A 115343-nucleotide genomic window follows, 5' to 3' on the forward strand; every position below is an offset into this window, starting at 1 on the left:
ATCTTCTTTAGCAACATTGTCACTGAACATAAAGACATTTAAATTGTGGTTCAAAGCATTTTCTGCTTCCATAGCTGCATATTGTCCAGGGATAGAGATTAACGCAAGATTAGGATTGTTAGATAATTCTAACGCGCGCTTCCAGTTTGAAGCTTCATCTTGTTTTTGTGATTTATCGTCACTTTCATTTTTACCTTTTAATTCTGCTTCTACTTCTTGGTCAACTTCTTCAACCTTGTCTTTATCATCAGTATCAACAACGATGACAATGTCGTTTGGTTTTGCTTCTTCTAACTCAGGTGTACCTAAGCCAGATGATTTGAATATATCTTTATTAGCAGGCGTCCCCATCATAATAGATACTTTATTAACACCTTCAATAGCAGACAATTTATTTGATAGTAGCATTAATACAATTGAATCTTGATACGTATTTTCTTTAATTATTGTGTATAACATCTTATGCCTCCATTATTATTCTGCGAATCTATTTTTTCCGTGGTAACGATCATAATGTACATCATCCGAAATTAAGTATTCATAGATGTCATCAACAATTTCTATACCATTTTCGTCATATTTTTCACTGCGCATACGTCCACGTTCACCAGGATAGAAAATTTCACCATATCCTTCCGCAGCAGGTTGTGCTTTAAGCTCATCTAACATAGTTGAAATGCGTGTCTTAAACTGTTCTAAGTCAGTGAAAAACGCCGGATTTATTACAATATGCAATTGTCCTAAATCTCGTCCTTTGGTTAAATCTTTATACATTGATGATACGTGTACACCATGAGGGACACCTAATAAACTACCAGAGAGGATATCGACCATCATCATTAAGCCATAACCTTTTGGTCCAGCTACTGGAACGAGTGCATGTACATCTCTAGCGTCAGTAGTCGGCTCCCCTTGTGCATTAACTGCCCATGTATCTGGAATAGATAAATGTTTCGCTCTTGCATCAAGAACTTTCCCCCATGCTTGCACTGTCGTTGCCATATCAAATGTAATAATACGGTCGTCATTCGATGGCGCACTAAATGCAATCGGATTGGTTCCAAAGTAAGGTTCTGTACCACCAAACGGCACTACCATTGGATCTGATTGACACATACTAATACCAACCATATTCTCTTTTGCAGCCATTTCGACGAAGTAACCAAGTGCTCCACTATGAGAAATGTGCTTCATACCAACAACTGCAACACCGCTCTCCTCAGCCATTGCAATAGCTTTTTCCATTGCTTGTTTCGCAGCTTGGTGACCAGGTCCATTGTCTCCTTCAAAGACTGCAGCTGAAGGACCTGTTTGTTGAAATTGATAGTTTGGATTAGCTGTTATACCACCTTTAGCAATACGTTCTGCATAATACTCGACTCTGACAGCACCATGAGAATGGATACCTCTGTGATCTGCAAATGTCAATACATCGGCAACATCTTGTGCCGCACTTTCGTTTAATCCTGCTTTTACTAATTTATTTTTCATGAGTTCAAGCAATTGTTCTTTCGATACACGCATGCGAAAACCTCCTTACTTTATAGTCAATTCCACTATGTTTTATCTGCGTTCAGTCTATTTATCGCATTAAAAAGGAAGCTACTTGGGAGAGTAAGCTTGATCTTTAAATGTACACTATCATACATTTCATAACGTTCCCGTTTCACTTCCTTTAGTTTTATTTAATACAGTTGCTCTGATACTAAATAGTCATAAATACTTTTAGCGACTGGAATACCACTTTTAGCATAACGATGCTTTACTGTTTCCTGGATTTCTCCAGGGTAGTAGACTTGTTCAAATCCTTGTGCTGGTTTGATATCATGTAACTCATCAACCATTTCAGAGACCTTTTCTAAAAATAATGTTTTATCTCCAAAATAAGCTGGGTTTATTACGATATGAAACTGGCCTAACCTGCGGTACTGACTTAAATCCTTGTACATTGAAGTGACGTGTTGACCGAATGGCAATCCTAGGAGGCTGCCTGCTAAGATATCAACCATCATCATCAGCCCGTATCCCTTAGGCCCTGCGACTGGCAATAATGCCGCCACTTCGAACGGATCGGTTGTCGGTTCTCCTTGATTGTCCACTGCCCATGTATCTGGGATTGATTTATGTTTGGAACGCGCATCCAAGATTTTTCCCCACGCTTGCACTGTTGTTGCCATATCAAATAAAATAGGTTCGCCCGATTGTCGTGGCGCAGCAAACGCAATAGGGTTCGTGCCGAAGTATGGCTTCGTACCTCCGTATGGTACAACCATTGGATCTGATTGACATACTGTAATAGCTACCATTCCTCGTTTTGCAGCTTGTTCTGCAAAATAACCAATAGCGCCACTATGCCCCATTTCTTTGACGCCTACCATACCAATACCGCTATTCTCAGCCATGGTAATAGCTTCCTCCATTGCTTGATACGCAACATAATGTCCTACTGCATTATCTCCAAAATAAGTTCCAGCTGAAGGTCCATTTTGCGTAAATTCAAAACAAGGTTCTAAATTATAACCTTGCTTTGAAATACGTTCTGCATAATATTGCATACGCACGGAACCATGAGAGTGAATGCCACGCTCATCAGCAAATATCATAAGGTCAGCCGTTTTATCTGCTTGTACTTCAGGAAGGCCAGCTTGCGTCAATTTTTTCTTGAACAGTTCACGTAATTTATCTCTTTCAACGTATACTAACGTCTCTTCTTCCATCGTTAACAACCTTCCTTAAATTTCAATATCTCTATTAGCATCTTTTGAATAGATATATGCAAATGGTTCATCTAAACCTACTGCATATGTCGCTTGAGGTGCATAGGCACCCATAAAGATATAATCTCCTTTATCAACTGGCATCCATTCATTATCTAAGTTGTACATGCCACGTCCGCTTAAGATATAAGCACCATGTTCTTGTACATGTGTTTCGATATAGCCATGAGACGCACCAGGTTTAAATGATAAAATATGAATATTCATATCATATGCAAGTTCTTTTGGTAAAAGATCTAAAATTTTAACTTCTTCCATACCTTCATATGGTTCTTGCACCATATCATTAACGTTTCCAGTAACTACTTCTGGTGTATACCCTTCTAATGGCTGGTAACGTTTTTTATATAAAAATACTCTGCTATCATTATTTTGATTACTGTTTTCAAATGTCATAACTTGATGAGCTGGAACATATAAATAACCGCCTGCGTTTAACTCATACTTTTTATCATCTGCATATGCATTAATGTTACCGTATTCAACATAGATAAATGTTTGTACACCGTTACCTCCAAAGCCTTGTTTGTTACCGCCTTGATTTTTCAAAGTAACTAAATAATCTACAAAACGAGCACCTAACCTTGGAGAGCCCATGATTGTTACATCACAATCTTCGAAGCCTGGTACTACATTATTAACTAAGCCGTCTGGCGTAATTACTGCATAATTATCCTTTTTAATTACTGAACGTGTTTCTAATAAACCTTCTCTATAGCCTTGATTGTGGTTTAAATAACCCATAAAAACATTACTCCTTTTCTCTTTTTGTAATTTTTATTTTATAATCATTTTCTTGTTAAAATTGCTGAACAATTATTATTTAACTGTTTTAATCAGTGCTTATTTAACACTTATTCTTTATAAGCAAGTTGATATAATACTTGTTTAAGCACCTCTATACCTTTAACCAAATCTTCAATATCGGTCTCTTCTGAAACATTGTGACTCACACCATTAATAGATGGGACAAACAACATTGCGGTCGGTATGTATTTAGCAAAGATTTGAGAATCATGGCCTGCGCCTGATGGCATCATCTTACTATCATTAGAACCAACTACTTGTTCAGCAGCTTGTTCTACTACTTTGACTAAGCTCTCATCCATCATGGTCGGTGCCTCGTCCATCCACAAGTTAATGTCATATTCGACACCTTCTTGTTCTGATACCGTTTTGATGCAATCATCAATCGTTTTCGCAAAATCATTTAATGCTTCTTGATCGATGTGTCTACAATCAATTGAAAAAGTAACCTCACCCGGCACTACGTTCACTGTGTTTGGCACTGGATCAACACGACCAAAAGTAATAACTAATGGGTCACCAATCGCTCTTGCTTTATCAGTTAGCTCTGTTGCGATTTTACTAAAAGCAACTACCGCATCTCTTCTTAATCCCATCGGTGTTGTTCCGGCATGGTTTGCTTCACCTTTCAAATTAATCGTGTAACGTTTTTGTCCAACAATGCCATTGACCACGCCGATTGCTTTCTTCTCGGTTTCCAATACTTTGCCTTGTTCGATATGTACTTCAATAAATGACTTAATATAGCTATAATCGTTATCTTCACTGCGATAATCAAAACCAGCATTATTCATCGCTGTTTTAAAATTAATACCTTCGCCATCAGCAATGTCATTCACATCTTCACGTTTCGCTAAGTTAAAGAAGTTTTTGCTTCCCCAAAACGCATACGGGAAACGGCTACCTTCTTCTTCAGCTAATGCCAAGACTTCAAGTGAACGTAGTGGTTGGCCATGCTCAGCTTTCAATGATTGCATTGCAACTAACGCTGCTAATACACCAAACTGGCCATCTAAATGGCCACCTTCAACAACGGTATCAATATGTGACCCAGACATAATTGTCTCTTCGGGATATTTGCTACCTTCAATACGTCCTTTTAAATTACCGACACTATCAAAACTAGCTTCAAATCCTTCTTTTTCTAATGTATGTTTTAATTCATGTACAGCATTTGACCACTCATCTGAATATAGTAAGCGCGTAATACCGCCACCGTTTAATCCACCAAAACCGGTGAATTTTTTATCTAAAGATTCAAAAGAAGATCGTATGTCCATTAAATTCAACTCCTTTTTCATTTCATAACCAATTATAAGCGTTTACATTTTAGTTATCATTCACATTTCTAACAATAATGGTTAAGACTTTTATTCGATTTATACAAATACTTCTAAACATTTCTTTGAGATACTATAGTTAGCAAATTTTATATATAGGAGGATGATAGGTTTGTCTCAATATCATTCTAAAATTATGACTGAAGATGAATTCACCTTACCTTTCACAGTTATTAAAGCAAAAAGTAAACATGCAAAAGGCGTTATAACTTACTTTCATGGTGGAGGATTAATCTTTGGAAGCCCCGAGGATCTTCCACAGAATTACATAGACTTATTAACACAAGACTTTCACCTCGTTCTAGCTTCTTACCGTCTCGCACCTGAAAGTAATATTAATACAATTATTAGTGATGCTTTACTACAATATGATGCGATTAAACAACAGTACCCATCACTGCCTTTATTTACATTCGGTCGTTCTGCAGGTGCTTTTTTAGCAATGATTGTCTCAACACATCGTCGAGTTGATGGCATTGTTGATTTTTATGGTTATTGCCGTGTACATGTACCATCATTTTTAAGACCAAATTCACAGTACCAAACACTATCATCTAAAATCACTCCTGAGATACTTAATCAATTGATTCAACAGCAACCGTTAACCTCTGGGCCTATGCAAGCCAGATATCCTATTTATATACATGCACGTGGAGAAGCTAAATGGCTAGATTATTTAGGCATTCAGACCTCAACGCAAAGTGATTATAATATTTCACCTCAACAACTCAATCACTTTCCACCAACGTTCATTGTCCATTGTATCAATGATCCAGATGTGCCATATAGCGAAAGTGAATATATCTATCAAAACGTGAAAAATTGTCATATGGAAACTTTAGAAGATAACCAACATGACTTTGATAGAACAGTAAATGAAACTAGCATTAATTTATATAAGAAGGCCATACACTTTTTAAATCAACTCATTTAATTGAAGGAGAATGTTTATAGTGAATTTACAAAATGTTTTAGATAATTTTCAAACGTTTAATAACTTTGCTCGAAATGAACGAAATGGCGGTATTAATCGTATCGCATTTACACATCCAGAAAGGTTAGCTGCATTAAAGTTTTCTATGTTATGCCAAAAAGCTGGATTAGATGTATATTTTGATTTTTTCGGAAATGTCATTGCACGTAGAGAAGGTAAAAATCCATCTTTGAAACCTGTAGTTTTAGGTTCTCACATTGATACTGTGAAAGACGGTGGCCAATATGACGGATTACTTGGTGTATTAGGGGCTTTAGAGGTTATTGAACATTTAAATGCCCATAAAATAGAAACTGATCACCCTATCATCGTTATTGCTTTTGCCTGTGAGGAGTCAACAAGATTTAATGAGGCTACATTAGGAAGTAAATACTTAACAGGTAAGATGACTAAATCTGATATGAAATATATTAAAGACAATGAAGGCAATATACTTTATGATGTCGTCGAACCCTTATCTCAAGATATGCACGACAAGGCTGCATTATTTGAACGTAACCAAATTAAAGCATTCTTAGAGCTACACATTGAACAAGGTCCAATCCTTGAAAAGAACAACAAAGATATTGGTATTGTCACAGATATTGCTGCTCCTCACCGTTTTAAGTTGAATATCCAAGGTGTCACGAGTCATTCTGGTTCCACCCCTATGCCTATGAGAATTGATGCGCTGACTACATCGTCAGAAATTATTTTAAGTATTGAATCTATAGGGCGAGCTTATCATGACCAAGGCATTGTTACGACAGTTGGTTACGCTAATGTATATCCAAATACGATGAATGCAATTCCAGGAGAAGTTACTTTGCTTATTGATATTCGTGGAAAAGATCTAGCCGTACGTGAACAAGTTGTTACAGAAATCAAACAACAAATTCAAGCTATTACTCAAAAACGTAAAACAGTATACAATATAGAAGATTTAGGCCAAGACAAACCACGAAGTTTCAATCATAAAATGGCTCAAATTACTGAATTGAGTTGTCTTAAGTCCGACTATAGTTTCCGTTATATGTATAGTGGTGCAGGCCATGATGCAATGAATTTCGCACCTATTTGTCCCACGAGTATGATTTTTATTCCTTGTAAAAAAGGAATTAGTCATTCACCAGAAGAATCTGTCACTGAACAACAAATAGCCAAAGGTATTCAAGTTTATATAGATACAACGATTGAGATAGCCAGACTAGAAACAATATTAGAAGATTAATACATCTATTATAAAATGTTTCTTTCGTTGATTTTCTCCAAAATAATAATATAATTAACAACTAAAGTGAGCATCCTATTACACAAAGTAGGTTTCTCACTTTTTTACGCACTATATTTCATGAAAAACGTTACATGTTAAAATTAAATTTTTGACTCCAAAATACTTTTAAAGACTATACAATGACAGAGGTTGATTATAATGACGAAGATATGTTTTATCAGACATGGGGAAACTGATTGGAATATTGCTGGGAGATTACAAGGGCTTACAAATACCCCTTTGAATGAGAAGGGTATCGAACAAGCCAAAGCATGCGGTCAGCATTTAAAAGAATCACATTGGGATGTAATTCTTACAAGCCCATTATCAAGAGCTAAAACAACTGCACAATGGATTCAACATTACTTAAATATTCCATTAATAGAAAACGACGCATTTATCGAAGTCTCTTTTGGGGATGCTGAAGGTTTAACTCCGGAAGAACGCAGTGCAAAATTCCCTTCACTCATTTATCCAAATAAAGAAAAAGAAGCGGTAATCAAAGACCGCTTCTTAAAAGGTATAGATTTAGTTAATAATATTTATAAAGATAAAAATATATTAATCATTTCTCATGGAGCTTTTATAAATGCAATATTTCATCATTACTCAAATGGTAACTTGGGGACCGGTATCACAAAACTTACAAACGGCAGTATAAGCACACTAAAAATTACTGATGGTCATTATACTATTATCAACTATGACCAAACTTCACATTTGCCGATGCAAAGCTCAGGAATTTAAAAACATGAAGCACATGAAACAGAAATCTAATATATTAAAAAAAGATTTCGTTGCCTTTTCCTGACAATATGACTAGATTTTGAAAGTGGTTAAATGTTCACCTGAGTTTTCTCTCATGCATAAGTGAGTGGGACAGAAACCAAATTTTCTAATACAGATTTCGTAGTCCCGCCCCGACAAGTGTTACTAGGATTGAAAAAATCTTGATATAATCGTATTTTCAATCCAGTCACCTACTGCCAAATTGGAAACGAGCCTGAGACATCTATTTATGTCCCAGGCTCTATAACAGTTAGTACTCACTTCTCAAAATAGCATAGTTTAATGTATCACTATATTCACCGTCTACTAGTCTATTTTCTCTAAATACGCCTTCTAGCTTCATTTCTATATTTTGTAACACCATTCTCGCCGCTATATTATTTGAATCAATAGATGCCCATACTCTGTTTAATTTCAGCACTTTAAAAGCATATTTTATAATGGTTTTAGCTATATTTGTTGCTATACCATTGTTCCAATAATTCGGATGAATAATAAATTCAATTTCGGCACTTTTATTCCCTTCATCTATAGCCAATTGTATCGTCCCAATAACTTTATCAGTATCAGGATTAACTAAAACATTATAAACAAAATTCGAATCTTGATTTATAACTTCGCCAATAAATTGTTTTGTCTCTTCATAAGTTTGAGTACTCCAAGTTTGATACTTAGTTACTTCTGTTAAATTATGTAATTCACTTATGTCATCTATATCTGTATCTATTAAATCTCTAGAATAGAAATCCATATTTACCCTCCTAAGATTTTAGAAATCAACTATTATTACTACCTTATTCATATCTCTTTTGTAGCTTGAATCATTTATGAATTAGGTTTTTATATTCAATTGCATCAACTATTTTATCAGCCGATGGCACATTAAAGCTTATCAATATAGAATTTATTTAACTTAAATATTCAATACTGTCACTTTAATTTATCATAGGTTAAATACTACTAAAAATGAAAACAATTATTCCAAGAGTCTCACGCTTGCCTCCAATAGTGAAAACTTCAACTTAAACACTAACGATAAATTGATTTAAAATCACTCAGCAAACCAATAAATTATAACTATATTTCCAAAATTTAAATTTATAAATAAAATTTATTTATAGGCATTATAACTTTATATACACATTAGTTAAATATTAAGTTATCATTTAATAACAACTTAATATTTAACTTTTTTATTTTATGAATATATTTCAGTAAAAAGTTCACCCTGATTGGTGAACTTTTTTTATTCAAATTACGTATTTTTATAAACAAGGAGGGGAAGGCATGCTAGATGAAAATGATCTATATAAACTGATTGTTGAGAAAAAGGATAGCAAAAGTCTAGAAATCCTATATGATCGGTACGAGTCATTGTTATTTAATTTGGCTTATAAAATCACTCAAGACAAGCAATCTAGTGAGGAAATCTTACAAGATATTTTTATGAAAATTTGGCATCAAAAAGCAATTTTCAAATCTGAAAAAGGTAAATTATCAACTTGGCTCATTACACTATGTCGTAATGGAGCAATTGACATTGTAAGAAAGCGAAAAATCACAGAAAGTGAATTCAATGAGGAATTTCAGGGCCTGCAACTGAGCGGCTTACCTGAGTATGATTTATTAGATAAAGAGTGTTCAGAACAAATTCAAAAAATGATTTCATATTTAAATAAAGATCAACAAGATATCATTGCCCTATTTTATTATAAAGGGTTAAGCCAACAAGAGATTGCATATAAATTAAACACACCATTAGGTACTGTAAAGAGCAGACTTCGATTATCAATACAACATTTAAATAACTACTTTAAAAAAGTTTCAAGAAGGGAGCGTGAAGAAAATGAACGATAAAAAAGTTGATCAAGTATACGATTATTTTAATGACAATTTAGATGAACACGAAAAAGAAGAAATTGAAAAAGAATTAAATTCATCTTCTGAAAGTAATGAAACTTTGGATAGCATTAATATTCTTCATGACACGCTTCCTTATATTAATAAAGAAGTCGAACCTCCAACAGGTATGAAGCGAAGAATATTAGACTCAGTTATTAATGAAGAACATGAAAATCAACAGGATAAAACCAACGATTTCAATAAAGACGCAACATCTTTCCACAAGAATAATAGCCAAAATTCAAATGAATCTAAACAATATAAAGAAAACAATATAAAAACAAAACAAAGTGATTATAAGCAAATTAAACGTACGCCCGGCAAAAAACTTTCTATAGGAATTATGGCAGCATTATTACTGCTATCTCTAATTGGCAATGGCGTTCAATATTTTAACCACAAAGAATCAAAAAAACAATCATCACCGATGATTAATACCAATGATACCCACGCCATTAATTTAAAATCTATGAATGATGAAAAAACACAAGGTCAAGCTTATGTATCTAATGGCAAGACTAATAATAAGTTAATGGTCGAAGCTAACGATATTGAAGCCACAAAAGGTAATGAAGTTTATCAAGTTTGGATCATTAAAAATGATAAACCATATCCAGCTGGAACATTCGCAACTACAAACAATAAGGGTATGGTCGTATTCAACTTAAATGAAATTAATGTAGACAAGAACGATACTATTGCAATCACTCTTGAACCTTCACCAAACAACCAAGAACCGAAAGGGCAAATGGTTATGGCTAGTAAAGAAGTTTAATAAAATCATCTGAAAGGATCACAAATTTATGTGATCCTTTTTTAATTTTTATACGTATATTTCTTAATTACATTTTTAATAAAACTACGATTATATTTGTACAATAAGAAACTCACTAAAAAGGTGGAGAAAAACTATGAAAATTACAATTAAAGATATCTTGTCAATTATTGAACAAAATACAGTGGAATCTTCAAAATGTGTAAAATTGGATTCAGAAGTCGTTTGTGAAAAAGTTACTTCAATGTACCAAGATATAAGTCAAGCTACCCTCTTTATGTTAAAAGATTCAGACAACGTAACATATTATGCACAATGTGCTTGTAAAATGAATCCATTGCTTGTGATTACCGATGCAAGCCCTTCAAAATTTAGCCATTTTGAATATAACCTACCTATTATTTTTATAACAAATTTTCCAGAAGTAGCTAATAACTTAATCAAATTATTTTATAAAAATGCAATTGAAAATATTAAATGTATCGCTGTTACAGGTACAAATGGCAAGACGACAACTAGTCATATGATTGGTAATTTACTTACACAACTTGATAAAAAAGTTGCCATCATAGGGACAATGGGAGTATACGACTGTAATTATAATAAACTTGACTTTAACCACTCGACTCAAACTACACCAATGTATTTCGAAATGGCTGAGATTATAAATTATTTTTATAATGAAAATTACGATTATATCGTCTATGAAGCTACTTCTATAGCTTTGGAACAACGCCGGACAGATTTCATCAAAAATGATTTAGCCGTTTTTACTAATTTTAGTCCAGAACATCTAGAATATCACGGTACTATGACTAATTATTTAAAAGCTAAATTAAGATTAGATAAATTAAGCTCACTAAATTTAGTCAATTTAGATACGGCAGAATATCGTACTATTTTAAAAGACGAACAACATTTTTCTACTACACAAAATGCATATTATCGTTATCATATTACTAATGACACTATTGATATCGAAATTAACGATGATGCATATACTATCATACCTAAGTTTAAAGGAGGTCATAACTTTATAAACTTAGCCACAAGTATATTTGCTTTGGATAAATTAGGTTTTGATTCAAAGCAAATTGTAAAAGTTGCTTCAATAATTAATCCGCCACTCCATCGTTTTCAAATTATAGAAATAGATGCTTATATGATTATATTAGATTTTGCACACACTGCTTTGGCCATTAAAGAATCTATAAATAACGCTTTGAATTATAGTAAAAGTATTAATAAGAACTTAAACACGATGGTTACAGGTATAGGTTTGAGAGGTTTAGATAAAATAAAATTGACTGTAGATACTTTGCCTAAAGGTATTCACAAGTTGATGATTGCTGCGGAACAAGTAGGCTATGAAGACCCAGAAAAAATCCTCCGTTTTATGTTTAATCATTTGCCAGATTGCTATAAAACGAGCAATGTTTTGCGTGGCTCCTCACGTAAAGAGGGAATAAAGTCACTTTTACAAGCAACAGATAAAAATAATGAGATTATTTTACTCACTGGGATAAATGAACCGCAAAATTATAGAGGTAAAAAGTATGATCATGATGATCAAGAATATGCAAAACAAATATTACAAGAACTAAAAACTTAAACAATAACGCTAAAAAAAGCCCCTTAAATCGGGACTTTTTTTGCTCTTATGCACATTCAAATTAACTAATCATTACTTTCATTAAATAGCCATGCTTATCGAAGAAAGCTTTATACATACCGTTATTTGTTTCGTAAGTCATATAAGAGCCATCCGCCGTCTTGCCTTCATCCACCATATTATTAGTCATATGTGATTTTTCAAACATTTCTTTACTTATCGTGTCTGGTTTCGTATCAAAAGTGATATGAATTACTTGCCCATCTTTATTCATATCAATCATTGAGTCATAAACTGCTTTACTTGATGCAACATCTTTATCAGATGTAGCTGTATTAACTTTATAACCATCAATCATAACGTTGTCATGTTGTAATGCTCTTACAAAATCATATTCTTGAGTAAATTGTCCATCATATGTTGTATATCCATTATAATTATAATATGGCGTCATAGTTTTTTGCCCCATCTGTTCATTCATTGCCATGTCCTGTTGGTTCATGTTGTTATTCATTTGTCCCATCTGGTCGTTCATTGCCATATCCTGTTGGTTCATGTTGTTATTCATTTGCCCCATTTGGCCGTTCATTGCCATGTCCTGTTGGTTCATGTTGTTATTCATTTGTCCCATTTGGCCGTTCATTGACATGTCCTGTTGGTTCATGTTGTTATTCATTTGTCCCATTTGGCCGTTCATTGCCATGTCCTGTTGGTTCATGTTGTTATTCATTTGTCCCATTTGGCCGTTCATTGCCATGTCCTGTTGGTTCATATTGTTATTCATTTGTCCCATCTGGTCGTTCATTGCCATATCCTGTTGGTTCATATTGTTATTTGTTGTCGTATTGGCTTGAGCTGATCCTGCTCCTAAAAAAAGACTTGTCGCTAATACTGATGAAATCATTAATACTTTATTATTCATAAATCTCCACCCCTTTTTTAATATTTTATGAATGATTCTTGTTGTATGTTTCTTCTTGATCTTACGCTTAAAAACAAAAGGCTGTTTTACTGACAATAAAACTAATTGTGTTGCGTAATGCCCCCTTTTTTACTCTACTTACTAAAACATACGTATTTTTACTATTATAAGTTCACTTTTTATAAAAATTATTTAAACTAAATGAAAATATTCTTCTAACGTGAGGTTAGTATTTTTCATTTTTTTCGCATCTTCTTTCCCCAAATACCTTAAATGCCATGGTTCGTACATAAATTGGGTAATGTGTTCTTTACCTTTAGGGTATCGAATAATAAAGCCGTAATGATGAGCGTTATCTTCCAACCATTCACTCTCTTTAGTATATTGAAACAGTTCCTTAGCTGATTCATGTAACCCTGGAGTAGCAACATCAAAAGCAAGACCAGTCTGATGTTCAGAGAATCCAGGTTTAGCACTATAAAGTTGTGCTTTTTTTAAACCATCACGTTGCACGTACATTTTAAACAATCGCATCTGTTTAAGATACGAACGAAAACCGCTTATAATAATCAATCGAAGTCCTTGTTTATTTGCATCATTAATCATTATCTTTAAAGCGTTTAGCGCTTTTAATTTTGGAAATGGCGTATAAAGTGGAGAGATTTTATAGTCTTTATTTACGATAATATGACTATTAAAATAATAAGCTCCGTTCTTTTTTATAATAGTATTATCATAACGTTTTTGTTTTTTATTTAAGAAATAAATTATTAAGATTAAAATTACAACTAACCATGGGATTACTTTTCTCATATACTCATCCTTATCACCACATATTTTTATAAAAACATACTTCTTGTAACGTTCAGTTCACAAATCTTAGATTTCATTTTTAAACTTACTTTACCCTAGCGCTACTTCAATTTATGTTTTATGAACTATAAATGCCTCCATATTTGCATCATTGACAGACTAGTACCCTAAAATATTTAGCCGTTATTTGTTCAATAACATTACATTTAATAAAATGATAAATCAATCAAAAACTCAAAACATAAAATTACACATAAAAATTGAGCTTGATATTATAAACTATAAATTTCATTTATAGATAAGTATTATCAATTAAAATGATGTTTTGAGAAAAAAACTCTGTACATAAACGAATTTTTAGATATAATAAATTATAATAATTATAATTAGATATTAATTATAATTTGGGAGGTTTAATGATTATGTAAAAACTATCTATCCAGTCTTATATTAGAGTTATAAAAACAACGTTAGCTATGTTTATACGACTTTCATTATCGAAACTCTGTATAAAATATTACTTAATATAAATTTGAAGCTCTGTTTCCAACACATTTTTATTGGAAAGGATTCAAATTCATTTATTTGATGATAAAAAATATGATTAAAATAAAGGAGATTAAACTATGAATAAAAAGTTAACAGGGCTATTTGGTGCTCCTGTATCAGATAGAGAAAATAGTATGACTGCAGGTCCAAGAGGTCCTTTATTAATGCAGGATATTTATTTCCTTGAACAAATGGCACACTTTGATAGAGAAGTAATTCCAGAGCGTCGAATGCATGCTAAAGGGTCAGGCGCATTTGGTACCTTCACAGTAACAAATGATATTACAAAATATACATGTGCAAGTATATTTGCTGAAATCGGTAAACAAACAGAAATGTTTGCACGATTTTCAACTGTAGCAGGCGAACGTGGTGCAGGCGATGCAGAACGAGATATTAGAGGATTTGCTTTGAAGTTTTATACAGACGAAGGTAACTGGGACTTAGTTGGTAATAATACACCCGTATTCTTCTTTAGAGACCCTAAATTATTCCCAAGTTTAAACCATGTGGTTAAACGGAATCCAAAAACAAATATGAAAGACCCACAAGCGAACTGGGATTTCTGGACATTATTACCAGAAGCTTTACACCAAATTACAATTTTAATGACAGACCGTGGTATCCCTAAAGGTTTTAGAAATATGCATGGTTTTGGTTCTCATACATACTCTATGTATAACGATAAAGGCGAACGTTTTTGGGTCAAATTCCATCATAGAACACAACAAGGTATAGAGAACTATTCTGCAGAAGAAGCCGAACAAGTGATGGCTAAAGATAGAGATTCTTCTCAAAGAGATTTATTCAATAATATTGAACAAGGCAATTTCCCTAAATGGAAAATGTACATTCAAGTAATGACGGAAGAACAAGCTCGTAAGCATAAAGATAATCCTTTTGATTTAACTAAAGTTTGGTATAAAGATGAATATCCATTAATTGAAATTGGTGAGTTTGAATTAAATCGAAACCCTGAAAATTATTTCCAAGATGTTGAACAAGCTGCATTTGCACCAACAAATATCGTCCCTGGTTTAGATTTCTCACCAGATAAAATGTTACAAGGTCGACTATTTTCATATGGAGATACTCAAAGATACCGCTTAGGTGTTAACCATTGGCAAATTCCAGTGAACCAACCTAAAGGTGTCGGTATGGAAAACATATGTCCATTTAGTAGAGATGGGCAAATGCGTATCTTAGATAATAATCAAGGCGCTAGTACACATTATTACCCAAATAGTAACGGCACATTTGAAGATCAACCACAGTACAAAAAACCCGCTTTAGATATTCAAGGGCAAGCATATGAATATGACTTTCGTGAAGATGACGATAATTATTTTGAACAACCTGGTAAATTATTCCGTTTATTATCATCTGAAGAACAACAAATATTATTTAAGAATACTGCGAATGAAATGAAACCCGTTACCGACGCATTAAAACACCGCCATATCAGACATTGCTATAAAGCCGATCCTGCATACGGTCAAGGTGTAGCCGAAGCTATGGGAATTGATATCAATGAAGTAAACTTAGAGGTCGCAGACTAATATACAAGAAAAAGGTGATTATTATGATATTAGATAACGTAAATCCAGAAGATTTGTTTCCAACTGAGAAAAAAGGACCTGCCATTCTAGGTAAAATGGAATATCCTATCAATGGTAATGTAAAAACATATGATGCTGCATACATTGCAACAAATGAACGTCTTATCTTAAACGTAGATATGGACGGCCAATTTTACTATAGAAATATCCGTTATGATGAAATAGAAGATGTTCAATTAGATAATGATACACTAACAATACGTTTTAGTATTGGTACATTTCCAATTACAAATTTAAATAAAAATGACGCCGAACAATTCATAAGTTATATCGAAACTAAGCGTACTTAAATAAAAAAGGATGACTTCTACCAATGATTGCATAGAAGTCATCCTTTTTATTAAGATTATATAAATTGTCCGATGCGTTTTTCTGAAATACCAGTTTCTTGGTTGTAAATTTCTTCGCCTCTTAAAATAGTTTGTGTTACTTGCGCGCCAATTTCACGACCAATATAAGGGCTCATCTTATTACGATATGCTAAATCTTCTGCTGTTAAAGTATATGATGCATTCGGTTTGATTAATACAAAATCTGCATCTTTTCCAACAGCTATGCTACCTTTTGATTCCAATCCAAAACGTTTGGCAGGTGCTGTAGCAATAATATCTGCAAATTTATTTAATGACATATTACGTTTTTGGACACCTTCATCAAATAAAATATCGACATTATTTTGTAACCCCGCTATACCTCCCCATGCTTCAAAAGCATTATCTGTATCTTTTAAGTCAGGTGTACAAGGAGAGTGGTCGGAAGTAACAAATCCAATATCACCAGTTAGCACGCGATTCCACATACCTTCTAAGCGTGATTTTTCTCTGATTGGCGGAGAACATTTTACGACTGGGCCAATGTCATCTAATTCTTCCTTGTAGAAATAAAGATAATGTGTACATGTTTCACATGAAATATCTACACCTTCTTGTTGAGCTTTGATAATTTCATCTACACCTTCTTCACAAGCAACATGTACAATATGTACACGACAACCAGTTTCTTTTGCGAATAAGATAATCTTACGAATTGGCTCCACCTCAGTAAATACTGGCCTACTATCGACATACGCGCTTAAAGTTGTTTCACCGCTAGCCTTAGCAATTTCACCTAAACGGTCGGTGATTGTTGCATTTTCAGCATGAATAGAAAGTAATTTACCAGTTTTAGCAATTTGTTTCATACCTTCATATAATGAATAATCATCCACATTTTCAAAGTCACCTTCTATTGAACGATCGCCACATGTTGCTAAAAATGCTTTGTATGCTACGACACCCGCTTCATCTAACTCTTGAATACCACCGTTTAAATTATATGGTACTAAACCACCATAACTTGCAACATCAACTGATAATTCATCTTTACCAGCATCAAATTTTGCTTGAATAGAAGCTTGATCAGTTGTTGCAGGCACTTGGTTTAAAGGCATTTCGATAAATGATGTTACGCCACCTTTTGCTGCTGCGCGGGTGCCAGTAACATAACCTTCCCAGCTATCACGGTAACCGCCACCTGGTTCAGTAATATGCACATGTGCGTCTACCATACCTGGTGATACGATTTGGTTCTGAGCATCAATAACTTGTTCAGCTTCACCTAAATCTTGTCCAATAGCAGCAATCTTGCCATCCTTAACACCGATTTCTACATTTTGCTGACTATCTTCTAAAATGACTAAGCCATTTTTTAAAATTAAATCATATTTCATTATAGTTCACTCCTTCTTGTTTTTTTGAAAATAATTTAACTGAATAGTGTAAAACGATATAAACTAAACTGGATATAAAGAACCCAATAAACCATGAAAAATCAGAAATAACCTTAAATGCTGGTAAGAATCCGAGCAATGAAATGACCACACCTACTACCGTTGCAATATAAGCAGAAATATTAACTCTTTCTATTTTTATATCTTTATCATGTAAATCAAAATACAATTTATCAATATCAATACGACATTTAGATACTAAGTAGAAATGTACTATCATTACACCTGCAACAGGACCAAGTATTGCACCAATAGCATTTAAGAATAAAAAGATGCTATCCTCATTTTCCATCATTTTCCAGGGCATAATAACAACACTTAATACAGAAGCAATAACTACACCACGTTTATAATTAATCCATTTAGGTAATAACGCACTTAATTGATATGCAGCTGGTATAATATTACTCGTTGCATTCGTAGAAATGGTTGTCATTAATAACACCCCTGTCGATATCAAGATCGCCCAGAAATTACTCCATTCATTAATAATCGTTAAAATATTCCACTCTTGATGACCTAAGTAAATAGAACCACCAATGATAATAAACACACTAGCAATCGCAAATAACACATGCGCAACTACTATGCCCGAAATCTGACCAATAATTTGTGTTTTAGTAGATTTTGCATTTTGTGTAAAATCAGAAACACTTGAACCTGGTCCAGCCCAAACACCTAATAAAGAGTTGAAGATTAAAATAAATGATAAAATGGCTGGGTATATAATACCGTCTGTTTTTGTTGATATTTCATAGTTCATGATATTGCTGAAACCGCCAGCAACAGTCACGCCCCATATTGCCATACCACCAAATACTATATAAATGAGCGGATTTAAAATAGCAGTGAATTTATTCAATATGTCACCACCACCAAATCCAATTGCAAAACTAATTGCCCAAAAGATTAAAAATGCAATTAACCCTGGCACCGAAATACCTAGAATTGAAATGCCACTTCCAATATTTTCAAATCCTGGGAAAATCTTATTTAATAAAATTAGTAACGCTTGAGAACCAGCAAATGTTTGTAAACCAAACCATGCGATACCAGCTACAACACCACGTAAAACACCAGGTAATTTAGCACCGATATCTCCATATGTATCTCGTAACTGCATTGCGAAAGGTATTCCGTATTTAGAACCAGCATATCCATTTGAAACGAGTAATAGCGCAATAACAAATGAACTTAAAATCAAGGCAAATATGACTTGTAATGGTGATAGACCTATTAATAGAAAACCACCTACTGCTGTATAGTTAGGTATATTATGAACAGCACCCATCCATAAAGTAAAAAAGTTGAATGCTGAATTATTTCGTTGAGCTGATGTCTTAGGCATTATATCTTTATTATAACCACGCTTTTCAAAGAAAGCTTGATTATAAGCCGTTTCATTCCCCTGTGTCCCCATCTGTTTGTCTCCTTTGCTTCAATAGGCTATAACTATCTTAATCAATCTTTAATTTACATTTTATTACGAATGTAAGCGTTTTTCTTTGTTAGTAATGACATATATTGAGTAGAAAGTTATATATTTCGAACAAAATATGTGTATAATAATTTTTATATAACATTATTTTTGATAAGATTTATAAAATTATAAACGTATTTACGATTTTTATAAATATACCATTAGATTAATAAATATACAAATGAACTTATATTTGTTCGTAAAATATAATAGTATGACTCATAATACAAGAAGACGGAAACGGAGGATTAAACCATGACTACACTTAACGAAATTTTGTCCGTTCCTCAGTTTAAAAAGTTAGAACTGATTAACAAAAACGGGGATTTATCATCAGAAGTTTCAAGCTTAGATATTACTGAAAATAATGATATTAAGCATTTTACTTCTCAAAATGCTTTTATCCTAACAACTGGCGTATTATTTCAAGACAACCAAGAAGATTTAAAAAGGTTAATTAAAGACTTGCATGATATTAATACAGCTGGTCTCGGCATAAAAGTTTCGAGGTTTTTACATGAGATAGATAAAGAGGTTATAGATTTTGCAGATAAATTAGAATTCCCTTTAATAGAAATACCAGAAAGTTGGAACTTAGGTGAAATCACACACCAAATTTCATCTTATATTTCAGACTCAGAAACTGGAAAATTAAACTACGCATTACACATTCAACAAGAGTTAAATCAGCTTCTTATCAAAGGTTATAGTATTAATACAATGATTCAGCGAATGAGTAAATTACTTGGTGTACCGATTATTCTTTTTGATCCTTTCAAAGCACCAGAAGCATTAAGTCATCATTACGAGCAAAATAAACAATTAACTAATGAACATATCAGTTATTTTCTTAATCATTATCAACAATCAACTGTTTATGATAAAAATAAACAAGTATTTGAAAACAAAGACCATGTCATCTTCAAAGTTTTAGGATATACTTACTTCCCGTATTATTTAATGGTTTCACAAGTCAATAAATTGTCATATCCATTCAGTTTGTTAACTATTGAACAAGTGGTTAGCGTATTGAGTTTCGCATTATACAAAAACACAAAAATCGAAGAAGCAGAACAAAATGACATTAATCGCTTTTTTGAAGCACTTGTTAATAATCAAAGCGATCAAACACTTTCAATTAAAAAGCATAACGACTTACTGAAACGCTATAATATTTTCGATTCTGATTATTATCAAATCATTATTTGTGATATTGATTCACCGAATAGCTTAGAGAATAGTTATTACCTTAATGAAAGGTATCAGTTAACATTCCACTGGCTTCAATATATGTTTACCGATCTTGATGATTATATTAGTATTTATAAAATACCAAGTACGAATCGCTTCGCTATTTTATTACAAAATCGTCACGACTATTACTATGACTATCTTAAACGTCTACAAAATAGTTATGGAGAACATTTTGAAGGTACGATTTCTTTTGGTATTGGCAATGAAGTTACAGAATTCACACAAATATCTTCGTCATATTTTGAAGCTAATGAAGCCTTTGACAATGGATTAATGAATGATAAAGAAAACTTCATCTCTTATTATCATTCCAAAGATATTAAAGAACTTTTACAGTTAATACCAAAAGAGAAATTACGTCCTTTTATAAAACATACTTTAGGCCCATTGAGTTACCCTAAAACTAAAAAAGACTTAGAATTAAAACAAACATTACAAGTCTATATGGATAACCAGTGCGATATAACTAAAACTGCAGAAAAGATATATATTCACCGTAATACAGTTAAATATAGAATTAATAAATGTAGCAATTTAATCGGAGTGAATATTGAAGATCCAATGCATTCATTAAACATTCGTATCGCTTTATACGTTTCCGATATCACTCAATTTGATTAAACTCCTATAAAATTATTTTAAATAAAGAAGTGGAGTAGAAATCAAATTTTTAAAAGATCTACCTGAGTTTGCGCTCATATATAAGTCCCACTAACTCTTAAAAGCGGAACACCTGAGTAAGTACTCAGGTGTAAGATGCACTCACTTAATAAATTACGAAGTGCTTCTTTAGAGAAGTGGGACTTTAAATTAATTCAAATACCAAGTTAATGCATCTTGTTCTAATTTTTTCATAAAGGGCTCTTTCCCGTCACAATAATTTTGCCTATCATCAGGAAAATGTTGAGCTAATTGTTCTTTTAATTGTTCATATTCACGAGCAATCTTTTCAAATTTACGTAAATAATCCCTTACCGCTATATGACGGGTAATCTCATATATTTTATCCTGTTGAAATATATGAATATGATGTGTACGTGGATTTTCACCCTTTATAAAAAACCTTCTACCTGTAATCCCATTTTCCCCCAATGATGTATAACCCAAACTCATCAACACTTCATTGTAGTCATCAATTTTTTCTATTTTATTTACTACTACTAACATATCAATAATAGGTTTAGCTTTTAAATTTTCAACAGCAGTACTCCCAATATGATGTATTTTAATGACTTCTTCACTTAAAATAGCTTTGATGTTAGATTTCTCAATTTCAAATAAAATCGGCCACTGTTTTTGATAAAGCTGTACTTCAATTTCCATCGTATTCACCTTCCCCAATATATTTAAAGAATGCATTGTAACACTTCCATCATCTCTTAAAACCGCTCTATTCTTTTAAATTAAATTATATCTTTAAAATTGGCAGTTACAAATTTATTTTAATCCAACAGATAAAGTCACTTTCACATTTCACTCAACAATGTAATTATATTTTCTATATTAAATTCAATTTAATTCTATATATGAATTTTGTTTCCATTCATTATACTAATTACATTCAATCAACTTCATATTTACATAATTATTTTTTTAAAGTTATTGCTTTTAATATTAGATTTTTAAACCTAATGGTTTGCTTTGCTAACTTAAAAGGATTAAAATTTATCGTTGGGATGTTATAAAAGGAGATGTAATTGAAATGTCGGAGAATGGAATATCGAATAAAAAAAGAAACACAATTATTTTAGTTATGCTCAGTAGTGCCTTTGTTGCAATGCTTAACCAAACATTGCTCAACACAGCATTGCCAGCCATCATTAATGGCTTAGAAATAACTGAAACGACTGCTCAGTGGCTCATCACAGGATTTATGCTTGTTAATGGAATTATGATTCCTACGACAGCTTTCCTCATGGACCGCTTCCATACAAGATCACTCTATATTTTTTCAATGAGTACGTTCTTACTTGGTTCTATTATAGCTGCACTTTCGCCGACATTTGGTTTATTAATGTTTGCACGAGTGATTCAAGCTATAGGTGCAGGTATCTTGTTACCATTAATGCAATTCACTGTCTTCACCCTCTTTCCAGCTGAAAAGCGTGGATTTGCCATGGGGCTTACAGGAATTGTTGCGCAATCAGCACCAGCGATTGGCCCTACTTTAACTGGTTTTCTAATTGATACATTTAGTTGGAGAGCACCATTTATAGTAGTAGCAGTAATCGCTATAATCGCATTTATTATTGGTATCATTTTTGTAGAAAGTAACAATGAAACTAAACACACTGAATTAGATAAGACTTCAGTGATATATTCTACATTTGGTTTCGGACTAATGCTTTATGGCTTTAGTAGTGCTGGTAATCTTGGATTTACTTCACCAATTGTTATCATTTCATTAATAGTCGGGCTTATCATTGTCGGTATCTTTGTCTTGAGACAAATTAGAATAGACAATCCATTATTAAATATGCGCGTGTTTGCAAACAGAACATTTTCATTGTCTGCATTCGCTTCAATGGTTCTATTTATTGGTATTGTAGGTCCTGCATTATTGATACCCATGTATATTCAATCAGGACTAGGTTTAACAGCAATACTTTCAGGTTTAGTCATCTTACCTGGAGCTGTGGTCAATGCATTTATGTCTGTATATACGGGTAAAATTTATGATAAATATGGACTGAAGATATTGGCTGTTCCTGGATTTATCTTATTAATTATTATGACCATTCTACATTGTTTCTTAACTACAGAAACACCTTATTGGTATATTGTTGTCATCTATGCAGTCAGAATGTTTGCTGTTGCATTAATTATAATGCCGTTAAACACAATTGGTATTAATGCATTAGAAACTAAAAACATCTCACACGGTACTGCTATTATTAATTCATTAAGAATTATAGCTGGTGCGATAGGTACTGCTATTATGATTACAATTTTAACTATTGTTAGATCAAACTACGTAGAAAATGCTAATGGTAGTCAAACAAAAACTGAAATAATGCAACACGCTACCGTACTCGGTGTAGACGCTGCATTTGCTTTCACAACAATTCTAATGATTATTGGTTTCATCCTAATGTTGATGATTCGTACTAAAAAAGAAACTATCAATAGTCGAGAATTATAACTGGAATAATTAAAGGAGCGAGCATATGATTTTAACTTTTAACTTCATATGTTCGCTCCCTTTTTGTATTTTATTAATTTATACTTAATGACAAGATTCTATCGCTTTTTCTAAAAATAATTGAGTTACCTTTGAATATGTATCTTAAGATTATATATTTTCGTTGAAAATAACTCATCATAAAAAATCCCCCCAACACATCAATCTATGCGTTAAGGGGGGAATGTCGTATTTCTTATTTAAATTTGCATAAAAAAAAGACGAGTTATACTCGTCTTTCAGCCGTTATTATAATTTAACAACGTTAGCTGCTTGAGGACCGCGGTCGCCTTCAACGATTTCGAATTCAACAGCTTGTCCTTCTTCTAATGATTTGTAACCTTCTTGAGCGATTGCTGAGAAGTGTACGAATACGTCGTTTCCACCTTCAACTTCGATGAAACCGAAACCTTTTTCTGCATTAAACCATTTAACTGTACCGTTATTCATAATTAAATTCCTCCATATGTGCTTTTGCACGAATATTTGTAATCTGTCTTAAAAAATCAAAAGGAGTAAATTCAAAAGAATAACTCTACAAATCAATTTCACGAACTAAATTACTTAATACCTATTATAACGAGTAATCATTCATTTGTACACCCTAAACCGTAAATTAGTTTATTAATTTAATTTTTAGTAACGATATAGTGTATTGTTCTATTTATTTTTATTCTTGTTTATAGATAATAATTCAACATACAACCTTAAATTTCATAACGCACATCACCTAAAATAATAGCGTTCTACTTTTAAAATAATCTATTCTTAAAAAAATACAGTATCACATTATTCCCTTTTCAAAACTTTAAAATCAACCAACAATTAACGCGATGATGAATAAAATAACAGATATGATGAGTGATGACCACAAGTAAGGGGACATACGATCTATCATTCTTTTATATTCACGATCAGGAGCCTGCTCTTTTTTTAATTTCAAAAGTTTCATTAATAAATATAATGCTCCTACCATATTTATTAAAAATACAATAATCAATAATGTAATTGCCATAATATGTAACTCCTCCTAGCGATTGGCTAATTGTTAAGTTCTTCATTCTTTAAATATATAGAATGCCTTATATAGTAAATAAATAGCATTTACCATCGTAATCAACGCAAATACAATAAGTATAGTTTGGCTAAATGTAGATATACCAAAAGCTACTAACAGTGCTAAAACAATATTGATAAAACTAGAAATTACAAAACCAATATCTAATTTATTTTTTTGTTGCATATTATCGCACCTTTTACTTAATAATATTTTTGAAGATCTGAATTTGTGTTATCTTATAAGAAATCATAACACAATTTATTTTTTATAAAAAATAGTTGACTTAAGGAGAGACATACATTGAATCTTACTCTTAAAATTCTAGTAGGTATAATCTTTGTTAGTATAATATCTTGGAATAACACGGTACAAACACATCAAAATGTAAATAAAAAAGCATATAAAGAACGGACTTCCCCTATGAACGGAAAACAATTTCGTTTCATGTTTTTATTAAACATCATTATGGTTACGCTTTTTTATATACTTCTAACATACACTTATTTTTAATATAAACAGTATCTAATTTTAAAAATTGCATAAAAATACCCTCCCTTACACTCTGTAAAGGAGGGGGCGTTTTCTATATTGTCTTCAGATACTCTTCGCCTTCTTTTTTATCGTAAACACCTTCTGTTTTAGCAATAAAGATTGTAGCTACAGAGTTTCCTAATACGTTAACACATGTTCTAAGCATTTCTAAAATTCTGTCTACACCTATAATAAGTGCTAAACCTTGTGGATTTAATCCAACCGAGCCTAATGTTGTTAATAACACTACGATCGAAGCTCCTGGCACACCAGCCATACCTTTTGATGTAAGCATCAATGTAACCATTAAGATGATTTGTTCACCAATACTTAAGTCAACACCGTATAATTGTGCAACAAATAGTGCCGCAATAGATTGATACATGGCCGCACCATCAAGGTTAAACGAATAACCAGTTGGTAACACAAAGGATGCGATATCTCTAGGTACACCAAATCTTTCCATTTTTTTCATAACTGTTGGTAATACTGCTTCTGAACTTGCAGTTGAAAACGCAAGCATTAAATCATTTTTCAACAACTTGATGATTTGCGTAATTCTCACTCCACAAATTCTCGAAACAATGCCTAATACAATGAAAATAAAGAAAAGCATAGCAATAACTACTGTTAAACATAATTTGAACAGTGGAATTAATGCTGATAATCCAAAAGTAATAATCGTTGTAGTAATAAATGCAAATACTGCAATTGGTGCTAATAATAATACTTTACCAATCATCCAGAATACTGCTTCTAATGCGCCACCTAAAAAGTCTTTAACAGGTTGTGCTTTTTGTCCAATAGCAGCTAACGCCAAACCGAAAAATACTGAGAAGAATATGACCGGTAAAAGTTCTCCAGATCCAAATGCTTCAACTACGTTAGTCGGTATAATATTAACAATTGTATCGATTAAATGATTTCCATATGTAGAGCTTTCTGCAGCCTTAGCAGTTGATTCATATTTTGAAATATCACCTTTAGGTAATAAATCGGGATTCAGTCCTTGACCTGGTTTAAATAAATTACCAAATATTAACCCCATAAAAATTGCAAAATTTGTCATAATAACAAAATATAATAATGTTTTACCGCCATAGCGTCCAATCGTTTTTGTATCTCCAACATTTGAAATAGATAGTGCTAAAGAACAAAATACAATAGGTACTACTAACATTTTAATTAAATTTATAAATACATCACCGAATGGTTGTATATAGTTAATTACATCTTTATTTCCATGTAAGATACTACCTAAAATTACCCCTAATACCAATGCTATGATAATTTGCGTCGGTAGGTTTATTCTTTTAATTACTCTCACTCTTGTTCATCCCCTTATCTAAGCTAACATTTGCATAAATGCTAGTTTTCTACAAAATACAGTTTATCACAAAGAAAATTCCACTCATATATTAAATTTACATGATTCTAAAAATTATTTATGATTTTTGTATAACTAAGCTATTATATCAGAAATTTGTATATTTTAGTTAAAAAATAATTCGCCTTCATCCTCATACCCGTAGGCCTTCAAAGGTTACAAAATCATAATAAGAAAACGTTTTCTACATTATACACAAATTTGTCAAAAACAGCTTTTTTGCATACGAAATTAGTGTCATTTATTTTAATATGCGTCATTTTACAATACATCTTCATTATTTTTATATACTCTAAATTACACTAGCTCGTTTTATCAATAACCTAATATTATAGCCATACGCTAAAGCCTCTTTTGCTTTTATGAAAACCTACGTCCACAACCATCGTATTCTTTGATAATATAAAATTATACTTTGAATATATTGTCCACACTAAAAAACATTAATGTTTCATAAAAATTTTTACAAAAAAGGAGAAGTCATAATGGCAAGACATAAATCTAGAGGCCGTCCCCCCAAAAAAATATACTGTTATATTAGCTATAATTAGTTTAATGATTTTCTCGTCTCTATATACTTTGCTTTTCTACACTTTTTTAAAAAGCATAAGTGCAATTGAACATACCTCATTTTACATAACTAAAGTAGCTACTTATCAATAACTTAGTATAAACAATCAACTATTTTAAAAAGGAACGTGCTATGATGCAAATTATAAATATCAGTGCAGTAACAGAAAAAGGATTAAATAAAAAGGTCAATGCGTTTTTAGAGGAAAATCCATATATTGAAATCATTAAATTCGATTATGCTATCGGCTCTAGTAGTTATGGTGTAGGGATTTTATATCAAGATAAAGTAAAAATGTAATTTAAATTATTTTTATTCATATTGCTAAAACTGAACTACATAAAAGGCATGAAACACGAAACTAAATTGCTAGTTTGATTCCGTATTCATGCCTTTTAATTATATATTGCAGTAATATTTTTCCAAATATATTTGTTCATCACTAGTAGTTACACATAATATTTCACAATAAAATTGTATCACTGGTTAAAATTATCTTTAACTGATTTAGGAACATCTTTCTCATCAACATTTTTTTGCTCTACTATCGTCCCTTTATTTACTAGTGAATGATGAATATTTTAAACGCAAAATATTGGAATAAGTTACTTTACTACATAAAAATTTTAAAAATAACATATTGTTTTGGTGAAAGCTATTAATCCATATCTATTTTTGCTAACCTTATATTAGATGAAGAATATTATGTGATGTTTTACGTATCATTTAGAGAGTTTTTAAATATAACATCAATATGTTTTACATTAAAAAACAACAAACTTTAAGGAGTATTACAAATGACAAAAGCTATGTATGTACATCACATTATTAACATTGTACTTATGATTGTATTAATCATCTTTAATAACACAGATATAGGAGGATTAACTTTATCAATAATATTGGCAGTCGTATTTATTACTAATACTGTATTACTAATAAGAGAAAATAGTAAAAAAGTAAGAAAAGAAGGCATTACTATAGAAGAACATAATAAAAAATAAATTACTTTTATCTTGGCGAGTGAAATCGTGAACTTCAGTAAATACAAATATGACTATAACTATATACTCATGGCTATACCTTTACTAATTTGTTCAATCTTTGTACCCGCCGTTTTTATTGCATTTCTTGTATGCCTGTTCTGTGGTTTTGAAGAACGTTATTAATGAAGAAATTTAGCAGTAAATTAATACATATTCGCTTTAATCAGTTTAAAATGAACTAAAAATCATAAAATAATGAAGATGATTATTAAATCAATAATGACTCACTGGAGGGTATTGTTTTGAAGACTTTTGCATTTTTTACTATCATTTTTATATTTAGTGCTTTATGGACATCTTTGGCAATTCGCTACTTGCCTTCCGAAACTACCGGGCGTAAAAACAAGAAAAATTCGTTTAACACTCAGCAACAATCAATGATTATTGAAATTTTCGCAAGAACTTTTGTATGGTTTGTATATTTCTTACTTTTAAATATAATCATGAAATATTTTGGTTATTGGCATAATAATAGCTTGGCAAAAGATTACTCTGAATTAGTATACCTTTTAGCTATCATTTTGTTGGGAGTTATTGAACTATTTTTATGTAAAAAGAAAATATAACTCTAAAAGATAATGCAGACTATTTTATAATCAAAAAAGTTTATAAAAACAAAAAGCAGTGTAGTTTAGTTTTTATAACGGTACTACACCATTTTTTGAAAATATTTAATTCGAAAACTTAATTAACCTTATGAATTAAATAGGTAACAATATTTTTATTAAAATCTGATTTTGATTTTGCATAAATAATCATACAAGTGTCAATATACACTCAATCACTTTGAAAATAATACTTTATAAAAGGCGTGGTTAAGTCATGGATATTTTATGTATATACTCTTAGTGCTTGTTAAACATCAAAATGTTGATTTAACAGTATCTTAGTTTAAGTATTAGTTATATACAATCATTTGCAAATAGCATTGGCATAGAGAAGCACATCACAAGCCATACAATGAGACATAGCCATATCATGTTTTAAATCACTTAAGGCTATAATGGAGTGCGTGGGACATACTAGACCATAAGACAACATTACATATATATAGCCATGTCACTGAACAGATGGATAAAAATATGATGAATAAACTAGAGAAAGTAGGTAACTAAAATGGTTTGGTTAAACGTTCTAACTATTTTAATATTATTTTTACTAACTGGCTTTTTATCAGGCAAACATAGAGACAAGCTATTATTTCTAAAAGCATTTACTTCCGCAGTATTTATGGTTATAAGCGCCTTATTATCTATAACTATATCAGCTTTGATTACTTACTACCTATTTGCCATTATACTAGATGACGGAAGTAGTATATTTATACTCGGACTAATAACCATACTTCTATCAGGTTTAATGAATTATTATTTAGTAAGACTTATCATGAAAATAAATAGTTATAATGAACTCTTAATCATGGTTATTGAGTATTATATTCAGTGGACAACTATATTTTTTACTTTGTATCAATTCTTCACTTCTTCAGGCGATACAATTCGTGAATTAAAACATTTAAATATTTCAACGGCTACCCTTGATGTGAGCTTGATGAATATTATAATCTTACCAATTTTGTTAGTAAGTTGGATTTCAATTGCTATGGTTAAAGTATATATCAAGGATCATCAATCTAAAGAAAACAATCAACAATAAGCGCAAATTTTAATACACTCGCCCTATTTACAATTTCAAATCCACAAAAACAACCCCTTAAGCCATAGACTTAAGGGGTTTCATCATTCTATACTATTATTCCCACTCGATTGTACTTGGCGGTTTAGATGTTATATCATAAACAACGCGGTTAACGTGATCGACTTCATTTACGATACGGCTTGAAATCTTTTGTAAGACTTCCCAGTCGATACGGGCGAAGTCACTTGTCATGCCATCGATTGAGGTTACGGCACGAATACCAACTGTATGGTCATACGTACGGTAATCTCCCATAACACCTACTGATTGGATACCTGGTAATACTGTGAAGTATTGCCAAATTTCACGTTCAAGACCTTCCTCACGGATAACCTGTCTTAAAATCGCATCAGATTCACGTACAATTTCAAGTTTGTCTTCAGTGATTTCTCCAAGGACACGGATACCTAAACCTGGACCTGGGAATGGTTGTCTCCAAACTAAGTGCTCTGGAATACCTAATTCGATACCTAGTTCGCGCACTTCATCTTTGAATAGTGTATTAATAGGTTCGATTAACTGGAATTCCATATCTTCAGGTAAACCACCTACATTGTGGTGTGATTTAATCGTTTGAGCAGTTTTTGTGCCTGACTCGATAACATCTGTATAAAGTGTACCTTGCGCTAAGAAGTCTACACCTTTTAATTTAGATGCTTCATCATCGAAGACATAGATAAACTCATTCCCGATGATTTTACGTTTTTGTTCTGGGTCTGACACGCCTTGTAATTTACTCATGAAACGTTCTTGTGCATCTACACGAATAATATTCATGTTGAAGCCTTCACCGAACTGCTCCATAACCATGTCGCCTTCACCTTTACGTAATAAGCCATGATCTACAAAGATACATGTAAGTTGATCACCAATTGCTTTGTGTAACAATACTGCTACTACAGATGAATCAACTCCACCACTCATAGCACATAACACTCTACGGTCGCCAACTTGATTGCGGATTTTTTCAACTTCGATTTCAATGAAGTTTTCCATTGACCATTCACCAGTACATTCACATACGCGACGTACAAAGTTACGTAATAAGTCATTACCATATTCAGTATGACGTACTTCTGGGTGGAATTGTACACCATAAATACGGCGAGATTTATCTTCAATCGCTGCATAATTTGTGCTTGGGCTGTCAGCAATAACTTCAAAGCCTTCTGGAATCTCAATAACTTTATCTGAATGACTCATCCAAACATTTTGTTCTTCCGGTAAACCGAAGAATAATTCATCAGTTTTAGCATTGATGATTGCTTTACCATATTCACGTTCATTGGCACGTTCAACTTTTCCGCCTAATAGTTTAGTCGTCAACTGCATACCATAACAAATACCTAAAATCGGCACTCCTAAATTGTATATTTCTGGATCAATTGTGAACGAATCTTCTTCATAAACTGAGTTTGGTCCACCCGAAAGGATAATACCTTTAGGGTTCAATTGTTTTATTTCTTCCATACTAATCTCATGGTCGTGTAACTCACTATATACGCCCATTTCACGAATACGTCGTGTAATTAACTGATTGTATTGGCTACCAAAGTCTAAAACAAGTATGAGCTCTTGCTCTTTCGCCATTTCCATAACTTTAAATCTCCTTTTAACTTAGAATGAATAATTTGGTGATTCTTTTGTAATTTGAACATCATGTGGATGGCTTTCCGCTAAACCAGCAGGTCCCATGCGTGTAAATTGAGCTTCTTCTCTTAATGCTTCTAAGTTTTTAGAACCAGTATAACCCATACCAGATCTTACGCCGCCCATAAGTTGATAAATAGTGTCTTGTAGTGCACCTTTGTAAGCAATACGACCTTCAATACCTTCTGGAACGAATTTTTTAGGTGCTTTATCTTCTTGGAAGTAACGGTCATTTGAACCACTTTCCATTGCGCCTAATGAGCCCATGCCTCTATATACTTTGTATTGTCTACCTTGGAACACTTCAGTTGCGCCTGGACTTTCTTCAGTGCCTGCGAGTAAGCTACCTAACATAACTGCATGTCCACCAGCAGCTAATGCTTTAATGATATCTCCTGAGAATTTAATACCACCATCTGCAATGATTGCTTTACCATGTTTGCGCGCTTCTGTAGCACAATCGTAAACAGCTGTAATTTGTGGAACACCAACTCCTGCAACAACACGAGTTGTACAAATTGAACCAGGACCAATACCAACTTTAACTACGTCAGCACCCGCTTCATATAAAGCTTTTGTACCTTCAGCTGTAGCAACATTACCTGCTATTAAAGTAACTTGTGGGAATGTTTTTTTAATATGTGTAACTTGTTCTAATACACCTTTAGAGTGGCCGTGTGCTGTATCGATAACTAATGCATCTACACCAGCTTCAACAAGTTTTTGTGCACGGATATCAGTATCTTTCGCAATACCAATTGCTGCACCTACTAATAATCTACCATGTGCATCTTTAGCAGAATTAGGGAATTCAAGAACTTTTTCAATATCTTTAATTGTAATTAATCCTTCTAAACGACCTTCTTTAACTAATGGAAGTTTCTCAATTTTATGTTGTTGTAATAACTTCTCTGCTTCCTCTAATGTCGTACCTACAGGAGCTGTAACAAGGTTATCTTTTGTCATTACATCTGAAATTTTAATTGAAAAGTCTTCGATAAAACGTAAATCACGGTTTGTAATGATACCAACAAATTGTCTAGTCTCTTTACTATCAACAATTGGCACGCCTGAAATGCGATATTTACCCATTAATGCTTCTGCTTCAAAAACACTTTCTTCTGGAGTTAAATAAAATGGATTCGAGATGACACCATTTTCAGAACGTTTTACTTTTTGAACTTCATCGGCTTGATCTTCAATGTTCATATTTTTATGAATGACACCAAGTCCACCTTGTCTAGCCATTGAAATCGCCATTTTTGATTCTGTAACTGTGTCCATACCTGCTGATACGATTGGAATATTCAGTTTAATACCTTCTGATAATTGAACACTTAAGTCCACTTCTTTCGGTAATACATCTGATTCTGCTGGTAACAATAACACATCGTCAAAAGTTAAAGATTCTTTTTCAAATTTATTTTCCCACATACTTGTACAGCCTCCTAATTAATTGTTTTATAGTTCTATTATTTCATAATTTCCGTGTCTTGTTGATGCTTTATGCCATTAAAAAAGAAATTCAAAACAATTGCTGAAATTGCACCTAGTACAATACCGTTTTGAGTTAACCATGCAAATTGTTCACCTAAGGCGTCAAACGCTTGAGGTACTGCACTTATACCCGTCCCTAGTCCTACAGATACAGCAATAACTAACAAATTATTTTGATTCTTAAAATTAATATTACCTAATATACTAACACCATATGCCATGACCATGCCAAACATAGCTATCATCGCTCCACCTAATACTGGTAGAGGAATCATATTTGCTAATGCACCTAATTTAGGAATACACCCACAAATAACTAGCAATATAACCATACCGTATATCACTTTATTCTTTTTCGCACCTGACAATGATACTAAGCCTACATTTTGTGAATACGCAGTATAAGGGAATGCGTTGAAGATAGAACCTAAGATGATAGCAATACCTTCTGCTGTATAACCTTTACGGAAATCTTTGCGTTCCAATGATTTACCTGTTATTTCACTTAATGCATGATATACACCGGTTGATTCTATTAAACTTACTAATGCAACTATAAAGAATACAAGTGTCGCCCCAAAGTCAAAGCTGAAAGTTGAAAATCTAAACGGTTGAGGTAAAGCAAACCAATGCGCCGTACCAATTTGATTTACATCTACGATTCCAAAGAAGCCGGCTAGCACCGTCCCCACAATAAGTCCGATAAGTATAGCGATAGATTTCAAAAATCCTACAGTAAAACGCTGTACGAGTAAAATGACAACCAAAGTGATGACACCTAAGATGATATTTTTAGAATCCCCGTAGTCTTTAGCACCTTCTCCTCCTGCCAAATAATTCATTGCAACTGGCATTAGGTTAATCCCAATAATTGTTACCACACTTCCAGTAACAACTGGAGGGAAGAACTTCACCAAATAGGAAAAGAATGGTGCAATGATTACAACTAGAATACCCGACAAGAAGAGCGAACCATATAAGTCACCAATACCTTTAGTTTGCCCAATTAAAATCATTGGTGCCACAGCAGTAAATGTACAGCCTAATACAATCGGCAAACCAATGCCTGTACCTTTCCATACTTGCAAGAAGGTCGCTACACCACACATAAAGATGTCCACTGTAACTAGGAAAGCAATTTGTTCAGGTGTGAAGTCTAAACTTGTTCCTACAATAATAGGTACGAGTATTGCCCCCGCATACATTGCTAATAAATGCTGTAAACTTAAAATGAAGGTTTTCATGCTTCTTCGCCAACGAAAGTAACTTTATTTCCACTTAGCGAAGCCACTTTGCATAATGATGAAACTGTTAAACCTGCTTGTTCCAAACGTTCTCTCCCAGGTTGGAAACTTTTTTCTACTACAATACCTATACCAACTGTTGTACCTTTGGCTTGTTGTACAATTTCATTTAAGCCTAAAGATGCATCTCCATTGGCTAAAAAGTCATCTACGATAAGTACTTTGTCATTTTCATCTAAAAACTCTTTAGACACAATCACTGTACTTGTCGTATTTTTAGTAAAAGAATGTATATCTGCTTGATACACATCTTTTTTTAGTGTACTTGGTTTTGCTTTTTTAGCGAATAGGCATGGCACATCAAAGTGCATAGCTGCCATAATCGCCGGTGCAATACCAGACGCTTCAATTGTTAAAATTTTTGTGATGCCCTCGTCCTTAAATTGTTCGTAAAAAGTTCGTCCTACATCATGCATCAGCTTGGCATCGATTTGATGATTTAAAAAACCATCTACCTTTAAAATCTTTTCGTCAATAACGACACCATCTGCTTCGACTTTCTGCTTCAACAAATCCACTCGTAAAAAACCTCCTCATTTTGTGTACAAAAAAAACCCTAAACTAACTTAGTTTCAGGATCTATGAGTGAACGTGCAATACTATAAGCAGCTATTATCCTAATTTTAAATGATGTCTAAAGAGGTAAGATTTTTACATTCATTTCCCTATTAAATATGTAAAAAATATGTTTATAACATCGAATACGAGGAAACAGTTTAAAAAGCATAGTCCAATATGTACAACTTTTTAAATCGTTTTTAATTGCTAAAGCATTGTATAGGTTACCCATAGTCATGTCGTTAATGGCAACATGGTAGAAACTTCTAAAGCCGTATCCTTTAGATTATATGAGTTAGATAAATTATTAACTGATGATAGCAAATTTTGGTACATTTTTCAATATACTTATTGATTGTAAGCGCTTTTTCAAGATGTTTTAGTATATTTAATTAAGTTTAGTAAACGGTATCATTTGCGTTAAAATGTTGTTTGCCAGGTGTAAAACTTCGTTATATAATTAAATTGTAATCGTTTCGTTATTTAAGTTACTGGGTAAACACATAATAATTAATAGAACAACGGATGGAGGAGCACAAAATGTCAGAATTCACTATTATTCAAAAAAGCGAAGAGTTAATTGATGCAGTCAAAAACAAGATTGCAGAAGGTTATAATGAGTCAGAGATTTCTGTTATTAGTAAATCAAAACTGCATATCGACGAGTTGCATGATTCCGAAGTAAACTTAACAGCTACAAGCGGTTCTTTCAGTGATAAAATGGCGAAAATGTTAACTGGCGAAGACGGTGAAGAGGCTGTTTTAGCCCATTATAAATTGCCGGACGCCGAAATGGAACGCTATAAGAAAGAAATCTTAGACGGTCACTATCTTGTCGTTGCTACGAAAGACGAATCTTCACATGAAGAAGTAGAAAAAGCAAACGCAGCTTATGAAAACGAAACAGTAATCCAACATCATTACGCTGAAGAATCTAATGGACCAAAGTCCTAAACTTAAAGCATATGAATTTAGAGTTTGGATAATCAACACAATTCACTAGTTATAAAATGATATAAGCCAACATTGGCAGTTATCTAAAATTTATTTGTAACAAACATTTCAAATGACTAATTTATATTGATGGAGCGAACCAAGAAAATCAATTGTAACTTTTGATTTCTGTGTCGCTCCTTTTTTATTACCTAGCCATACTTCTACCTATAAATCACATTACAAATTTTGCTACTATGTTATAATGAACGCAATAATTTCGGGGGTGTACATATGCAATTCAAAATTATCACATCAATTGATGATCCCTTCTTCAAATCAGCCATGAATTTGTATGATGCTAAATTTGATATCGGATTATCTGAATACGAGCAAATCTTCAAACAATCACTTAAAAATGAGCACACTAAAGATGATTATATCTTTTTAGTTGGCATAGAGTCAGACACTGTCGTGAGTTTGGCAACTGCGCATTATGAGGCAACAACAAACTCAGCATTTTTAATCTACTTAATCGCCAATGATCAACCGAATCACGATGAGCTAATTACTGAAACGCTTGCGCGTATCCAAAAAGAAATTAATATCTTATCAAACCAACTTCATGAACACGACGTTAATTTCATCATGTTAGAAGTAGATAAAGAACCTGAAGAAATTTCTGAGGAAGACATACCTATCTTGGATAATAGACGCCAATTTCTATATCAGCATGGGTTCGAAAAACAATATGACATTAATTATTTAGCGCCAAATTTTGAAGGATATAGCGAAGGTAAACCCATGGATTTATTTATAAAATCTAATATTGAACTAACCAAAGACATTTATGGCCCTAGTATTAAATCAAACTATATTCTCAAATATGTCTTTGCCAACAGAATCTCTAGAAGTATTATTTATCCATTACTTGAGGAAATGGATTTACGTAAATCATAGGAACCACCACTTGAAATCACTATTAAAACAGTTTAAACTAGCATAGAGGTAAGACTGACGTTTCACTAACCGAAGACAAACGTCCGTATACATAAATCCATTAATGAAAGGACTTATTTCTATGTTAACCAAAGAATTTGCACAACGTGTTGAGCTAAGTGAAAAACAAGTCCGTAAAATCGTTCAACATTTAGAAGAACGCGGTTACCAACTTAGTAAAACAGAATATCGTGGCCGTGAAGCTACAGATTTCCAAGAAGAGGATATTGAATTATTCCAAGACATTGCTGAAAAAGTAAAACAAACAAATAGCTACGACTTAGCTTTTGAAGAATTAGAGAAAGAAAAAGACTTTTTACAAGTATTAGTAAAAGACGATAGTAGTAATTTACCTACAGATCAAAATGTATCTAAACTTGTAGATGATTTACGCTCTGAAATTCAAAAAATGCGTGACGAACGTCATATGCTTGGCCAAATGATTAATCAAGTCCACCAACAACAACAAGAATTACATGAAATGCAAAATCAAATCACGTCTAAATTGGATGCTAATACCGAATCATTACAAGCCATCCAATCTTCTACAAATGAAATTAAATCAACTCAAAATGCTATTCAAGATTCACAAAAAGAGCAATCTGAATTAGCTAAATCAAATGTTGAAACTGCTCATATCGCCGCTTCACAGTCTACAAATGCTCAGAAAGATGAGGCTTTAACCGAAACTTCTACCGAATCAATAGGTGTAAAATCATCTCCAGAATCTCAGTCAGAAGCGAACAAAGGTGTTAACGATAAAGGCAACAACGAAACATCAGACAACGTTACTTCAGATAGCAAACTAGATGCTACTATAGCAAAGGCGCATACTGACGAATCTGAAATTACACCAGTGAGCGAACAATCTGCTACTGATGCTGGTAATGGGAAGGTAGAAGAATCAAATTCAACTGAAGAGAAGTCAGCTAATCAAGCTACAGATGCTACTACCGCTACTGACAAAGGTAATGAATTATCAACGTCAGCAACTGATGATGAAACAATTAAAGATGAAGTAACTGAAACAAGCACTCTAGACGAAACAGGTGATAATACAGCTTCCTACACATCAACTTCATCTAACGAAGCACCAAAAGAAGAACGTAAAGGTTTCTTCGCTCGTTTGTTTAATTTATAAAATTATCATTATTAATCTAAAGTGTACTATGATTAAAGTAAAGTCACTACCGAAAACAACGTCATTCATTATAAGAGCGAAAATATATAGTCGAGTTTTAGAACTAGATTATATATTTTCGCTTGTTTTATATATAAATTTTCTATATCTATCCATAAAACCCCAAAACATACCCCCTATTAATATAGTTGAATGTCTTATATAAACCCAAGTTTTATTATCAGAAAATAAAGACATTTTAATTTCTCAAATTTCTTGAGTAATTAGCTTGAATATTATTGAGTTTGCTAATATCCTTAGTATACGTATCGGATTAAAAAATTAAATAAGAAAGTGTAGGTCCTTTTTTTATGTTATTAACTATTCTTAACATCATTATTTTTGTGGCCTTCCTCATCGGATTATATATAATGGCTAAAAAACACGTTTCATTTCCAAAACGTGTTTTCTCTGCTTTAGGTGTTGGGATCATTTTTGGTATCGCAGTACACTTAATCTATGGTGTGGACTCTAAAGTTACTAAACAAACTATGGATTGGTTTAGTATCGTTGGTGATGGCTACATTTCATTATTACAAATGATTGTAATGCCTTTAATATTCATTTCAATCGTTTCAGCATTCACGAAAATTAAAGTAGGAGATAAGTTTGCTAAGATCGGCGTTTATATCTTTGTATTTCTTATAGGTACCGTTGCAATATCTGCAATTATTGGTATTATCTCAGCACTTGCATTCGGTTTAGATGCTTCTTCTATTGATTTAGGTGGCGCCGAAAGTTCAAGAGGTAGCGAGCTTGCGAGCCAAGCTAAAGATATGACAGCCAATACATTACCACAACAAATTTTACAATTATTACCTAGTAATCCATTCTTAGATTTTACTGGTCAACGTACAACTTCTACAATCGCCGTAGTTATATTTGCAGCGTTTATAGGTTTTGCATTCTTACGTGTTATGCGTAAACAGCCAGAGAGTGGCAACTTACTTAAACGTGGTATCGATGCATTATACAGCTTAGTTATGGCAATCGTAACATTCGTATTGCGCTTAACACCTTATGGTATTTTAGCGATTATGACTTCTACAATTGCTACAAGTGATTTTGAGGCAATTTGGACTTTAGGTAAGTTCGTAATTGCGTCCTATGCAGCACTTATCGTAATGTATATTATTCATTTAATCATAATCTCAGGCATTGGTTTAAATCCAGTGACATTCGTCAAAAAAACTGGTGAAGTACTATTATTCGCCTTCACTTCTCGTTCTAGTGCTGGTTCATTACCTCTTAATGTCCAAACACAAAAAAATCGCCTAGGTGTACCAGACGGAATTGCAAACTTTTCTGCATCCTTTGGTCTGTCAATTGGACAAAATGGTTGTGCCGGTATTTATCCTGCTATGCTTGCAGTCATGGTAGCACCAGCTGCTGGCGTGGAAGTTAACTTACAATTTATATTAGCTGTGATTGGCGTAGTCATAATCAGTTCATTTGGTGTAGCTGGTGTTGGTGGCGGTGCTACATTCGCTTCTATCATTGTATTATCTACATTAAATTTACCAGTTGCACTAGCAGGTGTCTTAATCTCTGTCGAACCATTAATCGATATGGGTCGTACAGCATTGAATGTTAATGATTCTATGCTTGCTGGTACAGGTACAGCAAAACTAACAAATAACTTAGATCAAGACACTTATAACCAAAAAGAATATGCTGAAATTGCAAATTAATACCAAGTTATTTGTTGCTGCTCACTTCACATGTTTTAATTATTTATGAAATATTTAAAAAGGTCGGTATACTCGCAATGTATACCGACCTTTTTTATTATGCTCAACTAAGATTATTTATTTCGCTTAAGCTCTATCATCAATTTTATATAATTAAATAGAAAAACAAGAATTAAACTTAAAGATAATGACTTTAACAGTAGGTTGACCCAGGTACCCTCTGCAGTAAAGTAATGCGTCATTATGCTACATAGAATAAACGCCAAAAATATAAGCCCCAATTTAAATAACATGTCTCCCACCTCTTTTAATATAGTTTAGTGGGAAACATGTATTTTTTCAATTTAATTTTTATCTATTAATAAGTTTACTTATTTTCAAACTGAAGATTATGAATTAACCCTTGATTGTCCGAAGATTTTTCTCTTAATTTCTTCTCCGGTGGGAGTACCCGCTAAACCACCTATACCCGTTTCACGTAATGAGGCAGGTAAATTACGTCCTACTTTATCCATGGCTTCAATGACTTCATCTACAGGAATTTTGCTTTCAACTCCTGCTAATGCAAGATCCGCTGAAATTAATCCGTTTCCTGATCCTATGGCGTTTCTCATAACACAAGGAATTTCTACTAACCCAGCGACAGGATCACATACAAGACCTAATAAATTGCTGATAGCTAGTGCCATTGCATGACCACTTGCTTGCGGTGAACCTCCAAATATCTCTACTGCTGCCGCTGCTGCAATCGCAGATGCTGAACCAACTTCAGCCTGACAACCCCCTATTGCACCTGCCACGCTAGCATTATTTGCAATTACCTTACCGCATAACGCCGCAGCAAATAGGAAATCAATCATTTGATCTGTAGTTAAATGATGTGATTTTTCTAACTTAAACAGAATTCCGGGTATAGTACCCGAGGATCCAGCCGTGGGAGTCGCACAGATAATCCCCATTGCCGCATTAACCTCATTAGTAGCAATGGCCCCTTTTAACGCTTCGACCATTTCGTAACCAGACAATGCATGTTCTTGCTCATTATAAGTTGCTAATTTAACAGCATCCTGCCCAGTGTAACCTGTAACACTTTTCACTCCTTCACCAGTTGTACCTTTTTCTACTGCTTCCCTCATAACATCTATATTGTGTTTCATAAGTGCTCTAACTTCATCTCTTGAAATGCCTTTTAATGACATTTCTTCACTAATCATAATTTCTGCAAAAGTTGTACCTTTTTCTACTGCATAATCAATGATTTCTTGCATCGAATTTAGCATACTGTCACTCCTCTAATGTATATACGAAAAGCGTAAAGCATCGTATCTTTTCCGTAATTCATCTACCGTCTCAATTGATAACTCTTTATTCAAATGCAACGCAATTAAACATTTCCCTTCATTAATTGTTTTTATTTCTTCATTAATATCTATACGACGTTCTATCAAATCATTAATTATATGATTGATCATAGGTATATCCACAATACCCTCTATTACTAAAATAGGTAAACCATGATTCATTAATATACACGCCCCATCAACATGTATGCTTTTTATTTTAATAGCACCTCCACCAATCGAAATACCATTAATCTCCACATGTCTAGCGCAACAATCTAATTTTACAAGTGCACAATTGGGATGTTCTCCAAGACTTACTCCAGATTCTTCAATAATTTCCACTTCTATATCACGCTCTTTTGCAATGTCCGTGGATTGTTTAATGCGCTCATCGAAGGTCCCAAAACCTAAAGCACCTCCCACTATAGCCAAATCTGTTCCATGTCCTTTATGCGTAGAAGCAAACGATTCGTAATAGTGAATCGTAATTTTTTTTGGCTCATGTTGCAACAATGTGCGGGCAGCATTACCAATTTTAACTGCGCCTGCTGTATGAGAACTCGACGGCCCCATCATAATCGGTCCAATGACATCAAATGCACTTTGATAATCTTGCTTTCTAGCCATCATTACATCTCCTTAATTAGCATGTTTTTTCATTCGAGATAAATTGAAATTTAGACTTGTCATATTGAATTTATTTATCGTTTTACCTATGACAAGGCTTAAAAGAATACTTGTAATTGAAACAGTAATAATAGTTATCATCGCACGAATTGGGTCGTTAAAGCCGAATAGTACAATGGCTCCTGCAATCGGTGTAGCCATACCTGTCACATTTATGACCAATCCACTAAAAGTCACTATACATGCGTTAACAACACCAATAATCGCATTAGTTCCGTATAATTGTAGTGGATATTTAGCTATAATATCTATTTGTGTCAATGGTTCAATAGCTACCGCAAAAGCTTTAGAGCTATTACCAATTTTTAATTGTTTAAACATAATAAAGTTCACAAATGAACTCCCTGTACAAGTCAATGCACCTATCGCCATTGGTAAACCAGTAAGTCCTAATAAACTCGTCAACACCATTGAACTTAAAGGGGTCATACCAGTTACAGGTATAATTAGACCTAATATTGTTGCAAGGATATATGGATTATTATTACCAACAGCAGTAACAGCACTGCCTATTTGTTGTAAAAGTGCAATAACACCAGGACTCATAATACTAGCTAATAAGAAAGCTGTTGCTGGCGCAAACAAAATAACCGTAATTAAATCCAAACCTTCTGGTACTTTTTTCTCGATAAATTTAATTACAAAAGCTATCATGTAAGCTGCCAAAAACGCAGGTAAAAGTTTGAAATCATGTAATACTAGTCCAACAATTACTGCAAAGACTGGAGAAACTCCCAATTTCAAACATGTCAGAAAGCCTACAGCAACACCACTTAAACCTCCTGCCAAATCTCCTATATCTTGCAAAAATTTAATATCAAACACGCCACCAATCGCATAACTCAAAAATGCTTGTGGTAAAAACGTTGCACAGGCAGCCCCCGAAAGTGCCTGCAGCCCCTTTTTACCGTAAGGTGCAAAATTCAAAAACAAAGTCATTGCTAATAAGACAATTAACAAAGTACCTACACCTAAAATAATATCCATTACTCAAAACCTCTTCCTAAAAAATTTTTAATTGCATTTTTAAATATTTCACAATTCTATAATATTGCTTAATGTAAGCACTTACAATATATATAAAGCGATTTTTTGAACTTTTTGTGAAATTATTCACAAAATAGGTCGGATAATTTTTTAGTAACTTTGAACTTGTTCGATTATAATGATATGTTGAACCGAGAACAACAAACTTCTCTTTACAAAGAAAAAAGCTTTTCGATCCACCATATAACTATGATGAATTGAAAAGCTTTTTTTAATATACTGGTTTGAAAGGCCCCCATGTTATTCGCTGTTTACCATCTAAAGGGATTGTATCAATTGATTTAGATACATCATCAAACCATTTTAAGAATGCAGGGTATTTATCTAACTTAGCCTCAGCGCTATCTAGTGATACATCATGTAAATACCACGCTTTACTTTCGAATTCGTATTGAACTTGTGCATAGGCTAGCCGAGTCATATTAACACTATCATACAAACAGTTTACTTGTTTCGCTATGATAGACGCTTGTGAAACTAAACTTTGAGAAATAACCTTTTTGTGATCTTCATTATCTAAATCATTCCACATTCTCAATTGTCCATTCATTTGAAAAAACATATCAATTGTAGGTTCTTTTTCATCAAAAGCAACCAAAATGAAGATACGTTCAGCAGTGTAATCTACAGAATTAATTGCACCAACAACGAGTTTTTGTGCCATCTTTGCCCAGTATTCTTGAGCCTCTTGAGGGGTGAGCTGACTTTTCGATGAATAAACACGCTTATCCTTATCATCTTGAACTTCCGGCAACTGTTTTTTAAAAATCTTATCGAACATGTTCAACTTCACTACCCCCTTTCTAGAGAATGAACTTCACATTAAATACTCCTAGAATCCTCAGGCTATTTCCAGATGCGTTATTTTTTTATAAATCCTGATTTATTTAACTGTTCTAACATATCTAATCTTTGTTTCGAACTCATAAAGTTTGCAATTTGATTAGACCATGTTTCTGAACGTTCCCCGTTTGTGCGAGCGCTATAGTAATCACTAACTGTTTGGTCATAAGCTTTTAATTGTGCCCTTTGAGATTCTTCGTCATTATTATATTGGTTTTGATGGAAAACATGTTCAAATGGTAAACGAGGTTTAGGACTACCGTCTTCATCATCTTCTGGAATACCAAGTGCCATGCCAAATAGTGGGAATGTATGTTCAGGCAAGTTTAAAACTTCTCTTACACGTTCAATATCATTTCTTAGAGATCCTAAATAAACAATACCGTATCCCATGTCTTCAGCTGTAGCAGCAATATTTTGAGCTACTAATGTGGCGTCAATGGTACCGACAAGCAAGCCTTCTGCTGATTCAAACGACGTTTCCATATCGTGTTTTGATTCTTGGTTAACGATAGAATGTCTATAATAATCCATCACAAATACAAATAAATATCCATTTTCAACCACATAAGGCTGCCCAGATACTTCTTTTAAATCTTCTTTTACTTCTGGGTCATTGATACCAATAATTGAATAAGCTTGTAAGTAACTAGAGGTTGAAGCGCTTTGTCCTGCTTCTATAAGTTGTTTGATATGCGATTCTGAAATAGGTTCTTTCTTAAATTTTCTGACTGAATGATGTTTCTTCAGTAGGTTGTACACGTGTTCAGACATCTTTCCACTCCTCATTTCTATATATGTACCCATAGCATAACAAACACACATTTCCATTGCTTATATTCTGTTTACCCGATTTTTACGATAGTTAAAAGGTTTAAATGTAATTATCTTTAAATTATTATAATGTTTTACTGATTACTATAAAATTTTAAAACATCATCAATAAACATCTTCTTTAAATCGGCAATATAACATTTATACCGATGTGTAATTTTAAAACAATAGTGTATATGAATAATTGCAGAAACATGTTTCTGTTTTGTTTTTAGTGGAAAACATATTATGAAAGTCTTATTTAAGGAGGGTTTCATTTGGTTAATAAAAAACAAAAGCAATTAAATGAAGTAGAAAAAAGCAATGATGAGAAACCAATGACGACAAATAACGGTGTTAAAGTAAGTGAAGACGAAAATACTTTAACGGTTGGTGAACGCGGTCCCAGTCTATTAGAAGATTTTCATTTTAGAGAAAAAATTATGCACTTCGATCATGAACGCATACCAGAGCGTATTGTTCACGCTAGAGGATTTGGTGCACATGGTGAGTTTAAAGTATATGAGGATTTATCTAAATATACCTCAGCAGACTTTTTAACTAACCCTGATAAAACTACACCTGTCTTTGTTAGATTTTCAACTGTGCAAGGCTCTAAAGGCTCACCAGACACTGTTAGAGATGTAAGAGGATTTGCTACTAAATTCTATACAGACGAAGGTATTTTTGACCTCGTTGGTAATGATATTCCTGTATTCTTTATTCAAGACGCTATCAAATTCCCTGACCTTATTCATGCAGTAAAACCAGAACCCCATAACGAAATACCACAAGGTGGCTCAGCGCATGATACTTTCTACGATTTCTTCGCTCAAAACCCTGAATCAACACATACAACGGTATGGGCAATGAGTGACCGCGGTATCCCTAAGAATTTCAGACAAATTGAAGGGTTCGGTATCCATACGTTCCGCCTCGTTAATAGCGAAGGAGATTCATATTTTGTAAAATTTCACTGGAAACCACTACAAGGCTTAGAATCTTTAGTTTGGGATGAAGCTCAAATATTACATGGTAAAGATGTAGACTTTCATCGTAAAGACTTATATGAATCTATTGAAAAAGGCGATTATCCAGAATGGGAATTAGGATTACAAATTATTCGTCCAGAACAAGAATTTGACTTCGATTTTGATATTTTAGACCCAACTAAAATTTGGCCAGAAGATCAAGTACCCGTTAAAATAGTGGGCAGAATGACATTAAATCAAAATGTAACCAATGTTTTTGACGAAACTGAACAAGCTGCCTTCCACCCTGGCCATATTGTACCTGGGATTGATTTTTCAAACGACCCATTATTACAAGGTCGTCTATTTTCATATACAGATACTCAAATTTCTAGGTTAGGAGGTCCAAATTTTAATCAAATACCAATTAACCGTCCAGTTAACGAGGTCCACAATAATCAAAGAGATGCTATGCATCAAATGAATATCAATAAAGGTCAAGTGGCTTATCACAAAAATGCTCTAAATAATAACGACCCACATACAACACCTAAAAAAGAAGGTGGCTATGAGCACTATCAAGAAAAGGTAGAAGGCCACAAAATTCAAAAACGTAGTGAAAGTTTTAAAGATTATTATAGTCAGGCTAAGCTGTATTTAAATAGTTTGACGCAACCTGAATTTGATCACACTGTAGATGGCTTCTCTTTCGAAATAGGCATGTGTAATTCAGTTATGGTAAAACAAAACGCAGTGAATCAACTGAATAAAGTTGATCGCACATTAGCAGAGCGTGTTGCTGAAAATGTTGGTGTTGAAGTCCCTAATATAAACGAAGAAGTTGAATCAGATGCAAAAGATAGTCAATTAACAATGGAAAAATTCGACATTCCATTAGCTGGCCATTCTGTCGCTGTAGTAGTAAATGGAGATATCAGTTCTGAAACATTGAAATCTTATGCCAAAATATTTACTGAAAACAAGTTAAACTATGCGTTTGTCGGACAACATCCTAAAGATATATCAGAGACGTTTGGTATCACAGAAACATTTGATACTGCACATCCCACACTATTTGATAGTCTGATAGTACTATCAGATGATAGTGAAATACTTCCAGCTGCTGAAGAATTTGCAGAACTTACGTATAAACACAACAAGCCTATTGTTGTAAATGAGTCTGCAGCACAAGGTTTAACAAATGCTAAATTAAATTTTGAAGCTCCTGGTATATTCGTTTCTGACGAACCACAAACTATCGTACAAGCATTCGACCGTAAAAGATATTGGAACAGAAAGTGATTAGAGTATCAACTGTTGCTATATCAATTGGTATAGCATAGGACCATGACATTCTCACACACGTCAATTTGATGAACACTCTATAATATAGGACGAGAAAGAAATCGGATTTTTACTAATTGATTTCTTTCTCGTCCTTTTTCATTAATAAATTAACATATTGGGTAAATATATATTAAATTGGTTATCAATGAAGTGTAAAAATTGCATTACATCTTTTATAATTTTATAAATATTAGCTACGAAACCTTTGCTATTATAGTAATGCAACCCACAGTTGCATCCATAGTAAACCATTTAGTGCGTGACATTATTAACCAATCATTTTACTTTTTATTAAAAGGAGTGATTCACATGGAAATTGGTTTAAGAATTAAGGAGCAACGTGAACTCAGAAATTGGTCTCAAGACGAATTAGCAGAAATATTAAATATATCGCGTCAGAGTATATCTAAATGGGAATTAAACAAAGTTTATCCTAGTATTGATATGCTAATAAAAATGAGTGATTTATTCGATGTATCTTTAGATGAACTTATCAAAGGAGATAAAGAATTAAAAAAAACCATTATAGAAACTTATCAGCAACCTGTTTCAACACAATCTAACAATCAGCCTATGAATGGATGGGAATTCTTAGCAAACTATTGGTGGTTATTCTTCCCTGTTGCTGTCGTGCTTTGGTGGATGATTCAAACATTTATTTAATAGTTAGTTCAGTACAATGCGAGCAGTCTTAAGGAAGTCTTATTTCACGAAAAGTTTCCGATTACAAATTCCGCAAAAATAAAATGTTCATAAATTTGTAATAATTCTATTTATCCCTATCAAATCAATACTAAATAAACATATAATCATTTAAAGTAGCCTTTCTTCTCATTTTCATTGTTTAGTTGAGAATAAAAAGGCTATTTTTAATCTATAGGCAGTTTTCCCAAAAATAAACACGCCTACTTCACAGGTGTAAATTTCCACCATAAAACTCAGTCACACGGTCGATTACAAGGCACCTATCTACTATTTATCTTAATGAGCTTTCTTTGTTGACGAAAATAATTGGAAATGCAATAATAGTAAACGAAGATTAGAATTATTATAATTAAGAAATAATAATAATTTAACATCATAATTCTAATTAAAATTCAGTTCAAAAATAGGAGGATGTTTTTATGTCTTTAATAAATAAAGAAGTTTTACCTTTCACAGCTAACGCATATGATCCACAAAAGGATGAGTTTTTAGAAGTATCAGAAGAAATTTTAAAAGGTTCTTGGAGCGTAGTTTGTTTCTACCCAGCAGACTTCTCATTCGTTTGCCCTACTGAATTAGAAGATTTACAAGGTCAATATGATAAATTACAAGAATTAGGTGTCAATGTATATTCAGTATCAACAGATACACACTTTGTACACAAAGCTTGGCATGATCACTCAGAAGCAATCAACAAAATTCAATATACAATGATTGGTGATCCATCTCAAACAATCACTCGTAACTTTGATGTATTAGACGAAGATCTAGGCCTTGCTCAACGTGGTACTTTCATCGTTGACCCTGACGGTATCGTACAAGCAGCTGAAGTAAACGCTGACGGTATCGGTCGTGACGCAAGCACATTAGTACACAAAATCAAAGCAGCACAATATGTACGTCAACACCCAGGCGAAGTTTGCCCAGCAAAATGGGAAGAAGGTTCAGAAACATTACAACCTGGTCTTGACTTAGTAGGTAAAATCTAAGGAGGCATTGATTTAAATGCTAAATGATCAGCTTAAATCACAATTACAACAATTACTTCAATTAATGGAAGGTGATGTTGTATTAAAAGCAAGTCTTGGTACTGATGACAAGTCTAACGAACTTAAAGAGTTATTAGATGAAGTCTCTGCAGCTTCTTCTCACATTACTATAGAAGAAACTGACTTAAAACGCACACCAAGTTTCTCAGTAAATAGACCTGGAGAAGAAACCGGCATTACTTTTGCCGGTTTACCTATGGGTCATGAATTCAATTCACTTGTACTTGCATTATTACAAGTAAGTGGACGCGCGCCTAAAGAAGAACAAGCCGTGATAGACCAAATCAAAGCACTAGATCAACCACTACACTTTGAAACGTATATTAGTTTAACTTGTCAAAAATGCCCTGACGTTGTTCAAGCATTAAACTTAATGAGTTTATTAAATCCTAATATTACGCACTCAATGATTGACGGTGCTATCTTTAGAGAAGAATCTGAAGATATCATGGCAGTACCAGCAGTTTTCTTAAATGGCGAAGAATTTGGTAATGGCCGTATGACAATTCAAGATATCCTTGCAAATTTAGGTAGCCAAGCAGACCCAGCAGAGTTCAATGATAAAGATCCATATGACGTGTTAATCGTTGGTGGTGGACCTGCAAGTGGTAGTGCCGCTGTTTATACAGCTCGTAAAGGACTACGTACAGGGATAGTTGCTGATCGTATTGGCGGACAAGTTAATGATACAGCAACTATCGAAAACTTTGTCACTGTTAAAGAAACAGATGGTCCAAAATTTGCCTCTGCATTAGAAGATCATATAAAACAATATGACATTGATGTAATGACAGGTATTCGTGCTAATGACATCGAAAAAGCCGATAGTGGTATCGTTGTTTCTCTTGAAAATGGCGCAAAATTAACAAGTAAAACTGTTATCATTTCAACAGGTGCACGTTGGCGCAAGCTTGAAGTACCTGGTGAAGAGGCATTAATTAATAAAGGTGTTGCATTCTGTCCACATTGTGACGGGCCTTTATTTGAAAATAAAAATGTAGCTGTAGTCGGTGGCGGTAATTCAGGTGTAGAAGCAGCAATTGATTTAGCAGGTATCGTTGAACACGTCACACTATTAGAACGTAACGCTAGCCTTAAAGCAGACAATGTTCTACAAGAGCGTTTAAACAGCTTACCTAACGTAACTGTTATTAAAAATGCACAAACAACTGAAGTACTTGGTGAAAATGCTGTAACTGGTATTAAATACCAAGATAAATCTCTAGGTGAAGAACACACATTAGAACTTGAAGGTATTTTCGTCCAAATCGGATTATTACCAAATACTGAATGGCTTAATAATTATGTTGAACTAAATGAAGCTAATGAGATTATGATTGATCGTAAGAACGCTACAAGCATCCCTGGTATTTTTGCAGCTGGTGATGTTACTGACGATCGTAATAAACAAATTATTATCTCAATGGGCGCTGGTGCAAATGCTGCATTAAACGCCTTTGATTACATCATTAGACATTAATTATTATGTAAAAGTTATATCATGATGAGTGGCCAACGAAATCATTAAAAAATATGATTGTCGTGCCACTCATTTACATATTCTCAAGAATGATCCCAAAGGGAGTGAGATGACGAAATTAAATTTATTAAAAAAGATTTCGTTGTTCCTCAGCAAAGATAATTAAGATTAAAAGGGGTAAAAACATTTAGCTTAGCTAAAGCTCATGTATAAATCCCATTAACTAAATATAATAATTTAGGCTGGGACAATTAAAACTTATCCCAGCCTATTTATGCATGTATCCAGTTGTTCAAGTGTCACCTATTCGCTCTACTCATACTTTAATATAAGCGTTATCTTAAACAAATCTATTACTTATGCTCTTTTATCCATTAATCTTTACCTCTGTTCAGATTAATTCAACCAAGTTTTATTACAAACAACAAACATCTACATACCACTTCAATAACATTTTAAAATTAAAATCTAATGAATGTTTTTAAATTAATTATGATAAATTTATTGTTTTCCTATTTTGTTCAAAAGATTGTGCGTTTATCATTTAATCACTTATTCAAATCAATAGCTCTAAATGATACGCTTAAGTTATAATTTTTTATAAAGCGCGTTTAAACATTCATCATATTCTTATACTCGTACGATTATTATTAAAGGAGCAATTAAAATTTATGAAAAAAAGTATATTACTATCGTTAGTACTAGTGCTAACTGTTATACTCGCAGCATGTTCAAACGATAAACCTAATGATGACAATAGTCATAGCGAGAGACATGCACCTAAAAATGTGCACAAAATTACTGAAAAAGACATCTTTAACTCAGATAAAAAAGGTGAAACTTTAAGTGAATCTGAAGCAAATAATGCTATCAAAAAATACTTAGATGTAAACTCCGATATTATTGATAATAAGTATCTACTTCAATATAGAATAGATAAACAAATTGGTACAGATAAAAAAATTACTGATGAACAGGCTGAACGTTTATCTGATTTATCACATAATGCAGTTAAAAATGATGTACGATTCAAGAAATTCGTAGAAGGGAATAAACTACCACAAGGTTATCAAGAAAACGTCGACCGTATTATCAAATATTTCACTGCTTTAAATACCACAATTAAAAATGCGGATGAAGATATAGAACAATTAGACTACCAACCACAGAATGAACTTAATGTTGTAGATGTATCTACTAAATACGCCGGAGATGTTAATGGAAAACAACAAGATAAAATCAAAAAATTCCTGAAAGACAAAGGCATTGAATCTGACGCTGTAGATAAATAACTTGGACACTTCTTAATCGATTGAAATCAAGAGCATGTAATTATAGGATTATTCTATTAAATTACAATATGATTACAAGGCAATTGTTCTTGCTAACAAAGGCTTGAACGTCATTTTTATGTATAACACTCAATTGCCCTGACTTATTTCTGTAAAAAACCTTACTTAATTGTAAGGTTTTTTAACATAAAATCCCTTTTTTTCTCAAAGTATCATTTGTTAAGATTAATTTAAGTTAATAAACAAATGAATAGAAGCATAGCCACTCAGTAATAATTCTAAGGAGGCACACCTTTATGGTTTTAACTATTTTAATAGGTGCAATGGCTGCTATCTTCATAGCTTTTAATCTCTTTGAGAAGAAAGAAAAATATGGTGTTGTTTCATTTAAAACAATCGCCCTTAGTGTAACTTACGTTATACTTGCCGTTGTTGTCGGCAGTTTTTTAGACAATATTAATACAATATTCCAAGGATTTCATGATAGCTTAACAGCAGCTAAAAGATATTAACCTGAACCGACAAAGTCGTAGTTCAGGTTTTTTTGTTTGTGTTTATTTTTCTAATACATATGGTACGCAATTTTCAATTTTACGCTCAATCACCATTGCTTGCGTATCATATCTTAGATAGACAAAGCAGCAACGAAGCACGACCTGATGTGCAACAATTACAATAGTTTCTAAACTATTATCTACTTCATTTTCAAAAAATTGCGTTACACGTTGTAACACGTCTGCATAACTCTCCCCACCTGGCGCTTTTTGGCTAAAGCTATGGCGAAACGATAGATAATCCTCATCATTAAAATAACATGCATATTCAGATTTTTGTTCAATTTTGTCCACCATTTCCCCTTCAAATTCACCAAGCGAGCGTTCTCTTAACGAAGATGTCACACTTGCAGGGATAGCGTTATCGAATATCGCATTATATGTCTGCCTAGTACGCAGTAAATCTGATAAATACACATGATCTATGTCCTTTTTATTAAAATAACTTTGCAGCAACTGCGCAGAACGTGTTCCCTTCTCCGTTAACGGCACATCTAATTGCCCACAAAAGTAATTTTTACCTTCTTTTTTATCATAATTTGATTGTGATTCACCGTGGCGCACTAAATATATTTTCATATGTCTTCCTCTTCTCTTTTATAGTCATTGTTCCACAATTGTACCTAACAAAAATGTAATATTAAATATCTCCACTATATTTATATCTAATTTATTGTTACTATCCTATTTGAGGTGATATAAATGAACGAACAAGTTACACAAAATAATACACAAAGCGAGCGCATACTTGCATCTATTAGTTATTTCAGTATATTTTTTGCACCTATTATTGTACCTATAATTATCTGGATTTTTGCTGATAAACCAGCTTCTATACATGCAGCGAAATCACTAATTTATCATATTATAACTTACATCGGACCTATCTTTTTAATCATTAGTGTTGCTATGGGTGGTATTGTGATTGATTCACAAAATACAACTGTTAGTTTAGTAGCGCTCGCATTAAGTATATTACTATCTGCCATAACTATTTGGTATACGATAAAAAATATTTACCGTGGTATTAAAGTGCTCATTTCAGACTCAACACTTTATAACCCATAATCCTATATTTAATTGCTATTGATTTAAAACCCATTTTGAATTGTACATTGTCTTATCATGTCGTAATTAAAATATGACAAAGTTCAAAACAATTTAAAATTTTGTATACTTAGACAGTAATATCTTTTATGCTTAGAGTTAAAGGAGACTGAGAATATGAGTAAAAAATTAACAATATCTTTAATTAGTATTTTAGTTATTATAGGTTTAGCTTTCACTATATTCATGATATTTTCTGGTCAAAAAGATACTTATTATGGCTATATGTCTGAAAGTACAACTGCAGAAAAAGTTGTCAGCGAAAAAGATGGCATCGTAACGAAAGATGTCAAACTTGAACATGACGATGATTTTAAACCTAAAAAAGGTGATTTTGTAAAATTAGTATCTAAAGATGACGGTAAATCATTCTACAAAAAAGAAGTAGTAAAACATGATGATATCCCACACGGGTTAATGATGAAAATCCATGAAATGGATATGAATCACTAATTTTATAATAACGAGTGTTTCAAACATAACAATCCTATTAAAATGGGGTGTAACACAAGATCAAATTAACTAATTTGATTCTGTGTCACACCCCTTATCTATGCCTTTATTTCTTTTGTTTATTTCTTCGATCTTTATAATATAATAAAGCTTCGATAATAAATACGACAATCAATGAAAAACCAAATAACGGCATCAAGATACCAAGCACAATAAGTACGATAGCCAATGGAATTGACATTGGTTTTTTAACTCTTGGTGGTACCTTTACGTTACTATCTTTCATTTTTTTAATCCATGATGTTAACCCTAATCCAACTGCTGTTAGTAAAGCAATACATACAAGTAAATTAATAACTTTATTAGCTACACCAAAAAGATGACCTTCGTGTAATGGTATGCCCCACGTAAACCATTTTCCGATAATGCCATATTCTTCATACTTCACTTTCCCTAAATCTTTCCCATTATATTGATCTAAATATAACGTTTGCTCGTCATATGGTGAAACATCTAACCCAGTAACACCTGTATTACTACCCTTAGAAACTGTAAAAGCTGCTGATTCATTAGATGGATAAACAATAGAATATGGTTTATCTATACCGTTCTTTTTGGCTTCAGTAGCTACTTTATCAATCGAAATTTGATTTTTAATATCTGTCCTCGGCATTTCGCCTCCACCATGGTGAGCAGCATGTCCTTCTGAAGCAGGTTGTTTGTTTTCACGCGTTGCCCAAGGAATTTCATTCACATCTGATTTTGGAGGATTAATAGCTAATTCAGATTGTCCTAATTCTCCAGAATTATCCATCACATTTGCAATCTTAGCCCCCATATAGCCTGACCAAGGTAAACCAGTAAGCACTAATACAAATACTGGTATTGCTATAACCACACCTAAAATACCATGCCATTTTTGGAATCTAAGTTTTTTATTTTTGTTTGATATTAGTTTCTTCTTAATAAGCATATATGTCCCTGAAAGAATCATAAAAATTGTCCAACATGCAGTTAATTCTACAAGATAATTTATAAATGTATTTTCGGTGAATAATGAACTATGTATATTTCTTACAATATTTGCGTATGTGTGTTTAGCATTTTGATCAGCTACTATTTGATTATTTTGATCTAAAAATACATAACGCTGATTACCTGCCATGTCATCCAATGTAATACGATTATTATATGGTTCATCCATCATACTTACTTTACTGATATAAAATCCATCAAACTTATCTTCTACTTCATCTACAGCTTCATTCAATGTTTGATGTGTTTTGACGGAACTATCTCCGAAAAACTCTGTTTTGTATATATTATTTTCTACTTCCTGAAAAAAAAGATAACCAATGCCCGAAATGGTTAATGTAATTAATAAAGGTGTTATAAATAATGCAGCATAAAAATGTAATCTTTGTAACGGATTAAATATATTTTTCAAAATTCTTCCCCCTTCTCCCTTAACATTATAAATAAATAACAAAATTATTATGTAGATAATTTGTGAATATTTTATAAAAAATTGCATTTAATTAGTTAATCTCTTTTAAAGTTAATTGCATTATTCTAATACCTTATGTTCTGTATTATATCGACTTTCAAATCATTAAAAAAGGAACGGAATTGAAATCAAATTTTGCAACTTGACTTCAGATTTCCGCTCCTATTTTGCATGTGTGTTTTTATATTTGTCAACATAACATGATGCTATTTGCATTAACTTCTAGAAAATAAGCTTATTTTGATTTAATACTTAACTACTTTTACTGAATAATAAATTAAGTGATAAGCCAATCAATATTGCACCAACTGTATAATCAAAAATTGCCTTTACAGTTCTATTAGCAAATAATAATTTAATATACTGGAAAATATAAACACAAAATATAAACCACAACAGAATAACAGTCGTAACAATTGCTGATAATATGGCAATCTGAGACGTTACCCCTTCTCCAGTAGTTAAAAATTGAGGTAAAATACTTATGTAATAAAGTAATGCTTTAGGGTTTAATATCGTACTTAATAAACCTTGCCTATAAGAACTCAAATAACTAATTTTTTGAGCTCTCATCTGAGACGTAGAAAAATTCATACCTTGGCGTGCGCTAATAATACTTCTGATACCTAAATAGATCAGATAGAATGCACCTAATATTTTAATAGTCATGAAAACATAGTACATATTTGCCAAAATAAATATGATACCAAATACTGCTAATAATGAATACAGTACATGACCAGATGTAATACCTAATGCTGCCATAGCACCATTGCCTTTTCCAGAAGTGATGGAATTTTTCATTACTACGAAAAAGTCTGGACCAGGTACAATAATAATCATCAAAGTAATTGTAATAAAAGCTGCAAGTCCTTCCATATCAAACACCCACCTTCATGCTTTATAGTATCAATTACAATGTGCGTCTGCAACATGAATAATCTGATATTTTAACCATCTTTTTTATTGAAGATATAGTCTTAACTATGATATATTAAAAGTGTAGTTGGAAACCGACTACTAGTCTTTTATATTCATGAACATATTACTCTTAAGGCGACACTAATGTGTCGTCTATTTTTTTAATATAAGGACATATGTACAAAATCCCCCCTCTCATTTTCACGAATTTGCATACACCTAATAACGTCCTCATCTCCATTTCAAATCATTTTAACTTACTAATTTCAAACCTACTGTGCTGCCTAAAATCACTAAAATACATATTACTCTCTTAATATCTTTAGATTCTTTATAAAATATCATACCTACTAATGCGCCACCGACAGCACCTATGCCTGTCCATACTGCATATGCTGTACTCATAGGTAATTCAAGCATTGCTATTGATAATGCAAAAAAACTCATACTAAAGAAACCAAATAAACCTATTAATGCACGAAATTTTCCACTATTTACATATGCGTTTAAAAAAGTAATACCAATCATTTCAAACAGACCAGCAACTACCAATAATATCCAAGCCATTATGTTTCTTCTCCTTTACTTGAAGTCACTAATTTCAGACTGATTACTCCAACTAATAACATAAATATCAAAATAACTTTAATCATGCTGAAAGGGGCACCGAAAAAGACAAAGTCAAATATTGTTACACCAGTAGTCCCTAACCCTACAAAAACTGCATAAGCACTTCCCACAGGTAACCACTTTGATGCTTCAATTAATAAATAGAAACTTAGAAATATAGCAATCATTGTAAATAGCCATTCAATTACTGATGTGGCATGAGTTAAACCGATGACCCATCCAACTTCAAATAGCGAAGCAATAATTATTTTTAACCAATTCATAACGAATCCTCCTTAAAAAATAAAAAAGCCTGGGAGATAGTGTTAGCTACTATCTCCCAGGCTTTTATCCTTCCGTGTCACATATAAAAATGTGGCTTTCTCTCGGACCAGACCAAGTCATATCATTGCGGAACCCTAGAAAGCATTTATTTAATTCAGTAAATCGTATCAAATTACTTCATATTTTTCAACAATTACTTTCCAAACCCTGTAATTTAAAATTATTATAATTTACAAAGAGCTAAAGTACGCGCTTACATGTATTTTTCACTCAAAATCCACATTTTTTTGAGTCTAAACCCTCTACATTTGATTAATTTTAATGTATACTAAGTATTAGATAATAACAATTATAATCTAGAACGAAATTACTGACATTCATTCTCAATTAATTCACTTTGTTACTAGGTTTAAAAATTTATAAAAGCGAGGGATTTTTATGCAACTTCTTAATTACAAGATGCACAATGACGAACTTATTGCCACAGTGTTATCGGATAAAAAACAAGTGTTCAAATACACATTTGATGTTACAACACCTGAATATGAAATCTTAGATGTTCTCGAAGAAATTAACGAATACGTAGACAATGGTCAGCATCCATTAGGCTGTTCTTTACTTAAAAACTATTCTTATGAGGACGTGAGTCACAATATTTTATAATCTAGATTACACACCAAAAAGATGAGTATAGCTGTTAATTACTAAACAGTATACTCATCTTTTAATTTTTCATTAGTATATACAGCCATACCAGTTTTTAGGTTCTTGAAACCTAACTGTCTGTAAAAGCCTTCATAGCCTGTAGTTGCAACTAGATGAACACAAGACAGCTCTCCTAAATACACCAATATTCTTCGGATGATTTCTTGACCGATACCTTGTTTTTGATGTGACACATCTACCATTACATCATAAATTGCTGCGTTAAAAACACCATCCGACATCGCCCTTGCAAATCCGATAACTTTCCCCTGGCATTTTGCAATAATCACATGTGTTGCCGTATTAAAAATTGTTATCACTTTTTCTTTATCATGACCTGTCCAACCGTTATCATGATAAATTCGAATAAGTTCATCTACATCTTTTATGTCTAACGCATATTCATAATCAATATCCATTTCTACACCGTCCAATCACACCCGCCGTATATTTATCTACTCCATATTATAATCTAATTTCGGAACTGTTAGTTTCTTATTTTCCTTTTCATCATCTTAACACGGCTAATTTATATTTAATAATTCCTTTCGATTATTCAGTTTACTACTTTTCAAAAATATTCTTACAAAAAATGCTTTGATCTATAAGGTTACTACTTAGTAATTGGTGGGTAAATACTTAATAAAGAGATTGTAATAAATATAAATCAAGGAGGGACACATCATGTGGATAGCTTCAATTGTTCTTATTATTGTTGGTATTGTGTTACTCATTTTGAATAAACGTACTTCTAAAAAAGAAGGTGTTTCTAAAAAACAAAGTTATATTAGTATCGGAGTTGTATGTATTATCGTTGGCGCTTTTTATTTCGTAGGACAAATCATTAGAGTAATAGTGTCATAACGATTTAAATTAGTCCTGTTAAAATACTTAACATATATGCTCAAAATATAAAGAGCGAGTGGGACAGAAATCAAATTTTCTAATATAGATTTCGTAGTCCCGCCTCGGCAACGGTGACTAGGATTGAAAAAAGCTTGATATAAGCGTATTTTCAATTCAGTCACCTACTGCCAAATTGAAAATGAGCCTGAGACATCTATTTATGTCCCAGGCTCTTATATCTATGCCGTAAAACAGATATTCCTTTTAGCTACTACATGTTAAATAAATCATTAAACGATTCTACCATTGTAGGGTGTGTATATATGTTTTCTTTTAATACTTTATAAGATAATTTTTGATCTATTGCTAATTTAATTAAATTTATAATTTCTTCTGATTGTAAACCGTATAGAGATGCACCTAAAATTTCTCCGTTATCTTTATTAACCACTGCTTTATACAATCCTCTAGTATCATTGTTTATTTTATGTCTAGGGATTGTATTAACAGGTATAGCATTTTCTATCACGTTATACCCTTGTTTTTTCGCTTCTTCTCCTGTTAATCCAACACGTGCTAATGGTGGATCTATAAATACTGTGTAAGGCACAGCCCCGCGATTTTCCGTAGAACGCTGTCCTTCCCCAAACAATTGCTCCTTTACAATTCTGAAGTCATCTAATGAAATATATGTGAATTGCATGCCTCCTTTGACATCACCTAAGGCGTACACATCAGATGCATTTGTTTGTAGATATTCATTCACTATGATTTCACCATGGTCACCAATTTTTACATCAGTGTTTTGAAGCTCTAAATCAGTATTAGGTTTACGTCCTGTTGCTATCAGTACAGCATCAGCTGCATACTTACCATTTGATGTATGCACAACTGTACCCTTATCTGTGTCCTCAAATTTCTTAGTATCTACATTTAAGACGATATTCACGTTTTTATCTGCTAAGTCTTTTTTCACCTCAGCAACAATATCTTTATCTTCTTTAGTCATAATATCGTTACCACGTTCTAATACAGTTACTTGCGTTCCAAAATTCGCAAACATTGAGGCAAATTCTAACGCGATATAACCTCCACCAACAATTACTAGATGACTAGGTTGAGATTTCAAATTCATAATACCTTCAGAATCATATAAATGTTGTGAAGTATCTATACCTTCAATTGGCGGAATAACAGATTTTGCCCCAGTATTAATGACGACTTGTTGTGCACTAATAGTTTCTACAACTTCGTCTTGATCATTTAATAAATTTAATTCGTGATTAGATTTAAATTTAGCAGTATAATCTAACACCTCTATATTATCATCATCAGCTAAGTTATGATAATTCTTACTATTTAATGCATTGACAACATCTGATTTTCTTGAAAATGCTTGATCAAATGAGCCATGTTCCAAGCCTTCATGGACTAACGTTTTAGAAGGAATACAACCTATATTGATACATGTACCTCCGTACATCTTTTTCGATTTTTCAATAACTGCTACTTTTTTATTTTGTGCAGAAGCAAATTTTGCTAGCGTTTTTCCACCCTTACCAAATCCTACAATGATTAAGTCAAACTTTTTCATGAGAATCCTCCTTTAATATGTCTTTTAATACATCTTTTATCGTAATAGTTTTATAATATGCCACTAATAAGTCTTGCTCTCTTTGGCGAAATTGAGACATTGTGTGACCTATTTCCCTGGAAATTTCACAATCGCTACCTTGATTGCCAGTAAATATTCTACCTTCTGATTTTTCTTCATTGAATAATACAAATAAATCTGCAAGGTTTACATCTTTGGTTGATTGATTTGATTGGTAACCACCAAACTTACCTCGGGTGGCATGCAAATATTGCTGTTCATTTAACTTCCTAGTCACACGACGTAATTGCACTGGATTGACGCAAATACGTTCTGCTAATTCACCACTTGAATACCGTTCATCTGAGTGTTTCACCAAAAACGTTAAAAGATGCACTGCAATGTTAAATTCTAAATTCATAATCATCACCTTTTAATTGTAACTTTTATAATTACATTATAACTTTCATCGCTTTAATAGTAAAATCATTTGCTTACAATTACTATATTCCCAAATAACTTTAAATTATTAATAAAGCAGGATAAAAAACTAAAATAATTAGAATTTTATCCTGCTTCCAAATCTTTAATACATATTATATTTTGTTGGTCTATATTAACTTTTCAGCATTATACAATTATTATAATATTGCAGCTCGAATACTTACGTTGTGTTCTAAATATGTTTTTAAACAACTAAGCATATATACCCAACCTTCTTTTTGACCTAATAATTGCTCTACATCTTGTGCATCAAAATCTTTTTCTATTGTAGTTACTACCGTACTTTCACCAATACCTTCAAATTGAATCGACACGGGATGCTCTCCCCAAATAAATTCAATACTTTTATTTTCCTCTAAGCTTTTTATCTGAATATCTAATTCAGCGTTATATTCTTCATAACAGAGGATAATGGTTTTACCTTGTTCCCACCTTTCTGAACTTGAAGAAAATCAAAAACCTCCAATTTAATCTGGATTTACAAAAGCTTTAAACACATTTTCTTTCGGTACGTTTACTTGCATTTTCGTAACAATATCCAAGTCACACCTATCCTCTCTTCAAGTAAAATACTACATTTTGCACTAATGTCACAAAGCACATACCATTACAAAATTCATGAAATTATACGCTAAAGATTATGCATTATAAAATTATATTTATTAAGATTGTAAATATTAAATACTCAATTGGTAATACAATTGTAAAAAACCTATTAGTCGGTATTATCCTAATTTCTGTTATAATTTCATCATCGCAACTATAAAATTAAGGGAGATTTCTATGAAAAATATAATCCATTCTTATTTATATTATTTAATCATGTTACTTATAGTAGGTGTAATTCTAACTTCCTTATATATTTTATATGTCTGGAAAAATGACCAACCACAAAATCAAGATTACTATAAAAATTTTTCAGAACTTAAAGCCGATACAACAGAAGGACGCGATTGGCAGATTAATACAAAGACAACAAATAATAAAGATATATTGATTACTGCTATTCATGGCGGTGGAATTGAACCAGGAACCTCTGAATTAGCAAAAATCATTTCTAAAAAAGGGAATTTCAATTTATATAGTTTTGAAGGACTATTAAAATCTAATAACGCCAAACTGCATATTACTTCAACTAGTTTTGACGATCCTAAACTTAAAGATATGGTTTATAAGTCTAATGAGTCTATTTCTATCCATGGAATTAAAGACAAGAAAAAAGTAGTCTATATTGGCGGAAAAGATAAAGATATGTCTCGATCCATTCGAAAAGAATTAGAAAAAGAAGGATTTAATGTAGAACAGAGTCCCAATTATGTAAATGGAGATTCTAACAACAACATCATCAATAAAAATGATACAGGGTCTGGGGTTCAATTAGAAATTTCAACAAAATATCGTAAATCTTTTTTTGATAATGGAGATTTCAATCGAAAAACGCGTGAAAACACTAATGACTACAAACAATCTATTTACGATTTTGCAGAAGCCGTTACTAAAGGTATCAAACAACAAACAAATTAGAATTAATTCCACTAGCATCCAGAAATGTCTTTATTTATAAAGGCATTTCTGGATGCTTATTTTTTAAATATTTTCTTTTTCATTTGCTTGCTTTTTAAAACAATAGGTATAAAATACTGTTTATTAAAATCAGTAAAGGAAATGACATAATGAAAATATTAAATAAGCCTTTGTATTTTTACCTTTTACTTTTTATAACTACAACATTAATTGGCGCGTTACTTTTATATTTACCTGTTACCGGTAAAAAGCCCATTGATTTTATAGATGCTTTTTTCATAGCTTCTAGTGCTTTTACAGTGACCGGACTAGTGACTGTTGATGTCTCAACACAATTCAATTGGTTAGGCGACTTTATTATTATGCTCTTAATTCAAATCGGTGGCCTTGGTATTGTGACAGTCACATTATTAACCTTTATATTAATCAATAAAAAAATTAGTATAAAAAATCGTTATCTAGCAATGACGATGTGGAATATCGATAAACCAGGGGGAATTATACGCCTGATTCTTCAATTTGTGTTATACAGTGTTGCAACAGAGATTTTAGGGGCTGTATTTATTGCCCTCTCATTTGTCCCTAAATACGGCCTTGGACAAGGTTTATTTTTAAGTATTTTTACATCAATCTCTGCATTTAACAATGCAGGTTTTGCTCTTTTCAGAGATAATTTAATGAGTACAATTAATGATCCAATTATTACAATTACTATTCCGTTACTCATCATTATGGGAGGCATCGGGCCTCTAGTGTTCTTTGATTTAATTTTGTCTCAAAAATTAGTAAACTTAAAATTACATTCTAAGATTGTGCTAAGCACATCACTTATATTAATTATTTTAGGTTCTATACTATTTTTCATTTTAGAGTATCACGCTACATTAAATCATTTATCACTTCCTGAAAAAATTGGAGCTTCATTCTTCCAATCTGTCACAACACGTACTGCGGGATTTAACACTGTAGACATTGGAGAAATAACGGCGCCGACTTCAATGATGATGATGCTATTAATGTTTATTGGGGGAGCGCCTATAAGTGCTGCTGGTGGTATTAAAGTAACAAGCCTAGTTTTAACTCTATTATTCATCATCAGTACACTAAGAAACGAAACGCATCCTTCCATATTTAAACGATCTATTTCAAATCGAACTTTAAATATAGCCGTTACAATAACACTTTGTGCTACCATATTTGTCTTAAGCGTCTCTATGATTGCCAGTATGCTTAACCCACACACGCCATATATAACCGTATTATTTGAAGTTATTTCAGCTTTTGGCACTGTAGGATTAAGTATGAATTTTACAACAGATTACCATACTGCTACGAAAATCATCATTATTGTAACGATGCTGATTGGAAAAATTGGTATTCTCACTTTTGTTCAATTGTTCATTACTGAAAAGAAAACTTTATTCTATTACGCTAAAGGAAATGTACATTTATAGTTAATGCAACAAACTAAAACAGCTAATGAAACCTAGTGTTTCAAATCTAATACACTGAATAATAATTATCTATGCAAACATAAAAATGATGATTGCCAACCTAATTTAAATGGAAATCATCATTTTTTATTTTTCTGAATGATTAAAACCCTAGGCATAATAATTTCAAACTATTATCTATTAAAATACTTAATTAGAATTCGATGATTTTGCTTTTCTCTTATCCATAATAATTGGTACTACAATGATTAGCACACTGATAAGCAATAAAATAACTGTAATCGGAGAATGAAATAATGATAAAAACTCCCCATTGTTAATTAACAAATGTCTTCTTAATGATGTTTCCATCAACGGCCCTAGTACAATTCCTAAAATTAATGAAGCAATTGAGAAATGATATATTTTCATTAAATATTCTACAACACCAAATAATAGCATAATCCAAACATTCAATAAGTCATTGTTTGTAGCATATGCACCGAGTAGAGAAAGTATAATAATAAATGTAGCTATAATACTGTAAGGTGCTTTTAATAATAATGTAAATACTTGGACGCCCGCTCTACCAGCAACCAATGTCATGATACTTGCGAATAACATAGCTAAAAATATTGAATATAAAAGTATAGGCTGATTCGCCATGAGTTGTGGCCCTGGCTGTACACCTTGAAGCACTAAAGCTGCTAATATTACTGCAGTTGTTGGACTACCTGGTATTCCAAGAATTAATGTAGGAATCATTGAAACTCCAGCTGCTGCATTATTAGATGTTTCTGGTGCAACTACACCTTCTGCTTTCCCTTTTCCAAATTCTTCTGGATTTTTATCTGTTTTCATAGCTACACCATAACTTACAAAAGAAGCTATTGCTCCACCTGTCCCAGGCAAAATCCCCAGCATACTACCTATTGTCGCTGATTTTAAAGCAGTCCATTTATATACAAAAAAGTCTTTAAACTTAAACACACCCTGTGATAATTTTGAAGGTGTATTTAAATTTTGTGGATTATTGTTAGTAACTTGTGAAAATACTTCACCTAATGCAAATGCGCCAATCATAATTGGAATATAGTCAATTCCATTCATCAATTCTAAAGTGTTAAATGTAAATCTATCTGTAGCTGTTAAGGGATCTAAACCTAATGAAAGAAAAGATTTACGTCGTCTCAAAACGTCCAATTGATATAACTGATTTACCTCATTTACCCAGAATATATTATAACACCGATACCTCCCTCAATAAGTTAATTGATGATTGGTGGATTGGAAAATTTATCGAGTCACCTTCTATTACAATAAATGTCGATAATATGGAAACAAGTAAAGAATTTGTTCAAAATGGGTTAGGTTTTTCTATTTTGCCTGGCATTTTATTACGTGATGATGATAATTTGTCTAAAATACCATGTTTAGACCAACAAGGTAACTATATCATTAGAAATACACACATGATTTTAAAAGAACAATATCTAAATAATACCGTAGTGAGAGCATTTTATAATTTCATGAAAGAGGTTAATTTAGAATTTTAATATAATATATGATTATATTAATGCATTTCACCTAAATATTATACTTTAATTCAATTATATGTCGTTACTCACTTCTATCTAATTTACTCAAAGGTACAGTACTCTTACACATAAAAATATAAAGTTACACTCGCAACTGAAATGTAGTACAATATATTTAAAGTTTTATATTTTTGTGTTCAATAAAATATGAATTAAAATTAAGGGAGAATGAGATGAACGATAATAAAAAGAACGGATGTATCGGTTGTTTAGGTTGTTTGGTTATAATTTTACTCATTATATTGTTAGTTGGCGGATGCAGTGCTTTCTTCTATACAGAAAATAATAGCGATAGTACCAAAAAAGAAACTCAAAAGAATTCTGATACTAAAAAGAAAGAGAAAGAGAAAGAAAATAAAAATTCTGACACTAATAATAGCAAAAATGAAGAGATTAATGCTCAAGAAAATGGCTCTCAAGAATCAAATGATAATAATTACGAAGAGTCAAGTAATGCTTCTGATAATAGCGAAAATAGTAATGCTAATGATAATGGCGATACTTATAATAATAATCAAAGCCAATCATCTAACAACTATAATAACGGCACAAATCAACAAAACAACTCAAGCACAGATATCGATACACCTGATCCTAATGCACCAGACATTGATGCACCTGAAAAGAATGATTTACCAAAAACGCCAGATGTCGACGTGCCTAAGCCAGGTGAAATAACAAAAGATATGCCAGGTTATGATTCATCCAAAGATAGAGATAACGATGGTATAATAAACGAAAAATAAGCAAAAACGACACTTCACAATTGCTGATATCAACAAATGGTGGAGTGTCGTTTCGTTTACTAATATTCTTCTTCACTTATTTAATTTTTAATATTTGTCCTACTTTAATACTATTAGAATCCAACTTATTGTCTGATTTAATTTTGTCTACTGTTGTTTTTTGATTTTTAGCTATACTATACAAAGTATCGCCTTTCTTCACAGTATATGTTTTCACTAAATATAATGTTTGTCCCTTGCTAATACTATCATTTTTCAAGTTATTCCATTTCTTGATATTTTCAACGCTTACATTACTTCTTTTAGAAATATTATACAAAGTATCGCCAGCGACTACTTTATGCGTATCTCCAGTTATCGTACCACTATTACTTGGCGCTTTTAATTTTAATATTTGTCCTACTGATAATGTGTTATTGCTTAAATTATTCCATTTCTTAATGTCATCGATGGCTACGCCGCTTCGTCTTGATATACTATATAATGTATCACCTTTAGCCACTTTGTAAGTTGAGCCAGTTATTGCGTCATCATTACCGCCACCGTTTAGTGCTTTATAGTGTTTTTGAACTAAACTGTAAAATTGGTCCATGTTATATCCCCATTGATTGAAATAACCTACTGGGTCTGTATGATCCGTACCACCCCAATATTGACTAATAGCATTGTGACTAATAATTGTACCTGTACCTTGATTATTATCTGCCAATGATGGAGCCAATCCATTTTGTTTCAACATTTTAGCAGCTAAATAAGCTTGGTTATTTACAGATTTAGCAAAACCATCAAATGTATTTGACCTCGTCAACTCTATTTGATAGAAATACGGGTTTGCATTCGCGCCTGCACCCCAAGCTAAATAATTACTTGGTGCTGTTTGAATAATTTTATCACTACTTGCATAAGCATGTACAAAAGCACTCTGATAATTGTTATACATATAGTTTACTTCGCCTTCAATCGTACTATTAGGGTTAGCTGTTTCATGTATAACAACTCCTATAAATTTTCCTGATTTATAATTATATTTTGGTAAATTATTAATACGTGAATCTTGAACGATTTGCGCTGGTTTAATATTATTATTTGCAATATATGTATTTACGTCTTGATAAGATCTATTTGCAAAAGTACGCATTTCTACTGAATTAGAATTATGCTCTGCAACCTTATTGTGTAATCGTAAATCTTCAGGTGTTAGTTGGTCTTTTAAAGCTTGAGGGCTCATCTTTTGTGCTTTATCAAAATCGATTGGCTTGCTTGTATTCTCTTTCTTATCTTTTTCTGTCGTTTGCTTTGCATTATCTTCCTGTGCATATGCTACTGTAGTACTTAGTACTAAGCTCGTCGCTACTATTAATGATAAACTTAACCTATACTTCATTTAAAACACTCCTTTTATTATAGAACACTATTTTATCGCAACGTCTATATTAATTAATTCATCTTATTCTTACAGTTTATAATATTATCCAAATGTTTACAAAAAACTTTATAATTTCGTACTATTTTTTGGACATTATATATATTAAGTGCTTTAAATATAATAAAAATGAGTAAGATAATGAAATCACAAATACTTTTGACTTCATTATCTTACTCTCACCACATTTACTAATTATACATTTGTTTGTCATTAAATTTATTATCCTTAAACTCTACATTGATACGTGTTGAGGACTACAACTTTGTATCCTGTTCAAAAATTATAAATCCATAAATACACTTGATAATATCGCAATTAATGCAACTATAAGTACAAACACAAGTAAGGTATCAATTTTCCTTTGGTTACGCTCTTTATATGATTTTCTAAATTCTTTTAATGCCACAAAACCTGCTATTAACACTAATAATAAACACACTAAATGTAAAACCAATGCTATTACGGCCATCTTCATCACCTCACACACGTTTATTAAATTATGATTTCACTTATTTGTTTAAAAATGCTTCATGAACAATTAATTAGAAATAGTTACTCAGTAAACTGATAAATAGAGGAATGGTTACTTACGTAGTCTTTATAATACGCTACCCTTTTTAATGTCTCAAAAAACGCAAAGTAGTATTTCACTACTTTCTAGATACATTGAGTTTTAAGACATAAAAAAACAAACCACACGCTAAAATCAGCAAATGGTTTGTCGATTATATGTTATCTATATTTATCTATAATAATTATATACTGTAAAACAGTCAGTTATTTTCAAAAAAATCTTTTGAATATGTTCTTAATCTACCACAATTTTCACACAAAACGTTTATCAACGTAATGGGTTCATTACCGTAAGTAGCAGATAGTAATGGTAAATAATATTGGCCATCCAATACTCTCATGTTAGGGTTATCGCAATTGCAAATACCTTTGTTTGTAGCCTTTGATTCAATAATACTTATGATACGTTCTTTTTGAATATCAGTGAATTTTTGCATTGTCATAAACTTTGCCTCCCAACATATTATATTGTACCCATTATAATATGTTGATCACATTAAATAAAGCTTAATTTAAAAAAGGCCCTCAATTAAGAGGACCACAGGATTAAAGGAGTTGCGTTCTCCTACACGTCATAGGACGTATAAGAGATTGACCCATTTAATCACTCACGCCCTAAGACGTGCAAAATTATTATAAGTTAATTATTTGTATAAGTAAAATAAAATCATCTCGAAAACGTAAACACTTTCTTAATAATCAGAAACATAATATTTATTGGAGGAAATTCAAATACTGCTGTTAATGGTTTTCTTTAGTAAGCAAGATACTGTAAAAGACATTAAACCACGTAACTCCCTTAACCCAACCAAAAATAAACCGCCCCGAAAGGCGGTTTATCACGGATGAAGTACTGGAGATACTTCATATATATAGCGTAACATATAAAAATTAGTATTGCCACGCCTATATTGTTTAATTCATTTTTATATTAAGTTTTTAAATACAGTTACTATAGCCGTAAGGTTATTTCTACAAAAAATATCTGACTTTATGATCATATAGTTTAAGTCTCTAAATAAAAAGGTAAATAAAAGTATTATAATGGGAGTCCATCACACCTATTAACCAAAATACAGTCTACCTATGTTCTATTTTAAGACGGCTCATTAATAACACACTTTTATAATTTAAACAGTACTTACTAAAAGGGATGATTAGTATGCAATATACACAATACTTACCTGGAACATGGAATATTATAGCTTCTACATTTAAAATGTGGACTTCAGGCAAAAAAACAAATCCTTCTATCACTTATTCAATAATACAATCTCATCCCTTAAGAATTCATGATGAAGTAACATACCAAACGCGAAATAAATCAAAATCCATTGTCGGTTACGATACACTAGATGACGACCAATTCAATTGGAGGGGTAAAGGCATTTTAAGACTATTTTCGAGCAAGTGGGGCATTATTTATATTGATGATGAAGTGCTAATTATTAATTTTTCTGCTACTTTGGCAACACCATCTGGAATGGATATACTTTTACGTAATAAGCAAAATGTTGATTCATATAAAAGTCAAATACTAAATCATCCAGAAAAATTCAACTTAAACACCAAAACTATACAGAAATTTAAATGGTTACTTTAATTTTAGACTAAAAACAGTTACATATAGATTAAATTACTAATCTTCATGTCTATTAATACTAATAAAACAAAAATAACCCCGTAGGTATATGCCTACGGGGTTTTCAGATACAATATCTATTATTGTTCTTCTTTAACATATGGTAATAATGCCATATGACGAGAACGTTTAATAGCTAATGTCAACATACGTTGATATTTAGCTGAAGTACCTGTTACACGACGTGGTAAAATTTTACCGCGTTCTGAGATAAAACGTTTTAATAATTCTGTGTCTTTATAGTCGATGTGTGTAATACCGTTTGCTGTGAAATAACAAACTTTTTTACGACGACGTCCGCCTCTTCTTGGTCCACCTGCCATGGTAACTGCCTCCCTTTAAGTTATTTTTTTAATTACCGTTTAATTTTAATGTTTATTAATCATTTATTATGATTCATGTGTTTTTATTTTCTATTATTAAAAGATTTATAATGCGTGTGAAACATTGTATTAAATCTTTGCGTGTGTGTGCATGTGTAATATTAATCTTATAAAATTCTAGACTATTTGTCAACACGTTCAGAATAAATAAACAAGCTGATTTTGAAATAAATTAAATATCTAACTATTAAGTACTAATTTTACTTCTTCACTTATATCTTTATAATGATTATTTATAAAGAAATGATCACCTTCAAAGAATCGATAATCTACTTTACCTTTTGTCAGGTCCGACCATTTATACAAAGTATTAGCACAAATGGAATCTTGTTTACCTACAAATACTGATAAATTGATATCTACTTGTCTTTCCTTGGGCTTATCGCAATAATAATCAATTGCTAAAAAGTCATTTTTCAATGCTGGTTTCACAAGTTGCCATAACTCTTCATGATTTAATACTTCTTCAGATGTACCGCCTTTTTCTCTTATAAACTGTTTAAATTCTTCATCATCCATGGCTTCTATATCATTATATTTATCCAAATAGCCAATCGGTTCACTCGCACAGAGGAACATATGCTTTGGTCGATAACCTAATTGATCCAATTTATAATAAAGTTCATATGCTAATATTGTCCCTAAACTGTAGCCTAATAGAATAAATTCTTCAGGTTTTTCATTAATAATTTGCTTAACTAAGTCATTTACCATATCATCAATGCTATCTAACGCCTCTTCGATTAACCTTTCACCACGTCCCGGTAATTCTAATGGCTTAAATTGAATATAACTTGGTAAATTATTCTTCATTGGATAATATAATGCCTTATTTCCACCTGCAAATGGTATACAAAATAATGTTGTTTTAACCATATACTCGCCCCTTAAAGTATAAATTCTGTATTAAAATTCTTTGTTATATCTAACATCTCTACTTCTAAATCGTGGTTATCCACGTCTAAAATCACTGACAATGCATATTTTCCATAAAAAATCTCATGAAAAAATGAACACCGTTGTATCACTTCATCTTCAGTTTCAATAAGTTGATAACGACCTTGAACTGGTGTAATAGAAAAAGAATCTAATGGTTTATACATGCCCATACCAAGTAATTTTAAATAGCATTCTTTCATCGTCCACACTTCAAAAAAACGGTTAAATTGAGAAATTGTACTTTGTGCCTCAGTAATGTATCGATATTCTAATAATGCAAAGTATTTTTGGGCAATATCTAAATCTATATTTTCAATTTTTTCCACATCTACGCCCACGTTCGTATCACTCACAACACATACTGAATAACCATCTGTATGAGACACATTGATGTGTATATCTTTAGGTAATTTTAATAACGGTTTACCATGTGTATTTTCGTCAAATTGAATATGCTCAAATTGCATTCCTGTGTGCGCTCGTACACAATAATACTTAAACCATTTAGAGTATTTAGGATGCCTCTTAAGATTATGATAATCAAAATTCTGCGTATTTAATACATATATCGTTATTTTCACGGTCACACTTCCACATCACTTAATCAATCAAAACAAATGAAGTAGCAAGTTATTATTTTGCTACTTCATAGTTGTAATTAGAAATTATTTTTTGGGTGACTAATCATTTTAGATAATGTTTCATCTTCAGTAGGTTGCCACTTGAAGTTTAACTTTTCAAGTATGAAATTAGTTTTAAAGTCTAATACTTCAAAATGAGATTTGTTGAAAATATTGTTATCTAGTACACCTGTATGCAATAGGAAATCGTTGATTTGATCGCTCATTACATCTTCTTTAATACAATGCATTAAGTAATCCACAAATTCATTCCACTGTACATCTTTAATATGGTAATTATTTTGATTATACACATGCATCAATTGTTTAAGTGAAAGGTGGTTATTATTATATATATGATGGATCTCGTTATTTAGTTGATTATTTTTAATCAATTGGCTACATGCTTTAGCTGCCTGATCAACAGGAGTAAATTCTAAATCATCATTTTCTAAATCTGGGAATATTTCTAGATTTCTAAATGATTTTATAATGCTATAGAAAGCATTGTTTTCTTCATTCTTCTGGAATACTCCTGTACGAGAATCACATTGTAAATTACCTAATCTATAAATATTTGTTTCTACACCTTGCTCTCTACTAGCAATCAATACTTTTTCAGCTTCTATCTTAGTATCTAAGTAAACATTATTCATTACCTGACCTAAATCTAAGTCATGTTCTGAAAATGTTAACTGTGCTTTGTCGTCTACCTTACCTGAAGCAATAGAAATTGTAGACATGTGGTGAATCTCTTTAGATTGATTGTATTTTGCAAATTGAATTAGTTGTTCAATACCGCCAACGTTTGCACCGTATGAAGCATCTGTTGTCGCAAAGTGGCTAACATTCGCCGCAGCGTTCACAATCATATCGATATTTTGAGATAACGACTCGTAAGTTTCTGATGTCATGCCTAGTTTTTCTAACTCGATATTACCTTCAATGATATGGATTCTTTCTGCATATTCAGGGTCAATTTGAGATTCAAAGTAATAAATCCAGTTACGATATAATTTCGTTTCTCCGTTAACCTCTTTATTACTTCTTACCATGACATAAATATTGAAGTCTGTATCTTCTAATAAATTGTTCAACATGTATATACCAAAGAATCCAGTAGCTCCTGTGAGCAATACATTTTTACCTTGTTTAACCGCTCCAGAGCTAATAACTTCATAATTTTCTACACTTTCTTCTTTATATTCATTAATTTCTTGAATAAATTCACTACTGAATTGATGTCCTTGTGCAGTATCTATATTTTTAAGCATTTCTAACTTAGTTAGAATATTTGTTTGATCTTTTGCAGCTATAGACTCACTGATACGATCAATCGTTTGTAGTTCGAAAATATCTTTAATTGAAATGTTATATGATTTTGATAATAACGATGTCAGTTTAATCGCTATGATAGAATCGCCACCAATTTCAAAGAAATTGTCATAAACACTTATGCTATCAGTGTTTAATACTTCTTTCATTGCTTGAACAACATCTGCTTCGATTTCATTTCTAGGTTCAACAAACTCCTGTCTTTCAACTTCAATTTCAGGTAATGCACGCTTGTTTAACTTACCATTAGATGTAACCGGCAATTGTTCTATTTGCGTCATATAAGCTGGCACCATATAGTCTGGTACTTTGCGTGCAAGTTCAGTCTTAATATCAGCAAATGAAATTGGCTGATCAGCAACAAGATAGGCACAAATCGCTAGTTCTTCGCTAGCCATTGGTTTAGCAATGACACCTGCATCAGAAATGTTTTCAATACGTAATAAGTGGCTAGAAATTTCACCAAGTTCAATACGATAACCACGAATTTTAACTTGTTCGTCTATACGACCTAAATATTCTATTTCTCCATCTGATGTCCATTTTGCTAAGTCACCTGTACGGTATACTTTTCCTTCACCGAATGGATTATCAATAAACTGTTGTTGTGTTAATTCAGGACGATTGAGGTAACCATTTGTTACAGCAACACCTGCAATACAAAGCTCTCCTGGAACGCCGATACCTGTATGTTGATTATTATTATTTAGAACATACATTTGCACATTAGCAATTGGTCGACCAATTGTTATAATATCGTACTCTTGATTTGGTGGTAACGGATTATAAGTTACCTCAATTGATGCTTCTGTCGGACCATATAAATCAATTAGCAATGTATCATTGTGCTGACCGATTATCGAATTAAAGCGGTTTGCTTGTTCAGATTTCAGTGCTTCACCTGTTGCAAGAACTGTATTAATAGATGCTATTTCAGCCACTTCATTTGTTGATTTAATATAATCAACAAACACACCTAACATCGAAGGTACAAAATGAATCATAGTAATTGCATGTTGTTGAATTAATGATGTGATTTTACTTGGATTTCCTTCTTCTCCAGACGGCAGTAACACGGCTTGCGCACCTACCATAGCGAATCCGAAAATTTCCCAAACTGATACATCAAATGTATATGGTGTTTTAAACATGATGATATCTTCTTCAGTAAAGTCATACTCATCAATCATCCAATTCAGACGGTTCAACACACCTTCGTAAGGAACAACCACCCCTTTAGGGTTACCTGTCGTACCTGACGTATATATTACATACATTAAATCAGATACATCTGTAATGTGGTTTAAATTGTCCATTGATAAATTAGCAAATTCATCTTTCTCAGTTACGTCAATTACATTTCTATCAAATTCAATACTTGTATCTAATGGGCGATCTGTAATCAACAATGTTGGCTGACTATCATTCAAGATATAGTTAATACGGTCACTAGGTTGACTAGGATCCATTGGTACATAAGCACCGCCAGCTTTTAATATTCCGTATATACTTACCATCATTTCTATGCTACGATTCGTCATTAAACCTACAAGTGAATTAGCTTCTACCCCTTCTGCACGTAATTTATGAGCTAGTTGGTTCACACGTACATTAAGTTCTTTGTAAGTTAAACTTTCACCTTCAAATGTGATGGCTGTTTGATTTGGTGTATTCGCAACTTGTTTTTCAAAACGTTCAACAAATGTTTGATTATTAGGTAAATCGGCATACGTATCGTTAAATGCATCGAGAATCTGTGTTCTCTCTTCTTCTGTAGTCATATCAATGTCACTAATATTTTGGGCTGGATGTTGTACCACTTCGCTTAATATTTTCAGATAGTGATTCAACATACGTTCAACTGTTTGTGGTTCAAATAATTCTGCAGCGTATTCTAGTGACACTTTGTATGCTTCGTTATCTTCAATCATCATATTTAAATCAAACTTAGCTTTTGTGTTTGTTGCTTGTTTTTCTTTAATGTCCCAATCTTCAATTTGAAGATCTTGTGTTTCATTATTTTGTAACGTGAATAGCACATCAAAGAGTGGGTTACGTGTTAAGTCGCGTCTTTCTACAACCTCATCCACTAATTCTTCTAATGGATACTCTTGATTATCATATGCTTTCAGTGCAGTATCTCTCACTTCATCTAAAAATTGATTGAATGCTTTGTTATTTTCAGGATAAGCACGCATAGGCAACGTATTAACAAACATACCTAATAAATTATCTGTATCTTGGTGTGTACGCCCTGAGATTGGGCTACCTATAACCACATCTTCTTGTCTACTATATTTATGCAATAAAATCATAAATGAAGACAGTAAAATCATATAGTCTGTACTATTAGTTCTTTGAGCCAATTCATGTAATGCATCTCTTGTCTCTTTAGGCATTTCAGCTGATATCGTTTTACCTGTAAAGCTTTGTTGTTTAGGTCTTGAATGATCATAAGGTAAATCTAATACTGGTGCTTCATCTTCGAATTGAGACAACCAGAAAGCACGTTGATCACTTAAATCACGACTATGCATCCATTCACTATAATCTTTGTATTGTACTTTTAGCTGTTCTAAAGTTCTTTCGTGATATAGTGCGATAAATTCTTTAATAATTAGATTAATAGAGAAACCATCTGAAATAATATGGTGAATATCAAAGAGTAAGATATGACGTTTGTCAGCCAATTTAACGATTTTCACTCTTAATAATGGTGAGTGTCTTAAATTAAATGGTCTTACAAAGTTATTCAATAATGTTTCATAATCATCTATACCTGTTTCTTCATAATCTACAGTTATATTTGCCTGTTCATCTATAATTTGTACGGGCTCCCCGTCTATCGTTTCAAAATGAGTTCTCAATACTTCGTGACGTTCCACTAAGCTTTGGAATACATCTTCAACACGTGCTACATCAACGACACCATTAATTTCTAGCATACTTGGCATATTGTAAGCCGTTTGACCTTGCACCATTTCATTCAACACATATAAGCGTTTTTGCGGAGAAGATGCCAGATAGTATGACTTCGATTCAGCTATAGGAATATTTTGTCCATCCAAGCTACTTTCCTGGTCATTTAATACTTTTCCAAGTTGTGCAACTGTAGGACTTTCAAATATTACTTTTAATGGTAAACGTATACCAGTTTCACCTTCGATTTTATTAATCACATTGATGGCTTTTAGTGAGTGTCCTCCTACTTCAAAGAAATTATCATATATACTTACTCGTTCAATATTTAATACTTCACCAAAAATATTTGTGAGCATTTCTTCTATCTCATTTGTAGGAGCAACATAATTTTCACTTTCAACCTGGATTTCAGGCAATTGCTTTTTATCTAATTTACCATTTGATGTTACTGGTAAAATATCGATTTGAGTCATATATGTTGGTACCATATAATCTGGTAAATTTTGATTAAGTTGTGATTTAATCTCATCAAAGTCAATACTTTCATCTGAAACTAAATAAGCGCAAATTGCCAATTCTTCACCAGCCATTGGTTTAGCAACGACTGCTACGTCTGAAATCAGATTAATCTGACGTAATAAACTTTCAATTTCACCTAACTCAATACGATAACCACGAATCTTAACTTGCTCATCAATACGGCCAAGATATTCAACGTTACCTGTCGTACTCCATTTTGCCAAGTCGCCCGTACGATATAATTTACCTTCACCAAATGGATTATCAATAAATTTCTCGTCCGTCAAATCCGGTCGATTTAAGTAACCTTTCGTAACACCTACGCCACCGACACATAATTCTCCTGGAACGCCGATACCCATTAAACTTTCATCTTCATTCATAATATAAGCCTGAATGTTTGCGATTGGACGACCAATTGGGATCTTGTCATACGTTTCACCCGGCGCACATGGGTAATAAATCACTTCGATTGAAGCCTCTGTTGGACCATATAAATCAATCAATAATGAATTGTTTGGTTCGCCAATTAAAGCATTAAATTGATTTACTTGTTCTGCTTTTAATGCTTCACCACTAGCAAGTACATAGTTAACTGTAGCAATATCTTCTACTCTATTAGTTGATTTAATAAAGTCGATAAACACACCTAACATAGATGGCACAAAATGAACCATTGTAATGTTGTGATGATCAATAAGTGAAGTTATTTTTTCAGGATTACTTTCTTCACCTGAAGGTAAGAGTATTGCTTGACCGCCAACCATAGTTGGTCCGAATATCTCCCAAACAGAAACATCAAACGTAAATGGTGTCTTAAATAAAATCGTATCTTCATTGTTGATGTAATATTTATCAATCATCCAATGCAGACGGTTCATTACTCCTTTATACGGTACCATAACGCCTTTTGGTTTACCTGTTGTACCAGATGTATAAATAACGTACATCAAGTCTTTGACATCTGTAACCTTGGATAAATTATCTGTTGATTGTGTCTCTACTACTGAATCGTCTGTTAAGTTCAATACGGCTTTATTAAAGTCTATTGTTGCATCTAACGTTTGGTCAGTTAACAGTACGTTTGGTTGACTATCTCCTAAAATGTAGTTGATACGATCACTTGGATAGTTTGGATCGATAGGAACATAAGCACCACCAGCTTTGAGAATACCGTAGATACCAATCATCATTTCTAATCGACGATTCGTCATCAAGCCGACGAGCGTATTAGGTTGAACACCTTCAATACGTAAATAGTTCGCAAGTTGGTTCGCTTTAGCATTTAACATTGCGTAAGTTAAACTTTCACCTTCATAGGTAATAGCTATTTCATTAGGTGTTTTGGCTACTTGTGCTTCAAAAATTTCCACAAAAGTTTTAGTGTTGTTGAACGGAACAGCTGTATCATTGAACTCATTAAATATTTTAGCCTCTTCTTGTTTGGTAATCATTTGAAGATCACTGATTTTTTGTTCAGGTTGTTGAACACTATGCTTCAATATTTCTAAATAATGATCTAACATACGCGCGACTGTATCTTGATTAAACAATTCTTCTGCAAACTCCAATGAAATCTTATAACCATCATCATCAAAAATCGTCATACTTAAATCAAATTTCGCGTTAGTCGTTGAAGGTTCTTTCTGTTCAATAGACCAATCTTCTATTTGAAGACTTTCTGTTTCGTTGTTTTGCAATGTGAATAGTACATCAAATAATGGATTACGTGTTAAGTCACGTGTTTCAACTATTTCATCTACAAGAGCTTCTAACGGATATTCTTGATTATCGTATGCTTTCAATGCAGTATCTTTGACTTCAGAGAGTAATTGATTAAACGTTTTACTTCTCTCTGGGTATGCACGCATAGCTAACGTATTTACAAACATACCTAGCATATTTTCTGTATCTTTGTGTGTTCTTCCTGAAATAGGGCTACCGACAACAATATCTTCTTGGCGACTATACTTATGCAATAATACATTAAATGAAGCCAATAGAATCATAAAGTCCGTGCTACCTGTTGTCTGTGATAATTCTTGTATCTCTTGACGTAATTCTTCCGGTACTTCAACACTTACAGATTTTCCTGTGTAACTTTGTTGAATAGAACGCGCGTGATCATAAGGTAAATCTAGAACTGGTGCATCTTCTTCAAATTGTGATAACCAGAAGGCGCGTTGATCACTTAAATCACGTGTGTGCATCCATTCACTATAATCTTTATATTGCGCAGTCAAGGTTTCTAACGCTTGTCCGTGATATAAAGCAGTAAATTCTTTAATGATTAGATTAATTGAAAAGCCATCAGAGATAATATGATGCATATCGAATAGCAATACGTAACGCTGCTCGGCACATTTAACTACTTTCACTCTAAGTAATGGAGCATGCGCTAAATTGAAAGGTCTAATAAAGCGATTTAAAAGTTGTTCATAGTCTTCAGTCGATACTTCTTCATAATCAACCGTAATGTTTGCCTGTTCATCTATGATTTGAACTGGTTCACTATTTACCGTATCAAAATGTGTTCTCAATGCTTCATGACGATTCACTAAGCTTTGGAATGCACTTTGTACACGTTCAACATCTACTTCTCCACGAACTTCTAACATACTTGGCATATTATAAGCTGTTTGACCATCCATCATTTCATTTAAAACATAAAGACGTTTTTGTGGTGAAGATGCTAAATAGTGCGCTTTCGTTTCTGCCAATGGGATAGTTTGGCTGCTTAATTCGCCAGCATGAGTACCAATTGCTTTAGACAATTGTGATACTGTTGGATTTTCGAAAATAGCTTTCAATGGCATACGTACAGACATCTTACTTTCAATTTCATTAATTACACTAATCGCTCTTAATGAATGTCCGCCTATTTCAAAGAAATTATCCAAAGCACTAACGTTATCAAGATTTAATACTTCACCATACACTTCTGCAATCGTCGCTTCTGTTGCGTTTCTTGGTTCCACATAGGCTTTGTTTTCAAGCTTAATTTTTGGTAATCCTTTTTTATCTAATTTACCATTCGCAGTCACTGGTAAGCTGTCAATTTGCATCATCAATGTAGGAATCATATAGTCAGGTAATTGTTTACCAAGCGTCGTTTTAATGGAATCAAAATCTACTACACTTTCTGAAACTACATATGCAGCAATCATTAAATCTGCATTATTTTCGTCTGATTGAGTAACTACTGCAACTTCTGAAATGTTATCAATTTGAGCAATTGAACTTTCGATTTCACCAAGTTCAATACGATAGCCACGAATTTTAACTTGCTCATCAATACGTCCTATATAATCAATTTGGCCATCCTTGCTCCATTTAACCAAATCGCCAGTTCGATACATTTTACCTTCACCAAATGGGTTGTCCACAAATTTGTCAGCAGTTAAATCTGGACGATTCAAGTAACCATTTGTTACAGCTGTACCGCCAATACAAAGTTCTCCTGGCACACCGATACCCAATAAATTATCATCTTCATTCATGATATAGGCTTGAGAATTAGCGATAGGTTTACCAATAGGTACTTCTGTGTATGATTGACCTGCAAAGACCGGATAGTATGTTACCTCAACCGTCGTTTCCGTAGGCCCATATAAATTGTAAAGTAATGTGTTATTTCTTAAACCAACTAAATCATTAAATTGGTTAACGTGCTCTGCTTTTAATGCTTCACCACTTGTAAACACATGATTTAATGAAGCAATTTCAGACTCCTTATGACTTGTTTTGATGAAATCGATAAAGACGCTTAACATTGATGGAACAAAATGAGTCATTGTGATATCGTGTTGATCGATTACAGAAGCGATCTTCTCTGGGTTACTCTCTTCTCCTGAGCGTAGCATGATAATTTCGCCACCCATGACTGCCCAACCAAAGACTTCCCAAATAGATACGTCAAAAGTAAATGGTGTTTTAAATAATATTTTATCTTCTGTACCTAAACCGAAATAATCAACCATCCAGTTCAAGCGATTCATAACACTACTGTAAGGTACCATAACGCCCTTAGGCTTGCCTGTCGTACCTGATGTATAGATGATGTACATTAAGTTTGTTTCATCTATTACAAGAGGCAGATTCTCTGTTGGTAAATTATTAAGAGCTGTGTTATTTGTTAATTTAATGATTTCATTATCAAATTTAATATCATAATCTATTTTTTCATCTGTTAGTAAGACACGCGGATTACTATCTTGCAAGATAAAATTCGTACGTTCATGTGGATGATTTGGATCTAATGGCACATAAGCACCACCAGCTTTCAAGATACCGTATATACCAATCATCATTTCTAAACGACGTTGAGACATAATACCGACTAAATCATTTGGTTTCACACCTTCGTTGCGTAATTGATATGCTACTTGGTTCGCACGTTCATTTAACGCTTGATAAGTTAAGTGTTCACCTTCAAATGTGATTGCAGTTTTATTTGGAGTTTGTTCCACTTGTTTTTCAAAGCGTTCTACAAAAGTCACAGTATTATTTAATTCTAATTCTGTATCATTGAATTGATTTAGAATTGTTTCTCTTTCAGCATCAGTGATTATTTCAATATCACTGATATTCTGTTCAGGGCGACGTACTACACTAGAAATTATTTCTACAAAATGCGCTAACATGCGCTCTATTGTATCTTCACTAAACAACTCTTGTGCATATTCTAGTGAGACTTTATAATCTTCGTTTTCATGAATTGTCATACTCAAATCAAATTTTGCGTTTGTATTTGAAGTTTCTTTTTTCTGTATTAACCAATCATCTATTTGTAAGCTTTGCTTGTCATTATTTTGTAACGTGAACAACACATCAAATAAAGGATTACGTGTTAAATCACGTTTTTCTACGACTTCATCTAACAATGCTTCTAAAGGATATTCTTGGTTATCGTAAGCTTTTAAAGCTAGCTCTCTAACTTCATCTAATAATTGGCTAAATGTCTTATTTCTTTCTGGGTACGAACGCATTGCTAAAGTATTAACAAACATACCTAGCATATCCTCAGTATCTCTATGTGTACGTCCTGAAATAGGACTACCTACAACAACATCCTCTTGTCTACTATATTTATGCAATAGCACCATGAATGATGACAACAGAATCATATAATCCGTACTGCCTGTTGTTTGAGACAATTGATGGATAGCCTTTTGAACGTCCTCAGGCATTTCCAAGCTCACTGTTTTTCCAGTAAAGCTTTGCTGATTAGGTCTAGCGTAATCATAAGGTAAATCTAAGACAGGAGCTTCATTTTCAAATTGAGATAACCAAAATTCACGTTGGTCGTTTAAGTCACGTGCTTGCATCCACTCACTATAATCTTTGTATTGTACACTTAATGGCTCTAACGCTCGTTCATGATATAAAGCAGAAAATTCTTTCATGATAATGTTGATTGAGAAACCATCAGAAATAATATGATGCATGTCATAAAGTAGTACATAGCGTTGTTCAGCTATTTTAGCTATTTTAACTCTTAATAACGGAGCTTGACCTAAATCAAACGGTTGAACAAATTCATTTAGTATAGCAAATTCGTCTTCTTCATTAATTTCTTGGTAATCTACAACGATAGTTGCTGAGTCATTAATTACTTGAACGGGCTCGCCTTTTATCGTTTCAAAATGAGTTCTTAACGCTTCGTGACGATTTACTAATTTTTGGAATACATCTTCTACACGTGATACATCAACATTACCTTGAATTTCTAACACGCTCGGCATGTTATACGCTGTTTGACCATCTACCATTTCGTTTAAAACATATAGACGTTTTTGTGGTGAAGATGCTAAGTAATACGGTTTACTTTCAGCTTGAGGGATACTTTGACTATTTCCATTATCAGTATATGTGTCAACAACTTTTGCAAGTTGTGCAATAGTAGGACTTTCGAACACTAATTTCAATGGTAATCGTTTACCGACTTCACTCTCAATCTTATTAATAATACCGATTGCTTTTAACGAATGACCACCAATTTCAAAGAAGTTATCATTTGTACTTACCTTCTCAATATTTAAAACAGACTCAAAAATAGAAGCTAACATAGATTCTGTTTCAGTTTCAGGTGCTACATAAACCTTACCTTCAACTTTAATTTCTGGTAACGCACGTTTGTTTAACTTACCACTTGAAGATACTGGTAGTTCATCTATTTGAGTCATATAAGATGGAACCATATAGTCTGGTAATTTATGGTTTAATTCTGTTTTTACTGCATCAAAGTCAATAACTTGATCCGACACTATATAAACACAAATTGCTAATTCTCCATCGACCATAGGTTTTGTAATAACTGCTACATCTAAAATAGCTTTATTCTGACGTAAGACACTTTCAATTTCGCCTAATTCAATACGGTAACCACGAATTTTAACTTGTTCATCAATACGACCAGAATATGAAATATTACCGTCAGCATTCCATCGAGCTAAATCTCCTGTACGATACAGTTTGCCTTCACCAAATGGATTGTCGACAAATTTTTCTTGCGTTAATTCAGGGCGGTTTAAATAACCTTCTGTAACATTGACCCCGCCTATTACAAGCTCTCCAGAAACACCAATACCCATAACATGGTTATCTTCGTCTAAAATATAAGCTTGTGTATTGGCAATCGGTTTACCAATTGGAATATTCGTATAGTGAACATCACTATATGTTTCAAAACTTGTTACATCAATCGTTGCTTCAGTAGGGCCATACAAGTTAATCAATTGTGTGTTATTTTTTCCACCTATATATTCATTAAATTGGTTTACTAATTCTGGTTTAAGTGCCTCACCACTTGCTAAAACATATCTTAAGCTAGAAACTAAGTGTGCTTGCTTTGTACCTTTAATGTAATTAATAAATACATTAAACATAGATGGCACAAAGTGGACCATTGTTGCTTCAGATGTTTGTATTAGAGAAGTAATTTGTTCAGGATTACCTTCTTCTCCTGAAGGTAATAGCACAGCTTGTGCACCAACCATTGCAAAACCGAAAATTTCCCAAACTGACACATCAAAGGTAAAGGGCGTCTTGAAACAAATAATATCATCGCTATCGATATGATATTTATCATAAACCCAGTTCAGTCTATTCATTACGCTTTCACCAGCAACTAAAACGCCTTTCGGACGACCAGTCGTTCCAGATGTATAAATAACATACATTAAATTAGAGACATCAGTGATATGCTCTAAATTAGTTGTCGGCAACGTTTTCAGTACCTGGTTCTTAGTGATATCAATCACTGTATTATCATAAGCAATGTCACTATCTGGTGTTCTATCAGTCAATAATACAGTTGCTTGGCTATCCTCTAAAATATAATTAATACGATCTTTAGGATAATTTGGATCCACAGGTACATATGCGCCACCCGCTTTAAGAATACCGTATATGCCGATAATCATTTCTAAGCGGCGATTTGTCATTAATGCGACAAGAGAATTTGCTGTCACACCTTCATTACGTAGTTGATATGCTAGTTGGTTCGCACGTTCATTTAATGCGTGATAACTTAAACTTTCACCTTCATAGGAAATTGCCGTTTTATCTGGTGTCTTCGCAACTTGATTTTCAAAACGCTCAACAAATGTTTGCGTGTTATTAAATGGCACCGTCGTATTATTAAAGTCATTAAATATAACGTCTCTTTCATTTTGTGTCACCATTTCAATTTCACTAATCTTAGATGTTGGTTGATCTGCTATATTTGAAAGTAATTCCATAAAGTGCGTTAACATACGCTCAATCGTATCTTGTTCAAATAATTCTTGTGCGTATTCTAAGGCAATTTTATAACCATTATTGTCATAAACTGTCATACTCAAATCAAATTTTGCATTAGTAAACGAAGCCTCTTTTTGCTCTGTTGACCAATCATCGATTTGGAAACTTTCATTTTCATTGTTTTGTAATGTAAAGAGCACATCAAATAATGGATTACGTGTTAGATCACGTTTTTCTACAATTTCATCTACAAGTGCCTCTAACGGATATTCTTGATTATCAAAAGCTTGTAATGATGTATCTTTAACTTCTGCTAACAATTGTTCAAATGACTTGTTACGCTCTGGATTAGAACGCATTGCCAATGTATTAACAAACATACCTAACATATTTTCTGTATCTTTGTGTGTACGACCAGAAATCGGACTACCTACAACAATATCTTCTTGTCTACTATATTTATGCAATAACACCATAAATGAGGACAATAGAATCATATAATCTGTAGTACCAGTAGCTTGAGACAGTTGATTAATAGCATTTCTTGTCTTTTCTGGCATATCCATACTTACTGTTCTACCTGTAAAGCTTTGTTGATTTGGTCTAGCGTAATCGTATGGCAAGTCTAGTACTGGTGCTTCTTCTTTAAATTGAGATACCCAGAATTGACGTTGTTCAGCTAAATCACGCGAACGCATCCACTCACTATAATCTTTGTATTGTACTGTTAATTCATCTAATGTACGGCCTTTATATAGTGCTGTGAATTCTTTGATGATGAGATTAATAGAGAAACCATCAGAAATAATATGATGCATATCAAATAATAAGATGTATTGTTTTTCTGCACATTTAACAACTTTAACTCTTAATAAAGGTGCGGTTGTTAAATCAAACGGTTTAACAAAATCACTCAACAACGTATCATAATCTTCCGTTTGCGTTTCTTCATAATCAATCTGGATGCTGCCTTCATCATCAATAATTTGAACTGGTTCACCATCAACAGTGTCAAAGTGTGTTCTCAATGCTTCATGACGATCTACCAGTGCTTGGAACGTATTTCTCACACGTTCTACATCAACCTCACCTCGAATTTCTAACATACTCGCCATATTGTAAGCAGTTTGTCCCTCAACCATTTCATTTAAAACGTATAAACGTTTTTGTGGTGAAGAAGTGAGGTAATACGGTTTAGTTTCTGCTAAAGGAATACGGCGTTCAATCGCATCGCTTACTTCGCTATCAATCACTTTTGAAAGTAGAGCAGCTGTTGGATTATCAAATATTTTTTTCAGAGGTAAACGCTTATTAGTTTTACTTTCAATTTCATTTATTACACTAATTGCTTTAAGTGAATGTCCACCAATTTCAAAGAAGTTATCAAAGATACTTACGCGTTCTATATTTAATGTAGCGCTAAATATATCAACGACCATCGCTTCCATATCATTTCTAGGCGCAACATACTCCAAATTTCCTACTTTTATTTCTGGTAGAGCTTTTTTATTTAGCTTACCACTTGAAGATACAGGTAACTCCTCAACTTGCATCATATAAGTTGGTACCATATATTCAGGTAATTGTTGGCTTAATTCAGCTTTTAATGATTCGAAATCTATTGTTTGGTCTGAAACAATATAAGTACAAATTGATAACTCATCATCAATAATAGGCTTAGCAACAACTGCAACATTTAAAATGTCATCATTCTTACGCAAGATACTCTCGATTTCACCTAATTCAATACGGTAACCACGAATTTTAACTTGCTCATCTATACGACCTAGATAAGAAATATTGCCGTCATTATTCCATTGAGCCAAATCTCCTGTACGGTATATTTTGCCTTCTCCAAATGGATTATTAACGAATTTTTCTTGTGTTAATTCAGGACGGTTCAAGTAACCTCTTGTAACGTTGATACCCCCAATACACAATTCACCTGGTACGCCAATACCCATTACATTGTTATCTTCATTTAAAATATAAGCTTGTGTGTTCGCAATCGGCTTCCCAATTGGTACTACGTCATATTTAACATTATGGTCAAAGTCAAAACTCGTAACATCAATTGTTGCTTCTGTTGGGCCATATAAATTTATTAATTGTGTACTATTTTTACTACCAATAAGCTCGTTAAATTGATTTACGATACTCGGTTTTAGCGCTTCTCCACTCGCTAAGACATATCTTAGACTCGAAATCATTTGTGTTTGGTTTGTCGCTTTAATAAAGTTAATAAACACGTTAAACATTGATGGCACAAAGTGGACCATTGTAGGCGTGTCATTTTGTATAACTGAAGTAATTTTTTCAGGGTTACCTTCTTCGCCTGAAGGTAATAGTACTGCTTGGGCGCCAATCATTCCGAATCCAAATACTTCCCATACAGATACGTCAAACGTAAATGGTGTTTTGAAGAAGACTATATCTTCATTGCCAATATCATACTTATCTATAAGCCAATTCAAACGGTTCATTAAACTTTCTCCTGAAACAAGAACCCCTTTAGGCTTACCTGTTGTCCCTGATGTATAGATGACATACATTAAATTGTTTACATCTGTAATATGCTCTAAATTGGCAGTAGGGAGTGAGGCTAATGTCTCATTATTAGAGATATCAATCACTTTATGGTCATATGAGATTGTTTCTTGCAACTCATTATCTGTCAAGAGTACTGTTGCTTGGCTATCTTCTAAAATGTAGTTAATACGGTCCGCTGGATAATTAGGGTCTATTGGAACATAAGCACCGCCTGCTTTGATAATTCCATAGATAGCCACTAACATTTCTAGGCTTCTGTTAGCCATTACAGCAACAAGAGACTCTGATTCGACTCCTTCAGAACGCAAACGATATGCCATTTGATTGACCTTGGCATTGAACGCTTTATAAGTTAGACTTTCTCCTTCATATTTGATTGCTGTTTTGTTTGGAAATTTAGATACTTGTTCTTCAAATCGTTCGATAAATGATTGGCTATTATTCAATGCTAAATCCGTATTGTTAAAGTCATTTAAAATCATTTCTCTTTCTTCACCAGAGACAATTTCAATGTCTTTAATTTTGCGTTCCGGTGCTTCAATCATGCTATTCAAGACATGTAAGATCGTCTCATGTAATTGATAAACACCTGCTTCATCCAATACATCAATTTGATAATCATAATCTATATCTAAGCCATTTTTACTGCTTCTATTACTGATGTTAACACTTAATGGCGCATTGTTTGTCCCGTTGTCTAACCATTCATCTAGGAAACCATCATTCATAAATTCAGCATCGTATTGTGCATTTTGGAAGGACACAAAGCAGTCTACTAAACCTTTTTTATTCCCACTATTTTCAACAATATACTCGTATGGGTATTTTCTATGTTTTAACACATTAAGACTTTCTAGCTTAATCTTGTTTAAGTAAGATTTAACAGTTGCTTCTTTGTCCATTTCAACGATTATGGGTAATACTCTTGAAAATACTCCTGTGGAAGTTTTCTCTTTTCGATTATTCCTATTATGTATCAGCAATCCAACAGAATTAGTTTTAGACAATGTTTTTTTATGTTTAATTATATGCATTATTGCTGAAAAAAGATTACTTATACTCACATCATTTTCTTCACAGAAACGTTTAACATTTTCAGCATCTTGATCCAACAAGTTAATACTTATTCTCTTACCAACTGCACTGTCCAATGTTGTCTTCTCAAAGAGGATGTTGTCTTCGAAATTTTCTAATTTTTCTAACCAAAAATCTTTATCTTTTGTGAAACGCTTAGTTGTTTCATAATCCATTTCTGTAGAAATTGCCTCAAAATAGGCTGCACTTTCTGTCTCTTTATCTTCTTTACCCACTAATTTTTTAGATAGGTTATCTACAACAATTGTTACACCCCATGCATCACTAATTAAATGGTGTTGTAACAAGAATATTACATAATGTCCCTGAGGCGCTTTAGCTATAATCACTCTATAAAGTGGTTCATCCAAGTTAAAGATATTCATAGTAGCACTTTCTCGAACCCACTTATCATAGCCAACTTCATCTTGATAAAAGTCTACAAACTCAAAATCTTGATGTTCATAGTCCACTAGATACTGCTTGTATTCTCCCTCTTCTCTAGTAACTCTTATTCTTAAAGTGTCATGTTGCTCTATGATTTTATTGAAGGCTTCATTTACTTCGTCATATCCTAAACCATTATTCATATGAACAATACCAGCAATATTATTAATGCTAGTGTTCTCATAAAATTGTTCTATTTGTAAAATTTCCTTTTGTGCGTATGATAACAATTTTTTATTCGCCAATTAAAGCTGCCCCCCTATAAATATATAGTACATAACTTATAATAATATTATTTAAAGCATTCTTCAATGATATTATATTTTTTATTTACAGTACAGTTAAATAAATTCCCAATTATCAGTTGTTTAAACATTTATAAATCTTTGGTAATTTATTTTAATTTAGCATTAATTAATTACTTTAATTAATTATAATCTTACATTAAACTTTATTTGTTATTAAAGTAATAATACACTCTTGGATTGTACTTAATTCTATTGTATTATTCTGATTTTTCAGTTATTTTAAAACGCAGGTTTTTAATTAAACTCTATTTACATCATGTTCTTACGACTTTTTCTCAGTTCAGTAAACACATATTTATAAAAACAAAAAAATACACCTTCAATACTTGAAGATGTATTAGTTATCATATTATACTTCACACATTTACACACACATATAATATAATTTCACACATTTTAATATACTTTTAAATAGTCTACACAACATTCACACAATGTTTGTAGATTAGAACGGTAAATCGTCATCACTAATATCAATAGGTCCGTTTGCATTTGCAAATGGATTATCTGATTGATTATTATTTGATGTATTGTTGTTATTATTATTGTTATTTTGATATGACGCTGTATTTTGTCCTGATTGTTGTCCGCCAAAGTTTTGGAAATTATTATTACTTTCTTGACCATGACGTTGGTTTTGATTTTTAGGTTCAAGGAATTGAACGCTATCACAAACTACTTCAGTTACAAAAACACGACGTCCTTCTTGGTTTTCATAGCTACGTGATTGAATGCGACCGTCAACGCCCGCTAAACTACCTTTGAACAAGTAGTTATTTACATTATCTGCTTGTTTTCTAAAAACGACACAATTAATGAAATCTGCTTCGCGTTCCCCTTGCGCATTTGTAAACGTACGGTTTACTGCTAGAGTAAAAGTCGCAACACTCACGCCTGAGGGTGTTGTTCTATATTCTGGATCTTTCGTTAAACGACCGACTAAAACAACTCTATTTATCATTTAAACGACCCCCATCTATTATTTTCTTGTCTTATCTTCGTCTTCACGAATTACGATATAACGGATTACATCGTCTGAAATTTTAGCTAAACGTTGGAATTCGTCAGTAGCTTCATTATCAGAAGTTTGGATACGTACGATATTGTAGTAACCTTCACTGAAATCATTGATTTCGTATGCTAAACGGCGTTTGCCCCAATCCTTAGCTTCTAAAACTTCTGATCCTTGAGAAGCCAAGATTCCGTTGAAACGTTCAACGACAGCTTTTTTAGCGTCTTCTTCAATGTTTGGACGAACGATGTACATAACTTCATATGTTCTCATTTTATAATTGCACCTCCTTGTGGTCTATACGGCTCGTCATCATTTGTGACAAGCAAGGAATAATTTTCATTACTCACAATCAAGAATTATAGCACAAGCATTTACTTTTTACAATGGTTATACATCTTTAGCAGTTGCTTAATTTAATATGCATGTTTCATATGAAACATTCGAAAACATTAATTTTGCAATAGCTATTTCTCCTATTATAGATGGCCGCTTACTTTATATTAAATAAATTGACACCATTTCATTTATTTAAATTTATAAATCACAATTCATTATTTTAATAAAAAATAAATGTCATTTAAGCTAAGGTTGAAAATCTACTTTAATTCTACTAGCATAACCACTATGTTCGTTTTTTATATTTTTAACCACTTTATTTTAGTAGTATTTTTTAAGTACATAAACAAAGGAGTATGTTATGGTTTCTGCAATTAAAAAAGGATTTGTTACAGTGTGTGTATTATTTGCATCAACAACAACTATTAACTCTGCATATGCAGCTGATAATACCTCAAGTCAAAAAGGAACAATGGGATATGGATACCAACAATATTTAAATAAACATCAAGAAAACGGTACAAATCAAGAGAAATCAAACCGTTCTAATGATATTCAATCAGAAGCTGGAACTACGCAAAATGGCGAACGTATTTTAGATATTTCTGAATGGCAAGGCGATTTGACTGAACAAGAAGTAAAGGACTTAAAAGCAAACTATGATTTCATTATCATTAGAGCCCAATACGGTTCAGAAAAAATAGACGAGTCCTTAGAACACAATTCTGATTTATTAGACAAACACAACTTAGATTTCGGTGTATATTCATATAGTATGTATGAAAACCCTGATGACGCACGATATGAGGCGCAAACTTTATATAACCGAGCTCCAAAAGCAAGTTTTTATATAAATGATTTTGAACAAAATTCAGTTACTTCTGGCACTACCGAAGAAAGCACGGATGCTTGGTATGATGAAATGAAAGGTTTAGCTGGAAATAAAAAAGTACTATTTTATTCATACGAAAATTTCATGTTAGAACATGCTGAACAATCTGTAGAAAATTATGATGGCTACTGGATGGCTAACTACAACCCAGGTCAGCCTACTCGCGATCACGTTTTATGGCAGTATACTGATAGCTATGCTTCCCCTGAATTAAATCAAGAAGTAGATGCGAATTATACAGGACCAAATGTTAGTACTGATTGGTTCATCTCTTAACCTTTATAAACATAATAAAGGGAATAGATCTTAAACTATTATCAATCTAATGATTAAGGCTGGGACAATTTAAATTGCCCCAGCCTGTTTTATAATATTGAGATATTTATACCTCAGTATTCCAATATATCATTTGGAGACCTATTGTTTTACACGTTAAATCTAAAGTGTACAACGTCGCCATCTTTCATAATGTATTCTTTACCTTCTAAACGCTGTTTACCAGCATCTTTGGCACCATTTTCACCATTAAATTCAACGTAGTCGTCATAACTAGTAACCTCTGCACGAATAAAACCACGTTCAAAATCCGTATGAATGATACCCGCACATTGTGGAGCAGTCATACCTTTAATAAATGTCCATGCACGTACTTCTTGTACACCTGCTGTAAAGTAAGTAGCAAGACCAAGCAAGTCATAAGTTGTACGAATTAAACGATCGAGACCTGGTTCTTCAATACCTAAATCTTCTAAGAACATTTCTCTGTCTTCATCCTCAAGTACAGCAATTTCTTCTTCAATCTTAGCACTGATTACGATAACTTCAGAATCTTCTTTCGCTGCATATTCGCGGATAGCTTTTACTTTTTCATTATCTTCATCGCCAATTTCGTCTTCACCTACGTTAGCGATATATAACATTTCTTTAGATGTTAACAATTGAGCTTGGTTCACATATTTTTGATCTTCTTCTGTAAATTCCAAACTTCTTACAGGATTTCCCTCTTCTAAAGCTTCTTTAATTCTTGATAAAATACGAGTTTCATTAACTGCATCTTTATCTTTTTGACGTGCCATTTTTTCTAATTTTGGTAAACGCTTATCTACAGATTCTAAATCTGCTAATACGAGTTCCATATTAATAACTTCAATATCATCAATCGGATCTACACGACCAGAAACATGTGTAACATTATCATCGTCAAAAGCACGAACAACTTGGCAAATCGCATCTACTTCACGAATATGGGATAAGAATTTATTACCTAAACCTTCCCCTTTAGAAGCTCCTTTAACAATACCTGCAATATCGGTAAATTCGAATGTAGTTGGAATTGTTTTTTTCGGTTCTACCATTTCTGTTAACACGTCTAATCTACTATCTGGCACTTCGACTATTCCTACGTTAGGATCAATTGTTGCGAATGGGTAGTTTGCTGCAAGTGCACCTGCTTTTGTAATTGCATTAAAAAGTGTAGACTTTCCTACGTTTGGTAAGCCGACAATACCTGCTGTTAAAGCCATTATTCATTCTCCTTATCGGTAGTATCTTGTTGTGATACCACAATTTTTTTTAGTTTTTTATTAAATGTTTGTCTAGGAATCATAATACTGCGCTGACAGTTTTCGCATTTTATTCGGATGTCTGCACCTACACGAATGATTTTAAAACGATTCGTACCACATGCATGCTGCTTTTTCATTTCTACAATATCATTCAAACCGTAATTGGATGTCATTCTGTAACACCTCCGACCGTCTTATGCATTATTTTGTTGATTTGCTTCGTATTGTACCATCATTGGTTGTGGCATTTTAATTTCTTTAAGTTTAAATAATTTCAATATTTCTTTTCTTAAAATGCGTGCACCTGTAAAGCCTTCTCCAGGTATCGTCTCTGCAGAAATACGCAATACGATTTCATTATTTGTGATGGAATTTACACCAACCACCTCTGGCGTAGATATAAATAAATAGTATTTCGAGCGAATTGCCTCAAAAGAATCATTTAATTCATCTTCCACTTTATCAATATCTTCTGTTATGGAAACTGGAATTTCTACTATTGCTTCACCATTTATTACGGAGTAATTCGTAATTTCACCAACGCTACCATTTGGTAATGTAGTCAACTCACCAGAAATAGTATTAATACGCATCGATCTTAACCCTATTGATTTAACAGTACCTTCTGCTACTGGAGCGCCACCATTGCTAATTTTAACATAATCTCCTACATCAAATTGGTTTTCAAAAATTATAAAAAATCCAGTAATAATATCTTTAACTACTGTTTGTGCACCAAAACCAACGGCTAATCCCACGACACCAGCACTTGCTATAATGCCTCCTACACTGATACCAAATTTACTTAAAATCGTAGTCAACACTATAAACCATACCACATATGATACTACATTTTGCACTAATGATATTAAAGTTTTTGAGCGTTTTTTATTACTATTCTTGCCTTTATTTTGAATTTTAAAGAACTGTGCGATACCTTTGTTCACAAAATGTAAAATAACCCATGCAGCCACTACGTAAACTATTATCATTATTAAATTAGAGAGTAATGATTGATATGTTTCTGGCTGTAATAATGGCTCTATTATAGAATAGAGAATATTTTTCACTTGATTCAACTATATTTCCTCCTTAACACAACTTCACTTCATTTTATTATAACCTTTTCAAAGGTAAAACAAATCCAACTTTCGCTCTAAATTAAAATCTTATCCACAATTTATGCTACTATTTAATTGCAGTAAAAGTTAACCTCATCTAGTTTATTAAAAATATAAACATTAGCAAAGTATTTAAGCATAATTGTCACGTTATTTTTAACTTTTGTAATTAAAAAATGGCAAAAGAAAAAGAACCATAATTAAAAATTATGATTCTTTAACACCCAATTAGCAATATTACTATAAACTTTCATAATAATTCAAGTGTATTTTTATAGAACAGAAGAAATTCAAATTACGTAATGTATAAAAATAATCGATTTTAATTAATCACATTTTTATGTGAATCGCTTAATAATCATAAGTATAAAATTACATATAATTAATTTTTAAATAATTTTTATATATTAACATTTACGCATTGTTTTTATTCAGTTAGGGAATTTGCACCAAAAATTTATTCAATTATTATAATATTTATGTGTAGGAGGTGAACTCGCTTTTAATAAACTTTGTATATTAATATGACTGACCACTTTTACACAAGCTTTTAAACGAATTCATGTTACTTTATTTAAATAATACTTTTTTTCGTCGTTGTTGGGTATTAAATAGCTAAGTTACATATTATTTTCAAGCTAGTGGTTAAAGTTGAAATATTAATCCCGTAATACTTAGTTTATGTTCTACACTTTTAGTACTTTTAGAACAATGAATCTTTAACTAAGAATCTTAATTAAAGATTATGATACTTTAACACCCAATTATTTATATGATAATAGTTTTTAACGCAAACTTTACTCTTCCGGATTCCTGATTCATAACTAGTAATATGCACATACTGTCCCTTACAACAGTATGTGCATTTTTTAATGTTATTGCCACATACAATATTAGTTTAAGTATCAAACCCCTAAATATGTGCTTAATTTATTTCTAACAACTTTTCAACGTTACACATACTAAATACACTTAATTTATTAATAAATTAAGTGTATTACTTCGAAAAATTAGTCATTACTACTCAGCAAACTTTTTCTCTAAATCATTATATAATTTAAAAATCATTATACGTTCTCCAGTTATAGAGCTCAAGTCTGTATGAAAGCTTTTAACTTCTTCCCCTGAAATTGACAGCACAATTTTATTAAGTTCTTCTATACCTGATTCTACAAGTTTAGAACGTGTTCGTTTAATCGTTAATAACCCTTCATTCGTGCCACAAACTTTATACTCTGCTTGTGTCAATACACCTTGCAAACTGACTATAATCATATCACGCAATATGTCTGTTTTAACTGAAAGAGAACCACGACCAAGGAAGTCTTTTTCCCATTGTGTAATTGCTTTACTGATTTCAGATTCATAGGTACCTTTGGTTTTTTTCATTAAATATACATCTCCTGTAGAACCAAAATTAGAAATTTATTTTAACAAAGATAACAGTACCATTTTTCAGCAATTTTCTCTATAGCTATGCTATATTGCCTAGGAAATATAAGCTATCTCAACCATATATCAAATTTATTTATTAAATGTTATAAATGTGGAGACATTAGATGTCCCCACAACCACTTAAAGGTTAGTTGTCCAATCATGCCATAAACCTTGTTCATCAACACTGGCTAATCTAACCCAACCATTAACTATTTTTTGATTAAAATCAGGGTCATTATCCAATAAGTTTTTGATAAATGACTGTGGTGCTTGGATAACAATCAATAATCTTATCGGCGAATGGTACATCTTGTTATCAGACGCCATTACAGATTGCCATGGCAGTCCCGTTAATAAATCACTGGCGTTTCCTTGCATAACACCGATACCCGCCGTTACTGTTTGCGTTGCTTTACTACCACTACCATAAAAATGAGGCGCTACTGTCGACGCATAGTATTGCAGATTAATCCATTGCGCAACAAGTGCTGGACCGGCAATAATATTTGCTAATATGCTACCACCTTTATCATGTTGCCAATCATAATTATGCAAGAAGGCTCTACCTGCTAAATCACTATTTTTAGTTAATTCACGTTGGCCTATAATAAACGCTGCATTTTTCGCTAATCCCCATTCTGGTCTTATCTCGCTCCAATCATTAGCTTTACGATGAACTTGATTGACTGGGTTTGGCTTAACTATATTATTATCAGGTAACTGCGCCAACCTTTTTTCACTTGCGGCATAACTTATTTGAGGCATTGCCGCTTCTATTTTTTCATAAGCTATTTGTGCTTCTTGAGATAATTCAGGTAAATATATCCACTTCAATTCATCTACTGAAGTTTGATGTTCTGCAGCTGCAAAAATAGTTTCTTCTGGGATTTTAATACCTTCCTGTAATAAACTTTCTCTGACCTCTGTCATATTACACAAATGAGCCAACACTTTAGCATTGAAACCACTCGCTGCCCCACCACAGGCGCCACAATCTAATGAGGCTGCATAGGGATTATTAGCACTTTGACTACCATGACCACACATCACAACTAACGGTGCAAAGTCTTTAGTTAAATCCATTAATTTTAGTGCTTGTAATGTATAATTTACTTTTTCTGTTTTGGTGAAACCAATTGGTAATTCATCTTCAAAATGCATATGTTGATTGTTATGATGTTGATTACGATTCAATGTTAAAGTAGTATCTTGTGGTTTTTGTAACCAATTGCTATAAAACTTACGAATCATCGCTCCCACACGTCTCGGGATAAAACTTCTCGTTAACATTTGTAGCGATAGCCAAGGTCCACTCAATTCCGGTAAAAGTAAACTAGGCAAAACGTTCTGTTTCATTTTTTTAAATGTATAAGTAACGGATTCTAATGCATGCTTCCGTTGTTGAAATGCATTAGGCTCACGTTCATGTGTGTATTCTTGGATTTTATGCTGTGGTTGATTCATAACTGGTAATGACGGATGATTGTACTTACTTCCTAACTCAGATTTCTCTATTGGCAACCCAAAAAAACCTGCAATACCCAGAGTTTCAAACGGTCCAGCTGCTTCAATCTGTCTTCTAAAAGGCTCCGACCTTACATCAATACAGAAAGCCATTTGAACTTCTACTTTTTGTGCTGTTATTTGGTGAGGTTGATCTGGTACAATCATACCCTTTAATTGTTCATTATAGGTTTCTTCCCATGCTTCCAACCACAATTTCCGACACAATTGTTCATTAAACTCTTGCGCAAATTGCACATATTGTTCTTTTTCTTCTATACTTAACGTACGCCAAGTTTCTACCGTAAATCCACCCCACTGCAGCCATGACACAATGCTTGTTTCCAAAACACTGTCATCTTTAGCATCTGGAGGAGTTACAGGTAAATGAGGCTCTACGATTGCCCATTCCATCGCAACACGTATAGCAAGATAAGTAAATAATAAATCATGAACCTTCTTATGATGGTCATCTTGCCACATCATCATACCTGCCCAACCTGGCAATGATAATAAATGATTCTCTAAATATGTTTGAATTTCTATATCCTTAATACCTAGATTGTTTAATGAGGTTTTAAGTAATGATTCAGCATCATTTGGCAATGATTGTAAACGTGTACGTTGTTGTTTAGTTAACGCTGGGTCATATGGAACTAATCTCTGCCAAGCATTAAAAAGTCCTTTATCTCTATTTGGCATCGTCCATCCGGACTGGGCGTCATCAATAAATAACTTGCACCATTTTATTACATGATAATCTAACGTATCGATTAATTTTTCATTTTTATCATCAAAGACGTATGTACTAATTAATGGCACTGATGAAAATTGTCCGGATGCAGTATTACTCCCCTTCAGACTTTCCGTCAAATCTTTCACGAGTTCATCTATGACGTCTTGTTCCTCTGAGTAAGTCTTCAATGGCCGTAACTTTAATGCTTGTTTACCATATTGAATAGCGTGCGCTTTCGGAATAGATAACTTTGTCTCTTCTATCCATTGTTGAAAAAGCTGTTCTATATACTTATCGCTTATTTCACCTTGTTGCCTTGCTTCTATAATAGTTGTTCTCGCTGGATAAATATCAACTTTACTTTCTTGCTTTAACCAACTTGCTACTTCATCAAATGTTTTATCTTCTAATCCAGACCAGGGACTTCTAGCAGCAAATACTGAAATGGGTGATAAAGGAACAATGACCTTGCTCGCAGTTTCAACTGTCATGCGAATATCATTAATGTAACTCGATTGCGCAATAGAATGTGTATTTGAGTTTCCCATTTTAGTGCCCTCCTTTGGATAAATATTTTTTTAAGTAATTAGGATGACGTTCTACTGTTTCAATTTTTGCATCACCTAAACGTACGATCCACATATAAATAATTGAAAATGCTACCGATGAACGATGACGCGCTACCCACGTACTCATCAAACTACCAAATAATAAAATTAACGCAACAATTACGGTTGCTAGCATAGGTGGCTGGGCACTATGAAATGCGATAGTATGCAAAGCATCACTAAAGAAATGGTGAACGATATAATAGACCATGCCGACTACACTAAGTACTAATAAACCCATGATACGACCAAATTTCCCTTCACCAAAGGCAACTAGTTGTGTCCAAGATACGGATAATGACCATGCTAAAATAAGACCACTAACTAAACGATAACCTTGTTCGGGAGCAGATAACCAAAAGCCAAGACCTATCATAATTGCTAAACCACGCCCTGCTAATATCCATAAGTAAGACATTCTTTCATTTGCACGACTCGGTACATTAAAATGTCGTACAGCCGAACCAGAGCGTAAAAAGAGTGTCGCTTTAAATAAACCATGTAATATTAGATGAATAATTGCAGGTATATAAGCACCTAACGCACATTGAATTAACATAAAGCCCATTTGCCCTATTGTTGAACCCACTAACAACCGTTTATAGTCTACATGCACTAAACTAATACTTGCACCTATAAGTACAGAGGCGCTCGCAAAGCATAATAAAACAATTGTTGCTATGTCACCATTAAATAATGGAGAAAAACGCGTTAGCATAATACCACCAGCATTCACAATGCCCGCGTGCATGATTGCAGACACAGGTGTTGGCGCTGCGACTGATTCAATCAACCATCTTTGGAACGGCCATTGTGCTGCTGGAATCATAACCGCCAAGATTATTAACATATTAATGCCAAAACGTGTCCATGCATTGATTTGATCAAGGTTAACATCGGTAAAAACACCTGTATAATCCCACTCTCCTGTTATAATTCCTAACCATATAACAGCTAGCAATAATGCGAGCCAACTTAAGAAAAATAATTTTCCTGTAACAATTGCTGCTGCCCTTGTCACTCTCCAAGCACTCGTCAAACTAATCAGTAATGTTAGGCCAATTAATGTGAAACCCCAACTGACTACCATAATACGGAGATCGCCTGTTAACCATGCCATAGATGCAAAACTTGTCGTTAAAGTAAATAACGTAAAGTATTTTCTATAGCTTCTATCTCCGGCCAAATAGCGTATACAATAACGTTGGATGATTAAACCAATAACTAATACGAAAAATGCCATCAACCAAGATAAAACATCTGAATACCATAAACCAAGATTGGTGTTCTTTGGTGCTAAAATTAAGCCAACGAATGCTATCAATGGCGGTAGTGCTACTAAATAAATATGTATATGAACGTACGCTAGTGATATGCGCTTATTTAAAAATATAACTCCACTTATTACTGAGATGAATATCGCGACAAATAATAGAATGATTAGTAATGATAAATTAGACGATGTAAGCATATCGCATCCTCCTCCGTTAGATATGATGACTGTAATCATAAAAGTTAGCTTTCTCTAAAATATAGTTGTAAGACTCATTAAAAAAAGCCGACAATATATAATAAATCTTCGTCGATTTATTACTATTATCGGCTTCATTACAACGCACTCTAATACTTTATGCAGTGATTTGTTTTGCTACCTATATATGTATGTTGCTTTTAAATTTATAAATTAATTTAAATTATTTCACATATGTCGTATGATTTTCGCTTTCTATTTCAATTTGTTTACTTTTTCAATTTGCCAATATTTCTATTAACATCTTGCTAAAGCCCAAATAACCTAGTTTAAGCACACATCAATGACTATATTTATTTTTATTTAATATTACAAACATATACTTATTGTTCGTCATTGTCAAGAATCAGCAATCTTTGGACGGAGAATATTTCATTTAATTATACTTTTACCCCTTTTGTGTTATTCTGTACTAAGCATATTATACAGTCACATTTATACTATTTAAATTTAATTGGAGGATGCTTATTATGCCTAAAAAGTTATTCAATATTGATTTAAGTAAGAAAATGGACCAACAAGACCACCCTGGACACAATAGATGGCACCCAGATATTCCCGCAGCCTTTTCCGTAGAAATTGGAGAATCATTTCGTATCGAATGCTTAGATTGGACAGACGGACAAATTTCCAATAATGATGATCCTAGCGATATTAAAACTGTTAATTTAAACCGTGTTCATGTTTTAAGTGGACCTGTACATGTTAAAGGAGTAAAACCTGGTGATTTATTAGTTGTAGATATCCTTGATATTGGAACATTTTCAGAGCATGAGTGGGGGTTTAATGGGATTTTTGACAAAACAAATGGTGGAAGCTTTTTAGTAGACCATTATCCTAATGCTCAAAAATCTATTTGGGACTTTAACGGTATTTATGCGACTAGTCGTCATATTCCAGGTGTGGAATTTGCCGGGATCATTCATCCTGGTTTAATCGGAGTAGCCCCATCGCAAAAAATGTTAGACGAATGGAATCAACGTGAACTTGCTCTTTATAATACGGATCCTAACCGCGAACCAGTGCTTGCAAATTTACCTGAAACTGATGCAGCTGTATTAGGTGACTTAAAAGGCAAAGATTTTGAACGTGTTGCAAAAGAAGGAGCTAGGACTGTTCCTCCCAGAGAAAATGGTGGGAACTGCGATATTAAAAACTTATCAAAAGGCTCTCGTATTTACTTTCCTGTATTTGTAGATGGCGCAAAACTCTCTGTCGGTGATTTACACTTCTCTCAAGGCGACGGTGAAATCACATTTTGCGGTGGCATTGAGATGCCTGGTTGGATTGAATTACGTGTCAATGTCATAAAAAATGGTATGGATACATATCAAATAAAGAAAAACCCAGCGTTTAAACCCGGCCCTGTAATGCCAAATTATACAGATTACATCGTTTTTGAAGGTATTTCAGTCAATGAATTTAATGGTAAACAAACCTATTTAGATGCTAACACTGCTTATCGTAATGCTTGCTTAAACGCCATAGAATTCTTAAAAACAAGGGGCTTTACTGGTGAACAAGCTTATATGCTTCTAGGATCTGCCCCTGTACAAGGTACCGCTGCTGGTATCGTTGACGTTCCAAATGCTTGTTGTACCATTGCAATCCCCCGAGAAATTTTCAAAGGTGATATTTTACCAAAATTGGAGCCTGATGAATAATGCCAAATTATACGTACAAATGTCCTAATTGCGATTCATTTACATTGCGTCAATCAATGAGCGAAAAACATGATTCAGCAACTTGTCCTAATTGTGGCAACCATTCCAAACGCTTATATAAGACGTTTCAGACCTACGGAATGAATTCAAATTTAAAAAAACGCATCGAGCAAGGGCAAGAACCTAAAGTTGTTTCAAAAGATAAATTACCCGTACAAAAAAAGGTAAATAATAGAGACGCCCGCCCTTGGATGATAGGGCACTAATATTCAAAAATTCCCCTTACTATTGATGTGCACCCCAAAAGTTGAACTAAAAATCTAACTTTTAGGGGTGTGTTTTTATGAGGAAACATTATAAATTTGAATTTGTTGAAAATGCGAATTCACTACGCTTTATTTGATTCTTTTAAATCTATACCTATTAAATAACAACGTCTAAAATCAAAATAAATCCTAATCCCAATACGGATAATACTGATTCCAACAACGTCCAAGTTAAAAATGTTTCTTTCATAGTTAAGCCAAAGTATTCTTTAAACATCCAAAATCCTGCGTCATTAACATGTGAAAAGAAGACACTCCCAGCTCCAATTGCAAGTACAATAAGAGAAATATTCACATCCATAGATTGTATTAATGGCAATACAATACCTACTGATGATAGCGCGGAAACGGTCGATGATCCTAAAGCTAATCTCAAAATTGCTGTCGCCAACCATGCCAATATAATTGGAGACATCTCAGTACCGTGGAAAATTTTAGATATTGTGTCACCTACGCCACCATCTATAATAACTTGTTTGAAAACACCGCCTCCACCAATGATAAGCAATAACATAGCAATCGGTGTAATAGCGTTTGAAATAGTCGCCATAATTTGATCAGTAGATTTTTTTCTTTTTATTCCCATCGTATAAATCGCTATAAGAACAGCAATTAACATCGCAGTTGTTGATGAACCAATGAAATAAATAAAACCTTCAAAACCACCGGCTTTACCATCCTCATGGCCTGTAATTAATTGAATAATTGTCGCCAACAACATTAAAATAATAGGGCTGAGTGCCGTTAATAAACTCAAACCAAAACTAGGTCTATCTTTTACTGCTACTGGTTTCTCTGCGTCAACGCTCATCTGTTTACCTTCCCTAGCAAAAGCTGATGGCACGATTTTATATACAAATTTGGTAAAAAAAGCGCCCACAATCAATGCCAAAGGTAAACCTATGATAATACCATACATTAATACATGCCCAATATTAGCATTCAATGCTTGTGCTACCGCTACTGGTCCAGGGTGCGGTGGTAAAAAACCATGTGTAATGGCTATCGAAATAGTCATTGGAAGACCGACTTTAAGATTAGAAATATTCATTCGTTTGGCTAATGTAAACACAAGAGGGATAAGTAACACAAACGCAACTTCTAAAAATAATGAAATGCCTATAATAAATGATGCAATTAACATCGCCCAATTCACATACTTTTCGCCAAAAGTTTCAATTAATTTGTCAGCTATTCGAGTTGCGCCACCACCATCTGATAGTAACTTACCTAAAATCGAACCCAAACCAAAAATGATTGCAATACTACCAAGCGTATCCCCCATGCCTTTTTCTACTGTTTCAACGATGTTATCAATTGGAATACCTAAGATGACCCCCGTAAACATAGAAGTCACTATGAGTGATATAAAAGTATTCAATTTGAACCCAATAATCAATATAAGTAAAACTATAACACCTATAACCACGCCAATAAGCGGCCAAATTTCTTCAAACATCCTTATCCCCCACTCTCTTTCACTAAATTAATATTTTATTTATGTTGTAAAGCGAAGCCTTCAAAAGTAAGCGCTTACATATATGTGCGATTTTAATATAGTTATTTTAAATTTTCAATTAATTTCATTTATTTATTTTTATTTTCGTTTGTTTTCACATTATTATTGACAAAAGTATTATAAATGATAGGGTTGAAATATATTGTTAGCGTTTTCAAAAATTATTTTATTTAACAAAAAACATATTTTTATTCAATATACAGTGACTTGTTAGGAGGAAAATAATGACGATTAATTTTGGTTGTCAAGGCTCTACTTGGGTTTTAGACTATGATGAAAAAGCAGATAAAATGGATCAGGTGATACACGACATAGCAAATGCAGGACTTACTGGTGTAGACGTACAAATTAATTTGTTAGGAAAATATGAGAAATCACCACAACTTTTAAAAGAAGCTCTCGACAAAAATAATTTACAGTTAGCAGCATTAACAGTACCACACGCTTTTGTAGGCGGTCATGCATCTGATAGTGAAAAAGAGATAGATGATTACTTTTTCAATTATCTCAAGCATTTTCCTGGAGCAATTATGAATGTTCCATCAAGAAGTGGAAAAAATAGAGATAATTTATTACAAAGACAAAAAGAAATTATTACAGGTGCAAATGAACTCGCTAAACGTGCTTACGAAGAACATGGTATTACAACTTCACTACACCCAATATCATATGAAACATCTTATTGGAAATTTGAAGAAGATTATAAAGTACTGTTCAACGGTCTAGACGGTGGTTACATGGGCTATACGCCTGATGCCGGACATATTGCTATGGGTGGTATGAACCCATCAAAAGTATTTGAAGATGCAATTTCACTTATTAAGCATGTGCACTATAAAGATGTTGCAAATCAATCAGAATGGAAAAACATGGGCGCAGGAGATATAGATTTTTCAAAATGTACACAAATTTTGAAAGATAATGACTACAACGGCTGGATAATGCTCGAAGATGAAATAGGAGAAGCACATGCAAACACTACCCAAGTGATTAAAGATCTCGGTAACTATGTTCAAAACCATCTTCAACCTATAATCGATGATAAATAGTAGAAAAATTTTTTAATAATGATAATGTTCATCACGCTATTATCAGTTAAATTAATTGCTAAAATTTATGTATATGGAGGTAATAATTATGAAAGTTGGATTTATTGGCTTGGGTATTATGGGAAAACCTATGGCACTTCACGTTATTAAAAGTGGCTATGAAACATATATTTTTGATTTAAATACAAATGCAGTTGATGAGTTAAAAGCGTTAGGTGGAAATGCCTGTTGCTCAAATAGTGAAGTGGCTGAAAATTGCGATGTTATTATAACAATGCTTCCTACATCTAAACATGTCACACAAGTTTTATTTTCTGAGGAAGGCCTTGCGAATAATTGTAAGCCAGGAACAATTGTGATAGACATGAGTTCTGTTTCAACTGAAGATTCCAGAGCATTCGCAGCTAAGTTGAAACCATTTAATATTCAATTTATGGATGCTCCTGTTAGTGGCGGAGAACCGATGGCACTTGAAGGACGACTGTCCATTATGGTTGGTGGAGAAGAACATGATTTCGAAAAAGTTCTCCCTTTATTTCAAACAATGGGAGAAAATATAGTTCATTTTGGAGAAAGCGGTACTGGTTCAGCAGCTAAATTGGCAAATCAAATTATTGTCAGTATTAATTTAGCAGGTTTATCAGAAGCTTGTGTTTATGCTAGTAAATCAGGAATAGATTTGAACAAACTTTTTGAAGCAATTAGTGGTGGATTAGCTGGTAGTGCTGTAATGGATGCTAAGATGCCATCTATCATAGAAAGAAATTTTGAACCTGGTGGAAAAATTGAAACAAATTTTAAAGACTTAGGTAATATCCAACACTCTGCCAACGCTTTAGGAGTACCACTTCCTGTTACAAATATTGTTAAAGAAATTTTCAGTTCAGAAGTTGCTAATGGTAATAGTAAAAAAGACCACTCCTATATTATTGATTTTTTCGAAAAAATGGCTAACCATCGCGTATAGAATAACGTAACCTGAATTTTGGAGAGAGGCTTTAAATTTCAATCAAGTCAACTACTACCTATATAATGATTAATGTTGAGACAATTAATTTGCCTCAACTTTTTTTATCTCTATTTTATATAAACCTACTAATACTCAAAATGTGCTTTCCAGTTTATTTTCAGATTATTACTTCAACACAGTATCCACACATTAATGCACCATTTTGACTAAAAAACCCTACAAAGTTCTCAATGTTAATTGATTACTTTGTAGGGAGATATCCATAATTCAAGTTAGGTTTCTTAGCAAATCAATTATTCTTTATTGATTTTAAGTGTAAATATCCACTATTAAAAATTACTTTTTAAGTGAAAATAAATAATCTAAGATCTTTTCCAATAAGTCTGATGCAGTATCTGTATCTGGCATGAAAATCACTCCCAACTATTGTAACGTTATGTTAGCGTTTACTCACACGCTTATAAGTTATTATAATAGTAAATTTTAACTTATACAAATTTTTTATATAAAAATTACTTAATATTTATAATTATATAAGCAATCGGACATATTACTTAATATTTATAATTATATAAGCAATCAGACATATTATATAATTATAAATTTCATGCAATGTATAACTTATCTGTATAGTAATAGCCACCTATTTCAGAACTTTGTCTAAAACAAATGGCTACTATAATATACTTTAAAAATTTTTAAAGCACGTTAGATATTCATTAATTGCAAGTTAATTACATTGTACTTGTATCGATAACAAAGCGATATTTAACATCAGATGCTAAAACTCTTTCATAAGCTTCATCTATTTGATCAGCTGAAATCATTTCAATTTGAGGTTTGATATTATGTTTAGAGCAGAAATCTAACATCTCTTGTGTTTCACGTATACCTCCTATAGCTGATCCAGCAAATGATCTACGGTGACCAATTAAATTTGCAACTCTTAATGAGATTGGTTCCGCTGGTGCCCCGACGTTAACAATTGTACCGTCTAATGTAAGCAATTTAAGGTAATTGTCTAATTGCAAGTTTGCACTTACTGTATTGATAATTAAGTCAAAAGTTTTTGGCAGTTGCTCAAATGTAGATTCATCACTTGTTGCGTAGTAATGTGTTGCACCTAATTTCAAACCATCTTCTTTTTTATTTAACGTTTGTGATAATACAGTAACTTCTGCGCCCATAGCATTTGCAATTTGAACAGCCATGTGTCCTAAACCGCCCATACCGATGATTGCTACTTTTTTACCTTCACTTGCTTTCCAATGATTCAAAGGTGAATAAGTAGTAATACCCGCACAAAGTAATGGAGCTGCAGCGTCTAAACCAATATTATCAGGAATACGTAATACAAAATCTTCATGTACTACAATATGTGTTGAATAACCGCCTTGTGTCGGTTCACCATATCTATCCGTACCTGCGTATGTGCCAACCATTCCTTTTAGACAATATTGTTCTTCGCCGTTTTGACAATTTTCACATTCGCCACAAGAATCAACCATGCAACCAACACCGACACGATCATCTACTTCGTATTTATTCACTTCTGCCCCAACTTCTTTAACAATACCTGCAATTTCATGGCCTGGCACTAGTGGATAGTGAACTGGCCCCCACTCACCATGTGCAGTATGAATATCAGAATGACATATACCTGCGTATTTAATCTCAATTAATACATCATGTGTATCAAGATCACGTCTTTTAATTTCTGTAGCATGAAAATTCGAATCCGGCCCGTTAACCGCTCTAGCTTTAGCATTAACCATAAAATAATTCCTCCAGTACTTATCCTATTTGAAGACTTTCCAACTTCTTCATCTAATATCATATCGCTTAGAGTTAACTCTAGTCTAAAAAACAGCCTATACATAAAGAAGTAATTATTCACACTATATAAATAGGAAATTTAACTTATTTGCATATGTACTTAAATTCAAAATCTTTTAAAAATTATTAACCTATATTTATCACTATACATCTATACCAAAAAACACATAAAAAAAGTAGAATGAAAATCATATTACTCAAATACGATTCTCACTCTACTCAATAAAACAATCAAATAATTAATCTACACTTACTAAATAACGAAAATAATTTCAGTTTAGATTCATAGTTTTAACCTATCTATTACCAAATTATTTTTTTAATTTTGCTTTTTTAAAGCCGTTTATAATCAGTGGATAGAACAATGCTAAAATTGTCATTAATAATAATACAATACTTATCGGTGACCCTATAAATATATCTAATATATTATTATTACTTACTATTAAACTTTTACGAAAGTTTTGTTCCATATCTGAACCAATTATGCAAGCTAAGATTAAAGGCGCGATTGGGAAATCTAATAACTTCATTACTAAGCCAATCACACCGAATATAATTAAAATATAAAAATCAATTGCACTATAGCCTAATGTATATGTACCTATAAACGCAAGTACTAAAATAATTGGATATAGAACTTTAGGTGGTGTACGTAAAATCTTTAATAGTAAGCCGATTAAAGCAATATTTAATATAACTAAAAATATATTCCCGATAAACATACTATTAACAAGAGTCCATATTGTTTCAGGTTCATTAGCAAATAACAACGGACCTGGTTGTAAGCCTAACATCACCACAGCTCCTAATATAACAGCTGTAGTTCCCGATCCCGGAACCCCCATTGTTAATAAGGGAATCAAAGCACCGACTGATGCAGCATTATTAGAAGATTCAGGTGCAGCTACACCTTCTATTTCTCCCTTTCCAAAATTTTTACCATTTTTAGATATTTGCTTTTCTGTCGAATAACTTAGCATTGCCGCAATTGATCCTCCTGCTCCAGGCAAAACACCGATTAGGAAACCAATTGGACTTTGCCTAAACATCGCTCCACGTGTTTTTTTCCAATCTTCTTTCGATAATTTCATTGATCCTACATCAGAATTTGGTGGCTTTAATGCGTGTAGATTTAAATAGTTGTACAACACCTCTGCTACTGCATATACCCCAATTATAACTACTAAGAAATCTATACCTTCACTTAAATGTGGAATATCAAAAGTGAAACGATAAATACTTGTCTGTAAGTCCACACCTACAGTACTAATAATCAGTCCAATACTTGTTGCAATAAATCCTTTGACCATCTTCCCAGATGACAAGGTAACAATAGCTGAAAGTGTAAATAAAAATAATAAAAAATATTCTTGTGGACCAAATTTCAAAGCAAAATTTGACAATGGTTTTGCTAGAATGATGAAACCAATAACTGCGATAATGCCACCAATTAATGAAGCTATAGCTGATATTGTAAGCGCCTTACCCGCTTCGCCTTTTTTTGTCATTGGATAACCATCAAATGTAGCTGCAATAGCTGATCCATCACCTGGTGTGTTTAATAATATAGAGCTTCTAGAACCTCCGTACATAGCGCCATAATAGATTGAGATCATCAAGATTAATGCACTTACTGGTTCCATACCAAAAGTAACTGGTATAAGTACTGCTACTGCAGTAGCGGGCCCTAATCCAGGCAACATTCCTACAACCGTACCAAGAAAACCACCGATGAGCACCCATAAAAGATTCATCGGATGAAAAGCTGTCGTTAATCCTTCCAAAAAACTACCTGTATCAATCCCCATTCGTATAACCCTCCTTAAGGTAAACTAACATCCAGTAATTGTGAAAAGGTATACCATGCAATACCGGAAAAAATTACTGTTACTAAAATATTTTGTAACCACCTTTTATATCCATTAATCAAGAACATAATACAACCTAAAAATAGAATGGTTGAAATTAAAAAACCAAAGGGTTCAAAAATAAAAGCATATATTATCGCTAAAATGATAGTCAGTACAATACGTATAAACGTACGTTTTTCAAGTAATTGGGAAAAAGCTGTAAATTTTTGATGACGCTTTTTGAATTCTTGAAAAAAGTAAATAATACTCATTACAACAAGCAACAGGCCGATTAATAATGGAAAATACATAGGACTATTAGGATCACCAATATTAGATTTCGGTATATTGATAGTTAGCACTAAATAAATCACACCAAATAATATTAATACTAATGGAAAAACAAGTCGTGACATTTATACTCCCCCTTATTTTAGACCTGAGTCATTTACTAGTTCGTTATATTTCTTACGTTGCGCTTTCAAGAATTTTTCACTTTCTTCACTATCTTTATAGAAATTTTCCCAATCATTGTTTTTTCTTATTTCTTGCCACCTTTTTGACTTAACTACTTTCTCCATTGTAGTATCCCAATACTCTCGTTGCTCAGGTGTCATATCTTTAGGACCCATGACGCCACGCCAATGTGGAAATACTACATCAATACCTTGATCTTCCCAGGTAGGTACATCTTCAATACCTTCAATTGGTTTATCAGAAGTTACAGCCAACATTTTTAATTTACCAGTTTGATGCTGTTCTTTAACCTCAGAAACAGCTGTTGAAGCTACATCTACATGTCCACCTAATAGAGCAGTTTGTAAATCTCCTCCACTTTTATAAACAAGAAAATCAATATTTTCTACATCAACACCATATTCTTTTGCCGCTTGAACAAATGCTAAATGATCATTATTTCCCAACCCTGGTGCAACTCCAATTGTTAAAGATTTAGGATCTTTCTTCAATTTTTCCATAACTTCTTTACCAGAATTTAAATTCGACTTATTAGATGCTGTTAGACTAATCCATTCTGTTGCTAAAATAGCAATAGGTGTAAAATCATTAGTATTTAAATCACTTAATCCTAATTCATTGTTAGATAATAATAAACTTGAATTAATAGAAATCGTATTAGGTGAACGTGATTTTAAATATTGCCAACCTACTTCACCGCCACCTCCAGGTTTATTAATAACATTAACGTTTTGTTTAGTTAAATTTTCCTCAAGTATGATTTTTTGAATAGCACGCGCTGTGGTATCCCAACCTCCACCCGGAGAAGCTGGAGCAACAATCTCTACTGTTTCATCTGGAAATTGATTCTTTGATGCGCTTGATTCATTACTTTTACCACATGAAGCAAGCACAGTTGACAAAACAATGATTAAAGCCAACCCTTTTTTCATAATACCCCTCCCTTTGTAAGCGATTACAAACTAGCTTTTATGTTATCAGAAAATTCTGAATAAGTGAACATTATTTTTATTAAAATATTATATTATCTATTAATAATACTTGATATTTCTATCATATTGCCCCTGAAGGATTGGCTTACACCCAATTAATAATACGGTTAACGTCCTCAGCATCTTTGGTAAAGTAAATAATATATCTAGCGTATATTTTTATTACAAAATACAATAAAACTATAAAAGAACATCTATTATATGAGTTATTGTTTACATTATTGTGTTTTCTGGTTTTATATTGCTCTGTACATCTTTTTCTTAAAATTGATTCTTATTTAGGCAATATTTCATTTTGAAACGATTAATAGACCCCTTATGCATAAGGAGCCTATTTTTTACTTCTGATAATCATCGATTATGTGAACAATTTTTTATAGATCATTATAAAATTCTAATTCAATAAGGGTTCTTTTTGAAATTTTTTAATTATTATAATAACCTAATTTGCTGTTTTTATTTCAGTCAAAAGCATCAAATACTACTAAGATTTATTATTTTAGGTAATATAACTAAACACTTAATATACTTATTATTTTAATTTTCGAGGAAGTTTAGTAATTTCAAGATTATTTGAAAGATAATAAGCAAAATAAAACACATTTACATCCTGTTTTCATGTTTCATTTGTCTTTCGCCCCATTCACAAATTTTATCTAAAACTGGTATTATAGATGAACCTTTTTCAGATAATCTGTACTCTACTTTTGGAGGTATCTGTGGGTATTCTTTACGATAAATCAAACCATCTTTTTCTAACTCTCTCAATGTATTCGTCAATGTTTTAAAAGAAACAGTATCTATTTTACGCTTTAATTCGTTGTATCTAATCGGTTTTTCATTTAAATATAATGCGTATAAAACCACCATTTTATATTTTCCACCAATTAAAGATAAAGTATATGCAACGCCTGTATTTTTTAATTCTTCTTTTTTTATTAATTCATTTTTATCCATTTTACACTCTCCTTAAGTAAAGTATATAACTTAAATTACTGTACTTGTTTAATATTATATACAATAATTAAAAGATGAAGAGGAAGGTTAAAATTATGAAAATAAAACTAATAGTTGCACATCCAAGAAAAAACTCTCTTACATTCGCAGCTAAAGATAAGTTTACTGAAGGTGCTAAAGAAAGTGGTCATGAAATAGATTTATTAGACTTATACCACGACAATTTCAATCCTTTATATAACATAGAAGATGAAAGAGATTGGGCAAAAGAAAATAAAATTTTTATTTCTAGTACTCAAAAAGAAATGAATCGTGTAACTAACGCAGATGCTATAGTTTTTATATTTCCAATTTGGTGGTACAGTATGCCTTCAATAATGAAAACTTATCTTGATAGAGTATGGAATATAGGTATATTAAATGAATTAGAAAATAAAAAAGTCTTATGGCTTGCACTTGCGGGAGGAAGTGAACGAGTTTTTGAAAAATATGATTACAAAAATATGATTAGCCATCATTTAAATGATGGCATAGGAAAATACGCTAATATGAAAGAATCAAGAGTTGAGTTTTTACACGACACTTTAAGTGAATCTAAAGAACATATACAAAACCTACTTCAAGAAGCATATGACATAGGTAGAAATTACTAAAAATTATTAAATGAAACTGGTGAGATAAATATCTCATTCTCAAATTAAAAACAGCAATCTATTATTTTTTAATAGATTGCTGTTTTTCTATTTAAAATGTTCGTTATTAAGACAAAATTTATTTTTAAAATAATAAAGAGACTTCCTTTTAAAAGGGAGTCTCTTTTGATATATCTTCTTATAATAAAATATGATAAACAAACTATTTAAAAGTCATATTTTCTGTCTTCTTGTGCTGAGGATTAGTTAGTTCAAATTAAATTTAAAAAAACGGCCATCTCCTATGTCACTCTTTTTTATTTACACATTATTTACGTTTCAATAATTCACGTACATATTTTGATAGTCCGCTTGGGCCTTCTAACTCATAAACCTTTGTGATTTCACTGCCAATCCCTATTGCATAACTACCTACAGCTAACCATTCTTGTGCATTAGCTATCCCGATACCACCTGTTGGGATAAATTCTAATTGCGGTAATGGTCCTTGAAAGTCTTTAATCGCTTTAGAGCTAAATTGATTGGCAGGAAACAATTTAATGATATTGCAGCCATAGTGACTAGCGTAAATCATTTCTGTTACAGTCATACACCCTGGAATATACAGTGTTCCATAAGCATTTGATAATTTGGCTGAGTCCTTATCAAATCCAGGGCTTACAATAAATTTTGCACCTGCTTCTATGGCGGCCTTTGTTGATGCACTGTCTAGTATGGTCCCAGCACCAATGACTACATCTCTATATTGCGATAGCTCTCTAATAATTTCATTTGATTGTGGGGTTGTTGCTGTCACTTCTATTGTCTTTAACCCATTTTCAATTAATATATGAGCGATATCAATAAACTTTTGTTTATCTGTAGTTCTATAAACTGCGATAAATTGGTTGTCTTTTATTTCATTTAAGATTTTTTGATATTTCAATTTATAGCACCTACTAACATTAATTTTATTTTTTATAGATATCTTATTCCAAGTTTGTATGTTGTGCATTAGCGCTCTGATTCGTTGTCTTATCACGTTTCGCTAATTTTTGGTTTAATACATCTAACGTGAGGTGTACGGTTTGATCAAATAAAGATGATAATAATTGTGTCGATTTCACACCTGTATTCACTTTAGTGGCACCAGGAACGATAATTGTTTTGTCCGCAATTTGAGCCAATTTTGATTTTGCATCACTCGTTAATGCAATTACACTGAGTCCTAGATTTTTCACTTTTTCTGTCTGTGTCAAAATACTTTCAGTTGTTCCAGAACCTGATATTGCTAACCAAACATCACCAACTTGAACTGATGGGGTAATCGTTTCTCCTACAACATAGCTTTGATAACCAATATGCATCAATCTCATCGCAAACCCTTTTCCTTGAAAACCACTCCTTCCTGCACCTACAACAAATATTCTCTTTTCTTTCGTTAACGTTGTTACAACATCATCGATTTCCTTTTCATCTACTAAATTCATTACTTCTCTAATTTCATTTAAAACTGTATTTATCGTACTCATACGTTTAATACCTCCATAAATTTTTCTGCTGTATCACTTACGCTTTTGGACTTAGTGATTTTAGACCCAACGACCACAATTTCAATAATATCTTGGTGAGTTAAGTCTTCTGTTGATTCATAATCGATTCCCCCAGCAATTGCTATACGTTCAATATGTGCATGTGACTTTTTGAATTCTGATATTATATTTGCTACCTGTACTTCCTCATTTTTATCCACTGAGTGATGCACCAAATAGATGGCTTTTGAAAAATCATCGATTTTTACAATTTGTTCATAGTTTAAATTAAGTAAATCAATCATCATTGTTCCACCACATTGCTTAGTCACTTCATAACATGCTGATAAAGTTTGATAACTCGCTGCACCCATAACAGTTACAATGTCTGCACCATATTTAAAAGCTTGTTTAAACTCATACGCACCTTCATCAATAGTTTTACTATCAACTAGTATCTGATTTTCTGGTGTCACCGCGCTTATTTTTTCAATTGCTAAGTTTCCATAATCTTTTATCAGTGATGTCCCAATTTCTATAATATCGACGTTTCCATTTAGTTTAGAGGCTAAATTAATTGCTTCATCTAATGAAATTCGATCTAATGCAACTTGTAATTTCATATTAGTATTCCTTCTCTATAGCATCTAACTTCGCTTTATCTGGATAGCCATCATTATCACCTGTGAACTGTACAGCAAGTGCACCAATAGTATTACCTCTTTGAACTGCTGAATTGATATCTATACCCTCCAATAATCCAGTAATAACACCTACCGCAAAGCCATCACCAGCGCCTACTGTATCTACAACTTGTTCTACATGTTGACCATCAATTGTCGTCCCAATTGTTTCTCCTTTTTGCTTTATATAAGCACCTGCTTCACCTAATTTCACAATCACGATACTTGTTTTTTCACTTTGATTTAAATAGAAATCTGCAATTATCCTTGGATCTTCACTACCAACAAGAATTTGCCCTTCGTTAATACCCGGCAAAATAATATCTGCATGTTTAGCCAAGTTATTGATTGTTTCTCTCATTTCCGTTTCAGAATTCCATAACTGAGGTCGTAAATTCGGGTCAAATGTAGAAGTTATCTGATTTCGATTAATCATTTCGATTAACATGTTAAATGCTGATAACGATTCTGATGAAATAGCCGGAAAAATGCCGGATAGATGCACAAGTTCTATGTCTGTCCAATCTATTGTTTTTAATATTTCTTCATTAAAATGCGCTGCGGCAGAATCTTTTCTAAAATAATAAATATCTGGATCTCCTTGACTCACACGGTTTTTCAATTGATATGCCGTCCAAAATTTATCTGTCTTTTCAATATAATCTGTGCCTATATTATTTTTGGCTAAAGATTTCTCAATAAAACTACCGAATGGGTCATTGCCAAGTCTTGTAACATATTGTGTACTATGCCCTAATCGTGACACTCCAACTGCTACATTAACCTCTGCACCTGCTAAATATTTAGTGAACTTTTGAGCATCTTCTAAACTTTTATCTATCTCATCTGAACCAAATAATGCGATTGGTTCTCCTATGGTTAAAAATTTACTCATCTGCTATCTCTCCTTATAGAATAAAGTATGCTAAGAACAAGTTGACTGCCGTTGCTATCCAAATCCATGGCAGACCTGTAATTAAAAACGTTTTAGTATCTAACTCATTATATTGAACTGCCCATAAATTCCAAGATTGTGTAATACAAGCTGAAATACCTACCATGGATGGCACAACGAGTAAGCCATATAAAAAGTATTGATCAAATAATCCTGTACTGACAAAGATACTTGCAGTTGCCGCACCTGCACCATACAAGAATAACGGCCCTCTAAAGTAAGCTAATGGCGCTAAGAAAATCATAATCACAGTTAATAACAACGTATTGTCAGGAATAATATGTTTAAATAAATCATTGAAGTCTACCATTGCATGAACTGCAGCAGCTTGGAACATATTTAAAACAAATAGCATAATTATCAAACCTGCAATGTCACTTATTGCGTTATATGCTGTATTGTTTATCATTTTTATCAAACCAGTATACGTTCGCATATTTCCAGTTGCGAGCAATGCTATTAATATTGATAAGAATAATGCCGGTACTGCATCCCATCCTAAAATGATATTTAATACTACAGGTAAAATAGGAAGTATGTAAGTCCATGTAGAAACCTCTTTGATTTCTTTATTTTCGTCTTCTACAACGACCAATTTTGATTTACCATTTTGAATTTTTTTGCGGTTAAATAATATAAATGCAATTGTAATTACCATTTGTACTAACATCGCCGTAAAGCCAAACTTTTGATATCTTAATCCCCACTCAATTTTCGGGAAAAATACTTGGAACTGCACGAACAATACATTGTTGATATACATGGCTGCAC

General features: G+C 32.8%; 100 protein-coding genes, 1 pseudogene and 2 riboswitches (2 of these 103 cut by a window edge). Of the genes and pseudogenes, 40 read left to right on the plus strand and 61 right to left on the minus strand.

Annotated features, from left to right (window positions below; translation table 11 throughout):
* The 5 genes from ACW5YJ_RS00230 to allC all read right to left on the minus strand — a co-directional run.
* Positions 1 to 459, minus strand: the 5' portion of a protein-coding gene (locus tag ACW5YJ_RS00230; protein ID WP_017723312.1) for an acyl-CoA synthetase FdrA. It extends 1302 nt beyond the left edge of the window; the window shows 459 of its 1761 coding nt (coding positions 1-459); the start codon lies at positions 457 to 459; its stop codon lies beyond the left edge, outside the window.
* Positions 460 to 474: 15 nt separating this feature from the next.
* Complete coding sequence (allD, locus tag ACW5YJ_RS00235) at positions 475 to 1524, minus strand: ureidoglycolate dehydrogenase (RefSeq protein WP_107551609.1); 1050 nt, start codon at positions 1522 to 1524, stop codon at positions 475 to 477.
* A gap of 161 nt (positions 1525 to 1685) precedes the next feature.
* Entirely contained in the window at positions 1686 to 2717 is a 1032-nt protein-coding gene (allD, locus tag ACW5YJ_RS00240; protein WP_457338307.1) for an ureidoglycolate dehydrogenase, read from the minus strand.
* A 15-nt stretch (positions 2718 to 2732) separates the two neighbouring features.
* The gene (allE, locus tag ACW5YJ_RS00245; RefSeq protein ID WP_017723315.1) at positions 2733 to 3521 is read right to left on the minus strand and encodes a (S)-ureidoglycine aminohydrolase; all 789 of its coding nucleotides are present in this window, start codon (positions 3519 to 3521) and stop codon (positions 2733 to 2735) included.
* Between the two features lie 110 nt (positions 3522 to 3631).
* A complete protein-coding gene (gene allC, locus ACW5YJ_RS00250) occupies positions 3632 to 4864 on the minus strand; it encodes an allantoate deiminase (protein WP_017723316.1) in 1233 nt (410 codons plus the stop codon).
* 163 nt (positions 4865 to 5027) lie between these two features.
* On the opposite strand from allC, the gene ACW5YJ_RS00255 reads away from it, so the two are divergent.
* From ACW5YJ_RS00255 to ACW5YJ_RS00265, 3 genes are all read left to right on the plus strand, one after another.
* Positions 5028 to 5858, plus strand: a complete 831-nt coding sequence (locus tag ACW5YJ_RS00255; protein ID WP_051035290.1) for an alpha/beta hydrolase — start codon at positions 5028 to 5030, stop codon at positions 5856 to 5858.
* A gap of 19 nt (positions 5859 to 5877) precedes the next feature.
* The gene (locus ACW5YJ_RS00260) at positions 5878 to 7128 is read left to right on the plus strand and encodes a M20 family metallo-hydrolase (RefSeq protein ID WP_457338308.1); all 1251 of its coding nucleotides are present in this window, start codon (positions 5878 to 5880) and stop codon (positions 7126 to 7128) included.
* A 201-nt stretch (positions 7129 to 7329) separates the two neighbouring features.
* A complete protein-coding gene (locus tag ACW5YJ_RS00265) occupies positions 7330 to 7917 on the plus strand; it encodes a histidine phosphatase family protein (RefSeq protein ID WP_457338309.1) in 588 nt (195 codons plus the stop codon).
* A gap of 292 nt (positions 7918 to 8209) precedes the next feature.
* Here ACW5YJ_RS00265 and ACW5YJ_RS00270 read toward each other — a convergent pair whose 3' ends face one another.
* On the minus strand, positions 8210 to 8710 hold the full coding sequence (locus ACW5YJ_RS00270; protein ID WP_107551605.1) for a GNAT family N-acetyltransferase: 501 nt from the start codon (positions 8708 to 8710) through the stop codon (positions 8210 to 8212).
* 536 nt (positions 8711 to 9246) lie between these two features.
* On the opposite strand from ACW5YJ_RS00270, the gene ACW5YJ_RS00275 reads away from it, so the two are divergent.
* The 3 genes from ACW5YJ_RS00275 (at position 9247) to ACW5YJ_RS00285 (ending at position 12248) form a co-directional block, all read left to right on the plus strand.
* A complete protein-coding gene (locus tag ACW5YJ_RS00275) occupies positions 9247 to 9816 on the plus strand; it encodes an RNA polymerase sigma factor (RefSeq protein ID WP_017723321.1) in 570 nt (189 codons plus the stop codon).
* Complete coding sequence (locus ACW5YJ_RS00280) at positions 9806 to 10636, plus strand: anti-sigma factor (RefSeq protein WP_135092599.1); 831 nt, start codon at positions 9806 to 9808, stop codon at positions 10634 to 10636. Before ACW5YJ_RS00275 ends, ACW5YJ_RS00280 begins: the two co-directional genes overlap by 11 nt.
* A gap of 136 nt (positions 10637 to 10772) precedes the next feature.
* Positions 10773 to 12248, plus strand: coding sequence for a Mur ligase family protein (locus ACW5YJ_RS00285; protein WP_135092598.1), 1476 nt, complete (start codon positions 10773 to 10775; stop codon positions 12246 to 12248).
* A 61-nt stretch (positions 12249 to 12309) separates the two neighbouring features.
* On the opposite strand, the gene isaB is transcribed toward ACW5YJ_RS00285, so the two are convergent.
* Together isaB and ACW5YJ_RS00295 are read right to left on the minus strand one after the other, a co-directional pair.
* Complete coding sequence (gene isaB / locus ACW5YJ_RS00290; protein WP_457338310.1) at positions 12310 to 13170, minus strand: immunodominant staphylococcal antigen IsaB family protein; 861 nt, start codon at positions 13168 to 13170, stop codon at positions 12310 to 12312.
* Positions 13171 to 13362: 192 nt separating this feature from the next.
* Positions 13363 to 13983, minus strand: a complete 621-nt coding sequence (locus ACW5YJ_RS00295) for a M15 family metallopeptidase (RefSeq protein WP_135092596.1) — start codon at positions 13981 to 13983, stop codon at positions 13363 to 13365.
* A 626-nt stretch (positions 13984 to 14609) separates the two neighbouring features.
* On the opposite strand from ACW5YJ_RS00295, the gene ACW5YJ_RS00300 reads away from it, so the two are divergent.
* Positions 14610 to 16091: a catalase gene (locus ACW5YJ_RS00300; RefSeq protein ID WP_457338311.1), complete on the plus strand. Its 1482-nt coding sequence runs from the start codon at positions 14610 to 14612 to the stop codon at positions 16089 to 16091.
* 23 nt (positions 16092 to 16114) lie between these two features.
* Complete coding sequence (locus tag ACW5YJ_RS00305; protein ID WP_017723327.1) at positions 16115 to 16441, plus strand: PH domain-containing protein; 327 nt, start codon at positions 16115 to 16117, stop codon at positions 16439 to 16441.
* A gap of 56 nt (positions 16442 to 16497) precedes the next feature.
* On the opposite strand, the gene allB is transcribed toward ACW5YJ_RS00305, so the two are convergent.
* Both allB and allW read right to left on the minus strand, forming a co-directional pair.
* Positions 16498 to 17859, minus strand: a complete 1362-nt coding sequence (gene allB, locus ACW5YJ_RS00310; protein ID WP_457338312.1) for an allantoinase AllB — start codon at positions 17857 to 17859, stop codon at positions 16498 to 16500.
* Positions 17849 to 19339: an allantoin permease gene (gene allW / locus ACW5YJ_RS00315; protein WP_135092593.1), complete on the minus strand. Its 1491-nt coding sequence runs from the start codon at positions 19337 to 19339 to the stop codon at positions 17849 to 17851. The genes allB and allW overlap by 11 nt, the downstream gene beginning before the upstream one ends.
* Positions 19340 to 19654: 315 nt before the next feature.
* On the opposite strand from allW, the gene ACW5YJ_RS00320 reads away from it, so the two are divergent.
* The gene (locus ACW5YJ_RS00320; protein WP_017723330.1) at positions 19655 to 21274 is read left to right on the plus strand and encodes a PucR family transcriptional regulator; all 1620 of its coding nucleotides are present in this window, start codon (positions 19655 to 19657) and stop codon (positions 21272 to 21274) included.
* Positions 21275 to 21463: 189 nt separating this feature from the next.
* Here the strand turns inward: ACW5YJ_RS00320 and ACW5YJ_RS00325 are convergent, their stop codons facing one another.
* The gene (locus ACW5YJ_RS00325) at positions 21464 to 21976 is read right to left on the minus strand and encodes a GrpB family protein (RefSeq protein ID WP_107552182.1); all 513 of its coding nucleotides are present in this window, start codon (positions 21974 to 21976) and stop codon (positions 21464 to 21466) included.
* Between the two features lie 379 nt (positions 21977 to 22355).
* Here ACW5YJ_RS00325 and ACW5YJ_RS00330 point away from each other — a divergent pair, with 379 nt between their 5' ends.
* Entirely contained in the window at positions 22356 to 23795 is a 1440-nt protein-coding gene (locus tag ACW5YJ_RS00330; RefSeq protein WP_457338313.1) for an MDR family MFS transporter, read from the plus strand.
* 288 nt (positions 23796 to 24083) lie between these two features.
* On the opposite strand, the gene cspD is transcribed toward ACW5YJ_RS00330, so the two are convergent.
* From cspD to ACW5YJ_RS00350, 4 genes are all read right to left on the minus strand, one after another.
* The gene (gene cspD / locus ACW5YJ_RS00335; protein WP_011303913.1) at positions 24084 to 24284 is read right to left on the minus strand and encodes a cold-shock protein CspD; all 201 of its coding nucleotides are present in this window, start codon (positions 24282 to 24284) and stop codon (positions 24084 to 24086) included.
* 364 nt (positions 24285 to 24648) lie between these two features.
* Positions 24649 to 24849, minus strand: a complete 201-nt coding sequence (locus tag ACW5YJ_RS00340) for a DUF5453 family protein (protein ID WP_017723333.1) — start codon at positions 24847 to 24849, stop codon at positions 24649 to 24651.
* A 42-nt stretch (positions 24850 to 24891) separates the two neighbouring features.
* Entirely contained in the window at positions 24892 to 25077 is a 186-nt protein-coding gene (locus ACW5YJ_RS00345) for a hypothetical protein (RefSeq protein WP_153672088.1), read from the minus strand.
* A 400-nt stretch (positions 25078 to 25477) separates the two neighbouring features.
* The gene (locus ACW5YJ_RS00350; RefSeq protein ID WP_457338314.1) at positions 25478 to 26752 is read right to left on the minus strand and encodes a dicarboxylate/amino acid:cation symporter; all 1275 of its coding nucleotides are present in this window, start codon (positions 26750 to 26752) and stop codon (positions 25478 to 25480) included.
* Positions 26753 to 27515: 763 nt separating this feature from the next.
* Between ACW5YJ_RS00350 and ACW5YJ_RS00355 the strand changes: the two genes are divergently transcribed.
* The 5 genes and pseudogenes from ACW5YJ_RS00355 (at position 27516) to ACW5YJ_RS00375 (ending at position 30085) form a co-directional block, all read left to right on the plus strand.
* Complete coding sequence (locus ACW5YJ_RS00355) at positions 27516 to 27683, plus strand: hypothetical protein (protein WP_155115742.1); 168 nt, start codon at positions 27516 to 27518, stop codon at positions 27681 to 27683.
* A gap of 497 nt (positions 27684 to 28180) precedes the next feature.
* Positions 28181 to 28387, plus strand: a complete 207-nt coding sequence (locus tag ACW5YJ_RS00360; protein ID WP_017723338.1) for a hypothetical protein — start codon at positions 28181 to 28183, stop codon at positions 28385 to 28387.
* Positions 28388 to 28671: 284 nt separating this feature from the next.
* Positions 28672 to 28995, plus strand: coding sequence for a hypothetical protein (locus ACW5YJ_RS00365; protein ID WP_457338315.1), 324 nt, complete (start codon positions 28672 to 28674; stop codon positions 28993 to 28995).
* A 358-nt stretch (positions 28996 to 29353) separates the two neighbouring features.
* Positions 29354 to 29544: pseudogene (locus ACW5YJ_RS00370) on the plus strand (tyrosine-type recombinase/integrase); the annotation flags it as partial.
* Position 29545: 1 nt separating this feature from the next.
* Positions 29546 to 30085 (plus strand): SA1002 family membrane protein, encoded by a 540-nt coding sequence (locus ACW5YJ_RS00375; RefSeq protein ID WP_017723340.1) that lies wholly within the window; start codon positions 29546 to 29548, stop codon positions 30083 to 30085.
* Between the two features lie 96 nt (positions 30086 to 30181).
* On the opposite strand, the gene guaA is transcribed toward ACW5YJ_RS00375, so the two are convergent.
* Genes guaA through xpt form a run of 4 tightly spaced genes read right to left on the minus strand, consistent with a single transcriptional unit; the run spans position 30182 to position 35096 of the window.
* Positions 30182 to 31723: a glutamine-hydrolyzing GMP synthase gene (gene guaA, locus ACW5YJ_RS00380; protein WP_017723341.1), complete on the minus strand. Its 1542-nt coding sequence runs from the start codon at positions 31721 to 31723 to the stop codon at positions 30182 to 30184.
* Between the two features lie 21 nt (positions 31724 to 31744).
* Entirely contained in the window at positions 31745 to 33211 is a 1467-nt protein-coding gene (guaB, locus tag ACW5YJ_RS00385) for an IMP dehydrogenase (RefSeq protein WP_107551585.1), read from the minus strand.
* 38 nt (positions 33212 to 33249) lie between these two features.
* The gene (gene pbuX / locus ACW5YJ_RS00390; RefSeq protein ID WP_017723343.1) at positions 33250 to 34518 is read right to left on the minus strand and encodes a xanthine permease PbuX; all 1269 of its coding nucleotides are present in this window, start codon (positions 34516 to 34518) and stop codon (positions 33250 to 33252) included.
* Complete coding sequence (gene xpt / locus ACW5YJ_RS00395) at positions 34515 to 35096, minus strand: xanthine phosphoribosyltransferase (protein ID WP_017723344.1); 582 nt, start codon at positions 35094 to 35096, stop codon at positions 34515 to 34517. The genes pbuX and xpt overlap by 4 nt, the downstream gene beginning before the upstream one ends.
* 251 nt (positions 35097 to 35347) lie before the next feature.
* Positions 35348 to 35450: riboswitch (purine riboswitch) on the minus strand.
* Positions 35451 to 35676: 226 nt separating this feature from the next.
* On the opposite strand from xpt, the gene ACW5YJ_RS00400 reads away from it, so the two are divergent.
* The 4 genes from ACW5YJ_RS00400 to ACW5YJ_RS00415 all read left to right on the plus strand — a co-directional run bounded on the left by ACW5YJ_RS00400 (position 35677) and on the right by ACW5YJ_RS00415 (position 39939).
* The gene (locus tag ACW5YJ_RS00400) at positions 35677 to 36090 is read left to right on the plus strand and encodes a general stress protein (RefSeq protein ID WP_457338316.1); all 414 of its coding nucleotides are present in this window, start codon (positions 35677 to 35679) and stop codon (positions 36088 to 36090) included.
* 273 nt (positions 36091 to 36363) lie between these two features.
* Positions 36364 to 37029: a hypothetical protein gene (locus ACW5YJ_RS00405; RefSeq protein ID WP_153672546.1), complete on the plus strand. Its 666-nt coding sequence runs from the start codon at positions 36364 to 36366 to the stop codon at positions 37027 to 37029.
* Positions 37030 to 37150: 121 nt separating this feature from the next.
* Entirely contained in the window at positions 37151 to 38209 is a 1059-nt protein-coding gene (locus ACW5YJ_RS00410; protein WP_135092587.1) for a hypothetical protein, read from the plus strand.
* 350 nt (positions 38210 to 38559) lie between these two features.
* The gene (locus tag ACW5YJ_RS00415) at positions 38560 to 39939 is read left to right on the plus strand and encodes an L-cystine transporter (protein ID WP_026113520.1); all 1380 of its coding nucleotides are present in this window, start codon (positions 38560 to 38562) and stop codon (positions 39937 to 39939) included.
* Positions 39940 to 40052: 113 nt separating this feature from the next.
* Here the strand turns inward: ACW5YJ_RS00415 and ACW5YJ_RS00420 are convergent, their stop codons facing one another.
* From ACW5YJ_RS00420 to nfsA, 6 genes are all read right to left on the minus strand, one after another.
* Positions 40053 to 40232, minus strand: coding sequence for a hypothetical protein (locus ACW5YJ_RS00420; protein ID WP_017723349.1), 180 nt, complete (start codon positions 40230 to 40232; stop codon positions 40053 to 40055).
* A 96-nt stretch (positions 40233 to 40328) separates the two neighbouring features.
* The gene (gene sdaAA, locus ACW5YJ_RS00425) at positions 40329 to 41219 is read right to left on the minus strand and encodes an L-serine ammonia-lyase, iron-sulfur-dependent, subunit alpha (RefSeq protein ID WP_107551584.1); all 891 of its coding nucleotides are present in this window, start codon (positions 41217 to 41219) and stop codon (positions 40329 to 40331) included.
* A 12-nt stretch (positions 41220 to 41231) separates the two neighbouring features.
* A complete protein-coding gene (locus ACW5YJ_RS00430; RefSeq protein ID WP_017723351.1) occupies positions 41232 to 41909 on the minus strand; it encodes a serine dehydratase beta chain in 678 nt (225 codons plus the stop codon).
* Positions 41910 to 41921: 12 nt separating this feature from the next.
* Complete coding sequence (locus ACW5YJ_RS00435) at positions 41922 to 42956, minus strand: PTS sugar transporter subunit IIC (RefSeq protein ID WP_135092585.1); 1035 nt, start codon at positions 42954 to 42956, stop codon at positions 41922 to 41924.
* Between the two features lie 271 nt (positions 42957 to 43227).
* Positions 43228 to 43797: a hypothetical protein gene (locus ACW5YJ_RS00440; protein WP_039835192.1), complete on the minus strand. Its 570-nt coding sequence runs from the start codon at positions 43795 to 43797 to the stop codon at positions 43228 to 43230.
* 80 nt (positions 43798 to 43877) lie between these two features.
* Positions 43878 to 44633 carry an oxygen-insensitive NADPH nitroreductase gene (nfsA, locus tag ACW5YJ_RS00445; RefSeq protein ID WP_017723354.1) on the minus strand — a complete coding sequence of 252 codons (756 nt, stop codon included), beginning with the start codon at positions 44631 to 44633 and terminating at the stop codon, positions 43878 to 43880.
* Between the two features lie 317 nt (positions 44634 to 44950).
* On the opposite strand from nfsA, the gene ACW5YJ_RS00450 reads away from it, so the two are divergent.
* The 6 genes from ACW5YJ_RS00450 to ACW5YJ_RS00475 all read left to right on the plus strand — a co-directional run bounded on the left by ACW5YJ_RS00450 (position 44951) and on the right by ACW5YJ_RS00475 (position 52028).
* Positions 44951 to 46945, plus strand: a complete 1995-nt coding sequence (locus tag ACW5YJ_RS00450; RefSeq protein ID WP_457338317.1) for a catalase — start codon at positions 44951 to 44953, stop codon at positions 46943 to 46945.
* Between the two features lie 354 nt (positions 46946 to 47299).
* The gene (locus tag ACW5YJ_RS00455) at positions 47300 to 47653 is read left to right on the plus strand and encodes a helix-turn-helix domain-containing protein (RefSeq protein WP_017723356.1); all 354 of its coding nucleotides are present in this window, start codon (positions 47300 to 47302) and stop codon (positions 47651 to 47653) included.
* A 461-nt stretch (positions 47654 to 48114) separates the two neighbouring features.
* The gene (gene ahpC, locus ACW5YJ_RS00460; protein ID WP_017723357.1) at positions 48115 to 48684 is read left to right on the plus strand and encodes an alkyl hydroperoxide reductase subunit C; all 570 of its coding nucleotides are present in this window, start codon (positions 48115 to 48117) and stop codon (positions 48682 to 48684) included.
* A 16-nt stretch (positions 48685 to 48700) separates the two neighbouring features.
* Positions 48701 to 50224 carry an alkyl hydroperoxide reductase subunit F gene (gene ahpF, locus ACW5YJ_RS00465; protein ID WP_171914879.1) on the plus strand — a complete coding sequence of 508 codons (1524 nt, stop codon included), beginning with the start codon at positions 48701 to 48703 and terminating at the stop codon, positions 50222 to 50224.
* 671 nt (positions 50225 to 50895) lie between these two features.
* Positions 50896 to 51516, plus strand: a complete 621-nt coding sequence (locus ACW5YJ_RS00470; protein ID WP_017723359.1) for an NDxxF motif lipoprotein — start codon at positions 50896 to 50898, stop codon at positions 51514 to 51516.
* Between the two features lie 296 nt (positions 51517 to 51812).
* Positions 51813 to 52028, plus strand: a complete 216-nt coding sequence (locus tag ACW5YJ_RS00475; protein WP_017723360.1) for a hypothetical protein — start codon at positions 51813 to 51815, stop codon at positions 52026 to 52028.
* A gap of 42 nt (positions 52029 to 52070) precedes the next feature.
* Here the strand turns inward: ACW5YJ_RS00475 and ACW5YJ_RS00480 are convergent, their stop codons facing one another.
* Positions 52071 to 52649 carry a histidine phosphatase family protein gene (locus tag ACW5YJ_RS00480; RefSeq protein WP_171914880.1) on the minus strand — a complete coding sequence of 193 codons (579 nt, stop codon included), beginning with the start codon at positions 52647 to 52649 and terminating at the stop codon, positions 52071 to 52073.
* A gap of 123 nt (positions 52650 to 52772) precedes the next feature.
* On the opposite strand from ACW5YJ_RS00480, the gene ACW5YJ_RS00485 reads away from it, so the two are divergent.
* Positions 52773 to 53138, plus strand: coding sequence for a hypothetical protein (locus ACW5YJ_RS00485; protein ID WP_017723362.1), 366 nt, complete (start codon positions 52773 to 52775; stop codon positions 53136 to 53138).
* Positions 53139 to 53294: 156 nt separating this feature from the next.
* Positions 53295 to 53630 (plus strand): DUF4889 domain-containing protein, encoded by a 336-nt coding sequence (locus ACW5YJ_RS00490; protein WP_017723363.1) that lies wholly within the window; start codon positions 53295 to 53297, stop codon positions 53628 to 53630.
* Positions 53631 to 53736: 106 nt separating this feature from the next.
* Here the strand turns inward: ACW5YJ_RS00490 and ACW5YJ_RS00495 are convergent, their stop codons facing one another.
* The 4 genes from ACW5YJ_RS00495 to ACW5YJ_RS00510 form a co-directional block, all read right to left on the minus strand.
* Positions 53737 to 55077 (minus strand): PepSY-associated TM helix domain-containing protein, encoded by a 1341-nt coding sequence (locus ACW5YJ_RS00495; RefSeq protein ID WP_135092581.1) that lies wholly within the window; start codon positions 55075 to 55077, stop codon positions 53737 to 53739.
* A 312-nt stretch (positions 55078 to 55389) separates the two neighbouring features.
* Positions 55390 to 56016 (minus strand): LysE family translocator, encoded by a 627-nt coding sequence (locus tag ACW5YJ_RS00500; RefSeq protein ID WP_107530756.1) that lies wholly within the window; start codon positions 56014 to 56016, stop codon positions 55390 to 55392.
* A gap of 294 nt (positions 56017 to 56310) precedes the next feature.
* Positions 56311 to 56625, minus strand: a complete 315-nt coding sequence (locus ACW5YJ_RS00505; RefSeq protein ID WP_135092580.1) for a DMT family transporter — start codon at positions 56623 to 56625, stop codon at positions 56311 to 56313.
* Positions 56625 to 56951, minus strand: a complete 327-nt coding sequence (locus tag ACW5YJ_RS00510; RefSeq protein WP_171916452.1) for a DMT family transporter — start codon at positions 56949 to 56951, stop codon at positions 56625 to 56627. The genes ACW5YJ_RS00505 and ACW5YJ_RS00510 overlap by 1 nt, the downstream gene beginning before the upstream one ends.
* A gap of 51 nt (positions 56952 to 57002) precedes the next feature.
* Positions 57003 to 57101: riboswitch (guanidine-I (ykkC/yxkD leader) on the minus strand.
* A 289-nt stretch (positions 57102 to 57390) separates the two neighbouring features.
* Between ACW5YJ_RS00510 and ACW5YJ_RS00515 the strand changes: the two genes are divergently transcribed.
* Positions 57391 to 57615 (plus strand): hypothetical protein, encoded by a 225-nt coding sequence (locus tag ACW5YJ_RS00515; protein ID WP_017723368.1) that lies wholly within the window; start codon positions 57391 to 57393, stop codon positions 57613 to 57615.
* Between the two features lie 41 nt (positions 57616 to 57656).
* Here ACW5YJ_RS00515 and ACW5YJ_RS00520 read toward each other — a convergent pair whose 3' ends face one another.
* On the minus strand, positions 57657 to 58091 hold the full coding sequence (locus ACW5YJ_RS00520; protein ID WP_230454280.1) for a GNAT family N-acetyltransferase: 435 nt from the start codon (positions 58089 to 58091) through the stop codon (positions 57657 to 57659).
* Positions 58092 to 58341: 250 nt separating this feature from the next.
* Between ACW5YJ_RS00520 and ACW5YJ_RS00525 the strand changes: the two genes are divergently transcribed.
* On the plus strand, positions 58342 to 58521 hold the full coding sequence (locus ACW5YJ_RS00525; RefSeq protein WP_017723370.1) for a hypothetical protein: 180 nt from the start codon (positions 58342 to 58344) through the stop codon (positions 58519 to 58521).
* 253 nt (positions 58522 to 58774) lie between these two features.
* Here the strand turns inward: ACW5YJ_RS00525 and merA are convergent, their stop codons facing one another.
* The 3 genes from merA to ACW5YJ_RS00540 form a co-directional block, all read right to left on the minus strand.
* Positions 58775 to 60097, minus strand: a complete 1323-nt coding sequence (merA, locus tag ACW5YJ_RS00530; RefSeq protein WP_017723371.1) for a hypothiocyanous acid reductase MerA — start codon at positions 60095 to 60097, stop codon at positions 58775 to 58777.
* Positions 60084 to 60518, minus strand: coding sequence for a redox-sensitive transcriptional regulator HypR (hypR, locus tag ACW5YJ_RS00535; RefSeq protein WP_457338318.1), 435 nt, complete (start codon positions 60516 to 60518; stop codon positions 60084 to 60086). The genes merA and hypR overlap by 14 nt, the downstream gene beginning before the upstream one ends.
* Before the next feature lie 220 nt (positions 60519 to 60738).
* Positions 60739 to 61014: an SRPBCC family protein gene (locus tag ACW5YJ_RS00540; RefSeq protein ID WP_457338607.1), complete on the minus strand. Its 276-nt coding sequence runs from the start codon at positions 61012 to 61014 to the stop codon at positions 60739 to 60741.
* Between the two features lie 370 nt (positions 61015 to 61384).
* Between ACW5YJ_RS00540 and ACW5YJ_RS00545 the strand changes: the two genes are divergently transcribed.
* Positions 61385 to 62125 (plus strand): poly-gamma-glutamate hydrolase family protein, encoded by a 741-nt coding sequence (locus ACW5YJ_RS00545; protein ID WP_153672075.1) that lies wholly within the window; start codon positions 61385 to 61387, stop codon positions 62123 to 62125.
* A 149-nt stretch (positions 62126 to 62274) separates the two neighbouring features.
* Positions 62275 to 63579, plus strand: coding sequence for a TrkH family potassium uptake protein (locus ACW5YJ_RS00550; RefSeq protein ID WP_017723375.1), 1305 nt, complete (start codon positions 62275 to 62277; stop codon positions 63577 to 63579).
* Positions 63580 to 63768: 189 nt separating this feature from the next.
* On the opposite strand, the gene ACW5YJ_RS00555 is transcribed toward ACW5YJ_RS00550, so the two are convergent.
* Entirely contained in the window at positions 63769 to 64752 is a 984-nt protein-coding gene (locus ACW5YJ_RS00555; RefSeq protein ID WP_426432881.1) for a tripartite tricarboxylate transporter permease, read from the minus strand.
* On the opposite strand from ACW5YJ_RS00555, the gene ACW5YJ_RS00560 reads away from it, so the two are divergent.
* Entirely contained in the window at positions 64725 to 65114 is a 390-nt protein-coding gene (locus tag ACW5YJ_RS00560) for a substrate-binding domain-containing protein (RefSeq protein WP_171914814.1), read from the plus strand. The two genes, ACW5YJ_RS00555 and ACW5YJ_RS00560, sit on opposite strands and share 28 nt — an antisense overlap.
* Positions 65115 to 65329: 215 nt before the next feature.
* Entirely contained in the window at positions 65330 to 65902 is a 573-nt protein-coding gene (locus ACW5YJ_RS00565; RefSeq protein WP_135092571.1) for a hypothetical protein, read from the plus strand.
* A 76-nt stretch (positions 65903 to 65978) separates the two neighbouring features.
* On the opposite strand, the gene ACW5YJ_RS00570 is transcribed toward ACW5YJ_RS00565, so the two are convergent.
* From ACW5YJ_RS00570 to ACW5YJ_RS00580, 3 genes are all read right to left on the minus strand, one after another.
* A complete protein-coding gene (locus ACW5YJ_RS00570; RefSeq protein WP_457338319.1) occupies positions 65979 to 67286 on the minus strand; it encodes a peptidoglycan recognition protein family protein in 1308 nt (435 codons plus the stop codon).
* A gap of 322 nt (positions 67287 to 67608) precedes the next feature.
* Positions 67609 to 67797, minus strand: coding sequence for a hypothetical protein (locus tag ACW5YJ_RS00575; protein ID WP_457338320.1), 189 nt, complete (start codon positions 67795 to 67797; stop codon positions 67609 to 67611).
* A gap of 304 nt (positions 67798 to 68101) precedes the next feature.
* Entirely contained in the window at positions 68102 to 68344 is a 243-nt protein-coding gene (locus ACW5YJ_RS00580; RefSeq protein WP_017723381.1) for a hypothetical protein, read from the minus strand.
* A gap of 719 nt (positions 68345 to 69063) precedes the next feature.
* On the opposite strand from ACW5YJ_RS00580, the gene ACW5YJ_RS00585 reads away from it, so the two are divergent.
* Entirely contained in the window at positions 69064 to 69504 is a 441-nt protein-coding gene (locus ACW5YJ_RS00585) for a hypothetical protein (RefSeq protein ID WP_457338321.1), read from the plus strand.
* 119 nt (positions 69505 to 69623) lie between these two features.
* On the opposite strand, the gene rpsR is transcribed toward ACW5YJ_RS00585, so the two are convergent.
* From rpsR to rpsF, 6 genes are all read right to left on the minus strand, one after another.
* Positions 69624 to 69866, minus strand: coding sequence for a 30S ribosomal protein S18 (gene rpsR, locus ACW5YJ_RS00590; protein WP_002484306.1), 243 nt, complete (start codon positions 69864 to 69866; stop codon positions 69624 to 69626).
* Positions 69867 to 70106: 240 nt separating this feature from the next.
* Positions 70107 to 70802: a thioesterase II family protein gene (locus ACW5YJ_RS00595; RefSeq protein ID WP_017723383.1), complete on the minus strand. Its 696-nt coding sequence runs from the start codon at positions 70800 to 70802 to the stop codon at positions 70107 to 70109.
* Between the two features lie 11 nt (positions 70803 to 70813).
* Complete coding sequence (locus ACW5YJ_RS00600; RefSeq protein WP_142402564.1) at positions 70814 to 71446, minus strand: 4'-phosphopantetheinyl transferase family protein; 633 nt, start codon at positions 71444 to 71446, stop codon at positions 70814 to 70816.
* 77 nt (positions 71447 to 71523) lie between these two features.
* Positions 71524 to 88320, minus strand: a complete 16797-nt coding sequence (locus tag ACW5YJ_RS00605; RefSeq protein ID WP_457338322.1) for a non-ribosomal peptide synthase/polyketide synthase — start codon at positions 88318 to 88320, stop codon at positions 71524 to 71526.
* A 508-nt stretch (positions 88321 to 88828) separates the two neighbouring features.
* Entirely contained in the window at positions 88829 to 89344 is a 516-nt protein-coding gene (gene ssb, locus ACW5YJ_RS00610) for a single-stranded DNA-binding protein (protein WP_017723386.1), read from the minus strand.
* 18 nt (positions 89345 to 89362) lie between these two features.
* A complete protein-coding gene (rpsF, locus tag ACW5YJ_RS00615; RefSeq protein ID WP_017723387.1) occupies positions 89363 to 89668 on the minus strand; it encodes a 30S ribosomal protein S6 in 306 nt (101 codons plus the stop codon).
* A 427-nt stretch (positions 89669 to 90095) separates the two neighbouring features.
* Between rpsF and ACW5YJ_RS00620 the strand changes: the two genes are divergently transcribed.
* The gene (locus ACW5YJ_RS00620; protein ID WP_107552514.1) at positions 90096 to 90902 is read left to right on the plus strand and encodes a GH25 family lysozyme; all 807 of its coding nucleotides are present in this window, start codon (positions 90096 to 90098) and stop codon (positions 90900 to 90902) included.
* 149 nt (positions 90903 to 91051) lie between these two features.
* On the opposite strand, the gene ychF is transcribed toward ACW5YJ_RS00620, so the two are convergent.
* The 6 genes from ychF to ACW5YJ_RS00650 form a co-directional block, all read right to left on the minus strand.
* On the minus strand, positions 91052 to 92149 hold the full coding sequence (gene ychF / locus ACW5YJ_RS00625; protein WP_017723389.1) for a redox-regulated ATPase YchF: 1098 nt from the start codon (positions 92147 to 92149) through the stop codon (positions 91052 to 91054).
* Positions 92149 to 92364, minus strand: coding sequence for a DUF951 domain-containing protein (locus tag ACW5YJ_RS00630; RefSeq protein WP_017723390.1), 216 nt, complete (start codon positions 92362 to 92364; stop codon positions 92149 to 92151). Before ACW5YJ_RS00630 ends, ychF begins: the two co-directional genes overlap by 1 nt.
* A 21-nt stretch (positions 92365 to 92385) precedes the next feature.
* Positions 92386 to 93270 carry a mechanosensitive ion channel family protein gene (locus tag ACW5YJ_RS00635; protein WP_017723391.1) on the minus strand — a complete coding sequence of 295 codons (885 nt, stop codon included), beginning with the start codon at positions 93268 to 93270 and terminating at the stop codon, positions 92386 to 92388.
* A 1062-nt stretch (positions 93271 to 94332) separates the two neighbouring features.
* Positions 94333 to 94701 (minus strand): Na-translocating system protein MpsC family protein, encoded by a 369-nt coding sequence (locus ACW5YJ_RS00640; protein ID WP_017723392.1) that lies wholly within the window; start codon positions 94699 to 94701, stop codon positions 94333 to 94335.
* A gap of 186 nt (positions 94702 to 94887) precedes the next feature.
* Entirely contained in the window at positions 94888 to 97536 is a 2649-nt protein-coding gene (locus ACW5YJ_RS00645) for a DUF2309 domain-containing protein (RefSeq protein WP_457338323.1), read from the minus strand.
* A 1-nt stretch (position 97537) separates the two neighbouring features.
* On the minus strand, positions 97538 to 99067 hold the full coding sequence (locus ACW5YJ_RS00650; protein ID WP_457338324.1) for an NADH dehydrogenase subunit 5: 1530 nt from the start codon (positions 99065 to 99067) through the stop codon (positions 97538 to 97540).
* Between the two features lie 530 nt (positions 99068 to 99597).
* Here ACW5YJ_RS00650 and fmdA point away from each other — a divergent pair.
* The gene (fmdA, locus tag ACW5YJ_RS00655; protein ID WP_457338325.1) at positions 99598 to 100791 is read left to right on the plus strand and encodes a formamidase; all 1194 of its coding nucleotides are present in this window, start codon (positions 99598 to 99600) and stop codon (positions 100789 to 100791) included.
* Positions 100791 to 101057: an FmdB family zinc ribbon protein gene (locus tag ACW5YJ_RS00660; protein ID WP_017723396.1), complete on the plus strand. Its 267-nt coding sequence runs from the start codon at positions 100791 to 100793 to the stop codon at positions 101055 to 101057. Before fmdA ends, ACW5YJ_RS00660 begins: the two co-directional genes overlap by 1 nt.
* Positions 101058 to 101214: 157 nt before the next feature.
* On the opposite strand, the gene ACW5YJ_RS00665 is transcribed toward ACW5YJ_RS00660, so the two are convergent.
* On the minus strand, positions 101215 to 102576 hold the full coding sequence (locus ACW5YJ_RS00665; RefSeq protein WP_171914741.1) for a gluconate:H+ symporter: 1362 nt from the start codon (positions 102574 to 102576) through the stop codon (positions 101215 to 101217).
* 284 nt (positions 102577 to 102860) lie between these two features.
* On the opposite strand from ACW5YJ_RS00665, the gene ACW5YJ_RS00670 reads away from it, so the two are divergent.
* Together ACW5YJ_RS00670 and ACW5YJ_RS00675 are read left to right on the plus strand one after the other, a co-directional pair.
* Positions 102861 to 103685: a sugar phosphate isomerase/epimerase family protein gene (locus ACW5YJ_RS00670; protein WP_107552124.1), complete on the plus strand. Its 825-nt coding sequence runs from the start codon at positions 102861 to 102863 to the stop codon at positions 103683 to 103685.
* Between the two features lie 73 nt (positions 103686 to 103758).
* The gene (locus ACW5YJ_RS00675; protein WP_216652757.1) at positions 103759 to 104652 is read left to right on the plus strand and encodes a 2-hydroxy-3-oxopropionate reductase; all 894 of its coding nucleotides are present in this window, start codon (positions 103759 to 103761) and stop codon (positions 104650 to 104652) included.
* 737 nt (positions 104653 to 105389) lie between these two features.
* Here the strand turns inward: ACW5YJ_RS00675 and ACW5YJ_RS00680 are convergent.
* The 5 genes from ACW5YJ_RS00680 to ACW5YJ_RS00700 all read right to left on the minus strand — a co-directional run bounded on the left by ACW5YJ_RS00680 (position 105390) and on the right by ACW5YJ_RS00700 (position 110770).
* Complete coding sequence (locus ACW5YJ_RS00680; RefSeq protein ID WP_017723400.1) at positions 105390 to 106430, minus strand: NAD(P)-dependent alcohol dehydrogenase; 1041 nt, start codon at positions 106428 to 106430, stop codon at positions 105390 to 105392.
* 372 nt (positions 106431 to 106802) lie between these two features.
* Positions 106803 to 108302, minus strand: coding sequence for a tripartite tricarboxylate transporter permease (locus tag ACW5YJ_RS00685; RefSeq protein ID WP_171914743.1), 1500 nt, complete (start codon positions 108300 to 108302; stop codon positions 106803 to 106805).
* 14 nt (positions 108303 to 108316) lie between these two features.
* Entirely contained in the window at positions 108317 to 108760 is a 444-nt protein-coding gene (locus ACW5YJ_RS00690) for a tripartite tricarboxylate transporter TctB family protein (protein ID WP_017723402.1), read from the minus strand.
* A 12-nt stretch (positions 108761 to 108772) separates the two neighbouring features.
* Positions 108773 to 109753: a tripartite tricarboxylate transporter substrate binding protein gene (locus ACW5YJ_RS00695; RefSeq protein WP_017723403.1), complete on the minus strand. Its 981-nt coding sequence runs from the start codon at positions 109751 to 109753 to the stop codon at positions 108773 to 108775.
* Between the two features lie 663 nt (positions 109754 to 110416).
* The gene (locus tag ACW5YJ_RS00700; protein ID WP_107552310.1) at positions 110417 to 110770 is read right to left on the minus strand and encodes a winged helix-turn-helix transcriptional regulator; all 354 of its coding nucleotides are present in this window, start codon (positions 110768 to 110770) and stop codon (positions 110417 to 110419) included.
* Between the two features lie 95 nt (positions 110771 to 110865).
* On the opposite strand from ACW5YJ_RS00700, the gene ACW5YJ_RS00705 reads away from it, so the two are divergent.
* On the plus strand, positions 110866 to 111423 hold the full coding sequence (locus ACW5YJ_RS00705) for an NAD(P)H oxidoreductase (RefSeq protein WP_171916231.1): 558 nt from the start codon (positions 110866 to 110868) through the stop codon (positions 111421 to 111423).
* Positions 111424 to 111730: 307 nt separating this feature from the next.
* Here ACW5YJ_RS00705 and eda read toward each other — a convergent pair whose 3' ends face one another.
* The 5 genes in view from eda to ACW5YJ_RS00730 are tightly spaced (at most 43 nt apart) and all read right to left on the minus strand, a layout consistent with a single transcriptional unit that may run on beyond the window.
* A complete protein-coding gene (gene eda / locus ACW5YJ_RS00710; RefSeq protein WP_228065305.1) occupies positions 111731 to 112348 on the minus strand; it encodes a bifunctional 4-hydroxy-2-oxoglutarate aldolase/2-dehydro-3-deoxy-phosphogluconate aldolase in 618 nt (205 codons plus the stop codon).
* A 43-nt stretch (positions 112349 to 112391) separates the two neighbouring features.
* Positions 112392 to 112934, minus strand: coding sequence for a 6-phospho-3-hexuloisomerase (hxlB, locus tag ACW5YJ_RS00715; RefSeq protein WP_171916236.1), 543 nt, complete (start codon positions 112932 to 112934; stop codon positions 112392 to 112394).
* Positions 112931 to 113557, minus strand: coding sequence for an orotidine 5'-phosphate decarboxylase / HUMPS family protein (locus ACW5YJ_RS00720; protein WP_107552316.1), 627 nt, complete (start codon positions 113555 to 113557; stop codon positions 112931 to 112933). The genes hxlB and ACW5YJ_RS00720 overlap by 4 nt, the downstream gene beginning before the upstream one ends.
* A 1-nt stretch (position 113558) precedes the next feature.
* A complete protein-coding gene (locus ACW5YJ_RS00725) occupies positions 113559 to 114512 on the minus strand; it encodes a sugar kinase (protein WP_107552318.1) in 954 nt (317 codons plus the stop codon).
* 13 nt (positions 114513 to 114525) lie between these two features.
* A protein-coding gene (locus ACW5YJ_RS00730) for a gluconate:proton symporter (protein WP_107552320.1) crosses the window boundary here: on the minus strand, positions 114526 to 115343 show its 3' portion. Its footprint extends 457 nt past the window's final position; the window shows 818 of its 1275 coding nt (coding positions 458-1275); its start codon lies off the right edge, out of view — the gene reads right to left on this strand; the stop codon is at positions 114526 to 114528.

The organism is Staphylococcus sp. mip270_02 (assembly GCF_054031535.1).

Bases quoted from the DNA above. Each gene is read 5' to 3' on its own strand.
- allD (WP_107551609.1), bottom strand. From the start codon at position 1,524: ATGCGTGTATCGAAAGAACAATTGCTTGAACTCATGAAAAATAAATTA.
- allD (WP_457338307.1), bottom strand. From the start codon at position 2,717: ATGGAAGAAGAGACGTTAGTATACGTTGAAAGAGATAAATTACGTGAA.
- allE (WP_017723315.1), bottom strand. From the start codon at position 3,521: ATGGGTTATTTAAACCACAATCAAGGCTATAGAGAAGGTTTATTAGAA.
- allC (WP_017723316.1), bottom strand. From the start codon at position 4,864: ATGGACATACGATCTTCTTTTGAATCTTTAGATAAAAAATTCACCGGT.
- ACW5YJ_RS00255 (WP_051035290.1), top strand. From the start codon at position 5,028: ATGATAGGTTTGTCTCAATATCATTCTAAAATTATGACTGAAGATGAA.
- ACW5YJ_RS00265 (WP_457338309.1), top strand. From the start codon at position 7,330: ATGACGAAGATATGTTTTATCAGACATGGGGAAACTGATTGGAATATT.
- ACW5YJ_RS00270 (WP_107551605.1), bottom strand. From the start codon at position 8,710: ATGGATTTCTATTCTAGAGATTTAATAGATACAGATATAGATGACATA.
- ACW5YJ_RS00275 (WP_017723321.1), top strand. From the start codon at position 9,247: ATGCTAGATGAAAATGATCTATATAAACTGATTGTTGAGAAAAAGGAT.
- ACW5YJ_RS00280 (WP_135092599.1), top strand. From the start codon at position 9,806: ATGAACGATAAAAAAGTTGATCAAGTATACGATTATTTTAATGACAAT.
- ACW5YJ_RS00285 (WP_135092598.1), top strand. From the start codon at position 10,773: ATGAAAATTACAATTAAAGATATCTTGTCAATTATTGAACAAAATACA.
- isaB (WP_457338310.1), bottom strand. From the start codon at position 13,170: ATGAATAATAAAGTATTAATGATTTCATCAGTATTAGCGACAAGTCTT.
- ACW5YJ_RS00295 (WP_135092596.1), bottom strand. From the start codon at position 13,983: ATGAGAAAAGTAATCCCATGGTTAGTTGTAATTTTAATCTTAATAATT.
- ACW5YJ_RS00300 (WP_457338311.1), top strand. From the start codon at position 14,610: ATGAATAAAAAGTTAACAGGGCTATTTGGTGCTCCTGTATCAGATAGA.
- ACW5YJ_RS00305 (WP_017723327.1), top strand. From the start codon at position 16,115: ATGATATTAGATAACGTAAATCCAGAAGATTTGTTTCCAACTGAGAAA.
- allB (WP_457338312.1), bottom strand. From the start codon at position 17,859: ATGAAATATGATTTAATTTTAAAAAATGGCTTAGTCATTTTAGAAGAT.
- allW (WP_135092593.1), bottom strand. From the start codon at position 19,339: ATGGGGACACAGGGGAATGAAACGGCTTATAATCAAGCTTTCTTTGAA.
- ACW5YJ_RS00320 (WP_017723330.1), top strand. From the start codon at position 19,655: ATGACTACACTTAACGAAATTTTGTCCGTTCCTCAGTTTAAAAAGTTA.
- ACW5YJ_RS00325 (WP_107552182.1), bottom strand. From the start codon at position 21,976: ATGGAAATTGAAGTACAGCTTTATCAAAAACAGTGGCCGATTTTATTT.
- ACW5YJ_RS00330 (WP_457338313.1), top strand. From the start codon at position 22,356: ATGTCGGAGAATGGAATATCGAATAAAAAAAGAAACACAATTATTTTA.
- cspD (WP_011303913.1), bottom strand. From the start codon at position 24,284: ATGAATAACGGTACAGTTAAATGGTTTAATGCAGAAAAAGGTTTCGGT.
- ACW5YJ_RS00340 (WP_017723333.1), bottom strand. From the start codon at position 24,849: ATGGCAATTACATTATTGATTATTGTATTTTTAATAAATATGGTAGGA.
- ACW5YJ_RS00345 (WP_153672088.1), bottom strand. From the start codon at position 25,077: ATGCAACAAAAAAATAAATTAGATATTGGTTTTGTAATTTCTAGTTTT.
- ACW5YJ_RS00355 (WP_155115742.1), top strand. From the start codon at position 27,516: ATGATGCAAATTATAAATATCAGTGCAGTAACAGAAAAAGGATTAAAT.
- ACW5YJ_RS00360 (WP_017723338.1), top strand. From the start codon at position 28,181: ATGACAAAAGCTATGTATGTACATCACATTATTAACATTGTACTTATG.
- ACW5YJ_RS00375 (WP_017723340.1), top strand. From the start codon at position 29,546: ATGGTTTGGTTAAACGTTCTAACTATTTTAATATTATTTTTACTAACT.
- guaA (WP_017723341.1), bottom strand. From the start codon at position 31,723: ATGGAAATGGCGAAAGAGCAAGAGCTCATACTTGTTTTAGACTTTGGT.
- guaB (WP_107551585.1), bottom strand. From the start codon at position 33,211: ATGTGGGAAAATAAATTTGAAAAAGAATCTTTAACTTTTGACGATGTG.
- pbuX (WP_017723343.1), bottom strand. From the start codon at position 34,518: ATGAAAACCTTCATTTTAAGTTTACAGCATTTATTAGCAATGTATGCG.
- ACW5YJ_RS00400 (WP_457338316.1), top strand. From the start codon at position 35,677: ATGTCAGAATTCACTATTATTCAAAAAAGCGAAGAGTTAATTGATGCA.
- ACW5YJ_RS00405 (WP_153672546.1), top strand. From the start codon at position 36,364: ATGCAATTCAAAATTATCACATCAATTGATGATCCCTTCTTCAAATCA.
- ACW5YJ_RS00410 (WP_135092587.1), top strand. From the start codon at position 37,151: ATGTTAACCAAAGAATTTGCACAACGTGTTGAGCTAAGTGAAAAACAA.
- ACW5YJ_RS00415 (WP_026113520.1), top strand. From the start codon at position 38,560: ATGTTATTAACTATTCTTAACATCATTATTTTTGTGGCCTTCCTCATC.
- ACW5YJ_RS00420 (WP_017723349.1), bottom strand. From the start codon at position 40,232: ATGTTATTTAAATTGGGGCTTATATTTTTGGCGTTTATTCTATGTAGC.
- sdaAA (WP_107551584.1), bottom strand. From the start codon at position 41,219: ATGCTAAATTCGATGCAAGAAATCATTGATTATGCAGTAGAAAAAGGT.
- ACW5YJ_RS00430 (WP_017723351.1), bottom strand. From the start codon at position 41,909: ATGGCTAGAAAGCAAGATTATCAAAGTGCATTTGATGTCATTGGACCG.
- ACW5YJ_RS00435 (WP_135092585.1), bottom strand. From the start codon at position 42,956: ATGGATATTATTTTAGGTGTAGGTACTTTGTTAATTGTCTTATTAGCA.
- ACW5YJ_RS00440 (WP_039835192.1), bottom strand. From the start codon at position 43,797: ATGTTCGATAAGATTTTTAAAAAACAGTTGCCGGAAGTTCAAGATGAT.
- nfsA (WP_017723354.1), bottom strand. From the start codon at position 44,633: ATGTCTGAACACGTGTACAACCTACTGAAGAAACATCATTCAGTCAGA.
- ACW5YJ_RS00455 (WP_017723356.1), top strand. From the start codon at position 47,300: ATGGAAATTGGTTTAAGAATTAAGGAGCAACGTGAACTCAGAAATTGG.
- ahpC (WP_017723357.1), top strand. From the start codon at position 48,115: ATGTCTTTAATAAATAAAGAAGTTTTACCTTTCACAGCTAACGCATAT.
- ahpF (WP_171914879.1), top strand. From the start codon at position 48,701: ATGCTAAATGATCAGCTTAAATCACAATTACAACAATTACTTCAATTA.
- ACW5YJ_RS00470 (WP_017723359.1), top strand. From the start codon at position 50,896: ATGAAAAAAAGTATATTACTATCGTTAGTACTAGTGCTAACTGTTATA.
- ACW5YJ_RS00475 (WP_017723360.1), top strand. From the start codon at position 51,813: ATGGTTTTAACTATTTTAATAGGTGCAATGGCTGCTATCTTCATAGCT.
- ACW5YJ_RS00480 (WP_171914880.1), bottom strand. From the start codon at position 52,649: ATGAAAATATATTTAGTGCGCCACGGTGAATCACAATCAAATTATGAT.
- ACW5YJ_RS00485 (WP_017723362.1), top strand. From the start codon at position 52,773: ATGAACGAACAAGTTACACAAAATAATACACAAAGCGAGCGCATACTT.
- ACW5YJ_RS00490 (WP_017723363.1), top strand. From the start codon at position 53,295: ATGAGTAAAAAATTAACAATATCTTTAATTAGTATTTTAGTTATTATA.
- ACW5YJ_RS00500 (WP_107530756.1), bottom strand. From the start codon at position 56,016: ATGGAAGGACTTGCAGCTTTTATTACAATTACTTTGATGATTATTATT.
- ACW5YJ_RS00505 (WP_135092580.1), bottom strand. From the start codon at position 56,625: ATGGCTTGGATATTATTGGTAGTTGCTGGTCTGTTTGAAATGATTGGT.
- ACW5YJ_RS00510 (WP_171916452.1), bottom strand. From the start codon at position 56,951: ATGAATTGGTTAAAAATAATTATTGCTTCGCTATTTGAAGTTGGATGG.
- ACW5YJ_RS00515 (WP_017723368.1), top strand. From the start codon at position 57,391: ATGCAACTTCTTAATTACAAGATGCACAATGACGAACTTATTGCCACA.
- ACW5YJ_RS00525 (WP_017723370.1), top strand. From the start codon at position 58,342: ATGTGGATAGCTTCAATTGTTCTTATTATTGTTGGTATTGTGTTACTC.
- merA (WP_017723371.1), bottom strand. From the start codon at position 60,097: ATGAAAAAGTTTGACTTAATCATTGTAGGATTTGGTAAGGGTGGAAAA.
- hypR (WP_457338318.1), bottom strand. From the start codon at position 60,518: ATGAATTTAGAATTTAACATTGCAGTGCATCTTTTAACGTTTTTGGTG.
- ACW5YJ_RS00545 (WP_153672075.1), top strand. From the start codon at position 61,385: ATGAAAAATATAATCCATTCTTATTTATATTATTTAATCATGTTACTT.
- ACW5YJ_RS00550 (WP_017723375.1), top strand. From the start codon at position 62,275: ATGAAAATATTAAATAAGCCTTTGTATTTTTACCTTTTACTTTTTATA.
- ACW5YJ_RS00560 (WP_171914814.1), top strand. From the start codon at position 64,725: ATGAAAGAAAAGATTTACGTCGTCTCAAAACGTCCAATTGATATAACT.
- ACW5YJ_RS00565 (WP_135092571.1), top strand. From the start codon at position 65,330: ATGAACGATAATAAAAAGAACGGATGTATCGGTTGTTTAGGTTGTTTG.
- ACW5YJ_RS00570 (WP_457338319.1), bottom strand. From the start codon at position 67,286: ATGAAGTATAGGTTAAGTTTATCATTAATAGTAGCGACGAGCTTAGTA.
- ACW5YJ_RS00575 (WP_457338320.1), bottom strand. From the start codon at position 67,797: ATGGCCGTAATAGCATTGGTTTTACATTTAGTGTGTTTATTATTAGTG.
- ACW5YJ_RS00580 (WP_017723381.1), bottom strand. From the start codon at position 68,344: ATGACAATGCAAAAATTCACTGATATTCAAAAAGAACGTATCATAAGT.
- ACW5YJ_RS00585 (WP_457338321.1), top strand. From the start codon at position 69,064: ATGCAATATACACAATACTTACCTGGAACATGGAATATTATAGCTTCT.
- rpsR (WP_002484306.1), bottom strand. From the start codon at position 69,866: ATGGCAGGTGGACCAAGAAGAGGCGGACGTCGTCGTAAAAAAGTTTGT.
- ACW5YJ_RS00595 (WP_017723383.1), bottom strand. From the start codon at position 70,802: ATGGTTAAAACAACATTATTTTGTATACCATTTGCAGGTGGAAATAAG.
- ssb (WP_017723386.1), bottom strand. From the start codon at position 89,344: ATGATAAATAGAGTTGTTTTAGTCGGTCGTTTAACGAAAGATCCAGAA.
- rpsF (WP_017723387.1), bottom strand. From the start codon at position 89,668: ATGAGAACATATGAAGTTATGTACATCGTTCGTCCAAACATTGAAGAA.
- ACW5YJ_RS00620 (WP_107552514.1), top strand. From the start codon at position 90,096: ATGGTTTCTGCAATTAAAAAAGGATTTGTTACAGTGTGTGTATTATTT.
- ychF (WP_017723389.1), bottom strand. From the start codon at position 92,149: ATGGCTTTAACAGCAGGTATTGTCGGCTTACCAAACGTAGGAAAGTCT.
- ACW5YJ_RS00630 (WP_017723390.1), bottom strand. From the start codon at position 92,364: ATGACATCCAATTACGGTTTGAATGATATTGTAGAAATGAAAAAGCAG.
- ACW5YJ_RS00640 (WP_017723392.1), bottom strand. From the start codon at position 94,701: ATGAAAAAAACCAAAGGTACCTATGAATCTGAAATCAGTAAAGCAATT.
- ACW5YJ_RS00645 (WP_457338323.1), bottom strand. From the start codon at position 97,536: ATGGGAAACTCAAATACACATTCTATTGCGCAATCGAGTTACATTAAT.
- ACW5YJ_RS00650 (WP_457338324.1), bottom strand. From the start codon at position 99,067: ATGCTTACATCGTCTAATTTATCATTACTAATCATTCTATTATTTGTC.
- fmdA (WP_457338325.1), top strand. From the start codon at position 99,598: ATGCCTAAAAAGTTATTCAATATTGATTTAAGTAAGAAAATGGACCAA.
- ACW5YJ_RS00660 (WP_017723396.1), top strand. From the start codon at position 100,791: ATGCCAAATTATACGTACAAATGTCCTAATTGCGATTCATTTACATTG.
- ACW5YJ_RS00665 (WP_171914741.1), bottom strand. From the start codon at position 102,576: ATGTTTGAAGAAATTTGGCCGCTTATTGGCGTGGTTATAGGTGTTATA.
- ACW5YJ_RS00670 (WP_107552124.1), top strand. From the start codon at position 102,861: ATGACGATTAATTTTGGTTGTCAAGGCTCTACTTGGGTTTTAGACTAT.
- ACW5YJ_RS00675 (WP_216652757.1), top strand. From the start codon at position 103,759: ATGGAGGTAATAATTATGAAAGTTGGATTTATTGGCTTGGGTATTATG.
- ACW5YJ_RS00680 (WP_017723400.1), bottom strand. From the start codon at position 106,430: ATGGTTAATGCTAAAGCTAGAGCGGTTAACGGGCCGGATTCGAATTTT.
- ACW5YJ_RS00685 (WP_171914743.1), bottom strand. From the start codon at position 108,302: ATGGGGATTGATACAGGTAGTTTTTTGGAAGGATTAACGACAGCTTTT.
- ACW5YJ_RS00690 (WP_017723402.1), bottom strand. From the start codon at position 108,760: ATGTCACGACTTGTTTTTCCATTAGTATTAATATTATTTGGTGTGATT.
- ACW5YJ_RS00695 (WP_017723403.1), bottom strand. From the start codon at position 109,753: ATGAAAAAAGGGTTGGCTTTAATCATTGTTTTGTCAACTGTGCTTGCT.
- ACW5YJ_RS00700 (WP_107552310.1), bottom strand. From the start codon at position 110,770: ATGGATAAAAATGAATTAATAAAAAAAGAAGAATTAAAAAATACAGGC.
- ACW5YJ_RS00705 (WP_171916231.1), top strand. From the start codon at position 110,866: ATGAAAATAAAACTAATAGTTGCACATCCAAGAAAAAACTCTCTTACA.
- hxlB (WP_171916236.1), bottom strand. From the start codon at position 112,934: ATGAGTACGATAAATACAGTTTTAAATGAAATTAGAGAAGTAATGAAT.
- ACW5YJ_RS00720 (WP_107552316.1), bottom strand. From the start codon at position 113,557: ATGAAATTACAAGTTGCATTAGATCGAATTTCATTAGATGAAGCAATT.
- ACW5YJ_RS00725 (WP_107552318.1), bottom strand. From the start codon at position 114,512: ATGAGTAAATTTTTAACCATAGGAGAACCAATCGCATTATTTGGTTCA.